Origin of the sequence: Microvirga arsenatis (assembly GCF_009910705.1) — a bacterium.
GTDB lineage: Bacteria > Pseudomonadota > Alphaproteobacteria > Rhizobiales > Beijerinckiaceae > Microvirga > Microvirga arsenatis.
The window spans coordinates 110,761-217,366 of the sequence record NZ_JAAAXJ010000005.1 but is presented as its reverse complement, the minus strand read 5'-3'; the positions used below and the strand labels follow the sequence as shown (position 1 = coordinate 217,366).

Annotated in this window: 130 protein-coding genes, 2 tRNA genes, 1 other RNA gene and 2 pseudogenes (2 of these 135 running past the window's edge); 72 read left to right on the top strand and 63 right to left on the bottom strand. The window is 66.0% G+C overall.

What is annotated here, in order from left to right; translation table 11 throughout:
- The 3 genes from GR303_RS12340 to GR303_RS12330 form a co-directional block, all read right to left on the bottom strand.
- A protein-coding gene (locus GR303_RS12340; protein ID WP_161725846.1) for a hypothetical protein crosses the window boundary here: on the bottom strand, window positions 1–101 show its 5' portion. It extends 412 nt beyond the left edge of the window; the window shows 101 of its 513 coding nt (coding positions 1–101); it begins with the start codon at window positions 99–101; its stop codon lies beyond the left edge, outside the window.
- A gap of 88 nt (window positions 102–189) precedes the next feature.
- The gene (locus GR303_RS12335) at window positions 190–591 is read right to left on the bottom strand and encodes a hypothetical protein (RefSeq protein ID WP_161725847.1); all 402 of its coding nucleotides are present in this window, start codon (window positions 589–591) and stop codon (window positions 190–192) included.
- Entirely contained in the window at window positions 588–827 is a 240-nt protein-coding gene (locus tag GR303_RS12330) for a transcriptional regulator (RefSeq protein ID WP_161725848.1), read from the bottom strand. The genes GR303_RS12335 and GR303_RS12330 overlap by 4 nt, the downstream gene beginning before the upstream one ends.
- Window positions 828–850: 23 nt before the next feature.
- On the opposite strand from GR303_RS12330, the gene GR303_RS12325 reads away from it, so the two are divergent.
- The 22 genes and pseudogenes from GR303_RS12325 to GR303_RS24730 form a co-directional block, all read left to right on the top strand.
- Window positions 851–1,651 (top strand): XRE family transcriptional regulator, encoded by an 801-nt coding sequence (locus tag GR303_RS12325; protein ID WP_161725849.1) that lies wholly within the window; start codon window positions 851–853, stop codon window positions 1,649–1,651.
- Window positions 1,652–1,669: 18 nt separating this feature from the next.
- Entirely contained in the window at window positions 1,670–2,026 is a 357-nt protein-coding gene (locus GR303_RS12320) for a hypothetical protein (RefSeq protein ID WP_161725850.1), read from the top strand.
- A gap of 467 nt (window positions 2,027–2,493) precedes the next feature.
- The gene (locus tag GR303_RS12315; protein ID WP_161725851.1) at window positions 2,494–2,874 is read left to right on the top strand and encodes a hypothetical protein; all 381 of its coding nucleotides are present in this window, start codon (window positions 2,494–2,496) and stop codon (window positions 2,872–2,874) included.
- Window positions 2,875–2,882: 8 nt separating this feature from the next.
- Complete coding sequence (locus tag GR303_RS12310) at window positions 2,883–3,104, top strand: hypothetical protein (RefSeq protein WP_161725852.1); 222 nt, start codon at window positions 2,883–2,885, stop codon at window positions 3,102–3,104.
- Window positions 3,104–3,379 (top strand): hypothetical protein, encoded by a 276-nt coding sequence (locus tag GR303_RS12305; RefSeq protein ID WP_161725853.1) that lies wholly within the window; start codon window positions 3,104–3,106, stop codon window positions 3,377–3,379. Before GR303_RS12310 ends, GR303_RS12305 begins: the two co-directional genes overlap by 1 nt.
- Window positions 3,376–4,035, top strand: a complete 660-nt coding sequence (locus tag GR303_RS12300) for a hypothetical protein (RefSeq protein WP_161725854.1) — start codon at window positions 3,376–3,378, stop codon at window positions 4,033–4,035. The genes GR303_RS12305 and GR303_RS12300 overlap by 4 nt, the downstream gene beginning before the upstream one ends.
- Window positions 4,036–4,060: 25 nt before the next feature.
- Window positions 4,061–4,393 carry a hypothetical protein gene (locus tag GR303_RS12295; RefSeq protein ID WP_161725855.1) on the top strand — a complete coding sequence of 111 codons (333 nt, stop codon included), beginning with the start codon at window positions 4,061–4,063 and terminating at the stop codon, window positions 4,391–4,393.
- Window positions 4,394–4,429: 36 nt separating this feature from the next.
- Window positions 4,430–5,428, top strand: a complete 999-nt coding sequence (locus GR303_RS12290) for a DUF2303 family protein (RefSeq protein WP_246205782.1) — start codon at window positions 4,430–4,432, stop codon at window positions 5,426–5,428.
- Window positions 5,429–5,480: 52 nt separating this feature from the next.
- Entirely contained in the window at window positions 5,481–6,599 is a 1,119-nt protein-coding gene (gene dnaN, locus GR303_RS12285) for a DNA polymerase III subunit beta (protein WP_161725856.1), read from the top strand.
- Between the two features lie 2 nt (window positions 6,600–6,601).
- Window positions 6,602–7,078 carry a TIR domain-containing protein gene (locus tag GR303_RS12280; protein ID WP_161725857.1) on the top strand — a complete coding sequence of 159 codons (477 nt, stop codon included), beginning with the start codon at window positions 6,602–6,604 and terminating at the stop codon, window positions 7,076–7,078.
- Window position 7,079: 1 nt separating this feature from the next.
- Complete coding sequence (locus tag GR303_RS12275) at window positions 7,080–7,448, top strand: DUF4031 domain-containing protein (RefSeq protein WP_161725858.1); 369 nt, start codon at window positions 7,080–7,082, stop codon at window positions 7,446–7,448.
- Entirely contained in the window at window positions 7,441–7,596 is a 156-nt protein-coding gene (locus GR303_RS12270) for a hypothetical protein (protein ID WP_161725859.1), read from the top strand. The genes GR303_RS12275 and GR303_RS12270 overlap by 8 nt, the downstream gene beginning before the upstream one ends.
- On the top strand, window positions 7,589–8,587 hold the full coding sequence (locus GR303_RS12265) for a phage Gp37/Gp68 family protein (protein WP_161725860.1): 999 nt from the start codon (window positions 7,589–7,591) through the stop codon (window positions 8,585–8,587). The genes GR303_RS12270 and GR303_RS12265 overlap by 8 nt, the downstream gene beginning before the upstream one ends.
- Window positions 8,584–9,102 carry a single-stranded DNA-binding protein gene (ssb, locus tag GR303_RS12260; RefSeq protein WP_161725861.1) on the top strand — a complete coding sequence of 173 codons (519 nt, stop codon included), beginning with the start codon at window positions 8,584–8,586 and terminating at the stop codon, window positions 9,100–9,102. Before GR303_RS12265 ends, ssb begins: the two co-directional genes overlap by 4 nt.
- Window positions 9,103–9,139: 37 nt before the next feature.
- The gene (locus tag GR303_RS12255; RefSeq protein WP_161725862.1) at window positions 9,140–9,925 is read left to right on the top strand and encodes a hypothetical protein; all 786 of its coding nucleotides are present in this window, start codon (window positions 9,140–9,142) and stop codon (window positions 9,923–9,925) included.
- Window positions 9,918–10,133 (top strand): hypothetical protein, encoded by a 216-nt coding sequence (locus GR303_RS12250; RefSeq protein ID WP_161725863.1) that lies wholly within the window; start codon window positions 9,918–9,920, stop codon window positions 10,131–10,133. The genes GR303_RS12255 and GR303_RS12250 overlap by 8 nt, the downstream gene beginning before the upstream one ends.
- Window positions 10,123–10,425, top strand: coding sequence for a hypothetical protein (locus GR303_RS12245; protein WP_161725864.1), 303 nt, complete (start codon window positions 10,123–10,125; stop codon window positions 10,423–10,425). The genes GR303_RS12250 and GR303_RS12245 overlap by 11 nt, the downstream gene beginning before the upstream one ends.
- 91 nt (window positions 10,426–10,516) lie before the next feature.
- Window positions 10,517–10,960 (top strand): hypothetical protein, encoded by a 444-nt coding sequence (locus GR303_RS12240; protein WP_161725865.1) that lies wholly within the window; start codon window positions 10,517–10,519, stop codon window positions 10,958–10,960.
- On the top strand, window positions 10,957–11,493 hold the full coding sequence (locus GR303_RS12235) for a hypothetical protein (protein WP_161725866.1): 537 nt from the start codon (window positions 10,957–10,959) through the stop codon (window positions 11,491–11,493). Before GR303_RS12240 ends, GR303_RS12235 begins: the two co-directional genes overlap by 4 nt.
- The gene (locus GR303_RS12230; protein WP_161725867.1) at window positions 11,486–11,761 is read left to right on the top strand and encodes a hypothetical protein; all 276 of its coding nucleotides are present in this window, start codon (window positions 11,486–11,488) and stop codon (window positions 11,759–11,761) included. The genes GR303_RS12235 and GR303_RS12230 overlap by 8 nt, the downstream gene beginning before the upstream one ends.
- Window positions 11,758–12,081 carry a hypothetical protein gene (locus GR303_RS12225; RefSeq protein WP_161725868.1) on the top strand — a complete coding sequence of 108 codons (324 nt, stop codon included), beginning with the start codon at window positions 11,758–11,760 and terminating at the stop codon, window positions 12,079–12,081. Before GR303_RS12230 ends, GR303_RS12225 begins: the two co-directional genes overlap by 4 nt.
- A 305-nt stretch (window positions 12,082–12,386) precedes the next feature.
- Window positions 12,387–13,388: pseudogene (locus GR303_RS24730) on the top strand (recombinase family protein); the annotation flags it as partial.
- A 24-nt stretch (window positions 13,389–13,412) separates the two neighbouring features.
- On the opposite strand, the gene GR303_RS24725 reads toward GR303_RS24730, so the two are convergent.
- The 5 genes from GR303_RS24725 to mnmA all read right to left on the bottom strand — a co-directional run bounded on the left by GR303_RS24725 (window position 13,413) and on the right by mnmA (window position 16,354).
- Window positions 13,413–13,793 (bottom strand): hypothetical protein, encoded by a 381-nt coding sequence (locus GR303_RS24725; protein ID WP_246726439.1) that lies wholly within the window; start codon window positions 13,791–13,793, stop codon window positions 13,413–13,415.
- Between the two features lie 169 nt (window positions 13,794–13,962).
- Window positions 13,963–14,039 (bottom strand) — tRNA-Met (locus GR303_RS12215).
- 184 nt (window positions 14,040–14,223) lie between these two features.
- On the bottom strand, window positions 14,224–14,442 hold the full coding sequence (locus tag GR303_RS12210) for a hypothetical protein (RefSeq protein ID WP_161723492.1): 219 nt from the start codon (window positions 14,440–14,442) through the stop codon (window positions 14,224–14,226).
- Between the two features lie 94 nt (window positions 14,443–14,536).
- Window positions 14,537–15,178 carry a class I SAM-dependent methyltransferase gene (locus GR303_RS12205; protein WP_161723491.1) on the bottom strand — a complete coding sequence of 214 codons (642 nt, stop codon included), beginning with the start codon at window positions 15,176–15,178 and terminating at the stop codon, window positions 14,537–14,539.
- Between the two features lie 21 nt (window positions 15,179–15,199).
- Complete coding sequence (gene mnmA, locus GR303_RS12200; RefSeq protein WP_161723490.1) at window positions 15,200–16,354, bottom strand: tRNA 2-thiouridine(34) synthase MnmA; 1,155 nt, start codon at window positions 16,352–16,354, stop codon at window positions 15,200–15,202.
- 231 nt (window positions 16,355–16,585) lie between these two features.
- Between mnmA and sciP the strand changes: the two genes are divergently transcribed.
- Together sciP and GR303_RS12190 are read left to right on the top strand one after the other, a co-directional pair.
- Complete coding sequence (gene sciP / locus GR303_RS12195; RefSeq protein WP_009763782.1) at window positions 16,586–16,861, top strand: CtrA inhibitor SciP; 276 nt, start codon at window positions 16,586–16,588, stop codon at window positions 16,859–16,861.
- 204 nt (window positions 16,862–17,065) lie between these two features.
- Window positions 17,066–17,320, top strand: a pseudogene (locus GR303_RS12190) (helix-turn-helix domain-containing protein); the annotation flags it as partial.
- Between the two features lie 10 nt (window positions 17,321–17,330).
- Here GR303_RS12190 and GR303_RS12185 read toward each other — a convergent pair.
- Both GR303_RS12185 and GR303_RS12180 read right to left on the bottom strand, forming a co-directional pair.
- Window positions 17,331–18,158, bottom strand: a complete 828-nt coding sequence (locus tag GR303_RS12185; RefSeq protein WP_161723489.1) for a class I SAM-dependent methyltransferase — start codon at window positions 18,156–18,158, stop codon at window positions 17,331–17,333.
- Complete coding sequence (locus GR303_RS12180; RefSeq protein WP_161723488.1) at window positions 18,155–19,168, bottom strand: lysylphosphatidylglycerol synthase domain-containing protein; 1,014 nt, start codon at window positions 19,166–19,168, stop codon at window positions 18,155–18,157. The genes GR303_RS12185 and GR303_RS12180 overlap by 4 nt, the downstream gene beginning before the upstream one ends.
- A gap of 184 nt (window positions 19,169–19,352) precedes the next feature.
- Here GR303_RS12180 and GR303_RS12175 point away from each other — a divergent pair, with 184 nt between their 5' ends.
- Window positions 19,353–19,976: a GNAT family N-acetyltransferase gene (locus GR303_RS12175; RefSeq protein WP_161723487.1), complete on the top strand. Its 624-nt coding sequence runs from the start codon at window positions 19,353–19,355 to the stop codon at window positions 19,974–19,976.
- 56 nt (window positions 19,977–20,032) lie between these two features.
- On the opposite strand, the gene GR303_RS12170 is transcribed toward GR303_RS12175, so the two are convergent.
- Window positions 20,033–20,422: a flagellar export protein FliJ gene (locus tag GR303_RS12170; protein ID WP_161723486.1), complete on the bottom strand. Its 390-nt coding sequence runs from the start codon at window positions 20,420–20,422 to the stop codon at window positions 20,033–20,035.
- A gap of 519 nt (window positions 20,423–20,941) precedes the next feature.
- Between GR303_RS12170 and ctrA the strand changes: the two genes are divergently transcribed.
- Window positions 20,942–21,643, top strand: a complete 702-nt coding sequence (gene ctrA, locus GR303_RS12165; RefSeq protein WP_161723485.1) for a response regulator transcription factor CtrA — start codon at window positions 20,942–20,944, stop codon at window positions 21,641–21,643.
- A 79-nt stretch (window positions 21,644–21,722) separates the two neighbouring features.
- Here ctrA and chpT read toward each other — a convergent pair whose 3' ends face one another.
- On the bottom strand, window positions 21,723–22,364 hold the full coding sequence (chpT, locus tag GR303_RS12160) for a histidine phosphotransferase ChpT (protein WP_161723484.1): 642 nt from the start codon (window positions 22,362–22,364) through the stop codon (window positions 21,723–21,725).
- A gap of 171 nt (window positions 22,365–22,535) precedes the next feature.
- Between chpT and GR303_RS12155 the strand changes: the two genes are divergently transcribed.
- The 3 genes from GR303_RS12155 (at window position 22,536) to GR303_RS12145 (ending at window position 25,316) form a co-directional block, all read left to right on the top strand.
- A complete protein-coding gene (locus GR303_RS12155; RefSeq protein WP_161723483.1) occupies window positions 22,536–23,369 on the top strand; it encodes a 3'(2'),5'-bisphosphate nucleotidase CysQ family protein in 834 nt (277 codons plus the stop codon).
- Window positions 23,370–23,549: 180 nt separating this feature from the next.
- A complete protein-coding gene (locus GR303_RS12150) occupies window positions 23,550–24,152 on the top strand; it encodes a DUF1134 domain-containing protein (RefSeq protein ID WP_161723482.1) in 603 nt (200 codons plus the stop codon).
- A gap of 156 nt (window positions 24,153–24,308) precedes the next feature.
- Window positions 24,309–25,316 (top strand): coiled-coil domain-containing protein, encoded by a 1,008-nt coding sequence (locus GR303_RS12145; RefSeq protein ID WP_161723481.1) that lies wholly within the window; start codon window positions 24,309–24,311, stop codon window positions 25,314–25,316.
- A 16-nt stretch (window positions 25,317–25,332) separates the two neighbouring features.
- On the opposite strand, the gene GR303_RS12140 is transcribed toward GR303_RS12145, so the two are convergent.
- Window positions 25,333–25,686, bottom strand: a complete 354-nt coding sequence (locus tag GR303_RS12140; RefSeq protein ID WP_161723480.1) for a hypothetical protein — start codon at window positions 25,684–25,686, stop codon at window positions 25,333–25,335.
- Between the two features lie 53 nt (window positions 25,687–25,739).
- A complete protein-coding gene (locus GR303_RS12135) occupies window positions 25,740–26,606 on the bottom strand; it encodes a D-amino-acid transaminase (RefSeq protein WP_161723479.1) in 867 nt (288 codons plus the stop codon).
- Window positions 26,607–26,719: 113 nt separating this feature from the next.
- Here GR303_RS12135 and GR303_RS12130 point away from each other — a divergent pair, with 113 nt between their 5' ends.
- On the top strand, window positions 26,720–27,334 hold the full coding sequence (locus GR303_RS12130) for a hypothetical protein (RefSeq protein ID WP_161723478.1): 615 nt from the start codon (window positions 26,720–26,722) through the stop codon (window positions 27,332–27,334).
- Between the two features lie 19 nt (window positions 27,335–27,353).
- Here GR303_RS12130 and GR303_RS12125 read toward each other — a convergent pair whose 3' ends face one another.
- The 9 genes from GR303_RS12125 to GR303_RS12085 form a co-directional block, all read right to left on the bottom strand.
- Complete coding sequence (locus GR303_RS12125) at window positions 27,354–27,665, bottom strand: SWIB/MDM2 domain-containing protein (protein ID WP_161723477.1); 312 nt, start codon at window positions 27,663–27,665, stop codon at window positions 27,354–27,356.
- A gap of 182 nt (window positions 27,666–27,847) precedes the next feature.
- The gene (locus tag GR303_RS12120) at window positions 27,848–28,306 is read right to left on the bottom strand and encodes a response regulator (RefSeq protein ID WP_246205618.1); all 459 of its coding nucleotides are present in this window, start codon (window positions 28,304–28,306) and stop codon (window positions 27,848–27,850) included.
- 75 nt (window positions 28,307–28,381) lie between these two features.
- The gene (locus GR303_RS12115) at window positions 28,382–29,422 is read right to left on the bottom strand and encodes an apurinic/apyrimidinic endonuclease family protein (protein ID WP_161723476.1); all 1,041 of its coding nucleotides are present in this window, start codon (window positions 29,420–29,422) and stop codon (window positions 28,382–28,384) included.
- 49 nt (window positions 29,423–29,471) lie between these two features.
- Window positions 29,472–29,825, bottom strand: a complete 354-nt coding sequence (locus tag GR303_RS12110; protein ID WP_161723475.1) for a response regulator — start codon at window positions 29,823–29,825, stop codon at window positions 29,472–29,474.
- 405 nt (window positions 29,826–30,230) lie between these two features.
- Window positions 30,231–30,986, bottom strand: a complete 756-nt coding sequence (locus GR303_RS12105; protein ID WP_161723474.1) for a hypothetical protein — start codon at window positions 30,984–30,986, stop codon at window positions 30,231–30,233.
- A 21-nt stretch (window positions 30,987–31,007) separates the two neighbouring features.
- Window positions 31,008–31,427: a DUF3618 domain-containing protein gene (locus tag GR303_RS12100; protein ID WP_161723473.1), complete on the bottom strand. Its 420-nt coding sequence runs from the start codon at window positions 31,425–31,427 to the stop codon at window positions 31,008–31,010.
- Window positions 31,424–31,819 carry a phage holin family protein gene (locus GR303_RS12095; protein ID WP_161723472.1) on the bottom strand — a complete coding sequence of 132 codons (396 nt, stop codon included), beginning with the start codon at window positions 31,817–31,819 and terminating at the stop codon, window positions 31,424–31,426. The genes GR303_RS12100 and GR303_RS12095 overlap by 4 nt, the downstream gene beginning before the upstream one ends.
- An 11-nt stretch (window positions 31,820–31,830) precedes the next feature.
- A complete protein-coding gene (locus GR303_RS12090; protein WP_201752026.1) occupies window positions 31,831–32,364 on the bottom strand; it encodes a hypothetical protein in 534 nt (177 codons plus the stop codon).
- Window positions 32,365–32,447: 83 nt separating this feature from the next.
- Window positions 32,448–32,840: a helix-turn-helix domain-containing protein gene (locus tag GR303_RS12085; RefSeq protein ID WP_161723471.1), complete on the bottom strand. Its 393-nt coding sequence runs from the start codon at window positions 32,838–32,840 to the stop codon at window positions 32,448–32,450.
- 107 nt (window positions 32,841–32,947) lie between these two features.
- On the opposite strand from GR303_RS12085, the gene GR303_RS12080 reads away from it, so the two are divergent.
- The 3 genes from GR303_RS12080 (at window position 32,948) to GR303_RS12070 (ending at window position 34,633) form a co-directional block, all read left to right on the top strand.
- Window positions 32,948–33,679: an autoinducer binding domain-containing protein gene (locus GR303_RS12080; protein WP_161723470.1), complete on the top strand. Its 732-nt coding sequence runs from the start codon at window positions 32,948–32,950 to the stop codon at window positions 33,677–33,679.
- Window positions 33,680–33,762: 83 nt separating this feature from the next.
- Window positions 33,763–34,398 (top strand): acyl-homoserine-lactone synthase, encoded by a 636-nt coding sequence (locus tag GR303_RS12075; RefSeq protein ID WP_161723469.1) that lies wholly within the window; start codon window positions 33,763–33,765, stop codon window positions 34,396–34,398.
- Complete coding sequence (locus GR303_RS12070; RefSeq protein WP_161723468.1) at window positions 34,385–34,633, top strand: hypothetical protein; 249 nt, start codon at window positions 34,385–34,387, stop codon at window positions 34,631–34,633. Before GR303_RS12075 ends, GR303_RS12070 begins: the two co-directional genes overlap by 14 nt.
- An 84-nt stretch (window positions 34,634–34,717) precedes the next feature.
- Here GR303_RS12070 and GR303_RS12065 read toward each other — a convergent pair whose 3' ends face one another.
- Window positions 34,718–35,212, bottom strand: coding sequence for a YciE/YciF ferroxidase family protein (locus tag GR303_RS12065; RefSeq protein WP_161723467.1), 495 nt, complete (start codon window positions 35,210–35,212; stop codon window positions 34,718–34,720).
- 140 nt (window positions 35,213–35,352) lie between these two features.
- Here GR303_RS12065 and GR303_RS12060 point away from each other — a divergent pair, with 140 nt between their 5' ends.
- Entirely contained in the window at window positions 35,353–35,577 is a 225-nt protein-coding gene (locus GR303_RS12060; protein WP_161723466.1) for a YgaP-like transmembrane domain, read from the top strand.
- A gap of 52 nt (window positions 35,578–35,629) precedes the next feature.
- Here GR303_RS12060 and GR303_RS12055 read toward each other — a convergent pair whose 3' ends face one another.
- The gene (locus tag GR303_RS12055; protein ID WP_161723465.1) at window positions 35,630–35,896 is read right to left on the bottom strand and encodes a GlsB/YeaQ/YmgE family stress response membrane protein; all 267 of its coding nucleotides are present in this window, start codon (window positions 35,894–35,896) and stop codon (window positions 35,630–35,632) included.
- A gap of 146 nt (window positions 35,897–36,042) precedes the next feature.
- Here GR303_RS12055 and GR303_RS24345 point away from each other — a divergent pair, with 146 nt between their 5' ends.
- Window positions 36,043–36,210 carry a hypothetical protein gene (locus GR303_RS24345; RefSeq protein ID WP_201752025.1) on the top strand — a complete coding sequence of 56 codons (168 nt, stop codon included), beginning with the start codon at window positions 36,043–36,045 and terminating at the stop codon, window positions 36,208–36,210.
- Window positions 36,211–36,293: 83 nt separating this feature from the next.
- On the opposite strand, the gene GR303_RS12050 is transcribed toward GR303_RS24345, so the two are convergent.
- The 4 genes from GR303_RS12050 to GR303_RS12035 form a co-directional block, all read right to left on the bottom strand.
- Window positions 36,294–36,370, bottom strand: a tRNA-Arg gene (locus GR303_RS12050).
- A 105-nt stretch (window positions 36,371–36,475) separates the two neighbouring features.
- Window positions 36,476–37,912, bottom strand: coding sequence for a sensor histidine kinase (locus tag GR303_RS12045; RefSeq protein ID WP_161723464.1), 1,437 nt, complete (start codon window positions 37,910–37,912; stop codon window positions 36,476–36,478).
- 7 nt (window positions 37,913–37,919) lie between these two features.
- Window positions 37,920–38,252 (bottom strand): hypothetical protein, encoded by a 333-nt coding sequence (locus GR303_RS12040; protein WP_161723463.1) that lies wholly within the window; start codon window positions 38,250–38,252, stop codon window positions 37,920–37,922.
- Complete coding sequence (locus GR303_RS12035) at window positions 38,249–39,040, bottom strand: VTT domain-containing protein (RefSeq protein WP_161723462.1); 792 nt, start codon at window positions 39,038–39,040, stop codon at window positions 38,249–38,251. The genes GR303_RS12040 and GR303_RS12035 overlap by 4 nt, the downstream gene beginning before the upstream one ends.
- 268 nt (window positions 39,041–39,308) lie before the next feature.
- On the opposite strand from GR303_RS12035, the gene rpmH reads away from it, so the two are divergent.
- The 7 genes from rpmH (at window position 39,309) to GR303_RS12000 (ending at window position 44,659) form a co-directional block, all read left to right on the top strand.
- Window positions 39,309–39,443: a 50S ribosomal protein L34 gene (rpmH, locus tag GR303_RS12030; RefSeq protein ID WP_027314822.1), complete on the top strand. Its 135-nt coding sequence runs from the start codon at window positions 39,309–39,311 to the stop codon at window positions 39,441–39,443.
- Window positions 39,444–39,464: 21 nt separating this feature from the next.
- Complete coding sequence (gene rnpA, locus GR303_RS12025; RefSeq protein WP_161723461.1) at window positions 39,465–39,896, top strand: ribonuclease P protein component; 432 nt, start codon at window positions 39,465–39,467, stop codon at window positions 39,894–39,896.
- Window positions 39,889–41,748: a membrane protein insertase YidC gene (yidC, locus tag GR303_RS12020; protein WP_161723460.1), complete on the top strand. Its 1,860-nt coding sequence runs from the start codon at window positions 39,889–39,891 to the stop codon at window positions 41,746–41,748. The genes rnpA and yidC overlap by 8 nt, the downstream gene beginning before the upstream one ends.
- A 103-nt stretch (window positions 41,749–41,851) precedes the next feature.
- Window positions 41,852–42,502: a ribosome biogenesis GTP-binding protein YihA/YsxC gene (gene yihA, locus GR303_RS12015; RefSeq protein WP_161723459.1), complete on the top strand. Its 651-nt coding sequence runs from the start codon at window positions 41,852–41,854 to the stop codon at window positions 42,500–42,502.
- The gene (locus GR303_RS12010) at window positions 42,499–42,867 is read left to right on the top strand and encodes a DUF423 domain-containing protein (RefSeq protein WP_161723458.1); all 369 of its coding nucleotides are present in this window, start codon (window positions 42,499–42,501) and stop codon (window positions 42,865–42,867) included. The genes yihA and GR303_RS12010 overlap by 4 nt, the downstream gene beginning before the upstream one ends.
- 74 nt (window positions 42,868–42,941) lie before the next feature.
- A complete protein-coding gene (gene argB / locus GR303_RS12005; protein ID WP_161723457.1) occupies window positions 42,942–43,844 on the top strand; it encodes an acetylglutamate kinase in 903 nt (300 codons plus the stop codon).
- 83 nt (window positions 43,845–43,927) lie between these two features.
- Window positions 43,928–44,659: a pyrimidine 5'-nucleotidase gene (locus tag GR303_RS12000; RefSeq protein ID WP_161723456.1), complete on the top strand. Its 732-nt coding sequence runs from the start codon at window positions 43,928–43,930 to the stop codon at window positions 44,657–44,659.
- 125 nt (window positions 44,660–44,784) lie between these two features.
- On the opposite strand, the gene GR303_RS11995 is transcribed toward GR303_RS12000, so the two are convergent.
- Window positions 44,785–45,288, bottom strand: a complete 504-nt coding sequence (locus tag GR303_RS11995; RefSeq protein ID WP_161723455.1) for a YciE/YciF ferroxidase family protein — start codon at window positions 45,286–45,288, stop codon at window positions 44,785–44,787.
- Window positions 45,289–45,392: 104 nt separating this feature from the next.
- Entirely contained in the window at window positions 45,393–46,580 is a 1,188-nt protein-coding gene (locus GR303_RS11990; protein ID WP_161723454.1) for a DNA recombination protein RmuC, read from the bottom strand.
- Between the two features lie 198 nt (window positions 46,581–46,778).
- Between GR303_RS11990 and def the strand changes: the two genes are divergently transcribed.
- Genes def through truA form a run of 4 tightly spaced genes read left to right on the top strand, consistent with a single transcriptional unit; the run spans window position 46,779 to window position 49,482 of the window.
- Window positions 46,779–47,297 carry a peptide deformylase gene (gene def / locus GR303_RS11985; RefSeq protein ID WP_161723453.1) on the top strand — a complete coding sequence of 173 codons (519 nt, stop codon included), beginning with the start codon at window positions 46,779–46,781 and terminating at the stop codon, window positions 47,295–47,297.
- Window positions 47,294–48,226, top strand: coding sequence for a methionyl-tRNA formyltransferase (gene fmt / locus GR303_RS11980; RefSeq protein WP_161723452.1), 933 nt, complete (start codon window positions 47,294–47,296; stop codon window positions 48,224–48,226). Before def ends, fmt begins: the two co-directional genes overlap by 4 nt.
- Before the next feature lie 9 nt (window positions 48,227–48,235).
- Entirely contained in the window at window positions 48,236–48,730 is a 495-nt protein-coding gene (locus tag GR303_RS11975) for a GNAT family N-acetyltransferase (RefSeq protein ID WP_161723451.1), read from the top strand.
- A 2-nt stretch (window positions 48,731–48,732) separates the two neighbouring features.
- Complete coding sequence (gene truA / locus GR303_RS11970) at window positions 48,733–49,482, top strand: tRNA pseudouridine(38-40) synthase TruA (RefSeq protein ID WP_161723450.1); 750 nt, start codon at window positions 48,733–48,735, stop codon at window positions 49,480–49,482.
- Here truA and GR303_RS11965 read toward each other — a convergent pair.
- The 7 genes from GR303_RS11965 to ffs form a co-directional block, all read right to left on the bottom strand.
- Window positions 49,474–50,064 (bottom strand): hypothetical protein, encoded by a 591-nt coding sequence (locus GR303_RS11965; protein ID WP_161723449.1) that lies wholly within the window; start codon window positions 50,062–50,064, stop codon window positions 49,474–49,476. The two genes, truA and GR303_RS11965, sit on opposite strands and share 9 nt — an antisense overlap.
- Before the next feature lie 101 nt (window positions 50,065–50,165).
- Window positions 50,166–51,329, bottom strand: coding sequence for a succinyl-diaminopimelate desuccinylase (gene dapE, locus GR303_RS11960; RefSeq protein WP_161723448.1), 1,164 nt, complete (start codon window positions 51,327–51,329; stop codon window positions 50,166–50,168).
- A gap of 4 nt (window positions 51,330–51,333) precedes the next feature.
- A complete protein-coding gene (dapD, locus tag GR303_RS11955) occupies window positions 51,334–52,176 on the bottom strand; it encodes a 2,3,4,5-tetrahydropyridine-2,6-dicarboxylate N-succinyltransferase (protein WP_161723447.1) in 843 nt (280 codons plus the stop codon).
- A 209-nt stretch (window positions 52,177–52,385) separates the two neighbouring features.
- Entirely contained in the window at window positions 52,386–52,991 is a 606-nt protein-coding gene (gene recR, locus GR303_RS11950) for a recombination mediator RecR (RefSeq protein ID WP_161723446.1), read from the bottom strand.
- Window positions 52,992–53,000: 9 nt separating this feature from the next.
- Window positions 53,001–53,321, bottom strand: a complete 321-nt coding sequence (locus GR303_RS11945; protein ID WP_161723445.1) for a YbaB/EbfC family nucleoid-associated protein — start codon at window positions 53,319–53,321, stop codon at window positions 53,001–53,003.
- A gap of 15 nt (window positions 53,322–53,336) precedes the next feature.
- Window positions 53,337–55,157 carry a DNA polymerase III subunit gamma/tau gene (locus tag GR303_RS11940; protein WP_161723444.1) on the bottom strand — a complete coding sequence of 607 codons (1,821 nt, stop codon included), beginning with the start codon at window positions 55,155–55,157 and terminating at the stop codon, window positions 53,337–53,339.
- 28 nt (window positions 55,158–55,185) lie between these two features.
- Window positions 55,186–55,282, bottom strand: an RNA gene (gene ffs / locus GR303_RS11935) — signal recognition particle sRNA small type.
- A gap of 317 nt (window positions 55,283–55,599) precedes the next feature.
- Between ffs and GR303_RS11930 the strand changes: the two genes are divergently transcribed.
- Together GR303_RS11930 and nudC are read left to right on the top strand one after the other, a co-directional pair.
- On the top strand, window positions 55,600–56,010 hold the full coding sequence (locus GR303_RS11930) for an HIT domain-containing protein (RefSeq protein ID WP_161723443.1): 411 nt from the start codon (window positions 55,600–55,602) through the stop codon (window positions 56,008–56,010).
- A 3-nt stretch (window positions 56,011–56,013) separates the two neighbouring features.
- The gene (gene nudC / locus GR303_RS11925) at window positions 56,014–56,916 is read left to right on the top strand and encodes an NAD(+) diphosphatase (RefSeq protein WP_161723442.1); all 903 of its coding nucleotides are present in this window, start codon (window positions 56,014–56,016) and stop codon (window positions 56,914–56,916) included.
- 608 nt (window positions 56,917–57,524) lie between these two features.
- Here nudC and GR303_RS11920 read toward each other — a convergent pair.
- Genes GR303_RS11920 through GR303_RS11910 form a run of 3 tightly spaced genes read right to left on the bottom strand, consistent with a single transcriptional unit; the run spans window position 57,525 to window position 59,649 of the window.
- Window positions 57,525–58,058 carry a GNAT family N-acetyltransferase gene (locus GR303_RS11920; RefSeq protein ID WP_161723441.1) on the bottom strand — a complete coding sequence of 178 codons (534 nt, stop codon included), beginning with the start codon at window positions 58,056–58,058 and terminating at the stop codon, window positions 57,525–57,527.
- Window positions 58,055–58,909, bottom strand: coding sequence for a prephenate dehydratase (locus tag GR303_RS11915; protein WP_161723440.1), 855 nt, complete (start codon window positions 58,907–58,909; stop codon window positions 58,055–58,057). The genes GR303_RS11920 and GR303_RS11915 overlap by 4 nt, the downstream gene beginning before the upstream one ends.
- On the bottom strand, window positions 58,906–59,649 hold the full coding sequence (locus GR303_RS11910) for a 3-deoxy-manno-octulosonate cytidylyltransferase (RefSeq protein ID WP_161723439.1): 744 nt from the start codon (window positions 59,647–59,649) through the stop codon (window positions 58,906–58,908). Before GR303_RS11910 ends, GR303_RS11915 begins: the two co-directional genes overlap by 4 nt.
- A 271-nt stretch (window positions 59,650–59,920) precedes the next feature.
- On the opposite strand from GR303_RS11910, the gene GR303_RS11905 reads away from it, so the two are divergent.
- From GR303_RS11905 to GR303_RS11830, 16 genes are all read left to right on the top strand, one after another.
- A complete protein-coding gene (locus tag GR303_RS11905; protein WP_161723438.1) occupies window positions 59,921–60,460 on the top strand; it encodes a c-type cytochrome in 540 nt (179 codons plus the stop codon).
- A gap of 157 nt (window positions 60,461–60,617) precedes the next feature.
- Complete coding sequence (locus tag GR303_RS11900) at window positions 60,618–62,462, top strand: extracellular solute-binding protein (protein WP_161723437.1); 1,845 nt, start codon at window positions 60,618–60,620, stop codon at window positions 62,460–62,462.
- On the top strand, window positions 62,459–64,342 hold the full coding sequence (locus GR303_RS11895; protein WP_161723436.1) for an extracellular solute-binding protein: 1,884 nt from the start codon (window positions 62,459–62,461) through the stop codon (window positions 64,340–64,342). The genes GR303_RS11900 and GR303_RS11895 overlap by 4 nt, the downstream gene beginning before the upstream one ends.
- Window positions 64,343–64,357: 15 nt before the next feature.
- Window positions 64,358–64,750, top strand: a complete 393-nt coding sequence (locus tag GR303_RS11890) for a DUF4260 domain-containing protein (RefSeq protein ID WP_425487109.1) — start codon at window positions 64,358–64,360, stop codon at window positions 64,748–64,750.
- Complete coding sequence (locus tag GR303_RS11885) at window positions 64,750–65,865, top strand: microcin C ABC transporter permease YejB (protein WP_161723435.1); 1,116 nt, start codon at window positions 64,750–64,752, stop codon at window positions 65,863–65,865. Before GR303_RS11890 ends, GR303_RS11885 begins: the two co-directional genes overlap by 1 nt.
- A 19-nt stretch (window positions 65,866–65,884) precedes the next feature.
- Window positions 65,885–67,030 (top strand): ABC transporter permease, encoded by a 1,146-nt coding sequence (locus GR303_RS11880; protein ID WP_343038456.1) that lies wholly within the window; start codon window positions 65,885–65,887, stop codon window positions 67,028–67,030.
- A 30-nt stretch (window positions 67,031–67,060) separates the two neighbouring features.
- Window positions 67,061–67,291 (top strand): hypothetical protein, encoded by a 231-nt coding sequence (locus tag GR303_RS11875; protein ID WP_161723433.1) that lies wholly within the window; start codon window positions 67,061–67,063, stop codon window positions 67,289–67,291.
- Between the two features lie 4 nt (window positions 67,292–67,295).
- Complete coding sequence (locus GR303_RS11870; RefSeq protein WP_161723432.1) at window positions 67,296–67,730, top strand: type II toxin-antitoxin system VapC family toxin; 435 nt, start codon at window positions 67,296–67,298, stop codon at window positions 67,728–67,730.
- On the top strand, window positions 67,721–69,355 hold the full coding sequence (locus GR303_RS11865) for an ABC transporter ATP-binding protein (RefSeq protein WP_201752024.1): 1,635 nt from the start codon (window positions 67,721–67,723) through the stop codon (window positions 69,353–69,355). Before GR303_RS11870 ends, GR303_RS11865 begins: the two co-directional genes overlap by 10 nt.
- A gap of 98 nt (window positions 69,356–69,453) precedes the next feature.
- Window positions 69,454–70,674 carry a phosphopentomutase gene (locus GR303_RS11860; protein WP_161723431.1) on the top strand — a complete coding sequence of 407 codons (1,221 nt, stop codon included), beginning with the start codon at window positions 69,454–69,456 and terminating at the stop codon, window positions 70,672–70,674.
- Between the two features lie 306 nt (window positions 70,675–70,980).
- Window positions 70,981–72,243, top strand: coding sequence for a GTP cyclohydrolase II (locus GR303_RS11855; protein WP_161723430.1), 1,263 nt, complete (start codon window positions 70,981–70,983; stop codon window positions 72,241–72,243).
- A gap of 98 nt (window positions 72,244–72,341) precedes the next feature.
- Window positions 72,342–73,595: a DUF1688 family protein gene (locus GR303_RS11850; protein WP_161723429.1), complete on the top strand. Its 1,254-nt coding sequence runs from the start codon at window positions 72,342–72,344 to the stop codon at window positions 73,593–73,595.
- Between the two features lie 36 nt (window positions 73,596–73,631).
- On the top strand, window positions 73,632–74,261 hold the full coding sequence (gene upp, locus GR303_RS11845; protein ID WP_161723428.1) for a uracil phosphoribosyltransferase: 630 nt from the start codon (window positions 73,632–73,634) through the stop codon (window positions 74,259–74,261).
- A 46-nt stretch (window positions 74,262–74,307) separates the two neighbouring features.
- On the top strand, window positions 74,308–75,210 hold the full coding sequence (locus GR303_RS11840; RefSeq protein ID WP_161723427.1) for a 2-dehydro-3-deoxygalactonokinase: 903 nt from the start codon (window positions 74,308–74,310) through the stop codon (window positions 75,208–75,210).
- Between the two features lie 523 nt (window positions 75,211–75,733).
- Window positions 75,734–77,134 carry a leucyl aminopeptidase family protein gene (locus GR303_RS11835; protein WP_425487108.1) on the top strand — a complete coding sequence of 467 codons (1,401 nt, stop codon included), beginning with the start codon at window positions 75,734–75,736 and terminating at the stop codon, window positions 77,132–77,134.
- A 63-nt stretch (window positions 77,135–77,197) separates the two neighbouring features.
- Window positions 77,198–78,049, top strand: coding sequence for a C40 family peptidase (locus GR303_RS11830; protein WP_161723425.1), 852 nt, complete (start codon window positions 77,198–77,200; stop codon window positions 78,047–78,049).
- 120 nt (window positions 78,050–78,169) lie between these two features.
- Here GR303_RS11830 and GR303_RS11825 read toward each other — a convergent pair whose 3' ends face one another.
- From GR303_RS11825 to GR303_RS11780, 10 genes are all read right to left on the bottom strand, one after another.
- Window positions 78,170–79,111, bottom strand: a complete 942-nt coding sequence (locus GR303_RS11825) for a 2-hydroxyacid dehydrogenase (protein ID WP_161723424.1) — start codon at window positions 79,109–79,111, stop codon at window positions 78,170–78,172.
- Entirely contained in the window at window positions 79,108–80,430 is a 1,323-nt protein-coding gene (gene deoA / locus GR303_RS11820) for a thymidine phosphorylase (RefSeq protein ID WP_161723423.1), read from the bottom strand. The genes GR303_RS11825 and deoA overlap by 4 nt, the downstream gene beginning before the upstream one ends.
- Before the next feature lies 1 nt (window position 80,431).
- Window positions 80,432–81,193 carry a deoxyribose-phosphate aldolase gene (gene deoC, locus GR303_RS11815; RefSeq protein ID WP_161723422.1) on the bottom strand — a complete coding sequence of 254 codons (762 nt, stop codon included), beginning with the start codon at window positions 81,191–81,193 and terminating at the stop codon, window positions 80,432–80,434.
- The gene (locus GR303_RS11810) at window positions 81,186–82,007 is read right to left on the bottom strand and encodes a purine-nucleoside phosphorylase (RefSeq protein ID WP_161723421.1); all 822 of its coding nucleotides are present in this window, start codon (window positions 82,005–82,007) and stop codon (window positions 81,186–81,188) included. The genes deoC and GR303_RS11810 overlap by 8 nt, the downstream gene beginning before the upstream one ends.
- Before the next feature lie 60 nt (window positions 82,008–82,067).
- On the bottom strand, window positions 82,068–82,472 hold the full coding sequence (locus GR303_RS11805) for a cytidine deaminase (RefSeq protein ID WP_161723420.1): 405 nt from the start codon (window positions 82,470–82,472) through the stop codon (window positions 82,068–82,070).
- A gap of 2 nt (window positions 82,473–82,474) precedes the next feature.
- Window positions 82,475–83,380, bottom strand: a complete 906-nt coding sequence (locus GR303_RS11800) for an ABC transporter permease (RefSeq protein ID WP_161723419.1) — start codon at window positions 83,378–83,380, stop codon at window positions 82,475–82,477.
- Between the two features lie 4 nt (window positions 83,381–83,384).
- Window positions 83,385–84,488, bottom strand: coding sequence for an ABC transporter permease subunit (locus GR303_RS11795; protein ID WP_161723418.1), 1,104 nt, complete (start codon window positions 84,486–84,488; stop codon window positions 83,385–83,387).
- Window positions 84,485–84,919, bottom strand: a complete 435-nt coding sequence (locus tag GR303_RS11790) for a VOC family protein (RefSeq protein ID WP_161723417.1) — start codon at window positions 84,917–84,919, stop codon at window positions 84,485–84,487. The genes GR303_RS11795 and GR303_RS11790 overlap by 4 nt, the downstream gene beginning before the upstream one ends.
- Window positions 84,919–86,442 (bottom strand): ABC transporter ATP-binding protein, encoded by a 1,524-nt coding sequence (locus GR303_RS11785; RefSeq protein WP_161723416.1) that lies wholly within the window; start codon window positions 86,440–86,442, stop codon window positions 84,919–84,921. Before GR303_RS11785 ends, GR303_RS11790 begins: the two co-directional genes overlap by 1 nt.
- Window positions 86,443–86,570: 128 nt before the next feature.
- Window positions 86,571–87,575, bottom strand: a complete 1,005-nt coding sequence (locus tag GR303_RS11780) for a BMP family lipoprotein (protein ID WP_161723415.1) — start codon at window positions 87,573–87,575, stop codon at window positions 86,571–86,573.
- A 263-nt stretch (window positions 87,576–87,838) separates the two neighbouring features.
- Here GR303_RS11780 and GR303_RS11775 point away from each other — a divergent pair, with 263 nt between their 5' ends.
- Complete coding sequence (locus GR303_RS11775) at window positions 87,839–88,615, top strand: HesA/MoeB/ThiF family protein (protein ID WP_161723414.1); 777 nt, start codon at window positions 87,839–87,841, stop codon at window positions 88,613–88,615.
- A gap of 138 nt (window positions 88,616–88,753) precedes the next feature.
- Here the strand turns inward: GR303_RS11775 and pheT are convergent, their stop codons facing one another.
- From pheT to GR303_RS11740, 7 genes are all read right to left on the bottom strand, one after another.
- Window positions 88,754–91,165, bottom strand: coding sequence for a phenylalanine--tRNA ligase subunit beta (pheT, locus tag GR303_RS11770; protein WP_161723413.1), 2,412 nt, complete (start codon window positions 91,163–91,165; stop codon window positions 88,754–88,756).
- The gene (locus GR303_RS25150) at window positions 91,162–91,533 is read right to left on the bottom strand and encodes an endonuclease domain-containing protein (RefSeq protein WP_425515147.1); all 372 of its coding nucleotides are present in this window, start codon (window positions 91,531–91,533) and stop codon (window positions 91,162–91,164) included. The genes pheT and GR303_RS25150 overlap by 4 nt, the downstream gene beginning before the upstream one ends.
- Window positions 91,534–91,697: 164 nt before the next feature.
- Entirely contained in the window at window positions 91,698–92,780 is a 1,083-nt protein-coding gene (gene pheS / locus GR303_RS11760) for a phenylalanine--tRNA ligase subunit alpha (protein WP_161723411.1), read from the bottom strand.
- 180 nt (window positions 92,781–92,960) lie between these two features.
- Window positions 92,961–93,329, bottom strand: a complete 369-nt coding sequence (gene rplT / locus GR303_RS11755) for a 50S ribosomal protein L20 (protein WP_161723410.1) — start codon at window positions 93,327–93,329, stop codon at window positions 92,961–92,963.
- 44 nt (window positions 93,330–93,373) lie between these two features.
- Window positions 93,374–93,574, bottom strand: a complete 201-nt coding sequence (gene rpmI / locus GR303_RS11750) for a 50S ribosomal protein L35 (RefSeq protein ID WP_161723409.1) — start codon at window positions 93,572–93,574, stop codon at window positions 93,374–93,376.
- Between the two features lie 200 nt (window positions 93,575–93,774).
- Entirely contained in the window at window positions 93,775–94,296 is a 522-nt protein-coding gene (gene infC, locus GR303_RS11745; protein ID WP_246205615.1) for a translation initiation factor IF-3, read from the bottom strand.
- A gap of 135 nt (window positions 94,297–94,431) precedes the next feature.
- Complete coding sequence (locus GR303_RS11740; protein WP_161723407.1) at window positions 94,432–95,646, bottom strand: glycosyltransferase family 4 protein; 1,215 nt, start codon at window positions 95,644–95,646, stop codon at window positions 94,432–94,434.
- Between the two features lie 113 nt (window positions 95,647–95,759).
- On the opposite strand from GR303_RS11740, the gene GR303_RS11735 reads away from it, so the two are divergent.
- On the top strand, window positions 95,760–96,515 hold the full coding sequence (locus GR303_RS11735) for an alpha/beta hydrolase (protein ID WP_161723406.1): 756 nt from the start codon (window positions 95,760–95,762) through the stop codon (window positions 96,513–96,515).
- Between the two features lie 22 nt (window positions 96,516–96,537).
- On the opposite strand, the gene GR303_RS11730 is transcribed toward GR303_RS11735, so the two are convergent.
- The 3 genes from GR303_RS11730 to argH all read right to left on the bottom strand — a co-directional run bounded on the left by GR303_RS11730 (window position 96,538) and on the right by argH (window position 98,842).
- Entirely contained in the window at window positions 96,538–96,798 is a 261-nt protein-coding gene (locus GR303_RS11730) for a BQ00720 family protein (RefSeq protein ID WP_161723405.1), read from the bottom strand.
- 25 nt (window positions 96,799–96,823) lie between these two features.
- Window positions 96,824–97,258 carry an Hsp20 family protein gene (locus tag GR303_RS11725; RefSeq protein ID WP_161723404.1) on the bottom strand — a complete coding sequence of 145 codons (435 nt, stop codon included), beginning with the start codon at window positions 97,256–97,258 and terminating at the stop codon, window positions 96,824–96,826.
- Between the two features lie 183 nt (window positions 97,259–97,441).
- On the bottom strand, window positions 97,442–98,842 hold the full coding sequence (argH, locus tag GR303_RS11720) for an argininosuccinate lyase (protein ID WP_425487107.1): 1,401 nt from the start codon (window positions 98,840–98,842) through the stop codon (window positions 97,442–97,444).
- A gap of 207 nt (window positions 98,843–99,049) precedes the next feature.
- On the opposite strand from argH, the gene GR303_RS11715 reads away from it, so the two are divergent.
- From GR303_RS11715 to GR303_RS11690, 6 genes are read left to right on the top strand one after another with little or no spacing between them, the layout of a single operon-like run.
- Window positions 99,050–100,645 (top strand): ABC transporter substrate-binding protein, encoded by a 1,596-nt coding sequence (locus GR303_RS11715; RefSeq protein ID WP_161723403.1) that lies wholly within the window; start codon window positions 99,050–99,052, stop codon window positions 100,643–100,645.
- Between the two features lie 22 nt (window positions 100,646–100,667).
- Window positions 100,668–101,711, top strand: coding sequence for an ABC transporter permease (locus GR303_RS11710; protein WP_161723499.1), 1,044 nt, complete (start codon window positions 100,668–100,670; stop codon window positions 101,709–101,711).
- Complete coding sequence (locus GR303_RS11705) at window positions 101,711–102,643, top strand: ABC transporter permease (RefSeq protein ID WP_161723402.1); 933 nt, start codon at window positions 101,711–101,713, stop codon at window positions 102,641–102,643. The genes GR303_RS11710 and GR303_RS11705 overlap by 1 nt, the downstream gene beginning before the upstream one ends.
- The gene (locus GR303_RS11700; protein ID WP_161723401.1) at window positions 102,640–103,476 is read left to right on the top strand and encodes an ABC transporter ATP-binding protein; all 837 of its coding nucleotides are present in this window, start codon (window positions 102,640–102,642) and stop codon (window positions 103,474–103,476) included. Before GR303_RS11705 ends, GR303_RS11700 begins: the two co-directional genes overlap by 4 nt.
- A gap of 11 nt (window positions 103,477–103,487) precedes the next feature.
- Window positions 103,488–104,267, top strand: a complete 780-nt coding sequence (locus GR303_RS11695) for an ABC transporter ATP-binding protein (RefSeq protein ID WP_161723400.1) — start codon at window positions 103,488–103,490, stop codon at window positions 104,265–104,267.
- A 34-nt stretch (window positions 104,268–104,301) separates the two neighbouring features.
- Window positions 104,302–105,369: a dipeptidase gene (locus GR303_RS11690; RefSeq protein ID WP_161723399.1), complete on the top strand. Its 1,068-nt coding sequence runs from the start codon at window positions 104,302–104,304 to the stop codon at window positions 105,367–105,369.
- A gap of 128 nt (window positions 105,370–105,497) precedes the next feature.
- Here GR303_RS11690 and GR303_RS11685 read toward each other — a convergent pair whose 3' ends face one another.
- Both GR303_RS11685 and GR303_RS11680 read right to left on the bottom strand, forming a co-directional pair.
- Entirely contained in the window at window positions 105,498–106,337 is an 840-nt protein-coding gene (locus GR303_RS11685) for an ABC transporter permease (RefSeq protein WP_161723398.1), read from the bottom strand.
- Window positions 106,338–106,342: 5 nt separating this feature from the next.
- A protein-coding gene (locus tag GR303_RS11680) for an ABC transporter permease (protein ID WP_161723397.1) crosses the window boundary here: on the bottom strand, window positions 106,343–106,606 show its end. Its footprint extends 606 nt past the window's final position; 264 of the gene's 870 nt are visible here — the last part of the coding sequence; its start codon lies beyond the right edge, outside the window; it ends in the stop codon at window positions 106,343–106,345.

Genomic DNA, 106,606 nt, shown 5'->3' with positions numbered 1-106,606 from the left:
GCGACTTCGCCGGACCGGTCGAGGCCGCCGCAGGCTTTCACGAGATCGCGGGTAGCGGCCTTGATGCGGTGGAACCAGGCATCGGAGATCGGGCGGTTCATGAGACACCTCGGGCGTCAACGGGAAAAAGCGCAGGCTTTTCCCAGAGCGGGAACGGTTAAGCTTTGCGATGGTGGCGGCGTTACGACATCACGGAGGACCCCGCACATGAACGCCCTGCCCCGCACCAGTCCCGCCCGCACCCACCTGAAGGAGGCGCTGCGCAGCCTCGCGCTCGCTCAACGCGAGGGCGGACTCGATCTGGTTCAGGGAAAAGCCGATCCGGCACATCCGCTTCTGGATGCAGGCCATGTCGTCACGGGAATGCCCGCCCCGCATCTCGGCAAAGCGGCACATCCACCACTGAATGGATCTCAGATCGCCGTTACCGTCGATCCGGCTCATCCGCTCGCAGGAGCGCCCCAGGTCATCGACGGAGAGGCCGAGGCGGCCCGCCCGCAGATAGTCGGCTATGTCCTCGGCGCCGAGCGCCCAGCTCGCGAAGGAGGGCAGGAAGCCGAAGATGTACTGGGAGGGAGGCCGCTCGGTCATGGGGACACCTCCGAGCCAGGAGGCGCCAGATCGGTCGGGGGCGGATACAGATCAGGGCGAAGCTCATAGCGCGACACGCCCGTGACCCTCTCCACATCGAGGACACGAGCGGGCGGAATGCGCTGCCACTGCGAAATGGCCTGAGAGGTAATCTCAACGCCGATCTCGTTCAGGAGACGAGCCAAGCCGACCGGCCCGCCCGCCTTTTCCTTCGCCTCTGTCAGTCCATCGCTCATGAACCAATGAAAGCATATCTTTCATGAACACGCAAGCGTATCTGTTGATGAATGAAAGCATCTGTTTCGACATTCTGCCCCCCATGGAAACGACCGGTGGACGGATCCGGCACCTGCGCGCGCGGGTGCTCGGATTAACTCAGGAAGAGTTTGCGCAGCAGCTGCAGGTAACCCGCGGCGCCGTCGGCAATTGGGAACGCGATCAGGGGATCAAGAACGACAACATCGTCCGGATTGCCGATAGGTTCGGCGTCAGCGTCGACTGGCTGGTGAATGGCCGCGGAACCCCTCCCGATGGATCCGCGCCCCCCAAGCCAGCAGCACCATCGGGTATGCTTACTGACGCACCTCCCCCCAACATCGATCTGTCCCAGGCAGAGGACCTGCCTCATTTCCGAGGATTCGGCGGCCCGAGGAACGTTCCGGAATACGGGGCGGCCATCGGCGGCCGGCGCGGCGATGCCGATTTCCAGTTCAATGGCCAGACGGTGGACTGGGCGCCGCGCCCGCCCGGCATCATGCACAAGAAGGACGTTTATTCCCTTCGCGTGACCGGCATCAGCATGATCCCCAAATATGAGGAGGGCGAACGGATCTATGTCGATCCGCACCGGCCCCCTGCCATCATGGATTACGTCGTGATCGAGCTGAAGCCGTCGGAGGAGGGGGAGCCCGGCGACGGCTTCATCAAGCGCCTCGTGCGGCGCACCCCGACCAAAATCGTGGTGTCGCAGTTCAATCCGCCCATGGAGATCGAATTCGACCGCGACGAGGTGAAGAGCCTGCACCGCGTCATCCCCGTGGACGAGCTGCTGGGCATTTAGAGCAGAGGAGAGATGGGAATGAAGATCACCGCCCTGTGCCTTTCGACGGCAACGATACACCTCCTCTCGTCGGTGCCGGGCGCGGCCCAGACCTTCACCCAATCGCAGCGAAACGCCATGAATCACGTTTCGCAGGTACTCGCGGCAGCCACAGCCTGCCCGGAATACAAGCCCAATCTCGTTTTGCTGGCCCTCATCGGCGTGCAGTACAAGTTCAGCATCGAAGACCCCAAGGTCAACGCGATCATCGTTGCCAAGGCGAAAGAGCACAAAGCCGGAATCGAGGCCGCCGGGAAGACCATCGGCTGCCTGGCAGCATGGGCCCTCTACGGACCGGGAGGCCAGAACGTCCCGGATCTGCTTTCCCGAAACTGACAAAGCGCTTTCACCCTCATTGTAGAAAGTGTTTGAACCAGCGCGGATTGAGGGAGATGTTCTTCCCCTCCCCGCGACGCTCCCGGCAATGCCGGCAGCAGAGCTTGCTCCCGAGCTGCGGGAACGTCCGAAATCCCTCCATGTCGAGCTCCAGAAGTTCGCGCCGGTGAAAGCGCCGGGTGCGGCCGCAATCCTCGCAATGGATGTCCACCGCCCAGGCTTGGCGCAATTCGCTCACACCACTCTGATACCGCATCGCTGCCCCGTCTGTTCTCATTTCGTTCATGGTGCGGTAACGTTATCTAGGAGTCGAGTCTCTTCTCTCTATCCACAGGAATTCACAGGTCGGGACTTTGCCCGCGCAAGTGCGCGCGGATGCCAATTTGAAAGTTTTGCTTTCATAGAGCTTGCGCCTATCTGAAAGTTATGCTTTCGTTGCTCCATCAACACACCGATGGGGGCATTCCATGGGGCACGAGCGAAACGAGGCGAAGACCGCCACGCATGACGGCTGGATCTGGCCGGTTCCACGACATGAGATGCGGGTTCACGAATGCATCCGGCAACGGATGGTCGAGGACCTGCGCCGGCTGAAGGCCGAGGCCGGCGAGGAGCCGGTGAACCTGTGCGACGCCGGATGGACCGAGCACCAGGTGGCGATCCACGGTCTGGCGGCGAAGAACCGCCTTGAGCGGAGCGAGCGCGACGAGGTGCACCGCACCGCGCCCTCCGCGCAAGGCTTCGCGCGGGTTCAGCGTTTCGCCAGCGGCGCCGCCGAGCTCGCGAGCCTCGCCATGTTCTTCGGGGCCGTCGCCATCTGGGCCGCTCACTTCACCGGCAAGCTGTGAGGCGCACCATGGCCAAGGGCAAATCCCCCTACAAGCGTTACGGCAAGACCCCGCACCGCTATTCCGAGCTCTACCAGCGCTGGCGCTCCGCGCGTCTGCGCGGCGACGATGCCGAGGCCCGAGCGCTGGCCCGCCAGCACGAGGCCCGGTTCATGGGCGGCGCGGCGCACGAGGTCTGGGACATCAATCTGTCGAGGGGTGACGTCCAGATCATGAAGGAGGCCGCGTGATGTCCTTGGCGCAATCCACCGACAGGATCGCGAACAGCACTCAGGAGGGCTCCCGTATCGGCGATGCCTTCTGGATCGAGTGGGCCTTGTTCAGGAACGCCGCCCGCCCCAACGACGAGATCCGGATGCTCACCGTTCGCGCAGGCACCATCAGCGGCCCGATCCTCGTGCGCGCACCGGTCACGCCGGAACTCGCGCAGGACCTGCTGCAATTCGCGAAGCGCCTCGCCGCAGCCGAGCGGCTCGTGCTGGAAAGACCGGAGGTGGCGCAATGACCTGGATGCAGACCGCCTCGGGTCGGGCCTTCGACCTGGTCAATCCTTCCGCCGACGATGTGAACTTCGACCTCGACGTCATCCCGGCGCTGGCGCGCATCCCGCGCTTCACGGGGCATGTGGCGGCAGGGCCCTACTCGGTGGCGCAGCATTGCGTGGAAGGGGCGCATGCCATCATGCGCGAGACCCGGCGCCGCGACATCGCCGCCGCCTTCCTCCTGCACGACGCGCACGAGGCCTATACCGGCGACATCGCCACGCCGATGGCGGAGGCCATCGCCGCCTGCAGCGGGCTCGTCGCGCTGCAGCGGACCGGCAGCGCGGACGTGGCCGCCACTTTCAACAAGACGGTCGAAGCCGCGCTCAAGCTGTTGAAACGCCGCGTCGACGGAGCGGTGCACGAGGCAGCCGGCCTCACCTACCCCCTGCCCGACGACGTGCGCGAGGCGGTGAAGCTGTGGGATCTCCGCATGCTCGCCACCGAACGGCGCCAGCTCATGGCGAAGGCGCCGAAGCCCTGGGCCGCAGCGATCGAGCAGGCCGAGCCCGTGCGCCTCGAGGGCCGCCTCAAGGTGTGGCCCTGGGCCTACGCGGCAGACGCCTACCGCGCCGCCCTCGACCTCTACTGCCCCACCGCGCTGCGGCGGGCGGCATAACCGCTTATCACCTGGAGTTCTTCCCATGAAACGCATCCGCGATGCGCAGACCATCATCGGCGCACTCGAAAACGGCGAGGCTGCCGCCGAGCTGTCGAAGGAGATCACCGAAACCCTCGCCGCGCTGAAAGAGCAGACAGGCGGTCGCGCCAAGGCGAAGGTGAAGGGTTCGGTGACCCTCAAGCTCGACATCGAGGTCGAGGGCAACAGCGCCACCATCACCGCCGACATCCAGTCGAAGCGCCCCAAACCTGTGCGCGGTTCGTCCTTTTATTGGGTTCTCGACGACGGCTCGCTCTCCACCGAGCACCCGCAGCAGATGAACATGTTTGCCGGCCCGCGCGAAGCAGCCGGTTGACCCTTCCCACCCAGCAGAAAGCCGTAGGGGCTCATCATGGAAAACAAAGACACCAAGACTGCCGAGACAGCCGAGCTCGTTGTCGGAGAAGCAATGCGACCGCTCGACCCTGCCTTCACGTTCGACGGCAGCACCATCGACCGCATTGCCGAACTCGGCACGAAAGCGACTAGCGTCGAGATCGTCACGATCAAAGCTCCCGCCGATCTAGTCGGCGTGCCAGCGGAAATCCCCGTCGCGATCATCCACGGCGACACTCCCACCCTCGTCGATGTGTCACGGCATTTCGAAAGTTATCGCACGTATCCCGGATTCAAGCGCGGCACAGCCACAGCGCTGACCCTCGATTCCTTCATCGCACTCGTCGACCGCCACAAGACCGGTGATTCTGTAGTCTTCGCCAACACGGATTGGAAGAAGCCAACCTTCACGGCCGTGATCGACTACCACCAGAACCAGAGTGGCGGCGCGGCTGACAATGGCAAGCATCGCATTCACTACGCTTTCCCCCTCTCGGAGGAGTGGCAGGCTTGGAACAAGCAGAACGGCGAGCCGATGGAACAGGCCGAATTCGCCGCCTTCCTCGAAGACCGCATCGCCGAACTCTCCAGCCCCACCGATGCCGAGAAGATCGCCCTCGAACGCGACTTCGCCACCACCGTCGCAACGCCGGCCGATCTGGTTCAGCTCTCGCGCGGCTTGCAGGTCAACGTCGAGGCGGTCGTGAAATCGGCCACGACCCTTCAGACCGGCGAGGGGCAGATCGTCTGGGAAGAAGTGCACAAGGATGCCGACGGTAAGCCGCTGAAGGTGCCAGGCATCTTCCTGCTCAGCATCGCACCATTCTTCATGGGTGAGCCCGTGCGAATTCCCGTGCGCCTGCGCTACCGCAAGGCTGGTTCGAGGATCGTCTGGTTCTACCAGCTCTACCGTCCCGACCAGCACATCACTGAGCGAGTGCGCGATGACCTGATCACGGTTGCTCGTCAAACCGGCCTGCCGACCTTCGAAGGCACACCGGAGATGCAGGGCTAAAACGTAAACCGGGCGGGCCTTGAGCCCGCCCACCCTCCCGAGGGCAACACCCATGAAGATCATTGCCGAACGCGCCGCGCTCCTCAAGAATCTCGCTGCCCTCAACCGGGTGGTCGAGAAGCGGACCACCATCCCAATCCTTTCCAGCGTTCTTCTGGATGCCGCCGGCGAGGCCCTGAACCTCAAGGCGTCGGATCTCGATATCGAGATGACCGGCCGCATTCACTGCCAGGTCGAGACCGCGGGCGCCATCACCGTGCAGGCTCACCTGCTGCACGACATCGTGCGCAAGCTGCCGGACGGCGCGCAGGTCGCCATCGAAGCCACCGACGGCGGAGGGCGCGTGGCCGTGAAGGCGGGCCGCTCGCGCTTCACGCTGCAGGCCCTGCCCGCATCCGATTTTCCGGACCTCGCCGCTGGCGAGTTCCCGCATTCCTTCACCCTGCCGGGCGTGGCACTGGCGAAGATGATCGCGCGCACCAGCTTCGCGATCTCGACGGAAGAGACGCGCTTCTACCTCAACGGCATCTATCTCCATGTCCAGGGCGGCCACCTCTATGCCGTCGCCACGGACGGTCACCGCCTGGCACGGGCTCATGTGGATGGGCCGTCTGGCCTGGAGGGGATGGACGGCATGCCGGGCGTGATCGTCCCGCGCAAGACCGTGGCCGAGCTCGCCCGCCTCGCCGAGGAAGCCGGGAAGGACGATGTACGCATCGACCTGTCACCGCACAAGATCCGCGCCGCCTTCGGCGATACGGTGCTGACCTCGAAGCTGATCGACGGCACCTTCCCGGACTATCAGCGTGTGATCCCGCGGGGCAACGACAAGGTCGCTACCGTCGAGATCACCGCCCTCAAGGCCGCTATCGATCGGGTGTCGAGCGTCTCCACCGAGCGCGGCCGGGCCGTGAAGCTCGCCTTCGACGACGGGCGCCTGACGCTCACCGTCGAGAATCCGGACGCCGGCACAGCGACCGACGAGATCGAAGTCGACTACGATGCCGAGGCTCTCTCCATCGGCTTCAACGCCAGGTACGCACTCGACATCGCCGGCGCGCTCGGCACCGACACGGCCGTGATCAGGCTCGCCGACAACGGCTCCCCGACGATCTTCCAACCCACCGCAGACGACAGCCTGCTCTGCGTGCTGATGCCGATGAGGGTTTAGTCATGAAGCGTCGTATCTACGTTGCATCGTCCTGGCGGAATGCATTACAGCCCGACATTGTAGCCGCTCTCAAGGCAGATGGTCATGAGGTTTACGACTTCAGGAATCCTGCACCAGGCGAGAGTGGTTTCTCCTGGTCTGAAATCGATCCTGATTGGCTGGCATGGTCGCCAGAACGATACGCTGAGCATGTGCGGCAGAGCCCAATTGCTAGACACGGTTTCAACCGTGACAAGGCTGCACTCGATTGGTGCGACACCTGCGTTCTTGTCCTACCCTGCGGGCGCAGCGCTCACCTAGAGGCCGGCTATGCGGCAGGACAAGGCAAGCGGACGATCTTCTACCTGCACGAGGACCGTTTTGAGCCGGAGCTGATGTATCTGCTCGGCCACGGATTTGTCTCGTCTATCCCTGGTCTCCTGCAGAGCTTGCGCCTGCCTGACAACGACTTCTCAGTCCTTAATGCGGTGGAGGGTTGAGATGACTGTCTACGTCGACAGCCTGCGCCTGCCCTATCGCGGCATGCTCATGTGCCACATGTTCGCGGATTCGCTGGATGAGCTGCACGCCATGGCCGACCGCATCGGCGTCGCGCGCAAGCACTTCCAGAAGCCGCCGAAGGCCAGCTGGCACCACTACGACATCTGCCTGACCAAGCGCGCCAAGGCCGTGCGCTGCGGCGCCGTCTCCACCGACCGCTACGGCGCCAGCGAGTTCATGGCGCGGAAGAAGGGCGACCAGGCGACGCTCGAGCGCATCAGGCGGCTGCGCGAGCGGAAGAGCGCAGCCAGGCGCCAGCCGGAGCCAGCAACGACGGACCTGTTTTCGCGGGGAGCGGCCCATGCCTGATCTCCTGCGCCTTGTGCCAGTCCTCCCCGTCGACGTGGTCGAGACCCTCGTCGGCTACCTGCTCGGCGGCGGCCGCACCGTGCTCGCCGCCGCCGGGCTCTTTTCCTGGCTTTACCCATACAAGGTATCGGAGGACTCCGATGGGTGACAAAAGCGCCATCGAATGGACCAACGCCACATGGAACCCGATTGCCGGCTGCTCGGTCATCTCGCCCGGCTGCGCCAACTGCTACGCGATGAAGATGGCATCCCGCCTCGTCGGCATGGGTGTGGAGACCTACGCGGGGCTGACGAAGGACAGCAACGCGGGGCCGGTCTGGACCGGTGCGGTGCGTCTGGTGAAGGACGCGCTGCTCAAGCCCCTGCGCTGGAAGCGTCCGCGCCGGATCTTCGTCAACTCGATGTCAGACCTCTTCCATGAGGCCGTGCCGGACGAGTGGATCGACAGGATCTTCGCCGTTATGGCACTGGCACCGCAGCACACGTTCCAGGTGCTGACGAAGCGCGCCGACCGGATGCGGGCATATCTGGAAGATTGCCGCAGACAAAATGGCCGACAGCACCTTATACGCGCGGCGATCACTGATCTCGCAGGAAGCCGGAATGCCCCAGGAGTAACCGAGGCATGGCTCCGCATCTCAGGCGCGGAAGAGAATTGGAGCCCCCTCCGCAACGTGTGGCTCGGCGTTTCGGCCGAAGATCAGACCCGCGCGAACGAGCGGATCCCCGATCTGTTGGCCACTCCTGCAGCAGTGCGCTGGGTCAGCGCCGAGCCGCTGCTCGGGCCGATCGACTTCATGCGCATCAACCGCCCCGCCCCTCTCGGCTCTATGTCGGCATTGCTCTGCGAGGAAGATCAAAGGGCGTGGTTGAATTGGATCGTGGTCGGCGGCGAGAGCGGCCCTGGCGCGAGACCGATGCATCCGGATTGGGCTCGCTCCATCCGTGATCAGTGCGCGACTGCAGGCGTGCCGTTCTTCTTCAAGCAATGGGGCAACTATCTCCCAGCCGGACAATGCATGGCAGACGGGCGTCCATGGTCTCCAGTCGGCGGCCCCAGCCTTCACGCGGTCAAGGCTCTCACCGGCCGCCTGCTCGATGGCGTCGAACACAACCAGTACCCAGGAGCATCCAAGTGAGCGGATCCGTCAACAAAGTCATTCTCGTCGGCAACCTGGGGCGCGACCCCGAGGTACGCCGCCTCGGCAACGGCGACCCCGTCGTCAATCTTCGCATCGCCACCTCCGAGACGTGGAAGGACAAGGCGACCGGCGAGCGCAAGGAGAAAACCGAGTGGCACTCTGTGGTGATCTTCAACGAGCATCTCGCCCGCGTGGCCGAGCAGTACCTGAAGAAGGGCGCCAAGGTCTATGTCGAAGGGAAGCTGCAGACACGCAAATGGACCGACCAGCAGGGCCAAGACAAGTGGACCACCGAAGTGGTGCTTCAGCGCTTCGACGGTGACCTGACCATCCTCGACAGCCGCCGCGACGGCTCCGGCCGGGACGATCAATACACCGAGCAGCAGAACGACCGCTGGGGTGGCCGCTCTAGCGATGGCGGACAGAGCTACGGCGATGCCAAGGGTGGCAGTCCATCCTCCTCCGGCGCCAGCTTCAACCGCTCCGACATCGACGACGACATACCGTTCTAGAGCACCACCCTCGCCACCCTTTCAGGGAAGCCCGCTCATGACCTTCGAGGAATTGATGTCCGACCTTCGCCAGCAGTTGCAGTTGCCCGGCCCGATCACGATCAGCCGCGACGACGCCCGGGTGATTATCGAGAGCTTTGAGGAGCTGACTTCCACCCCCACACCCTCACAAGGAGAGCATGCGGAGCTGGTGGAGAGGTACTTCACCTCTCTCGATGCTACATCCGGCTACTGCACTGTTCAGATGGTAAAGGACGATGAAGGCGACTGGGTCCGCTACGAGGATTACGCCTCCCTCACCGAGAGGGTGAAGGAGCTGGAGGGAGCCGAGGCGAGCGATCTTGTTCGCGCCAACATCGATCTTCTTGAACGGAGCCGACAGTTGGAATGCCAGAACGCCACCCTCCGCTCAGAGTACGAGAGACTGCAACAGCGGGTGAAGGAGCTGGAGGCTCTGAATGATCGTGCCTGCGATCTCAATGATGCTTTGTTCCAAGAAAATACAAACCTGAAGGTAGATATATCCACCCTCCGCTCAGAGAACGAGACGCTCAAGCGGGAGAACGAGCGCGTGAACAAATTTGCGGCCGATAACTTTGCCAATTCCTTTGACTGGCAGGGTATGGTCGAGATCGCAAATGCACGCGCCCTTGCCGCCGAGGCCCGCCTGGAGGCCATGCAAAAGGCGCTGGAGGAGTTCTGCGACGCAGCGCGGTACGATGCCACGATGGAAGGGCCGAAGTTCAAGGGGGGGGATCTGTCGCGGCTGAACCGTGCAAGGGAACTCGCTCACGCCGCCCTCACAGGAGCAGGCCATGAGTAGGCTGACGGAAAAGCAGATGCGGACCCTCCGGTGGCTCGCCGGGGACAAGAGCATCCACGAGCGTCTATTGCCGCGCAAGGGCGGTGCACGAAAGGCTGTCATTCGCAGCCTGATCGACGGCGAATTTATTGCGGCTGATGGATGGACCATCACCGAAGCAGGCCGCACCGCCCTCAAGCAGGAGAAGGAGCCCTCCCATGACCAGTGATGTTCTCCTCGCCCTCAAGACAAGGCTGGAAGAGGCAGGTGGATTATCGCCCGATGCTCTCCAGTTCTTGGCCGGCTACTTCGCCATGGGGCCAAGGTCCGAGATCATATCACACGAACCTCATACAACCCTGACCAAGCAACTGGCAGCCTATGAAGAGTGCTTGGACGCAGGCCTTGTCCAATGGGAGCGCTACAACGACCACGGCTCCATTCGGATTACCGCGACGGCTAAAGGTCATCATCTCGCACAAGAGGCGTTTCGCGCCCTCATCGCCCAGGAGCAGCCATGAGCCGCTACTTCACATGCCGCTGTGTCCATTGCGGCAAGACGTTCCACCGCAGCATCCCGTCGCCGGTTTGCGCTGACTGTGAGAGGAAGAAATGAGCGATCTATCCATAGAGGCTCTTCGCACTGAAAACATGCGGCTGCGCGAGGAGAACAAGCGGCTCACAACCCAGGCAAGGGTGTTCGAGACCGAGGTCAATGACCTGAAGACTCTTGATACCCACGCCGAATGGCAGCGCCTTGATAAGCTGCTCGCCGAGGCTGAAGCTGCGGCCAGCATGGTCTCCTACCTGCGCCCCGAAGTCCTCGCCTTTGCTCTCCTGATGGAACAGCAGCTTCGCGCCAACGACCACAAGCCAGGATGGAAGAACGACGCCCCGGTAGTGCTGATGGATAGGCTGCACGAAGAGGCCGCCGAACTCCACGAGGCTCTGAAGCAGGGTGACTACCGGGAGCATATCGCTTTGGAAGCCGCCGACGTGGCGAACTTCGCCATGATGATCGCGGATGTGTGCGGGTGCTTGGGAGAGAAGCCATGAGCACGAAGCTGAGAGAGGCTTTCGAACATTGGGCTTCAGATGAAGGGAAGTCGCCGGAAGCCGTAAAGCGCAACCCTGATGGACACTACCGCTTGGGCAGCACGAATATGTATTGGCGGGCGTGGCAGGCCGCATGGCAAGCGGCCCAGGCCGCCCTTTCCGCTGAAGGACAGGGGCGGGAGGGTTGGGTGCCCGTTAGTCAGCGCCTCCCGGTCTACGGCGAGGGACGACGGGTGGTCGTCCACACAGACGGCTATGATTTCGCGGGTGAACAGTTCTTCGACATTAAGGCAGATGCGCTCACCGAATGCGGCGACGAGGATCTTCCTCATTGCGGAGACAGGGAAGTGGCCGCCCGCGCCTCGCATTGGATCTACGTCGAGGACTTGGCCCATCGTATTACCGCCCCTCCCCCGGTCAGCGGAGAGGGTGGGGGTGGCCCTCCTTCGGGCCAAGGCCCTCATCGGGAAAGCTCAAGCAGCGTTGAGGCAAGCCGCCAGGTCGTGCCGGGTGAGGAGGTGCGCGATGGGTGAAGCAAAGCAACGTATGAAGCTGGCCGCCCCGTCAGGAGCCCACAAGGCATTCCATGCCGACTTCGCAGACCTGATGAAGAAGCACCTTGCCGACGAGCCTGCTGAGATCGTTCTGGCTATCGCAGCTTACGCGGTCGGGCAGATCATCGCCATGCAGGACCAGCGCCGCATTACTCCGCGCATGGCCATGGAAATCGTCTCCCGCAACATCGAAGCCGGGAACGCTCACGCTATCCAATCACTCGACAGCACTGAGGGCAACGCATGACCCCGAAAACCACACTCACGGATGGCTCACCAGTCACGCCCGATCATCGCGAGATTGATCCGAGAACCGGAATGCAGAAGGGCTATGTGGTCCTGTCAGCCGAGGAGCGGGCCAAGGGTTTCGTCCGCCCCGTGCGCCGGACTTATCGGCATCTCAAGTGCAAGGGTGTGACCACGATGGGACAGGCTCTTGCCGAGACTTACGCCCGCGATCCCTATTTCTACTCTGGTACGTTCTGCGCACATTGCGGAACGCACTTTCCGGTTGGTGAGGATGGTGAGTTCGTATGGGATGGCACTGACGAGAAGGTGGGAACATGACCCCACATCGCGACCGGGTTCGTCCTGGAACACCCCTTTCCCGAGGAGCCTCGCCAGAGGCGACGGAGGGCACCAGGGCATCAGAGGCAAGACGCCAGGTCGCGCCGACTCTGCTCGACGCTGCCGAGTAACCGCTAGGGCCCGCCTCCAGCCATGTCCGCTACCCGCCCCGCCATCAAGCCGCCCGAGCGGCCCCTTGATCCGGACCTCGTCCGGCTCATAGAGGCTCTTGCGGAAGCGAACGCGCTCCGCGATCATCGCGCGGCGGTGGCGGCTCGCGAGGCTGCGGGGAAGGCAAAAGGACGATGAAGCGCGCGGCGATCTATGCCCGGTACTCGACTGACCTGCAGAACGAGCGATCCGTCGAAGATCAGGTCGCCCTCTGCCGCGCCTATGCCGAGCGTGAGAAGCTCCAGATCGTAGCGACCTTTGACGACCGGGCCCGCTCCGGCGGCTCCATGCTGGGACGCGACGGGCTGATCCAGATGCTCGCCCAGGCCAATTCCGGCGCCTTCGACGTGATCGTCGTCGAGGCCCTCGACCGCCTGTCCCGCGACATGGCCGACTTGGCGACGATCCATAAGCAATTGAAATTCAAGGGGATCGAGCTGCGGGCTGTCCATGACGGACGCGCAGACACGGTCCTCATCGGCCTTCGCGGTTTGGTCGGCCAGCTCTTCCGGGAAGATGGGGCTAAGAAGGTCCGGCGCGGGATGCAGGGCGTCGTCAGGGAAGGACGGCACGCCGGCGGCAAGCCCTATGGCTACCGCACCAGCACGATGAGAGGCCGCCTCGAGATCGATCCCGTGCAGGCCGCCGTGGTGCGGCGGATCCTGACCGAATATGCCGACGGCCGTCCGCCGCGGGAGATCGCGGGCGACCTGAACCGGGAGGGCATCGCTCCGCCAAGGGGGCGCACCTGGAATGCCTCCACGATCAACGGCAGCGGCCAGCGAGGGAACGGGATCGTTCGCAACGAGATCTATATCGGCCGGATCGTCTGGGGGAAGGTCCGCATGGACACCAACCCCGAGACCGGCCGTCGGATCTCCCGGCCGGCGGACGGTTCAGAGGTCATGACGGCGGACGCCCCGGAGCTGCGCCTGGTCGACGACGCGCTCTGGCAGAGGGTTCAGGCCATCAACGAAGCCAAGGCCGCGCTCAAGTCCCATCAGAAGCGCCGGCCGCCGCACCTGCTCTCCGGCCTGCTGCGCTGCGGATGCTGCGGCTCGGGCATGTCCGTCCATGACCGAGACAAGACCGGAAAGACCCGGGTCCGCTGCTCGGCCGTGCGCGAGAGCGGCGTCTGCACGAATCGACGGATCATCTACCTACCGGCCATCGAGCGGGCCGTGGTCGATGGCATGAGGGAGCAGCTGCGGGATCCGCGCTATATCGAGATCTACGTCAGGCGCTACAACAGCGAGCGGCAGCGTCTTGCCTCCACCGCCGTGAGAAACCGCGCCAGCCTCGAAGCGCGGCTTGCCGAGCGGCAACGCGAGTTCGACCGGGTGATGAACGCCTATGTCAAAGGGTTCATCACGGAGGCCGAGGCTGAGCAGCAGATCCCGGAATTGCGCAGGGAGCGCGACCGAATCGCCGCAGAGCTCGCGGCGGCGGGAGAGGACCCGAAGGTGCTGACCCTGCACCCGGGTGCGATCAACGACTATCTGAGGCAGGTCGATGAACTTGCCGCGACGCTGGCGGACCATGCGCACGAGGGCATGGACAAGCTAACTCAGATGTTCCGCTCGCTTGTCCACAGCGTGACGGTGTATCCGAACGGACCACGCGAGGGATTCGAGGTGGAAGTGAAGGGCCGCCTGGCCGAGTTGGTCGGCGGCCATGCCTTCCCCACAGGCCGTTTTAGTGGGGTGAACGTGGTAGCGGAGGAGGGATTTGAACCCCCGACACAAGGATTATGATTCCTCTGCTCTGACCAACTGAGCTACTCCGCCCCAGGCAGCGGGGCTTGGCCCCGCGTCAGGCAAGCGCGATATAGGGAAGATTGCCCCCGGGTGTCAAGGAAGACGCGCGGCCGGGCTGCGGATTTGTGGCAACCCGGTCTGTCACCCGAAATAAGAGTGGGGAAGCGATCTGCCTTGAGCCGGAGCCGAGAATCGGCCGGGCTTCGGAGGCCGATCAGCCTTTGGCCTTCATCCGCCAGAGCTGGAAGCCATCGTTCGAGACCGCCTGCTCGATCACCTTGCGGGAGAACTTGTGCGGCGGCGCCTCGCGCGAATTGAGCGTGCCGGTCAGGCCCCAGGGCGCATACTTGGCCGGCAGCTTCGTGCCGGATTCGTCCGCTGCAAAAGCGTGGAGATCATCCTTGGCCTGGGAGGTGAACATGAAAAGGCGCATCGGAAGTGCTTTCGTGATTGGAGGGCCCCTGTCCTCTAGATAGGGTCGGGACCGAGAAAGTCACCCCGACGGCATCGAGGTGCCGGGAGGGCTCTCAAGATTTCTTCTTGATTCTCATCAGCTTGAAGAAACCGGCCGGGAACAGGGACCTGAGCTCCACAACCTCCATGCGCCCCGTCCGTCTGGCCCAGTCCTCGACCCGGGCGGCCTTGAAGGAGGAACTCCAGCCGATGGCCTTGGCCACGGGAGCGACCATCTCCTCCACCGCTGCGATGGGGCCGGAGGGCTGGCCCCAGTGATTGGCCAGCACGATCTCCCCGCCTGGCTTGAGCACCCGCATGAACTCGTCGAGGGCCATCTCCGGCTCGGGAACCAGGGTGATGATGAACTGGGCCGTCACCGCATCGAAGGTTTCATTGGAAAAGCCGAGGCGGGTGACGTCCATCACCTGCAGGCTCTTCACGTGGGTGAGGCCCCGCTTCTCGACCTTCTCCTGAGCGCGGCGGAGCATGTCCTCGGACAGATCGACCCCATAGACCTCGGCGTGCTTCGGATAGTAGCCGAGGGACAGCCCGGTGCCGACGCCGGCCTCCAGCACCTTGGGGCCGCAGACGACGGCGGCGTTCACGGCGGCGCGGGCGGCCGGCTCGGTCAGCTTGTCGTAGACCAGGTCGTAGATCGGTGCCCAACGCGCATATGCCTTGCGCATCAGGACGGTGGTCGCTCCATCCGTCATAAAGATCCCTTCGGTCGGCACTCAGGCCGCTGCGGGCGCGACCTCGGCCATTGTTCGAGCTATGGTGCCCCCGCCAAGCACACGTGCCCGGGGAGCATCGCTCTCATAGATGACACAAGCTTGACCGGGAGACACCCCGTCTTCCGCCGATAACAGCTCGACAGTAGTGCTGGTTCCTGTGGATCGCAGGATGGCCGGGCGCGGCTCCCGGGTGGAGCGGACGCGCACGGCGACCTCCATGCCCTTCTCGCCCAGAGTTTCGAGCGGCACGTCGCCGAGCCAGTTCACGTCCGTCACGCGGATGAGCCGGGTGGCGAGCGCCTCCCGGGGACCGACCACCACGCGGGCCTCCTTGGCCTCGAGGCGGACCACGTAAAGCGGCTCGCCGACGGAAAGGCCAAGGCCTTTCCGCTGCCCCACCGTATAGTGGATGATGCCCTCGTGGCGCCCGAGCACGCGACCGTCCACATGGACGATCTCGCCGCCCTGCACGGCGCCGGGCTTCAGGCGCTCGATCACGTCGCTGTAGCGGCCCTGCGTGACGAAGCAGATGTCCTGGCTGTCGGCCTTCTCCGCCACGGTGAGACCGAACTCGCGCGCGAGCTCCCGGGTCTTCTCCTTGGGCAGCTCTCCCAAGGGGAAGCGCAGGAGGTCGAGCTGCTCCGGCGTGGTGGCATAGAGGAAATAGCTCTGGTCCCGGTCCGGGTCCGCGGCGCGATGAAGAGCGCGGCGCCCGTCGGGAAGGCGGCGGCTCGCCACGTAATGACCCGTCGCCAGCACGTCGGCGCCGAGCTCCCTGGCCGTCTCCAGGAGGTCGCGGAACTTGATGGAGCGATTGCACTCGACGCAGGGGATCGGCGTCTCGCCCGCCAGATAGCTCTGGGTGAAGCGGTCGATCACGGCCTCGCGGAAGCGGGCCTCGTAGTCGAGCACGTAATGGGGGATGCCGATCGCCTCCGCCACCCTCCGGGCATCGTAGATGTCCTGGCCGGCGCAGCAGGCGCCCTTCCGGTGGGCAGCGGCGCCGTGGTCGTAGAGCTGTAGCGTGATGCCGATGACGTCGTAGCCCTCGCGCTTGAGCAGGGCTGCGACCACGGACGAGTCCACGCCGCCCGACATCGCAACCACGACGCGGGTCTTCGAGGGTTCGGTGGGAAGATCGAGTGAATTGAGCATCGTTCCGTCCAGAGGCGCCGTTCAAGGCGGCGCACGGGAGGGGCCAAGGCCCTTCTATAGCGATTGCAACCGAATTCTTAAAGAGAAACTCCGTCGCAATAAGGCGACGTTAACGATTATGGCTAAGCTTAGGCCCTCTCGTAACCGCCTGATGGGGCTTAGGAAAACATTAAGTCCCGTCGCGTAGGTTCGAGCCTGTCAAAGGTCGTTGAATTTTTGTGTGAGCGTATCATGACCGAACCCCACCGCCCAAGGGTCAAGTATGTCATTGGGCCCGACGGCAGTCCCCTGACGATTGCCGATCTGCCTCCCTCCAGCACCCGCCGTTGGGTCATCCGCCGCAAGGCCGAGGTTGTCGCCGCGGTTCGCGGCGGCCTGCTCAGCCTGGAGGAAGCCTGTCAGCGCTACACGCTGACCACCGAGGAGTTCCTGAGCTGGCAGATGTCCATCGACCAGCACGGCCTCGCCGGCCTGCGGACCACCCGGATCCAGCAATACCGGCAGTAGGCTTCCCACCTGACCCGATCAAAGGCGCCGCTCACCCGACGGCGCCTTTTTCACAAGGAGCGCCGAAGCGGCAAGGATCGATCCGGCGTTAAGACCTTCCTAACCATGAAATGAGCATAAACTCCTGAATCGCTCCCCTACAGGCAGACCCGCATCGTGCTCGGCACCCAGGATATGTCCGAACTGCAAGGCTTCCCTCAGGCCGGAACCTCCCTCTCCTCCCCTGCTGCACCAGATCACGCCAGGGACGCCTTCGGCGAAGCCCTGGTCGGTCGGACCCTGGCCGATGTCGAGCGGCACCTGATCCTCGACACCCTGGCCCATTGCCTAGGTAACCGGACCCATGCCGCGCGCCTTCTCGGCATCTCCATCCGCACCCTGCGCAACAAGATCAATGCGTATATGGAGGCCGGCATCGCCGTGCCCGAGCCGGGGCAGAGGCCGGGCTCGGCAGCCTGAGCTTCAAGCCTTACAGCTTCCGCAGCCAGAGGCTCGTCTCATGAGCCCCGGGAGTCAGCGGCAGCTCGGACAGGATGCTCCCGGGGAGCGCCGCCCCCTGCTTCCTCGCGACGTAGTGGCTAGCAAACACAAGCTCGTATCCCTGCCCCTGCAGCAGGGCGCCCACCAGCGCCTGCTCGTTGTAGCCCCGCCAAGCCCAGGCCTCGGGGTAGCGGAAGGGAAGCGCGATGTCGTGAACATGGACCAGCGTGCCGGAGCCCAAGCGCGGCAGCACATCGAGAAACAGGCGGTCCACGTCCGTTCCGGGCATCGCGATGTGGCTCGAATCGATGAACAGGATGTCGCCGGCCGAAAGGGTCTCGAACAGGGCCGGATCGGCCTCCTGCAGGAGCTCTTGCCGATGCTCCACGTCAAGCCTGCTCAGGCTCGCGCGGGGGGCCGGATCGATGCAGATGATGCGGGTGGGAAGCCCCCCGTCCTGGACGGCCTGGGCCATGAAGCGGGTCGAATGACCTGAGCCGACCTCCACGATCCGGCGCGGCTTTTCCCGGCGGACGAGGGCGTAGGCCGCAGCCGCGTCGAGCCGGGGGAACCAGCTCTGGTCGAAGCGGGCGGGGCCTGCGCCCTTCAGGATGGAGCGCAGGCTGCCCGCATGGCTTTCGATGGCCGCCAGCACCTCGGCGAATTGCGGCTCGGCGCGCTCGAACAGGGGACGCAGCGCCGGGTAGTCCAGGGGCTCGACGCTCGCGGCATAGCGATAGGGGATGAAGAAGCCGAGGCGTCTGATCCCGAGCAGCGTCGACAGGCCGAAGCGCAGCCTGCGCCAGGATGCCGTCATTGGTCGGACGAAGACAGGGGCGGCGGCGGGACGGAACCGTCCGCCACGGCCATGCGGCCGCGCCAAGCCTGGGCGAGCCGTGCCCGCTCGTACATCAGGACGACCACAAGAGACAGGCCGAACGGAATCAGCAGATAGAACAGGCGGAAGATGATGAGCGCGGCCAGGACGTCGGCCTTGGGGATGTCGGGCATGGCGGTGAGAAACACCAGCTCGAACACGCCAAGCCCCCCGGGAGCATGGCTCACTAGGGCCGCGGAGAAGGAGGCCAGGAAGACGGCGAGCACCACGACGAAGCTTGGCTCGAGGTGAGCTGGAAGCGCGAAATAGATGATGCCGGCAGCACCCAGCAGTTCCAGAGGCGCGGCGATGAGCTGCCGCACCATGATGGCCGGGCGGGGATATTCCAGCTTGGCCTTGCGGATCACCAACGGCGGAAGATGCAGGACGGATCCGATCACGTAGAGCGCCACGAAGCCGAGCAGCAGAAGGCCGACGATGCGGGCCGTGGCCGGATTGGTGAGCATCGAGGGGAGAAGCTCCTCCAGCCTGTGAAGGAGCGTCGGGTCGACCACCAGGACAACGCCGCCGAGCAGGATGGTCCCGAGACCGAAGGTGAAGGAGCACAGGGCCACGAGCACCGCGATCTGCGGCGCGCTCAGCCCCTTCGACGTATAGGCCCGGTATCGCACCACGGCGCCGGAGAAGACCGACGCGCCGATGTTGTGGGACAGCGCATAGGTGGTGAACGACGTGACGGACACGAAGAACCACGAGATGTGATGGACGCCCAGATGCAGCAGGGCGATGCGGTCGTACCAGGCCAGCGCCGCATAGGCGAAGAGGGTCGACAGGGCAGCCAGCGCATAGCGGTGGGGAGGAACGGCGGTCAGGCTGTCCCACACGTCGTCGAGGGACATGCCGCGCAGCTCGCGGTAGAGAAGCCAGCCGGACACGACCACTGCCAGCAGCCCGATCACGGGCCAGATGAACTCACGCACGTTCTTCATTGAGCTGGCAGGTCTCCCTCTTTTTTCCTTCTGTGCCCACAATCCCTTGCCTTCGCAAGGAGATAATGGCCTCTGGGAGCATGACATAACGTCCAATCCGGAACTCTTGCGAAGGTATCGGGTGACAACGCAGGGGAATGGCCGTATCAGGCCCTCCCGGAGAAGGCTCGAAAGACATCGGCGCATGACGGCTGAACTGACAGCGGCTCTCAACCTCAACGGCTATACGGATCTTCCCGCCGGCAAGATCGCGACGGTGGTGACGTATCTGGAAATGAGGGCACCGCCTCCCCTGCCGCGGTTCTCGCTTCCCGGGGGATGGACGCTCCAGCGCATCGACGGCGACCGGGCGCGCTACCGCGCCCTGTTCCGCAGGGTTGGCGAACCCTGGCTGTGGTTCAGCCGGGCCGTGATGCCCGATTCCAGGCTTGCGAGCATTCTCGACGATCCCGCGGTCGAAGCCTATGCCCTCCACGATGGACAGGCCGATATAGGCCTCATGGAGCTGGACCTCCGGTCCGGCGGGGAGGCCGAACTCGCCTTTCTCGGCCTCGCTCCCGGATTCACGGGGCAAGGGGCTGGCCGCCTCCTGATGAGCGAGGCGATCGCCCGCGCCTTCTCCAGGCCGATCCGGCGCCTCTTCGTGCATACCTGCACGCTCGATTCCCCCGCCGCCCTGCCCTTCTACATCCGCTCCGGCTTCACGCCCTACAAGCGGGCGCTCGAGGTGGTGGACGATCCTCGCCTCCTCGGCCTTCTTCCACGGGACGCTGCTCCCCACATCCCCATCCTTGCGCCCAGCCCATGAAGAAAAGGCGCGCCGTTGCCGGCGCGCCTTGTTTGGAAAATGTCTGGATCGAGGCTTCAGGCGGTCGCGCGCACGGCACGTCCCTGCCCGACCTGGCTGATGGCGGCATCGATCGAACGCTCGCGATCCTCCAGGCTTTCGGCACGCTTCAGCTCTTCGTAGGCCTCGCCGAGTTCGGCTTTCGCATCGTCGAGCTGGATGTGAAGGTTCTGAGCCGAGAGGCGGAGATTGTCCCGCCGTTGGGCTGCAGCGCGCGCATAGGTCGGATAGGCAAAGTGGTTCGGGTCGGCGATGCCGGCCTTTTGCTCCTCCGCCGCGATCTCCCGGTCGAGATCAGCCGCCATCCGGTCGAACTCGGCGATCATCATTTCGATCTGAGCCACGCGGCGACGCTTCTCGTCGACCTGAAAGCGCTTGAGGCGGATGAGCGTATCCCGCGACTTCATCTTGATTCAACTCCACACGTCGCTGTTTCAACTCATCCCACGGATCGCTCAGTTATCCGCGAGACATGCGACACCATCGCCCATGGAGGTTGAGCTTTCCTTACCGCCTGCGGCAAAAAATTTCCTAGCCTCCTACGCCCATGAGGCGGCTTTCCCCTGCGAGACCTGCAGGTTCGAGGCGCGTAAACGTTTCGTTTACCGATTTCGTTAAGACTGGGGCGGTCACGGGTACGGCTTCCTCGGATCCGCTCCCGGACTCAGCTGAAACGCTTAGGCTGCAAGCTTTTGGGATGTTGTGAGGCGGTTCCCCATGGTGACCCGGAATCCACAGGATGATCGCCTTTCGCACCCGATCGACCGATTGAGGTCGTTAAGCGCTTGCGTCCGAGAATCAGGGTTTGTTAACCATTCTGAACTAGCGTTTCGAATCAGTTTAAAAGGGCATCCGTCGCGAGCCCAGCGGCGGGTGGACAGCCTTCCGCTGTTCGCAAGCTCAAGGGCCGGGGCTGGGGATTGAACATGCGCGTACTTCTGATCGAAGACGACAGCGCGACAGCGCAAAGCATCGAACTGATGCTGAAGTCCGAGAACTTCAACGTCTACACGACGGATCTCGGCGAAGAGGGCATCGACCTCGGCAAACTCTACGACTACGACATCATCCTTCTCGACCTGAACCTCCCCGACATGTCAGGCTACGAGGTGCTGCGCACGCTGCGCGTCGCGAAGGTGAAGACGCCGATTCTCATCCTCTCCGGAATGGCCGGCATCGAGGACAAGGTGAAGGGTCTCGGCTTCGGTGCGGACGACTACCTGACCAAGCCGTTCCACAAGGACGAGATGGTGGCCCGCATCCATGCCATCGTGCGCCGCTCGAAGGGCCACGCGCAGTCGGTCATCACCACCGGCGACCTGATCGTGAACCTCGACACCAAGACGGTCGAAGTCGCCGGCGCCCGCGTGCACCTGACCGGCAAGGAATACCAGATGCTGGAGCTTCTCTCCCTGCGCAAGGGCACGACGCTCACCAAGGAGATGTTCCTCAACCACCTCTACGGCGGCATGGACGAGCCGGAGCTGAAGATCATCGACGTCTTCATCTGCAAGCTCCGCAAGAAGCTCGCCAACGCCTCGCAGGGCCGCAACTACATCGAGACCGTCTGGGGCCGCGGCTACGTGCTGCGCGAGCCCACCGAGGCGGACGAGCGGATCGCCATCTGACGGCGCCCGAACACGCGCATGAAAAAGCCCGGCCAGGTGCCGGGCTTTTCTTTTGCAGGCCGAGGAGTGCGCGTCCGCTTCAGGCGGTCGCGGCCTTGATCGTCACCTCGTCGCCGTCGATGGAGAACGAGACATTCATGTTCGACGCACGCGCCACCATGCCGGCGTAGTAGGCCTGGATCCCATGCGCATCGACGGTGCCGCTCTCCGAATTGCCGCCGAGCAGCGCCTCCGCATGGACCGGGATACGGGCATTGAGCCCCTTGGCGAGGATGGTGAAGGCGCAGGCCTCCGCATCGCCCGTGACGGTCACCGCAATGGAGCCGCCGCGCGGGATGGCCGTGGTCGCGATCATGATCAGGTTGAGCAGGAGCTTCACCCGGTTCTTGGGGAACAGGAGCCTCGGCGAGGACCAGGAGAAGCTGATCTTGTCGTCGAGGAAGAGGCCGCGGGCCACCTGCTCCGCGTCGCCGAGATCGATGGAGGCGCCGGCAGAACCGGCGGCGCCGAAGGCCAGCCGGGCGAACTGCAGGCGGGCCGAGGCCTGGCGTGCGCTCTTCTGGATCAGGTCGAGCGCGAAGTCGCGCATGGAGGCGTCGCTGTCGTCCTCCAGAACCTCCAGCCCGTTGACGATGGCTCCCACCGGCGAGATCACGTCATGGCAGACGCGTGAGCAGAGAAGGGCGGCGAGGTCGAGCGAATCGAGGGAAATTGTGGCCATGAGGGCTCCGGAGGCACCGTAAGGTCAGCTAATCATTCATGAAATCGGAATTTCGACGGGCATGAATACAGCCAAACAGGAAAGAGAACGTGAACCGGGATACCCGGCTCCGAGTTCTTTGAAAAGCGGGCAAAAGAGATCGACAGCTCCCGCGGGAACAGGCACAAACCCATGATGCGCTTCGATGGTCAGAACGCCGACGAAATCGCCCTGAGGCTCGCCCACATCGCCTGGGAGGCGGGCCGCGTCCTGCGCGGCATGGAAAACGCCTTGCTGGACAAGCGCATCAAGGATGACGGAACGCCCACCACGGCGGCCGATCTCGCCGCGGAGCAGCTGATCATCCAGCGCCTGGACGAGGCCTGGTCAGGCGTTCCGGTCGTGGCGGAGGAAACCGCGAGCACGGCGCAGACGGACGATTGCTTCTTCCTGGTCGACCCCCTCGACGGAACGGGCGACTTCATCCACGGCACCGGCGAGTACAGCGTCAACATCGCCCTGATTCGGGGCGACCGGCCGATCGCCGCGGTAGTGTCGGCCCCGGCCATGGGATCGATCTGGATCGCCGGCGAAAAGGCCCTGACGAGCCCCCTCCCCAGCGGCGAGGGGAACGGGTTCGACTGGCGCGAGGCCAGGGTGCGCCCCGCCCCTGAAAGGGACCTCGTGGCGCTGGTGAGCCGCCGTCACGGCGACATCGCCACGGAAGCCTGCCTCTCGGTGCTCTCCATCGGCACCCGGCGCATGACCTCCTCGGCCCTGAAATTCTGCCTCATCGCCTCCGGCGAGGCGGATGTCTACGTGCGCTGCGGCCCGACCATGGAATGGGATACGGCGGCGGGAGACCATATCCTGACCCGCGCCGGCGGCAGCGTGGTGGGGCCGGGAGGCGCTCCCCTCACCTACGGTCACGAGGAACGCGGCTACCGCAACGGTCCCTTCGCCGCCATCGGCGACGCGGCCCTGGCCCCTCGCCTCGACCTCCCCGTGTCAGCCTCCGTGGCCTGATCTGGTCTTGCAAGACTACCTGCAGGTCGGACGCTGCTACGCAAATCGCCGCGCCGCTACTGCGTACCATTATCCGTACAGAGATTGTTAGGGTTGCTGCCCGTAAGGTTCGAGCCTCGATAGCAGCCTTCCGGTCTGCCAGGGCCGGATTGTTCCCTGTCTCATGCGAGGAGATAGCCCATGCGCTCCCGGTCCACCCTTCTAGCGGCTGCGGCCTTGGCCGCCCTTGTCGGAATCCTGCCAGGGCAGGCCTCGGCCCAGACTGTCCAGCGCGCCTATGCGAGCAATCCCGGCAACCCCAACTCGTTCAGCTCCAACGAGCTCGTCGAGTCGGGGCATCAGTTCTTCGGCTCGGCTTCCCGCGGCCTGGCGCTCGCGCTGCAGGAAGCCATCCGGCGCTGGGGCGAGCCCAACGGCTACATCCTGGGCCAGGAGGCTTCCGGAGCCTTCTTCGGCGGGTTGCGCTACGGCGAGGGCAAGCTCTTCACCCGCAATGCCGGGGACCGCCGCATCTTCTGGCAGGGTCCGTCCCTCGGCTTCGACGTGGGCGGAGACGGTGCCCGCACCATGATGCTGGTCTACAACATGCCCTTTACCGACGCCCTCTATAAGCGTTTCGTGGGCATCGACGGCTCGGCCTATTTCATCGGCGGCTTCGGCGTGACGGCGGTGGCGGCGGACGAGATGATCGTGGTGCCGATCCGGGCCGGTGTCGGCGCCAGGCTCGGCGTGAACGTGGGCTACCTGAAGTTCACCTCCGAGCCGACCTGGAACCCGTTCTAGGATCATCCTGCGGATGCGGGCCTCTCCGCCAGTGGAAAGAGGCCCCGAATGCGCTACAACGGGCGCTCTGGGGCCTTCATGGCTCTGGAAAGCTGCGCGGGCACAAGGCAAGGTGCTTGAGCGTTACCGGTCGAGCATCTTGGAGTTGGCGTCCGCGTGATCGAAAGCATCATGATCTTCGCGCTGGGGTTTGTCGCGGCATCCCTCATCGCGCTTCTCATCATTCCCGCCATCAACGCCCGTGCGGAACGCCTGGCCCGCCGCAGGGCCGAGGCGCTCTTTCCCATGTCGATCTCGGAGCTGACGGCGGAGAAGGATCACCTGCGGGCGGAATTCGCCGTCCTGCAGCGTAAGATCGAGCGCAAGGCCGAGGAGGCCCTCGCCTACAAGCGGGAGAGCATGGAGGAGCTCGGGCGCCGGGCGATCCGCATCGATGCCCTCGAGACCACCCTCGCCGAACGGGACCGCACCGTCGCGCAGCTCGAAACCGACCTGGCCCAGACCCAGACCCGCCTCGCGGCGACCGAGGAGGATCTGGCGCAGACGAGGACCTACCTCGCCAGCACCCGGGAGACCCTGGCGGCCCTCGAGAACGCTCACCGGGCGACCCTCAACGAGCTCTCCAACACCCGCATGGAGCTGGAGCTCACCCAGCACGACCGCTCCAGGACGAAGACCGAGCTCCTGCACGCCGAGGAGAAGATCGCCCGCCTGGAGGCGGACCTGGCCGACCAGGAGCGCCGCCTGACCTCGGCCCTGAGCGATCTCGACACCAAGCGCATCACCATCTCGGATCTCGAAACCCGCCTTATGACCCAGACGGCCCGCGGCAACGACTTCGAGCGGGCCCTGGGCGAGCGGCACAGCGAGCTCTCGGAGGAGCGGCTGCGCCTGGCGGAGCTGGCCAAGAGTCTCGCCGCCGAGCAGGAACGCGGGCTGATCCTGGAACAGCGCATCCGGGAGATCGAGGGCGAACGGGATGAAGCCCAGAACCGACTGACGGCTTTGGAGGGCTCCGACAGCGGCAACGAAGAGCTGCGCCGCCAGATCTCGGAGGTCGCCGCTCAGATCATGAAGAGCGGCAATCCCCAAGCCGAAAATGGAAAGCCCCGCGAGAACGGCCGTTCCCGCGAGGGCAAGAGGCGCCGGTCGGCGGGCAAGTAGCCGCGCCGGCCTCGATCTACTTCGGATCCACCCGTGGGTCGCCGCCGGGGCTTCCCGGAGGCGGGATGACCGGGGTGGTGCCCGGATCGGGCACGGGCGCCGGCACGGTGATGTCGGGGGTAGCGGTCTCCGGCGGCCGGATCACCCCGTCGGTCCGCTCGAGCTTGTCGCTCAAGGTGTTGGTCGAGCCCGTCTCGGACGGACCGTTGCTGCCCGACAGGTTGCTGTCAGGCTCGATCTTCTCGGCCGGCATCTGATGCGGCAGAGGCATGTTCGGAGCCTGTTGATTGAGAACGCTGGGGTTCTGCGCCAGGGCCGCCGTGCCGAGGCAACCCGTCAGGATCGTGGAGAGGACGAGCAGACGCTTCATGGATCGCTCCTTTGGGGAGGCAACGGGCGACCCGGAAGCCGGTTCCGGCACCCCTACTCGGCGGCAAGAGATGCCGGAGCGCGCGCCATCTGCAGGTACAATTCGCGCAGGCGCCGCGTGATCGGTCCCGGCTTTCCCTCGCCGACCGGGCGCCCATCGATGGAGACCACGGGCAGCACGAAGTTCGATGCGCTCGTCAGAAAGGCCTCGGCGGCGCCATGGGCCTCCTCGACCGTGAAGCGGCGCTCCTCGAGGGGGATACCGTCCTCCTGCGACAGGCGCAGGAGGGATTTCCGGGTGATGCCGGGCAGGATGGCCTGGGAGAGCGGACGCACCACGATGCTCCCCCCGGTCGTCACGATGAAGGCGCTCGACGATCCGCCCTCCGTCACGTAGCCGTCCTCCACCATCCAGGCTTCCTGCGCCCCCGCCTCCTTGGCCGCCTGCTTGGCGAGAACCTGGGCGAGCAGGTTGATGGACTTTACGTCACGCCGTGCCCAGCGCAGATCCGGCACCGTCACCACGGCGATGCCCGTCCGGGCCGCCGGCGCGTCGGCGATGGTCTTGGCCTGGGTGAACATGGCCACCGTGGGCTTGGCGTCTTCAGGAAAGAAGAAGTCCCGCTCCGCCACGCCGCGCGTCACCTGGAAGTAGATGAACCCTTCCGTCATGCCGTTGCGGCGGACGATCTCCTCCTCCAGAGCGGTCCACTCGGCGGGGCTGTAGGGGTTCGGGATGCGCACCTCGGCGAGGGAACGCTCCAGACGCTCGAGATGCGCCTCGTTGTCCACGAGCCGCCCGTCCAGCACCCCGATCCCTTCATAGACCCCATCCCCGAACAGGAAGCCCCTGTCCATGAAGGGCACCCGGGCCTCCTCGATCGGCAGGAACGAACCGTTCAGGAACACGATGCGGGACATGACAGCTCCAAAGTCGTAACCCAGATCAACCAAGCTTAACCTATGGGCAGCGAAGCCGCCCGATCTATATGACCCAGGGAACCTGCAGCCTTCGAGCGATAGGTACCCCCATCATGACGCGGACGCCACTTCTCATTCTGAAAGCCCTGCCGATTCTGTTGATGGCAGCGCCGGCCCTCAGCGGCCAGCAGGCTGCCCAGAGCTGGTTTGCCGAGCGAGGATACGTGGAGCCCTCAGGCAGCCGCATCATCGCCTGCCACGGCTACGGGTGCGCGCGCCGGCTTCCCCTGTCCGTGGACGGGGCATGGCTGAGCCGGGCCGCCGCTGCCCTGCGGGCGGCGCAGGGATCGCCCGATGCGGAGAGGCGGGCCCTTGCGGACGTGATCCGGTCCTACACGAGCCTTCTCGCCGCCTCGTTCGGCGGCCGGCCCGACGTGCCGGGCTCGCCGCCGCAGATGTCGGGGGTTCCGGGCCAGATGGACTGCCTCGATGAAACCGCGAACACGACGAGCCTGCTCCTGGTCCTGCAGGACCAGGGACTGCTCGCTCACCATGTGGTGGATCATCCGGAGTCGCGCGGCTTCTTCTTCGATGGACGCTACCCGCATTTCACTGCGGTGATCGCGGAGAAGCGGACGGGCGCGGAATGGGCGGTGGACCCGTGGAAGAAGGCGCCGGGCCAGAGGCCGGATATCCTGCCGCTCGATCGGTGGCGGCAGGATTCCTGATCGTCTGCGACGAGACGGCCTACTTGAGGTGTTGGGCGAGGTGCTTGTTCATCTCGAACATGGTCACCTTCGGCTTGCCGAAGATCGGCTTCAGCTTGTCGTCGGCGATGATCTCGCGCTTGTTCTCGGGGTTCTGAAGGTTGTTCTTCTTGATGTAGTCCCACATCTTGCTCACGACCTCGCCGCGGGGCAGCGGGTTCGAGCCGACGATGGCGGCCAGTTCCTTGGACGGCTGCAGGGGCTGCTGGAGAGCGTTGGGCTTGGAACCGGCGGCCTTCTTGGGGGCAGCCTTCTTCGCACCGGCTTTTCCGTCTGTCGTCTTGGTCGGCATGTATTCCTCCGGGAATGGAATGGGAAAGCTCATCGACGGCCCTGGATCCAGGCTCGAGAAGCTTATTGACCAACCTTCGATCGGACCTTCCGGGAGGTCTCTCCGCCCCGGCCCTTGGTGAAGGTCAATTCCGGCAGAGCTTATGTCCGCTCAGCCCTGTCAGCAAGATCGAGTTCAGGAATTTAGGCTGTTTTCGGAAAAGGCAGGATCTTCGCCGGCTCCTCTACGGAAGGCCGTGGATTTTGGGCAACATGCGACAGGCGCTTCGTCCGCTCGACCGCTGAAATGACATGGGACACGATGGCCTCGTTCGGGCATGGCTTGGCCAGGAAGGCCGCTCCGGGCGGCAGGTCGCCCTGCGAGGGCCATTGCCGGCCGGACATGAGGAGGATCTCGATGCCGGGCCAAGACCGGTGCACCCGATGGGCGAGCTCGAAGCCGTTGCAGCCCGTCGGCATGTCCACATCCGTCAGAAGAACGCTCACCGGCAGGCCCGCCTCGAGAAGAACCAGAGCCTCGGCGGCGTTCGCCGCCTCGACCACCTTGAATCCGGCATCCTCGAGAAGCTCGGAAACCACAAGGCGGATGAGAGGCTCGTCCTCCACGAGCAGAACGATGGACTGGTCGGCGGACATCGACATCTGACTCATTGCACAATGATCTACAACGGCCGACCGACCGATCGGTTCCTGGCAGAGTCGCAAAATATCGAAACTTTATCCCGTTGCGGTGCGTGCGCCCTGCCGGCGCTCGACATGCTGAGCCAAGCCTTCCGTCGCAATGTTCTTCAGCTTCGCCTCGATCTCGAAGTCCGACCATGCCAGGTGGCGCATCACCAGATCGTTGAGCGCCTCGTTCCACATGAGGTCGGAATGGCCGCGGAGGTCCTTCGGCTTGATGCCCGCCTCCACCAGAGCCCCGAAATCCGGAAGAGCCCCGATGTCGTGGTCGGGCAGAAGCCCCTCCCGGGAGACGCTCACATGGCTTACGGGGCGCACCCCGCGCCAGGAATCGACGATGCGGGCGATGCGGGGATCGTCGGGCTGGATGTATTCGCCCTGGCTCATGATCCAGTGATGATGGAGATCGAGCACCAGGGGAACCGCATCGGCGAGCGGCAGCAGATCGTCGAGGCCGAAGCTGACCTCGTCGTTTTCGATCGTGATGAGGTTGCGCGCCGCGGATGACAGGGACCCGAGTCCCTTGCGAATGCCGTCGGCGCCGAGGGCCTTGGCGCCGCCATGGATGTTGATATGGGCTCCGTGCGGGTGCCAGCCCTCGCCGTAGCCCATGAGCGCCATCACCTCGGCGTGGTACTCGAACTCCGCGATCCCGTTGGCGACCGCGGCCGGATTGCGGGATGCGATGACGCAGAACTGGCCGGGATGCATGCTGAGCCGCACGTCCCTCTCGCGGGCGGTCCGGCCGAGGGCGGCGAGCCTGGCCTCGATGAGGCCGCGCAGATCCGGATCGCGGTAGAAATCCTGGCATGCCGGATGGGTGTAGCCGGGAAGCAGATCGCTGGAGAGCCGGTGGAGCCGTTCAAGCTTCGGTCGCGTGCCCACATGCTCGATCTGGAGGCGGAACGCTTCCAGGTTATGGGAGACGACGGAGACGAGCTTGTCGTAGGCCTCCTTCGGCTCCAGGCGGCCGAGATAGGCCATGGTCACGGTGGTGGTGTTCATGGCCCGCGCGGCCGGGGCCGAGCCGTCCTCGGGGATGTATTTGCAGCAGAAGCCGAAGCGGAAATCTTGCATGATGGAGATGACGTCGCGGGCTGGTGACAGGTTCCTCAGCCCTGACTCCTCAGCAGGGCAGAAGATTGGGTGCGATCTGCTCGACCGATTCGAGCAGAGCCCTCTCCTCGAAGGGTTTTGCAATGAAGGCGGCCTGCTGCAGAGCGCGCGGCAGATCGGACGGTTCGGAGGCCGAGACGAAGGCAAAGGGGATGTGTCTTGCCATGAGAGCCTCGGCGATGCCGAAGCTCTTGCCGCCGATCACGTCGATGTCGAGCAGCGCGCAATCGAAGCCGTCGTCGAGATGGCGGTAGGCCTCGGCCAGCGAGCTGACGGAATCAACGATCTCATGACCTTCGGATTCGAGAATGGCCTGAAGGTCGAATGCAATCGCCGGATCGTCTTCCAGGATCAGAATACGCACGCACCTACTCCGTCTCGTCCTTCGGCGGGATGACAACTCACACCGGTTCTCTCAGGGATCAGGAAACTTCGACTTGCAGAGAGGCAACCGGCTCGGCGGCACGCCGTTCCTCGCCCCTGCGGCCCCGCGGCAGGATTTGCGGAGTTAGGGTTAAGAAAGCGTACCTAACCCTTGAAATGCGAGCATCCTCACCCCATTTCATGATCAACCTGGTGGCGTGATCGCCCACCAGAAGCGGTCACGTTGCCGAGGTGATGACGCCGGATGTACGCGCATCATTCTCGCCGTGGCCGTTGTTGTTTTCAGGGCCGCCAGGAGCGGACCACAGGCTCTTCGAGAGCCAATAGAAGACAATGAAAAAGCGCCGGCGGATGCCGGCGCTTTTTTTATGCTGCAGGCTTCGCCTCAGTGACGATTGGCGTCGCGCTGGCCGCCGAATTCGCTCTCGTGGCGGCTGAACTGGGCGTCGTCGCCGCTGAAGGTCTCTTCCACGTATTCACGGCCGCGATTGGTGGCTTCGCGGGCATAGCGCAGACCCTGGTTGCGAACCTCGTCGGCCCACTCGCCGAACAGCTCGTTCTCGCGGCGGGTGCGGGGCAGGAGCGCGCCGAGCAGAAGTCCCGCGGCCAAGCCCACGAGCCCCACCACCATCGGGTTTTCCGAGACATAGCTCTGAACGCTGCCGCGTGCCTGTCCGAAGGCGCGGGTGGAACGCCCGCCCATGTGGCCCATGCGGCGGCGCTGACGCGAATAGGTGTCGGATGCCCAGTCGGTAGCCCGCTCGTAGGTGTCGCGCGCCCATTCGGAAGCACCCTCGTAGGCATCTTCCGCCTGCTGGCGCACTTGGTCGGCAGTCTGCTGCGCCTTGCCGCTCATCGAGCCGCTCTGGTCCTGCGCATTCTGCTGCGAGGACTGACCACCCGAGGATTGCCCGCCCGAAGCCTGGCCGGAGGATGAGGTCTTGGACTGGCTGGAGCCCTGGCCACCCGACGCCGCCGCACCGGAACCTTGAGCGGACTTCTGGTCGTGCGCATGAGGCATCGGTGCCTCTCCGATGTTGCCGACGGAGGTGCCGGCGGAGACCTTTCCAGCCGTGCTCGTCTCGGTCCCGCCCTGCTTGTCCGTCGTGGACTTGCCGGTCTCGTTCTTGGTGTTAGCCATGGGAAGCTCCTGTTCGATTCATCAATAGCGGGAATTCATGCCGGGGCGCTCGAACATGCTGTCCGAGCTGTGCCGGGGCGCGGCCTCCGCGCCGTAGAGGCGGGGATCCTCTGCCTCCATCAGAAGGTGCTCCTCCGTGATGAGGTCCTCATCGGCCGCGATCAGCCGCTCCTCGCGCAGGGTCGAGGGCCGCCCGAGGCGGTAGGCCAGGAGCCCGATCCCGAGCGCGATCAGCATCACGGGCACCGGGTTGCGCCGGACCGTGTCCAGAACCTTGTCGTAGAGCGGCCCGTACTGACCGTTGCGAGCCGTTCCGAGCACGTCGTCAACGACGCCGGACACGTTCATCTTGTTCTGAAGACGGTCGATGGTCTGGTCGAGTTGAGCGCGGCTGCGCTCGATGTCCCTCTCCAGCTCCTGCAAACTTTGCGATGTCATCATGCACCTCTTTCCGACAGGACTTCCGCGTCGCGTTTGAGCGAGCGCAGGGTCCTCTGCGGGGTCAGCGAGGACGCCATCATGGCGCTGCGCCCCCACAACCCGAGGCCGACGGCGACGGCGGCGAGCACCCCGCCGACGATCAACGCCGCGAGCGCCTCCGACTCGAGGACCGACGCGAGCCACTCGACGAGCGACTCTGTCAGCAGCATGACGGCCGCAATGGCGAAGACCGCCGCCACGACCACCATGGCGAGGCCCATGAAGAGGGTCCGCATGTTCTGCGAAACCTCAGTCTTGAAGAGGGTGAATTCCTTTTGCGCGAGATCGGTGGATTCCCGCAGCGCCTCGCCCACGAGGCCCTGGATGGTCTGATTGCCGTTGCCCTGCTGCATGGCTGCCTCCATCAGGCGCCAGCCTTGGCGCGCTGGCCCTGCCCCTGCTGGCCCTGCCGCGCACGGGCTTGGCCGCGCTGGGCTCCACCGGCTCCCGCGGTGTCGTAGCGCAGGTCCTCCGCCGTGCTCTTGATGAAGCGGGCGGCCAGGAAGCCGACGGCAACCGAGACCGCTGCGACCGTAGCCGGGCGGCGGCGGACCACATCCTCGAAGTCGTTGAAGAAATCGGCAAAGGTCCGCTCGCGGATCGACTCCGCCAGCTGCTCCAGCCCGTCGGCCGCGCTGTCGACCACCGCGCGGATGTTGGGCCGTTCGTCGAAGGAATGGGTGGACTCGCGCAGAGACGTGGCGAAATCGGCCACCGACTGCGCGATGTCGTCCTTGCGGCGGTCGACATAATCCGTCGCCTGCTCGCGCGCGGAATCGATGAAGTAACGGCTGCGCTCCACGGCCGCTCCGGCAATATCGCCGACATCGCCCTTCAGCGCGTCCCAATCCTCGTTGCCGTTGTCCTGCTGCCTGTTGGTGTTCTGTCCCACGCCCATGGTCAACCTCTCTCAATCGTGAGGGAGTAACCATCTGAAGCGCGGCAGGTTCCGAAGGCACCCGACGCTCAATACCTTAGAGGTCAGGGGTGCTGGGCCGACGCGAGCCAATCGACCAGATCGGCCACCTTTCTGCGGGCTTCATCGTCCTTCAGGCGCAGGAAGCCGCGGACGAGTCGGTCGCTCTCGGAACGGGTGAGAAACTCGGCCACGAGGCTGTCGCCGGAAAAGCCGCCCGCCCGCAATCCCGGCAATCCCTCGAAGAAGAACTCGATCCCGACGTCGAGGATGCCGGCGATCTGGAGAAGCCGGCTCGCGCCGATGCGGTTCATTCCCTTCTCGTATTTCTGAACCTGCTGGAAGGTCAGTCCCAGCGCATCGGCGAGCCTCTCCTGGCTCATCCCGAGCATGATCCGGCGGGCCCTGACCCGGCTGCCGATGTGCCTGTCGATATGGGTCGGAGACTTCTTCTGCAACCGCCGCTCCTCCTTTTGGCCAGCCCCGGCAACCTATCCCGACATTATAACTTATGGTAGCATAGTTATCATATTATTCCCAAGGTTGAAATGCTGGAGGAACCTCCGTGAGTGGCCGCCGCCTTGACCATACGGCAGAAGCCTTCGCCTTCATCGAGGAGTTGGACCGCCTGGCGTCCCCACAGGAGATCATCGACGCGATGGAGCGGTCCTTCGCGCGGTTCGGCTTCGAAAATTTCATCATGACCGGACTGCCTCACCCGGATCAGCGAATCGAAAGCCTGGTCCTGCTCAAGAAATGGCCGCTCGGCTGGTACCAGCGCTACACCCGCAGCGGCTACGACCGGTACGATCCCGTCATCCGCCTGTGCCGGCAGACCGTTCAGCCCTTCGAGTGGAGCGAGGCCCGCTACGACCCGGAGGCGAACCCGAAGGCCGCGCTGGTGATGCACGAGGCCGCAGAGTTCGGCATGCGCCAGGGCTACTGCCTGCCGGTCCACGGGCTGAACGGCTTCGAGGCCTGTCTCTCCATGGGCGGCTCCTCCCCGGACCTGACGCCCCGGACGAAGCCCGCCCTGCACCTCATGGCCATGTACGCCTTCGAGCGGGCCCGCCTGATCCTGGCCCCCTCCCCGCGCCCCAACCCGCTTACGCCCCGGGAGCGGGAGGCCCTGCGCTGGGCGGCCCTGGGAAAGTCCGCGGCCGATACCGGCGAGATCCTGGGCGTCACGGAGCGGACCATCACGGCCCACATCGCCAGCGCCTGCCAGAAGCTGAGCGCCGCCAACAAGACCCAGGCGGTGGCCAAGGCGCTCCAGCACCGTCTCATCGAGATGTGACGCAAAGACACCTGTAATTTCCTACAATACTCAAGTTCACGCCGTCGTGGACACTGCTCTCCGGTCGAAAGGAGGGCGTGAGAATGACCTCGATCCATGTCATCACCAGGAACAACAGGGCCGGCTACACGGAGGTTCTGGAGGAATACTTCCGCCTCAGGCACGACGTGTTCGTGGAGGAGCGCGGATGGCGCGATCTCGCGCGCCCGGACGGGCGGGAGGTCGATGCCTATGACGACGACCATGCCACCTACCTGATCGCCCTCGACGGCGGGCGGGTGATCGGCGGCCTGCGGCTCTATCCGACGCTGCGGCCGCACATGATCAGCCAGTCCTTCCCGCATCTGGTGCGGGACGGACGCATCCTCCGCGGCCCGACCGTTCTGGAATGCACCCGGTACTTCATCGTCAGGGAACGGCGCATGGGCCGGGCCGATTGCCGCCTCCTGGCCGCCTTCCAGGAGTTCTGCCTCGAGGAGGGCATTACGGAGGTCACCGCCGTCGTCGAGATGTGGTGGCTGCCCCGCTGGCACCAGGCCGGCTTCAAGGTGCGCCCCTTGGGCCTGCCGACCCAGGTCGAGGACCAGCCCTGCATCGCCGCCGCCATCCGGATCTCGGAAGAGAGCCTCCACCAGGTCCGCAGGCTCGCGGGCCTGCGCGGCCCGTGCCTGCTGCGGGAGGCCTCCCCACTTCGAAAGGTGCCCCATGTCGCTGCGTGACGAGAGCCCTCCCCTCGCCTCCTTCGTGCAGGAGGAGATGATCGACGGCGCCCCCCAGGCCCTCGCCGAGTGCCTGGCCCGGCTGCCTCCCATCGTGCGGCTGAGGCTCCTCGCCTTCCTGCATCTGGTCGAATGCCCGGACACGATGAGGGCTTCGCTCGACATCACCCCGGCCGGATCCATGCGCCTGACCCTCGATACGGATGTCGTCCCCTGCCCCTCACACCGGCACTGAGCGCGCTCTTCGCCGGGAGCCTCGAACGACAAAGGCCTCGCACCTGGAAAGGTGCGAGGCCTTTGCGTTGCGCTTTGGGATGGATCAGGCGGCCTTGATGTTCACGCGGGCCTCGGCGAGCTGGGTGAGCAGCTGGTCCGTCTTCTTCTCTTCCTGCAGATTCTGGTCGAGGAGCTTCGCGGCATCCTGCATGCCGAGTTCCTCGGCCCAGGTCTTCAGGGAGCCATAGCGGGTGATCTCGTAGTGCTCGACGGCCTGGGCCGCCGCAAGGATGCCGGCATCGAGAGCCTCGCTGTCCGCGAAGTCCTCCATGACCTCCTTGCCTTCCTCGATGATGCCGTTGATGGCCTCGCACTGCACGCCGCGGGCCGGCTTGCCGAGCATCTCGAACACCTTTTCAAGGCGCTCGATCTGGCCTTCCGTTTCCTCGCGGTGCTTCTCGAAAGCCTGCTTCAGCTCCTCCGACTCGGCGGCCTTCGCCATCCGCGGCAGGGCCTTCAGGATCTGCTTCTCGGCGTAGAACACGTCCTTGAGCGTGTGAAGGAACAGGTCGTTCAAAGTCTTTTCCTTGGCGGGCATCGTGCGAACTCCTTGGTTGAAACGTCGACTCAACGAAAGCCAAGGTTGGAGGTTCCTCACCATGTCGTGCCCTGCCGAAGCGACGGAACAACACGGCTCGGCGTGGCGTTCGGCCCAGGTCATCCAAGGAGAACGACGCAATGAACGGAGAGCCCAATCTCAGCACCACCGAGCGCAGCCTCTACATGCTGGCAGGCCTCGGTCTCGCGGCGGCAGCCGCCAAGCCCCGCCCGAACCCTCTGCTGAACGTCCTGGCGCTGGCGGGCGGGTCCTATCTCGCCTGGCGCGGCTATGTGGGGCAGTGCCCGGTCAAGGCGGCCCTGATGGGCTCTCACGAGAACGACCGCCTCGCCCACAACAGCTGAAGAGAAGGGCCACAGCCCAGGCTGTGGCCCTTTACTGCGCTGCCAGGGGAACTCAGTACGACGAGGTCGAGCGGCGCCCGGCGATCAGGCCATAGATGAAGAGGACGATGATCGCGCCCACGATGGCGCCGATGAAGCCAGCCCCTTCATCGGCCCGGTACCAGCCCAAAGCCTGCCCGAGATAGGTCGCGAGCACGGCGCCGACGATGCCGAGGATCGTCGTCATGATGAAGCCCGACGGCTCGTTGCGGCCCGGCATGATCCACTTGGCGATCAAGCCCGCCACGAAGCCGATGATGATGGTCCAGATGATGCTCATGATGAGGTCCCTGTGAGTGTTGCCTCCACAAGGAACGCGCATCTTCGGCTAAGGTTGCGGGCGGAGGTTTTTCCCAGGTCCGTTTCCATGATCTCGCCTCACTTGAGGGCGACGCTTGCGGCCTGTCACGCAGGGAGGCAGCTTTCATGAACTCTGACGGCAGCCGGTGGAATTACGAAGCCGTGCAATCCCTCTTGGCCCTCGCGCGCGAGGGCGTTCCGGTGTCGGTCATCAGCCTGAAGCTGAAGCGCCCAGTCGCGGAGGTTCGATCCAAGCTCAGCGACCTCGGCGTCACGCCGGCCGCGGAGGTTTGACGCCGGAAAGGCCGGGCATCGCGCCAAGCGGCCTCAGAACGCCGCCTGGAACCGTCGAACCTGCATCGATGTCGTGGAAGGAATGGCGCGCCCGAAAGGATTCGAACCTCTGACCCCCAGATTCGTAGTCTGGTGCTCTATCCAGCTGAGCTACGGGCGCTTGGTCGGCAGGTGGTTGCGGGAAGCAACGTCAGCCGAGGCCGGTGACATAAAGGGATCCGGCGCGGTTGGCAAGCCTCTTCGGCAGAAGATTTTTAACAGCGCCTCAGTTTGCCGGCACCGACGAGGGCCTGTCCGGAATCGTGATCTTGAAGCAGGTCCGGTCCTGTCCCTCGTCGAGGGTGATCGTGCCGCCGTGGAGCTGGACCAGCTCCGCCGCGATCGGCAGGCCGAGTCCCGTTCCGCCCTTCTGGGCCGAGCCCTGGAAGGGGGTAAACAGGTTGGCCCTGGCCCGTTCCGGGATCCCGGGCCCATTGTCCTTGATGAGGATGACCACCGTGCGCCCCTCCCGCCGGGCGGAGACGTCGACGAAGGGCTGTCCCTCGGGCGCGCCGGTCTGGCTGAGCGCCTGGACCGCGTTGCGGACCACGTTCACGAGAACCCGGGAGAGCTGGTCCGGATCCGCGTCGACCATCAGGTCCTCCGGCACGCTCGCCTTGAAGGCGATCCCGACCTCGGGCGCAAGGTCTGTGAGGTTCGACAGCTCCTCGATCAGGGGCGCCAGGGGGATGAGCCGCCGCTGCGGCAGGGGTTCGGTCGCCCGGCCATAGGCCAGGGTGGTCTCGCAGAAGGCGATGGCCCGATCGAGGGTGCTCACCAGCCGCGGGGCGATGCGCTGCACGGAATCGTCGCTCACGTTGTCCAACCGGTCGGTGAGGAGCTGGGCGGTCGTGAGCATGTTGCGCAGCTCGTGATTGATCTTGCTGACGGCAAGGCCGAGCTGCGCGAGGCGCCGCTTCTGGCGCAGCTCGTCGGCAAGCGTCGTCTCCATCTGGGCGAGGGCCTGCTCGGCCAGGCCGATCTCGTCGCCCCGGTCCGTGGGCCTGATGACCCGCGACGCATCCTCCGGATTGCTGGAGAACTCCGTGATGTTGCCGGTGAGCCGCCGCACCGGGCGCACGATCACCCATTGCAGGGTGAGATAGACGAGGCCCGCCGTGATGATGGAGATGAACAGCGAGAGGAACAGGATGTTGCGCGAGAACTCGACCATGGCATGCCGCAGGGGGCGCTGATCGAGGATCATCTCGACGAACTCCACGCCCATCCCGGCGCCGATCACGCGGATCGGCTTGTCCGCCGGGTTGAGCAGGGTATCGAAGGCATCGCGAACCAAGATCATCCACTGGGTATTCCGCAGGTCGACGGTCTTGCTCACCTCGGCCGGCACCTCGCCTGCCGCAAGAAGGCTCCTGCGCCCTCCGCCCCGCAAAGCGATGGCCCGGGCGCCGACGCCCTGCAGGAGGCGTATCTCCAGTTCCTCGGACAGGCTTTCCTCAGGCGCCGCGTCGAGCACCATCGCCGCGATCTGGGCCGCCGCCAGCCGGTCGTTCAGCCAGGTCAGACGAAAATTGGCGACGGAGGGCACATAGATGAGCACCTCCGCGATCATCACGAAGAGCACCGTCAGCAGCAGCAGGCGCGCGGAGAGCCCGAACTGGCTCAGGATGCGTCCTGCAAGAGTGGTCTGCTCACGGCTCATGATCGCTTCATCCCAAGCGGCGCGCCGAGGACATCGGCCGCCGCACCCGAGGGTTCTGGGCTGCCGGCTTCAGGAACTCCACCGCCGCGCCCCTCGTCGCCTCGGACAAGGTGGGGTACGGATAGACCAAGCCGGCGAGATGGGAAACCTTCAAGCCGCGGCTCATGGCAAGAACCCACGGCATGATCGGCTCGCCCTCATAGGCACTGACGAGAAGGCGGCTTCCTTCGATGCGCTCGCCGGCAGCGATGGAGGCAACCGACAGCCCGGCCGATCCCGCGCCGGTGACGCACAGGCCCGGCTGCAAGGCTCCCTCGCCCGCCCCCTTGGCCTCTCTCATCGCCCATCCTCGCCGGTGCCGCGGCTGCGCCAGGCGCGCAGCGCGATCGGCAGCAGCGCCAGAATCCCCAAGATCACGAGAGCCACCGCCAGTTCGGCCGTCAACAGGCTTTTCGCGTCGAAGGCGATGGCGCACTCGCCCCTTCCGGCCGCGAGGCACTCGGCGCGCAGCCGCTCGTGACGGGCGATGACCTCGTCGAGGCCCGATCCCGCGAAGGCGAAGGCGAAGGAAACCGGCAGCATGCCGATCTGGGTCGCGAGCACGAAGTGCCCCAGCCGCATGCTGAAGAAGGCGGCGGCAAGGTTCGTGAGCCAGAACGGCACGACGGGGATCAGGCGCAGGGACAGGAGATAGAAGAAGGACTGGCGCCGGAAGCCTGCCGCAAGCCCCTGGATGCGGGGCCCCGCCCGCTCCAGGAGGGGCCGCCCCAGGGAGGTCCGGGCAATCAGGAAGATGTTGGCCGCCCCGAGCGTGGCCGCGAGATTGGCCGTGATGGCCCCCAGGGGCCAGCCGAACAGGAAGCCTCCGATGGTAGTGAGGAAGGCGGAGGCCGGCAGCGAGAGCGTGACGGCGGCCACGTAGACCAGGGCGTAGAGCCCCAGCATGGCCGGGCCGCGGGCGGCGACGAGCTCCTGCAGCCAGGCCTGGTAGCGAACGAAGGCGTCGAAGGTGAGGGAGCGGTGGGCCCCCGTCGCGAAAACGGCCCCCAGCCCGAGCAGCACGAGCGCAAGAGGCGCGATGCGCCAGAAGCGGTGCGGGCCTGCGGGATTCGGCTGGGTCTGGGCCACGGATCCTCCTGGCATCCGGTGTGGTATGGAGCCCCCGGAAAGGTCAAGTCTGCCGGCCCGTCACAGCTTGGTGAGCGGCGGCCCGATTGCCGCATCGGGGCCAGAGCGGCGTTGACTTTGCCCCTCCCTTCCTTCATAAGCCCGCAGGCTGACAGCGCTCTTCTTGGGCGCTGATCGTTTTTTCGAGACAGTTTCGGGGGAAACCCCATCCCAACCAGACGGGCGCGAGCCTTCGAGCACCGCTGCCCCATTCGACCGGAGATGTGCCGTGAAGAGGACGTATCAACCGAGCAAGCTGGTTCGCAAGCGCCGCCACGGCTTCCGTGCGCGCATGGCGACCAAGGGTGGCCGCAAGGTCATCGCCGCTCGCCGCGCCCATGGCCGCAAGCGCCTCTCGGCGTAAGCAGCCGTCAAGGACAGCCCGATGCGCGAGCCTCGCGCAGCGTCTAGCCTCGGGCGTCTGACGAAAAGACCTGACTTCGTCGCGGCGGCCTCCGGCCGCCGCTTTCATACCGAGCGGATGACGGTGCAGGCCCGCCTGCGCGAAGGTTCAGGCCTCGGCCTGCGCTTCGGCCTCACGGTCACCAAGCGGGTCGGGCACGCCACGGAGCGCAACCGGATCAAGCGCCGGCTCCGGGCCGCCATTCCCCAGGCCGGCCGGGATTACGCCGCCATCGATGCGGATGTGGTCGTCATCGGGCGACGCGAGATCCTCTCCGCCGAGTTCGGTGTGCTCATCGACGATCTTCGACGCGCGCTGCGGGCGGTCACCAGGCCGAAAAACGCCCCTTCCGCAGAGCGCACCTCCTCCCCACCTCCCTCCAACGGCGAGCGTCGCGGACAATCCCATGCGTGATGACAACAAAAACCTCATCGTCGCCATCGTGCTGTCGATGGCGGTCCTGCTAGGCTGGCAGTACTTCTTCGCGGCCCCGGAGGCCGAAAGGCAGCGGCAGGCCGCCCAGCAGCAGCAATCCACGCAGGTCAACCCCAACGCGCCGAACCCGCCGGCGAGCCCGAGCCAGGCCGGCGGGGCGTCCCCGACCGTACCGGGAACCGTCCCCAGCACGCCGGCGGCGCCCGCCGTCGAAACCCGCGAGGCGGCTCTGGCCCGCTCGCCGCGGGTGCGCATCGACACCCCTGCCATCGCCGGCTCGATCAACCTGCGCGGCGGCCGCATCGACGACGTGGCGCTGAAGAACTACCGCGAGACGGTGGACCCGCAGAGCCCCAACATCGTGCTCCTGTCGCCCGCCGGCACCCAGAACCCCTACTACGCGGATTTCGGCTGGGTCGGGACGACGAACGGCGCCCTGCCAACCGCCGAGACGGTCTGGACCGCGGACCGCACGACCCTGACGCCCTCCACCCCCGTGACGCTCACCTGGGACAACGGCCAGGGCCTCACCTTCCGCCGCACGATCTCCGTGGACGACAGGTCCATGTTCACCGTGAAGAACACGGTGGAGAACCGCGGCTCCGCGCCGGTGACCCTGCACCCCTACGGCCTCGTCTCCCGCCACGGCAAGCCGACCACGCTGGGCTACTACGTGCTCCATGAGGGCCTGATCGGCGTTCTGGGCGACAAGGGCCTGCAGGAATACACCTACGACGCCATCGCCAAGGAGGACCCGGTTCCCGCCGGCCAGAATGCTGTCGGCGAGGTGTGGGACAGCGTGACCGGCGGCTTCGTCGGCATCACCGACAAGTACTGGGCCGCCGCGGTCATTCCCGACCAGGCGCAGCCCTACCAGGGCTCGTTCACCATGCGCCAGGGCCCGACGGGCCAGATCTACCAGGCCAACATGCTCGGCGCGGCGCAGACGCTCCAGCCCGGCGCCGCCACGGAGGTGACGCAGCGCCTGTTTGCCGGCGCCAAGGAGGTTGCCGCCGTCGATGCCTATCACGAGTCGCTCAACATCAAGAACTTCGACCTCCTGATCGACTGGGGCTGGTTCTACTTCATCACCAAGCCGCTGTTTAAGGTGCTCGACTTCTTCTTCCGGATGTTCGGCAATTTCGGCGTCGCGATCCTGCTCGTCACGGTGCTGCTGAAGATCCTGTTCTTCCCGCTCGCGAACAAGTCCTATGCTTCCATGGCGAAGATGAAGGCGGTGCAGCCGGAGATGGTGTCGATCCGCGAGCGCTATGCGGACGACAAGATGAAGCAGCAGCAGGCGCTGATGGAGCTCTACCGCAAGGAGAAGATCAACCCGGTCGCGGGCTGCTGGCCGGTGCTGATCCAGATCCCGGTGTTCTTCGCGCTCTACAAGGTGCTGTTCGTCACCATCGAGATGCGCCACGCGCCGTTCTTCGGCTGGATCCGCGACCTCGCGGCTCCCGATCCGACCTCCATCTTCAACCTGTTCGGCCTGCTGCCCTACAACCCCGGCGCGGTGCCGGTGCTCGGCCCGTTCCTGATGCTCGGCGTGTGGCCGATCCTCATGGGCATCACCATGTGGCTGCAGATGAAGATGAACCCGGAGCCGCCGGATCCGGTCCAGAAGCAGGTCTTCGCCTGGATGCCGGTGATCTTCACCTTCATGCTGGGCTCCTTCCCGGCCGGCCTCGTGATCTACTGGGCCTGGAACAACCTGCTCTCCGTTCTCCAGCAGGGCTTCATCATGCGCAAGAACGGGGTGAAGATCGAGTTATGGGACAACCTGCGCAAGACCTTCAACCGCAGGACCAGCCCTGCCAAGGGCTGAGCCCAACACTTCCCACCGACGATCCCCGGGCCCTGTCCCGGGGATTTTCGTTTGCGCTGCGGCCCGCTTGAAGAGCGTCCCCGAAGCGGCGATAAGGCTTTCCATGACCGAGACAGACACCGACCCCTTCCTCGAGATCGGCCGCAAGCTCTTTGCGGGGCCGGCCGACTTCATCTGGGCCGCCAACTCCCTCAAGAACCTGCCGCCCATGGACAAGGTGGAGATCGCCTTCGCCGGTCGCTCCAATGTCGGCAAGTCGAGCCTGGTGAACGCGCTCACCGGCCGCAACACCCTCGCCCGCACCTCGCATACGCCGGGCCGCACCCAGCAGCTCAACTTCTTCACCGTCAACGACCGCTTCCACCTCGTCGACATGCCCGGCTACGGCTATGCCGCCGTCGACAAGCAGAAGGTGCAGGCCTGGACCCAGCTGATCCACGATTACCTGCGCGGCCGGGCGAGCCTTGCCCGGGTCTATGTGCTGATCGACGCCCGCCACGGCATCAAGCCGGTGGACGAGGCGGTGCTGGAGACCCTCGGCACTGCCGCCGTCTCCTACCAGATCGTGCTGACCAAGGCGGACGAGCTGAAGCAGGGCGAGCTCGACAGGCGCATGGCCGATACCCTGCAGAAGATCGAAAAGCGTGCCGCAGCCTTCCCGGAGATCCTGCCGACCTCGAGCCGCACCGGCTTCGGCATCCCGGAGCTGCGCGCCGGGATCGCCCGGCTCCTGAGCGAGAGGGGGGTGGGATGAGCCTGAACCTGCGGATCCTGATCGCCCTCGCCTCCCTGTCGGGCCTCCTCGGCGTCGCCCTGTCCGCAGCGGCCGCCCACATCACGGGCGGAAACCTCGCCACCGCGGCGCAGTTCCTGCTCTTCCACGCCCCGGCGCTTCTCGCCCTTGTGGCGCTCATTGCGGCAGGGGCCGTGAACCCGTTGCTGGGGCAGATCGCCGGCTATGTGATGGTGCTCGGCCTTGTCCTGTTCTGCGGCGACCTTTCCCGCCGGGCGTTTTCGGGCGTGGCGCTGTTTCCCAGGGCCGCGCCCACAGGCGGCATTCTGCTGATGGCCGGGTGGCTGCTGTTGGGGGTTTCCGCCCTTCTGCGCCTGCGAACCTGAAGTCCCTGTTTGCAGAGGCCCATCCTTCGGCTAGAACGCTCGCCGTCCGAAGATTCACGCAGTCAGGGCCTTCCATGTCCGATCCCAAGCAACTCCCCGACGTCCATGTGCAGGCCGAGGTGCTCGTTCAGGCCCTGCCGCACATGCAGCGCTACGACCAGCAGGTGGTGGTGATCAAGTATGGCGGCCATGCCATGGGGGACCGGGCGGCGGCGGAGGACTTTGCCGAGGACGTGGTCCTGCTCGAGCAGGCGGGCATCAAGCCCGTGGTCGTCCACGGAGGCGGACCGCAGATCGGCCGGATGCTGGAGAAGCTCGGGATCAAGTCCGAGTTCAAGGGCGGGCTGCGCGTCACCGACGAGGCCACGGTCGAGGTGGTCGAGATGGTGCTGGCGGGCTCCATCAACAAGCAGATCGTCGGCTGGATCGGCGCCGAGGGCGGCAAGGCCGTCGGGCTCTCCGGCAAGGACGGCAACATGGTCACGGCCCGCAAGGCCACCCGCACCGCGGTGGACCCGGATTCCAACATCGAGAAGGTGGTGGACCTGGGCTTCGTGGGCGAGCCCGAGCACGTGAACCGGGAGGTGCTGGACCAGGTGCTCCAGGCCGAGCTGATCCCGGTCCTGGCGCCCATCGCCACGGGCAAGGACGGCCAGACCTACAACGTGAACGCCGACACCTTCGCGGGCGCCATCGCCGGCGCTCTGACGGCCAAGCGCCTCCTGCTGCTCACGGACGTGCCGGGCGTGCTGGACAAGAACAAGACCCTCATCCCCGAGATGACCATCGAGGATTGCCGCCGCCTGATCGCCGACGGCACCATCACCGACGGCATGATCCCGAAGATCGAGACCTGCATCTATGCCCTGGAGAAGGGTGTGGAGGCGGTGGTCATCCTCGACGGCAAGGTGCCCCATGCGGTGCTGCTGGAGCTGTTCACGGATCACGGCGCCGGCACCCTGATCCGCCGGGGGTAGGGCCTCGCCCTTCCCGAAGCGGCGCGGAGCGCCTATATTTCCAGGAGTGGGGCCGCACGGCCCCATTGCCGTCTTTGGGATCCATGAACGCCAAGCCAGCCCTCGAGAGCCACCTGTCCTCCCCCGAATCCCGTCCCTTCACCCATGTGGAGACCTGGATCTTCGACCTGGACAACACGCTCTATCCTCACACCTCGCGGGTGTGGCCTCAGGTCGACGAGAGGATCACCCTCTACATCGCGGATCTCTTCGGGCTCGACGGGCTCTCCGCGCGGGCGCTGCAGAAGTTCTTCTATCACAAATACGGCACGACCCTGCGGGCGCTGATCGAGGAATACGACGTCGACCCGCACGACTTCCTCGATTTCGCCCATGACATCGACCACACGGATATCGAGCTGAACCACAGCCTGGGCGAGGCCATCGAGCGGCTGCCCGGCCGCAAGCTCATCCTCACCAACGGCTCGCGCAAGCACGCGGAGAACGTGGCACGCAAGATCGGCATCCTCGACCATTTTGAGGACGTGTTCGACATCGCGGCTTCCAACTTCGTGCCCAAGCCCGACCGGCGCGCCTACGAGACCTTCCTCGACAAGCACGGGGTGGAGCCCTCGCGCGCGGCCATGTTCGAGGACATCGCCAAGAACCTCACCGTGCCGCACCAGCTCGGCATGACCACGACCCTGATCGTGCCGAAGACCCTCGATCCGTTCCGGGAGAGCTTCGAGCAGGAGGCGGTTCGGACGCCCGACATCGACTACATCACCAACGACCTGGCGGATTTCCTGCGCGCTTACGCGTTGCCGGCGAAGTAGGTTTCATGGCATCGGGCTTGCCGTTCCCTTCCCGGCTCGCGGGCCGCCGGTGGTGACACGATCAGGCGCAAAAACAAAAATGGCCTCCTTGCGGAGGCCATTCTCGTTCGAACGGAGCAAAGAGCTTACGCAGCCTGCGAGTTGATCTTGCTCTCGGCAATGCGGTTGAGCTTCTGGTCCGTGGCCTTCTCCTGATCCAGGATCTGGTGCAGGACGCCGGCGCAATCCTGGCGGCCGAGCTGCTTGGCCCAGGCGACGAGGGTGCCGTAGCGGGTGATCTCGTAGTGCTCCACGGCCTGGGCGGCGGCGAGCAGCGCGGCGTCGAGAACCTGCGGATCGTCGATCTCGCCGGCGATCTCCTGCGCCTCGTCGATGATGCCGTCGATGGCGGGGCAGGTCACGCCCTTCGGATCGTGGCCGTGCATGCGGAAGACCTGCTCGACCATCTGGATCTGCTGCTGGGTCTCGCCGAGATGCGTCTGGAACGCCTGCTTCAGCTGCGGGTCGCTGACCTGTTCGATCATCTGCGGCAGCGCCTTCGTGATCTGCTGCTCGGCGTAGTAGATATCCTGCAGGGTGTGGATGAAGAGATCATCCAACGATTTGATGTCCTTCGACAAAAGGCCCATAGCGCAATCCTTCCCATGTTCTGAGATATGCCAATACACGAGCGCCATCGTTCGCGTGGCGCATCGTTCAGCCTGGGGAGAACGTCGCGGGCGGAAGCCGGTTCCTAGTCGACGGCCCGGAGATTGCGGCCCTGGAGGCGCAGCAGCTCGGCCCGGGCCTCCGCCTCGCCCTCCTCGAAGTCGAGGGTTTCGATCCTCTCGCCGCGCTTCACGATCTTGTCGGCCGATACCCTGATCTGCGACACGTCCTCCTGCGCCTGGCGGAAATGCGCGTCGAGCTTCGCCACGCGGGAGTCGAGCCGCTCCACGTCCTCCAGGAGCTTCTGCACCTCGATCTGGATCACCCGCGCCTCCTCGCGGATGCGGGCATCGCGCACGAGCGCCTGCATGACCTGGATCGCCAGCGTCAGGAGCGAGGGGGAGACGATGACGATGCGGGCGCGGTGGGCCTTCTGGACGACGTCGTCGAAATGCTCGGCGAGATCCGCATAGATCGATTCCGCCGGCACGAAGAGAAGCGCGATGTCCTGGGTCTCGCCGGGGATCAGGTACTTCTCCGCGATGTCCTTCACATGGACCAGCATGTCGTTGCGGACCTTCGCCGCCGCACGATTGCGGGCCTCGTCCCCCTTGGCCTCGCGGAAGAGGGTGAACCCCTCCAGGGGGAACTTGGCGTCGATCACCAGCCCGCGCCCGTCGCCCGGCAGGCGCACGAGGCAATCGGGCCGAGTGCGGTTGGAGAGGGTCGCCTGGAACTCGAAGGCGCTCGGCGGCAGTCCGTCCCGGATGATCGCCTCCATCCGCCCCTGGCCGTAGGCGCCACGGCTCTGCTTGTTGGACAGGATGTCCTTCAAGCCCACGATCTCGCCGGTGAGATTCGTGAGGTTCTGCTGCGCCGCATCGATGACGGCGAGCCGCTCGTTCAGCTTGGAGAGGTTTTCGGACTGGTGGCGGGTGGATGCCTCGAGCCCCTGCCCCACCCGGTGCTGCAGCCCGTCGATCCGTTCCGAGATCATGCGCACGAAGTCGCTCTGGCGGGAGCCGAAGACCTCGGCCATGGTCCGCATCCGGCCGGTCATCTCGGACTGGATCCGGGTGAGCTCCGCCACCTTGTCGTCCATCTCCCGCGCCCGCTCGGCCGCCATGGCCGCCTCGAGGGCGCGCTCCCGGCGGGTCCGCAGGAGCAGGACCGTGACGATCACCAGCAGGACGACGCTCAGGCCGGCCAATCCCAGAACGACCTGCCCCAGGGTCAGGGAGGTTTTGCCGAGGACGAGGACGACGTCATTCATGGAGCATACGGTTCCGGTTGACGGATGCATCCGAACACAAGTGCCTCGTGCGGAAAAGTGGAATCCACTTTTCCGCGAAAACGATGCACTCATGAATGATAAGCATCGGATTAGCCCCAAAAGTGGGTCCACTTTTGGATCCGATGCCTGAGACGAACGATTTGACCATCCTGGCCCAACCGCTTATCTCCCGCGATCATGAGCATCAGACCCCTCGTCATCCTTCCCGATCCCAAGCTCCGCGTGATCTCCGAGCCCATCAAGGAGATCACGGACGACGTTCGCCGGCTGGCCGACGACATGCTGGAGACCATGTACGACGCCCCCGGCGTGGGGCTCGCCGCCATTCAGATCGGCGTGCCGTTGCGCATGGTGACCATGGACGTGTCGAAGTCGGAGGAGGAGCGCCAGCCGATGGTGCTCATCAACCCCGAGATCACCTGGGCTTCCGAGGAGAAGCGGGTTTACGAGGAGGGCTGCCTCTCGATCCCCGAATATTATGAGGAAGTCGAGCGCCCGGACCGGGTGCGCTTCCGCTACATGAACCTGCAGGGCGAGACCCTCGAGCAGGAGGCGGATGGCCTGCTCGCCACCTGCGTCCAGCACGAGATCGACCATTTGAACGGCGTTCTCTTCATCGACTATCTGTCGAAGCTCAAGCGCGACCGCGTCATCACCAAGTTCAAGAAGGCGGCCAGGCGCGAGGCCGGGGCATGAGCCTGCGCGTCGTCTTCATGGGCACGCCCGACTTCGCGGTGCCCACCCTTTCCGAGATCGTCGGCCAGGGCCACGACGTGGTGGCCGTCTACACCCGCCCGCCGGCGGCCGCCGGGCGCGGCATGGAGCTGAAGCCCTCCCCGGTGCACACCATGGCCGATCGCTTCGGCCTGCCGGTACTGACGCCCAAGACCCTGCGCACGGAGGAGGCCGCCGAGATCTTCCGCAGCCACCAGGCCGATGTGGCCGTGGTCGTGGCCTACGGGATGCTGCTGCCGAAGGCGATCCTGGAGGCGCCGGAACTCGGCTGCCTCAACCTTCACGCCTCGCTGCTCCCCCGCTGGCGCGGCGCGGCTCCGATCCAGCGGGCCATCATGGCCGGCGACCGGGAAACCGGCGTTGCCGTCATGAAGATGGAAGAGGGTCTCGATACGGGGCCCGTGGCCATGGTCGAGAAGGTGGCGATCGCGCCCGACATGAACGCGGGCGAACTGCATGACAGGCTCATGGTGCTCGGCGCCGATCTCATGGTGCGGGCGCTGGCGGCCCTCTCCCGCGGCGGCTTGAGCTTCACGCCCCAGCCTGAAGAGGGCGTCACCTACGCCCACAAGATCAAGAACGAAGACGCCCTGATCGACTGGTCGAAGCCGGCACAGGCAGTGCACGACCACATCCGCGGGCTGTCTCCCTTTCCAGGCGCCTACTTCACCGCCGATTTCGGCAAGGGGCCGGAGCGGGTGAAGGTGCTGCGCGCCGCCTTGGGAGAAGGCTCAGGTTCTCCTGGGACTATGCTGGACAATAATGGTATAATATCCTGCGGCGACGGGGCTGTCCGTCTCATCCAGGTTCAACGAGCCGGCAAGGGGCCCGTCGCCTTCGAGGACTTCCTGCGCGGCGTGAGGATTGCTCCGGGCGCCCGCCTTGGATGAGGGCCGGCCATGACCATCCGACTGGAGGAATCCACCGACTGGCATACGATCTATTCGATCTATGCCGCCTCCTTCGGCCAGTCGGCGGAAGCCGACCTCGTGCGGAGCATGAACAGCGACGGGGATCTCATCCTGTCCCTGGTCGCCCATGCGGACGAGCCCGCAGGACACATCGCGTATTCCCACCTGGGCCTGCACGAAACCCCTGACGTTCGGGCCTGCGTGCTGGCCCCGCTGGCGGTCGTCCGCTCGTTCCAGAAGCGGGGGATCGGAACGGCCCTCGTCCGCCACAGCTTGAAGCAATTGGTGGAGGCGGGCTACGATCTCGTCGTCGTGCTGGGGGAGCCGGATTATTACGGCCGCTTCGGCTTCGACCCCAAGCTGGCGGAGCAGCTGAAAACGCCCTATGACGGACCTTATCTCCAGGCTCTTGCCCTGTCCGACAGGGGGAGAGCGGCGCACGGCCCCGTCTCCTACGCCCGGGCCTTTGCAGAACTGAAATAGACATGCCTCGCTACAAGCTGGTCGTCGAGTATGACGGCACGCCGTTCACCGGCTGGCAGCACCAGACGAACGGCCTCTCCGTCCAGCAGGCGGTGGAGGATGCCATTGCGCGCTTCGCCGGCGAGGCCGTGCGGGTTCACTGCGCCGGCCGCACCGACTCGGGCGTCCACGCCACCCACCAGGTGGTGCATGTGGACCTGGAGAAGGAGTGGCGCCCGGACACGGTGCGCGACGCCACCAACTCGCACCTGAGGCCTGCGCCCGTGGCGATCGTCTCGGCTCAGGTCGTGCCCGAGACGTTCAACGCGCGCCTGTCGGCGGTCAAGCGCCACTACGTCTATCGCATCCTCAACCGGCGTGCGCCGCCGACCCTCGACGCGAACCGGGTCTGGCACGTGGCCTGGAGTCTCGATGCGGATGTGATGCACGAGGCCGCGCAGCACCTCGTCGGCCGGCATGACTTCACCACGTTCCGGGCGGCCGAATGCCAGGCCAACAGCCCGATCCGCACCCTCGACCGCCTGGACGTGGAGCGGATCGGCGACGAGATCCGCATCTATGCCTCCGCCCGCTCGTTCCTGCACCATCAGGTGCGCTCGATGGCCGGCACGCTGGAACGGGCCGGCGCCGGGCGCTGGTCGGTGGAGGATGTACGGGCGGCGCTCGAGGCGCGTGACCGCAAGCGCTGCGGCCCGATGGCGCCGCCGACGGGCCTCTACCTGATCGGGGTCGATTATCCCGTCCTAGCCTAGAAGGCCCCGCATCGCGACTCCGACGACGGAGTTGAGCACGATCCCGAGCACGACGATGCCGAGCGCCGGCAGGCTCGAAAGGCCCAGCGTCGACTTGGTGGCGAACCATTGCAGCCGCACGATGACGACCGCGAAGGCGAGGCTGAAGAGGCTCGCAAGTCCCGGGGGAGCCCAGCCGAGGAGCATCAGCATGGCGGGCACCGAGAGCACCAGCATGCCGATGACGGAGATCCAGTTCGTCACGATCACGAAGGGCACATAGGCCTTCTCGAGGCGGAACCACCGCGCGACCCAGATCATGGCCAGCGGCAGGGCCACGAAGCCCGCCGCATGGCCCAGGGCCACAACGAGATCGATCCAGAGACTGTCGAGCAGGGAGCGGTCGGGCTGAAGCAGGCCGAGGCGCAGGCGCTCGAAGGCCAGGGACACGATATAGGCCGGAAGGGTCAGCCAGATCGCCATGAAGGAGCGCCAGAAGCCCCGCTCGCTCATGTCGAAAGCCTTGAGCCCCTCCGTCCTGCTGTTGAGCAGGTCCAGGGTTCCCCTGAACGAGCGGTTGACCTCATCCGCCGTGACGATCATGAGCAGCCTCTTCGTGGAAGATGATTGCTCACGAAAATGGACGGAGGCTCCAAAACGTTCCGGAGGATTTCCGACTTTAGTCTAAATAGTCAGGCTTCCGTTCAAGCCGAGGCAGCGAAATAGGCCTCCAGGACCTTGCGGTAAATCGTTGCCAGCCGGTCCAGATCGGCGACTTCGACCCGTTCGTCGACCTGGTGCATGGTCTGGCCCACGAGGCCGAACTCCACGACGGGGCAATACTTCACAATGAAGCGAGCATCCGAGGTGCCGCCCGTCGTGGACAGCTTCGGCTCCCAGCCCGTCTCGGCCTTGATGGCGTCGGCGATGAAGCCCACGAAGGCGTTGGGCGGGGTGAGGAAGGCGACCGCATTGGTCGGCTCCATCGTCAGGGTGTAGCGCACGGTGTTGCCCGCCGCCTCGCGCAGGCGGCGCTCGACCTCCTCCTCCAGGCTGTGAGGGGTCCAGAGGTCGTTGAAGCGGATGTTGAAGGTCGCCCGCGCCTGGGCCGGGATCACGTTGGAGGCCGGATTGCCCACGTCGACGCTCGTCACCTCCAGGTTCGAGGCGTCGAAATGCTCCGTGCCGTGGTCGAGCGGCTCGCTCAGGAGGCCGGAGAGAAGGCGCAGCAGGCCCGGGATGGGGTTCTCCGCCAGGTGCGGATAGGCCACATGCCCCTGCTTGCCCTCGACGACGACGCGCCCCGTGAGCGACCCGCGCCGGCCGATCTTGATCATGTCGCCGAGCCGGTTCGGATTCGTCGGCTCGCCGAGGATGCAGTGGTCGAAGCGCTCGCCGCGGCCCTTGGCCCATTCGAGAAGCTTGACCGTGCCGTTGACGGCGGGCCCCTCCTCGTCTCCCGTGATCAGGAAGCCGATGGAGCCCTTGAAATCGGGATTGGCGCGGATGAAGTCGAGCGCCGCCGCCATCATGCAGGCGATGCCGCCCTTCATGTCGACGGCGCCGCGCCCGTAGAGTTCGCCGTCATGGACCTCGCCGCTGAACGGGCCGTAGGTCCAGCGGCTCGTATCGCCCGGCGGCACCACGTCGGTGTGGCCGGCGAAGAGCAGATAGGGCTCGCCCGAGCCGTAGCGGGCATAGAGGTTTTCCACGTCCGGCGTGCCCGGTTCCGAGAACACCGGACGATGGACCTCGAACCCCGCCTCCTTCAGCACGCCCTCGATGAAGGCGAGCGCCCCGCCCTCCTCCGGCGTCACGGAGGGGCAGCGCAGGAGGGATTGGGCGAGGAAGAGGGGTGAGGTTTCCATCGGATCAGTCGCGGAGCAGCTCGTTGATGCCGGTCTTGGCCCGCGTCTGCGCATCGACGCGCTTCACGATGACGGCGCAGTAAAGCGACGGGCCGGGCGAGCCGTCCGGCAGGGGCTTGCCGGGGAGCGAGCCGGGCACCACCACGGAATAGGGCGGCACGCGGCCCACAAAAACCTCGCCGGTGGTGCGGTCGACGATCTTGGTGGAGGCCGAGATGAAGACGCCCATGGAGAGCACCGAGCCCTCGCCCACGACCACGCCCTCCACCACCTCGGAGCGGGCGCCGATGAAGCAGTTGTCCTCGATGATGGTGGGATTGGCCTGCAGCGGCTCCAGCACGCCGCCGATGCCGACGCCGCCGGAGAGATGCACGTTCTTGCCGATCTGGGCGCAGGAGCCGACCGTCGCCCAGGTATCGACCATGGTGTTCTCGTCCACATAGGCGCCGAGATTGACGAAGGAGGGCATCAGCACCACGCCGGGCGCGATATAGGCGCCCCGGCGCACGGTGCAGTTCGGCACGGCGCGGAAGCCGGCTGACCGGAAGCGGTTCTCGCCCCAGCCGGCGAACTTGGACGGCACCTTGTCCCACCAGGTCGCCTCGCCGGGTCCGCCGCCGATGACCTCCATGTCGTTGAGGCGGAAGGAGAGCAGCACGGCCTTCTTGAGCCACTGATGCACCTGCCACTCGCCGCCGGTCTTCTCGGCGACGCGGGCTCGGCCTGAGTCGAGAAGGTTCATCGCCTCCTCCACGGCTTCGCGCACGGCGCCCGTCGTGGAGGGGCTCACATTGGCCCGGTCCTCCCAGGCGGCGTCGATGGTGCGGGCGAGATCGGTGCTGGACATGGGCAACTCGGGGCAAAGGGTTCGTTGCCGCCTGATTAGCAACGGCGCGGGGGCCTGTCACGTCATCATCTGCTCGGTACGCGACGCAAATCCTCCCAGGTCATGGCCGGGCTCGTCCCGGCCATCCCGATGCGGCCAAGCGCGGCGCTCCGAACAATCGGGATCACCGGCACAGTGCCGGTGATGACGACGGAGGCATCAGAGCCGCCTCAGAACGATGTGCGCTGGCGGATGGCAGCCGAGAGCGTGCCCTCGTCGAGATAATCGAGCTCGCCGCCGACCGGCACGCCGTGAGCAAGCTTCGTCACCTTGATGGGCAGATGCGCAAGCAGCTCGGTGATGTAATGGGCCGTGGTCTGCCCATCGACCGTGGCGTTGAGGGCCAGGATCACCTCCGTCACGCCGGGCTCCGACACACGGGCGACGAGGCGCTCCAGGTTCAGGTGCTCGGGGCGCACGCCGTCGAGCGGCGAGAGCACGCCGCCGAGCACGTGGTACTTGGCGTTGACGGCGCCGGAGCGCTCCAGCGCCCAGAGATCGGACACGTCCTCCACCACGACGAGGATGGAGGGATCGCGCTTGGCATCCCGGCAGATCGTGCAGGGATCGGCCGTGTCCACGTTGCCGCAGGACGAGCACACGACGATGCGCTCGTTGGCGATGCGCATGGCATCGCTCAGCGGGTTGAGCAGCGTCTCGCGCTTCTTGATGAGATGGAGCGCCGCGCGCCGCGCCGAGCGGGGACCGAGGCCCGGCAGGCGGGCCAGGAGCTGGATCAGGCGCTCGATCTCGGGGCCGGCAACGTGCTGGGCCATTCAAGTAACTCAGAACAGCTTCAGGCCGGGAGGCAGCGGCAGGCCCCGGGTGATGCTTTCCATCCGCTCCTGGGCGGCGCGCTCGGCCTTGCCCCGCGCATCGTTCATGGCGGCCACGATGAGATCCTCGAGGATCTCCTTCTCGTCCGGGTTCATGAGCGATGGGTCGATGGTGATGGATTTCAGGCTGCCCTTGCCGGTCACCTTCACGGTCACCACGCCGCCACCGGCCGTGCCGTCGACTTCCAGCGTGTCGAGCTCGGCCTGCGCATCCTGCAGCTTCTGCTGCATGGCCTGAGCCTGCTTCATCAGTCCCATGAGGTCCTTCATGGCCGTATCCTTCGCTTAGAACAGATCGTCGTCTTGCTCGGTCTCGTGCGCCGCCGCCGCATCCTCCTCGCCGAGGATCTCGGTTTCCGCATCCTCGCCTGCCTTCTCGGAACGCTCGATGACGTTCACGATCTGCGCGCCGGGGAACCTGGAGAGCACCGCCTGCACGAGCGGATGGTTGGCCGCCCCCGCCTTGCGCTCGCGCTCTGCGGCCAGGGCCTTCTCATGCAGGGTCGGCTCGCCCTCCTCCGAGGAGAGGGCCACCATCCAGCGCTCCCCGGTCCATTGCTGGAGGGCGCGGGTGAGGTCGTTGGCGATGGTGCGGCTGCCGGTCTCGGTGAGGCTGAGCTCGATGCGGCCCTCCTCGAAGCGCACGAGGCGCACGTCGCGTTCGAGCTGCGATTTCAGCACGATCTCGCGCTTCTCGCCGGCGAGCGCCACCACGTCCTCGAAGCGACGCAGGCGCATGGTCGGCTCTGCAGGAGCCGGTTGCGAGCGCGGCTGCGGCTCGGCCTGCGAGGTCGCGAGCGCCATGGTGCCGGAGGTGGCAGGCCCGGAGGGGCGCGAGGGAGCCGGCGCCGGGCCGCCCGCAGGCAGCGAAGCCCCGTCCTTCAGGGCGCGCAGCGCTTCGTCGGGCGTCGGCAGGTCGGCGGCATAGGCGAGGCGCACGAGCACCATCTCCGCCGCCGCGATGGGACGGTTCGAAGCCTGGACCTCGGGGATGCCCTTGAGCAGGATCTGCCAGGCGCGCGACAGGGTGCGCACGGAGAGCTTCCCGGCATAGTCCAGGCCGCGGGTGCGCTCGATCTCGGAGAGGGCCGGATCCTTGGCCGCTTCCGGGATCAGCTTGAGGCGGGTGACCACGTGGGAGAAGGCGGCGAGGTCGGAGAGGATCACAGCGGGGTCGGCGCCTGCATCGTACTGCGCGCGAAGCCCCGCGAAGGCCGCCGGAACGTCGCCCTTCATCACGGCCTCGAAGAGGTCGATGACCTGGCTGCGGTCGGCGAGCCCCAGCATGTCGCGCACGGTCTCGGGCGTGACCACGCCGGCACCATGGGCGATGGCCTGATCCATGAGCGACAGGGAATCGCGCGCCGAGCCCTCCGCCGCGCGGGCGATGGCGGCCAGCGCTTCGGGATCCGCCTTGACGCCCTCGGCCGCGCAGATGCGGGAGAGATGGGCCACGAGCTTGTCTGCCTCGATGCGGCGCAGGTCGAAGCGCTGGCAGCGGGACAGGATCGTGACCGGGACCTTGCGGATCTCGGTGGTGGCGAAGATGAATTTCGCGTGCGGCGGCGGCTCCTCAAGCGTCTTCAGGAAGGCGTTGAACGCCTTCTCCGAGAGCATGTGGACCTCGTCGATGATGTAGACCTTGTAACGGGCCGAGACCGGCGAGTAGCGGATGCCGTCGATGATCTGGCGAACGTCGTCGATGCCTGTGTGGGAGGCGGCGTCCATCTCCAGCACGTCCACGTGCCGCGATTCCATGATGGCTTCGCAATGGACGCCAAGCTCCGGCATGTGGATGGTCGGAGCCCCGGAGCCGTCGGGCTTCTGGTAGTTGAGGCCGCGGGCCAGGATGCGGGCCGTGGTGGTCTTGCCGACGCCGCGGACGCCGGTGAGCATCCAGGCCTGCGGGATGCGGCCGGTCTCGAAGGCGTTCGAGAGGGTGCGGACCATCGCCTCCTGGCCGATCAGGTCGTCGAAGGTGCGCGGACGGTACTTTCGGGCAAGGACGCGGTAGGGGGAGGCCGGCGCAGCGGGTGCAGGCGCGGCGGGGAAGCCCGGCAGGGCCGGCTCGTCGTTCAGGGGCGTGCCGGCTGTGGTATCGTCCATCGACTGCAAGGCTTTGGAGAATCTTTGAGGTGGGAGGCTGGACGAAGACCCGTTCGGTCTCGTTAGGGCTGCTTCCTTCCGGACCTGACCCGGTTGGCGAGTGAGACGTCCCTCGCCAACCTCCCACCGGCTATATGAGGGCATCGGCCCGGAAACGCAAGTTGGAAACACTTATCCAAAGGCCGTCATCCCGGGGCTGCATCTTCTTCCCTCCCCCTTGCGGGGAGGGATCGAGGGTAGGGGTCGGAGGGTCGGTGCGCCTTACTCGATCCAGAGGGCATGAAGGCGGCTACAGCACCTGACCTGTTTCAATGCTCACCCGGTCGCACCACCCCCACCCCTGCCCCTCCCCGCAAGGGGGAGGGAGAAGAGTGCTCCGCTTCGTCCAGGATGACGAACCAGGGCTGCTGACACGGTGCCGCAGGCTCGGTTACATAGCCCCATGACATTCCAGCTCGATTCCCGGCTCGAAGCCGACACGATCCCCGTCGGCGACCTCGCCCTCTCCTCGGTCCTGCTCCTGAACGATGCCCGCTTCCCCTGGTTCGTGCTGGTGCCCCGCATCGCGGGGGTGAGCGAGATCACCGACCTCACGGAGGAACAGGCCGCCCAGCTGATGCAGGAGATCCGCATCGCCACCAAGGTGATGCTGGAGCTCTCCAAGCCCGACAAGGTGAACGTGGGCGCGCTCGGCAACATCGTGACCCAGCTCCATGTCCACGTGATCGGGCGCTTCCGCTCCGACCCGGCCTGGCCCGGCCCCGTCTGGGGGCACGGAACCCGGACGCCCTACCCTCCCCACGCGGCAAGCGCCCTGATCGAGCGCGCCGCCACCCTTTTCGCGGCGGCCTGATCCATGACCCGACCCATCGGCTACATCACGAACCCGCTCGTCCGCCACAGCGCGGAGCGGGACCCGGAGGCGCTCGCCAAGGCCGCGCAGGATCCGCGAGCCGCCATGGTGATCCTGGCGGGCGATCTGCCGATCCTGCAGGCGGGGGAGCCGGGGACGAGCCTCCTGCCTCACGGGGCGCTGGGGCGCCTTCCCGCCCATCGGGAACAGGTGCTTCTCGGCACCCTGGACGACCGCCCGGTGGTCGCGACCCTTGCGCCTCCCGAGGCGGCCGAGCTGTTTCAGGACGATCCGGCCTTCGCCGCCGTCGACCTGCGCTCCATCGCCGTGCGCGGCCTGGTGCCGCCGGAGGAGCTCGGGATGCTCGCCATGGCGAAGTCCCTGCTCGACTGGCACCGCCGCCATCGCTTCTGCGCCAATTGCGGCGCACCGACCGAGGCCGCCCAGGCCGGCTTCCGCCGCGACTGCGCCGCCTGCAATGCGCAGCATTTCCCGCGCACCGATCCGGTCGTCATCATGCTGGTGACCCGCGGCGACAGATGCCTGATGGGCCGCCAGCCGCGCTTCCCGGAAAAGATGTATTCCTGCCTCGCGGGCTTCCTGGAGCCGGGCGAGACCATCGAGGATGCGGTGCGCCGGGAGACCTTCGAGGAGGCCGGAATCCGGGTGGGCGCAGTGCGCTATCTCGCCTCCCAGCCTTGGCCCTTCCCGGCGAACATCATGATCGGCTGCCAGGCCGAGGCGCTGACCGACGAGATCGCCTTCGACGGGGAGGAACTGGAGGACGCCCGCTGGTTCACGAAGGACGACATCAGGCGCATGCTGGAGGGCGCCCACGACCGCTTCCTGGCCCCCGCCCCGATCGCCATCGCGAACCTCCTGCTGCGGGAGTGGGTGAAGGAATAGGAGACCTCTCGCTCGAGGCGTCATCCCGGGCGCCGCAGGCGATCCGTCCAGGATGACACTGTTGCTTGGCATGTCACAGATCCAGCACCTTCGGGCCCGCAGCGGGTGCTGCGAGCCGTCAGGTGAGATCGAGGGTGGCGTGTCGTGCAGCCCGGCTCGATGGATAATGGTGGAAGGTGAAGAGCCGAACTGCTCGTCACGCGCGGTTCTTTTCAGGCGGACCTGGAACAGGCCAGGATCGGCCTCCCGCGACCACAGGATTGCGAGACCTGCGGCGGGACCGCGCCCCGTCCCGCATCTGCGACGCCTCGCGAGCGCGCCCCTCACCGGACGAGGATGTCCGTAGCTATAGCCGAGCTTAGAGCAACTGTCAAGAACAAAGTAAGAACATTGCACATCCCCGCACCTTGCCCTCTCCCCGCAGCGGGAGAGGGTGGCCTGCGCAGCAGGCCGGGAGAGGGGCCGTGCTCACGCGAAGAACTCCCCCTCTCCCGGCTCGCTCCGCTCGCCACCCTCCCCCGCAAAGGGGGGAGGGTAGTCCGTGCCCTTTCCTGCACGCGATCCCGGCTCGCCTTCGGCGTCCGGGATGTCAGGCCGGTGGAGCAGGTTCAACCCTTCGCGGCGAGTTCGAACCGGTAGGCGACCTCGGTGACGATCTGACCGCGCAGGTCGAAGGACTGCTCGGGCCCGGCCGTGCCGCCCAAGGCCTCGTAGAAACGGCGAGCCCCGAGGTTGTCCTTCAGGACCCACAGGCCGACAGAGCGAAAGCCTTGATGCGTCAAGTGATCGAACACGCCGTGCATCAGCCGACGACCGATGCCCTGCCGCTTGATCCTGTCGAGCAGATAGATCGCATAAATTTCGGCCTCGGTCCCGAGAAGCCGGGCTTCCTTGTTGCGGATTGGTCCACCTCGAATGAAGCCGACGATCTCGCCGTCATCCGTTTCAGCCACGAGGAGCCTGGCCCGAGGTTCCGGCTCAGCCAGAGCCCTTTGCCACATCCGCATCCGCTCTTCGACGGAGAGGCCTGCAAGAGCCTCAGGGCTGAGAAAATCCTTGTAGGATTCGCGCCAGCCCTGGACATGGGCCTTGGCGATCCCCTCGATGTCGCTCTCGCGCCCTTCGCGAACCCGGATCGTCACTCCGCCGCTTCCCCCATCTTCTCCCGGAACGGATCGGCCGGGTAGACGCCCAGAATGCGCAATTCGCGGGAGAAGAATTCCAGCTCCTCCAGGGCGCGCCTGAGGCCCGGCTCCTCCGGGTGGCCGTCGACCTCGGCATAGAACTGGGTCGCCAAAAACTCGCCTTCGAGCATGTAGCTCTCGAGCTTCGTCATGTTGATGCCGTTGGTGGCGAAGCCGCCCAGCGCCTTGTAGAGGGCGGCCGGCAGGTTGCGGACGCGGAAGACGAAGGAGGTCACGGTGGGCCCCTGCCCGGCCGGCGCCCATTGCGGCGTCCTGGACAGGATCACGAAGCGGGTGGTGTTGTGCGCCTCGTCCTCCACGTTCTCCGCCAGAATCTTCAGGCCGTAGATGTCGGCCGCCATGCGCGGCGAGAGCGACGCGCGGGTCGGGTCCTTCCATTCCGCCACCTCGCGCGCGGAGCCCGCGGTGTCGCCCGCCACATGGGCTTTCAAGCCCAGCTTGCGGATGATCTTGCGGCACTGCCCCAGCGCATGGACATGGCTGTAGACGTCCCTGATCGTGCCGAGATCGGCTCCGGGGATCGCCATCAGGTGAAAGTGGATCGGCAGGAAGTGCTCGCCGACGATGTGCAGGCCCGAGGTCGGCAGGAGGTGATGGATGTCGGCCACGCGGCCGGCGATGGAGTTCTCGATCGGGATCATGCCGAGATCCGCCGATCCCTCGTTCACCGCCGCGAAGGCGTCCTCGAAGGTCGGGCACGGCAGAACCTCCCAGTCGGGCCGCGCCTGCACGCAGGCGGTGTGCGAGTTGGCGCCCAGCTCTCCCTGGAACGAGATGATCTTCTTCATGATGTCCTCCTGGCCGCAATGATCGCACGCGCCCTTTCCAGATCGTGGGGGGTGTCGACGCCCAGCGGCACGTCGTCGACCACGACGGCATCGATGCGCATGCCGGCTTCGAGGGCCCTCAGCTGCTCCAGCTTCTCGCGGATCTCCAGGGGCGAAGGCTTGAGGCCGACGAAACGCTGCAGCGCGCGGCGGCGATAGGCGTAGAGGCCGATGTGATGGTAGAGCGGGCCATCGCCGTAAGGGGCCGTCGCCCGCGTGAAGTAGAGCGCCCGGAAGCGGCCTGGGGAGACCTGGCTCCCCACCATCTTCACCACGTTGGGATTGGTCTTCTCCTCGTCCCGCTCGATCACCGCCACGAGGGTCGCAAGATCGACGGACGAGTCGGACAGCGGGGCAATGGAGGCGGCGATGGCGGCGGGATCCACCGTCGGCAGATCGCCCTGCACGTTCACCACCACGTCGTGGCGCCCCTCGGAGTCGAGCTTTTCCACAGCCTCGAAGATGCGGTCGGAGCCGGAGGCGTGGTCGGCCCGGGTCATCACGGCCCGCCCGCCGGCCCGGACGACGGCCTCCGCGATCTCGGGCGCGTCGGTGGCGACCGCCACCGGGCCGATCCCCGCCTCCACGGCCCGGCGCCACACATGCACGATCATGGGCTCGCCCGCGATGTCGGCCAGCGGCTTGTTCGGCAGGCGGGTCGCGGCCAGGCGGGCGGGAATGAGCACGAGGGGATCGGACATGACGCGGCCTTCGACGGAAAAAGCTGCGCGGTCCTTAGCAAGGGAGGGACCATTTGTCATGGGTCGAGAGCCCCGCCGCACGGGACCTTCGCCGGGCCCTCGACGTTGCAGTGCCGAACTGCGACGACGAGAACGGCGAAAAGTCCTGGGAACCCCATTGTCAAAACCCCATGACTACGGCTAAGCAACGCCCCGTCGCGGGCGTCTGTCCGCGGATCCGTTCTGCTGCGCTGGTTTCGCCGGTTATCCGAAGGCGAGGAGAGCCTCACTCATGAATATCGAGACGAACAAGATTGCGGGCGCCGTTTTCGGTTCGCTCCTCTTCGTGGTCGGCGTCAACGTCATCGCCGGCGGCCTGTTTTCTCCCAAGAAGCCTGCCGTTCCCGGCTACGACCTGCCAGCTCCCGAGGAAGCCGCCGCCGGTGCCGGCGCTCCTGCCGCCGCGGCCGAGCCGCTGCCGGTCCTCCTCGCCAAGGCCGACCCGGCCAAGGGCCAGGCTGCGGCCAAGAAGTGCGCCTCCTGCCACACCTTCGAGAACGGCGGCGCCAACAAGGTCGGCCCGAACCTCTACGGCGTGGTCGGGCGTCCCGTCGCCTCCCATGCGGGCTTCAACTATTCGGGCGCCCTGAAGGGCAAGGGCGGCGAGTGGAATTACGAGTTCCTGAACGCCTTCATCCAGAACCCCAAGCAGGCGGTGCCCGGCACCATCATGGCCTTCGCCGGCATCGGCCAGGCCCAGGAGCGCGCCGACCTCCTCGCCTATCTGCGCACCCTGTCCGACAGCCCCGTCCCGCTGCCGGCCTCGCAGTAAGCGGTTCTACCCGCATGCCATTTCTCCAGAAAGCCGGGCCTTCGGGCCCGGCTTTTCTTTTAGCCAGTCCCGCCTTTCAGGCGTTGTCCCTTGCGCTCGCCCCCGGGTGCACAAAAATGTACCTGACAGCAGACGCCTCATCGTTCGGGAGACGCCTTTGATCCGCCTTGTCCTGCCAAGCCTCCTGGCTGCCTGCCTCGCCCTCACGCCTCTCGCAGCCCAGGAAGCCCCGTGGCGGCACGGCGCGGCCCTGCTCGACGAGCCCAAATACCCGGCCGGGTTCAAGCATTTCGACTATGTGAACCCGAATGCCCCCAAGGGCGGGCTGGTGCGCCTGGGGGCGCAAGGCACCTTCGACAGCTTCAACATCGTGGTGGCCGGCGTGAAGGGAGCCCCCGAGCAGGGCCTGGGGCTGATCTACGAAACCCTCACCACCTCCGCCCTCGACGAGCCGAGCGCGGCCTATGGGCTCCTGGCGGAGGCGTTCTCCTATCCGGAGGATTTCTCCTCCGTCACCTTCCGCCTGCGCCCCGAGGCGCGCTGGCACGACGGCAAGCCGGTGACGGTGGAGGACGTGATCTTCTCCTTCGAGACGCTCAAGACCAACAGCCCGACCTATGCCTTCTACTACGCCAACGTCACGAAGGCCGAGAAGGTGGCCGAGCGCGAGGTGAGGTTCACCTTCGACGAGAAGGGCAACCGCGAGCTGCCGCAGATCATGGGCCAGCTCACCGTGCTGCCGAAGCACTGGTGGGAGGGCACGGCGCCGGACGGGCGCAAGCGCGACATCACGCAGACCACCCTCGAGCCGCCCCTGGGCTCGGGCCCCTATCGTCTCAAGAGCTTCGAGGCCGGCCGCAACGCCGTGTACGAGCGCGTGAAGGATTACTGGGGCGAGACCCTCAACGTGAATGTGGGTCAGAACAACTTCGACGAGATCCGCTACGAATACTACCGCGACGCCACGGTGCTGCTGGAGGCTTTCAAGGGCGACCGCATCGACTTCCGCTCCGAGAACAGCGCCCGCAACTGGGCGACGGGCTACGACTTTCCGGCCCGGCAGGAAGGCCGCGTGGTGCTCGAGGAATTCCCGTACCGCGCGACGGGCGTGATGCAGGCCTTCGTACTGAACCTCAGGCGCGACAAGTTTCAGGACCAGCGCGTCCGCAGGGCGTTCAATCTCGCCTTTCCGTTCGAGGAATTGAACAAGACGATCTTCTACGGCCTCTATGAGCGGCCTTCGAGCTATTTCCACGGGCTGGAGCTCGCGTCATCGGGACTGCCCGAGGGCAAGGAGCTGGAGATCCTCCAATCCGTTCGGGACAAGGTTCCGCCTGCGGTCTTCACCGCGCCCTACAGGAACCCGGTCAACGACTCGCCGGAAGCCACCCGCAACAACCTGCGCGAGGCGGATCGCCTCCTCAAGGAAGCTGGCTGGGAGGTGAAGAACGGCCGGCGCGTCAATGCCAAGGGCGAGGTCTTCAGCGTCGAGCTTCTCAGCAGCAGCCCCAACGACGAGCGCGTCTTCCTGCCCTATGCGGACGTTCTCAAGCGTCTCGGCATCGTCGCCACGGTGCGCACCGTGGACGATGTTCAATACACCAACCGGACCCGGTCCTTCGACTTCGACATCACCACCGGCCTCTGGCCTCAATCCCTGTCTCCCGGGAACGAACAGCGTGAATTCTGGGGCTCGCAGGCCGCGAACCGCGAGGGCTCGCGCAATCTTGCCGGAATCGCGAATCCGGCGGTCGATGCCCTGATCGAGAAGGTCGTCTTCGCGAAGGACCGCGAGGAACTCGTGGCCGCCACGAAGGCCCTCGACCGGGTCCTGCTCGCCCACGACTACGTCGTCCCGCAATGGACGTCGCTCAAGCAGCGCACCGCCCGCTGGGACCGCTACAGCCATCCCGAAACCATGCCGCGCTACGGCGGCGCCGCCTTCCCGACGGTCTGGTGGCATGACCAGGCCAAGGCCGCCAAGACCGGAGCGCCGCGATGAGACGGATCAGCCGCCGCAGCGTCCTGAAGACGGGGGCGGCCGCAGCCGCTCTTTCGGCTCTGCCACGGCTTGCTCCGGCGCAGGGAACCGAGACGGAAACGCATGGCCTCTCGAGCTTCGGAGACCTGAAGTACGGGCCCGACTTCAAGCATTTCGACTTCGTGAATCCTGCGGCTCCCAAAGGCGGCACGCTCGCGGTCCAGATCAAGCAGACCATCGGCAACCAGAACTTCGACACCTTCAACACCCTCAACATCTTCGTGCTGAAGGGCGACGGCGCGGCCGGGATGAGCCTGACCTTCGACAGCCTCATGACGGCCTCCGGCGAGCGGATCGGCGTTCTGGGCGACGAGCCCGATGCTGTCTATGGACTCGCCGCCAGGAGCGTCCGTGTGTCGGAAGACAAGCTGACCTACCGTTTTCTCCTGCGTCCGGAAGCACGCTTCCATGACGGATCGCGGCTGACGGCAAGGGATGCGGCCTTCTCCCTGAATATCCTGAAGACGAAGGGGCACCCGCTCTTCAGCCAACTGCTCACGCAGATGGCCTCGGCCGAGGCGGAATCCGACGAGATCCTGCGCGTGCAGCTCACGCCCCAGCGCAGCCGCGACCTGCATCTCGTCATCGCGGGCCTGCCGATCCTGTCCGAGCGCTATTGGCAGGGAAGGGATTTCGAGGCATCGACCCTGGAGGCGCCGCTCGGCTCCGGACCCTACAAGGTCAGCCATTTCGAGCAGGGCCGCTTCATCGAGTTCGAGCGCGTGCCGGATTACTGGGGCAAGGATCTCCCGGTGAATGTCGGGCAAAACAACTTCGACCGCATTCGCTACGAATATTTCCGCGACAGAACCGTCGCCTTCGAAGCCTTCAAGAACGGCACCCTCAGCTACAACGAGGAATACACGTCCCGCATCTGGTCCACCGGCTACGACTTTCCTGCCATTCGCGAAGGCCGCGTCAAGAAGGAAGAGATCTCAAGCGACGCCCCCGCGACCATCCAGGGCTGGTACTTCAACACGCGGCGGGAGGCTTTCAAGGATCCGCGCATTCGCGAAGCCATCGGCCTCGTCTTCGACTTCGAATGGACGAACGCCAACATCATGTTCGGCCTGTTCAAGCGAACGACCTCGTTCTTCGAGAACAGCGACATGAAGGCCGTGGGCAAGCCCTCGCCGGAGGAGCTCGCGCTCCTGGAGCCGTTCCGCAGCAAGCTGCCCGCCTCCGTCTACGGCGAGCCCGTGACTCCGCCGGTCTCCGACGGCTCGGGACAGGACCGGCGTCTCCTGCGCCGGGCGGACGAACTCCTGCGCGAGGCCGGCTGCAGGCGCGAGGGAGGCGCGCTCAAGCTGCCGAACGGGCAGCCGTTCCGGATCGAGTTCCTGGACTTCCAGCCCTCGCTTCAGCCCCACACCCAGCCGTTCCAGGCCAACCTGAAGCGCCTCGGCATCGATGCCTTTTCGCGCATCGTCGATGCCGCCCAGTACCGGGCCCGGATGGACGCCTACGACTTCGACATGGCAAGCCGGAACCTGAGCGGATCTCCGACCCCGGGCGACAGCCTGCGTGTCATCTACGGCTCGGAATCGGGCAAGAGGCCCGGATCGCAGAACATCGCCGGCATCGACGATCCGGTGGTCGACGCCCTGATCGAGACGCTCGGCAATGCGAAGACGCGCCAGGAGCTCAACACCGCCTGCCGCGCTCTGGACCGGGTCCTCCGTTCAGGCCACTATTGGGTGCCAATGTGGTACAGGGCCAGCGAATGGCTCGCCTATTGGGACCAGTTCTCCCGCCCGGAGACGAAGCCGCGCTTCAGCTCGGGGGCGCCCTGGACCTGGTGGTACGATGCCGAGAAGGCCAAACGGATCGGGCGAGGGTAAGGTTTGGACACATCCGTGACGACACGCGCCGAGGCGGACATGCCCCGGCTGCTCCTGCGGCTGGAGGGCATCGCCCTCTTCCTCCTGGCCACCGCTGCCTTCGCCTATGCCGGCGCCTCCTGGTGGCTTTACCTCGTTCTTTTCTTGCTTCCTGACGTGAGCTTTGCGGGATATGCGGCCGGCCCGAGGGTCGGCGCCGCGGCCTACAATGCCCTTCACACCACCCTCGGCCCTGCGGTCCTGGCGGGGCTTGGTCTTTGGCTCGATCACTCTATGCTGCTGGGGATCGCCGCCACCTGGGCGGCGCATATCGGATTCGACCGCATGTTGGGATATGGCTTGAAATACGCGTCCGGCTTCCACGACACCCATCTCGGCCGCATCGGCCGCCAGCCCGCGGGCGCTTGATGCTGGCCTATATCGCGCGCCGCGTCCTCCTCATGATCCCCACCATCCTGGGGATCATGCTCATCTCCTTCGTGCTGGTGCAGTTTGCCCCGGGCGGTCCTGTCGAGCGCATCATCGCGCAGCTGCAGGGTCAGGACGCCGGCACCTCCTCGCGCATCTCGGGCGGGGGCGGCGACTTCTCCGGCGGCGGGCAGGCTCCCGGCGGCGCGGGAGCGGGAGACGCCTCCTCGTCCCGCTATCGCGGCGCGCAGGGCCTCGACCCGCAGTTCATCAAGCAGCTCGAGGCGCAGTTCGGCTTCGACAGGCCGGCCCACGAGCGTTTCCTGAAGATGCTGTGGGACTATGCGCGCTTCGACTTCGGCAAGAGCTATTTCCGCGACATTTCCGTTCTTGAGCTCATCAAGGAGAAGCTTCCCGTCTCGATCAGCCTCGGCCTCTGGATGACGCTCCTCTCCTATGCCATCTCGATTCCGCTCGGCATCAAGAAGGCGGTGCGCGACGGCTCGTCCTTCGACATCTGGACCTCGGCCGTGGTCATCGTCGGCTATGCGATCCCGGGCTTCCTCTTCGCGATCCTGCTGATCGTGCTCTTCGCCGGCGGCTCCTTCTGGCAGATCTTTCCCCTGCGCGGCCTCACCTCCGAGAACTGGGCCTTCATGCCCTGGCACATGCAGATCGCAGATTACTTCTGGCACCTCGTGCTGCCGATCACCGCCATGGCGCTCGGGGCGTTCGCCACCTCGACCCTGCTCACGAAGAACTCGTTTCTCGACGAGATCCGCAAGCAATATGTGCTCACCGCGCGCATGAAGGGCCTCTCCGAGCGGCAGGTGCTCTACGGCCACGTCTTCCGCAATGCGATGCTCATCGTGATCGCAGGCTTTCCCGGCGCCTTCATCAGCGCCTTCTTCGCCGGATCGCTCCTCATCGAGACGATCTTCTCCCTCGACGGCCTCGGCCTTCTCTCCTTCGAGTCCATCGTGAACCGCGATTATCCGGTGGTCTTCGCCAGCCTCTACATCTTCTCCCTGCTGGGACTGGCGGTGAACCTCGTCTCAGACCTCACCTATACCTGGATCGATCCGCGGATCGACTTCGAGACCCGGGAGGCGTGAGGTGAACGAGAACGTCCCCATCGTTTCCCCCGCCGCCTCGCCCGTGGCCCCGCCGCTGCCGAAGGAGGGCTTCATCAAGCTCTCCCCGCTCAACCGGCGGCGTCTCCAGAACTTCAAGGCCAACCGGCGCGGCTACTGGTCGTTCTGGATCTTCATGGTCCTGTTCGTCCTGAGCCTCTTCGCCGAGTTCATCGCCAACGACAGGCCGATCCTGGCCTCCTACAAGGGCGAGCTGCTCTATCCGGCCTTCGTGGACTACCCGGAGGAGAAGTTCGGCGGCTTCCTGGCGCAGACCGACTACCGCGATCCGGTGATCGCCAAGGAGATCCGGGACAACGGCTGGCTGCTCTGGGCGCCGGTCCGCTTCTCCTACAACACGCACAACCTCGACCTTCCCGTGCCGGCTCCCGCGCCGCCCACCTGGATGCTCACCGACGAGCAGTGCCGGCCGATCGCGGAGCGCAACGGCGGCACGGGCTGCAAGGACATCGAGTGGAACTGGCTCGGCACCGACGACCAGGGCCGTGACGTGGTCGCGCGCCTGATCTACGGCTTCCGCATCTCCGTGCTGTTCGGCCTGATTCTCGCCGGCATCTCGTCGATCATCGGCATCCTCGCCGGCGCCGTGCAGGGCTATTACGGCGGCTGGACGGATCTCCTGTTCCAGCGCTTCATCGAGATCTGGACCGCGATCCCCTCGCTCTACCTGCTCATCATCATCTCGGCCGTGATCACGCCGAGCTTCTTCGTGCTGCTGGGCATCCTGCTGCTCTTCTCCTGGGTGTCGCTGGTCGGTGTGGTGCGCGCCGAGTTCCTGCGTGCGCGCAACTTCGAATATGTGCGCGCCGCCCGTGCGCTGGGTCTCTCCAACGCCACCATCATGTTCAAGCACCTCCTGCCGAACGCGATGGTGGCGACGCTCACCTTCATGCCCTTCATCATCAACGGCTCGATCACCACGCTCACCTCCCTCGACTTCCTCGGCTTCGGCCTGCCGCCGGGCTCGCCGTCGCTGGGCGAGCTGCTGGCCCAGGGCAAGGCCAACCTCCAGGCGCCGTGGCTGGGACTCGCCGGCTTCTTCGTGATCGCGATCATGCTCAGCCTTCTCATCTTCATCGGCGAAGCGGTGCGCGACGCCTTCGATCCGCGGAAGACGTTCCGATGATCTTGTGTTACTGTGCTTCAGAGGTGCGATATGAATAAGATCATCAGGAAATACTATACGGTCGATAAGCTGCCGGAGGATCTCCGGGTATTATTGGATCCTTCAAAGCCTGTGACGCTAGTAATCGAACAAGAGGATGACCCTCCTCGGAAGGAAGCGGGAAGAGCATTCATGCGGTTCTATGGTGCCGCCAAGGAGCGCAAGACCTCTGTGACGAAAGCGGTTGAACGCATCCGCAATCTCAGGGATGAATGGGAATGACCCGTTGACCGCGATCAAGTCAGCCTACCTCGACGCGAACGCCGTCATTCGCTTCGTGGAAAGCGAAGATGACGGCTTGCTCTTCCTTTTCGAGCAGGCAGCTGCCGGTCTGCTCCAGTTGGTGACCAGCGAGCTTACCCTAGCCGAAGTTCTCGTCGGCCCGCTCAAAGATGGCGACCAGAAGCTGGCCGGCATCTATGAAGAGTTCCTTACAAGTGACGAGACTCTTGAGATCAGGCCGGTGGATCGGTCGGTTTTACGCCGCAGCGCCGAAATCCGAGCGACGCTCGGCAATAAAGGGCCCGATGCCATCCACATCGCGACGGCCCTTCTCACTGAGTGCAGCCTCTTTTTCTCGTCTGACCAACGGTTGAGATTGCCCGCAAATCTGAAGCAGATTGAGCTCACTCATATTCACGATACCAACGAATGGCTGTGACAGAACCCCTCCTCTCCGTGCAGGATCTCTCCGTCGCGTTCCGCCAGGGCGGGCGCGACATGCTGGCGGTCGACCGCGTGTCCTTCGACGTCATGCCAGGGGAGACGGTGGCGCTGGTGGGCGAGTCCGGCTCGGGCAAGTCGGTCACGGCGCTCTCAGCCCTCAAGCTCCTCCCCTACCCGTCCGCGCACCATCCCTCGGGCCGCGTCCTGTTCAAGGGCCGGGACCTGATCGCCGCGGACGAGAACGAGATGCGCAAGGTGCGCGGCAACGACATCACCATGGTGTTCCAGGAGCCGATGACCTCCCTCAACCCGCTCCACACCATCGAGCGGCAGGTCGGCGAGATCCTGAAGCTGCACAAGGGCCTCTCCGACCGCGAGGCGCGCGCCCGCACGCTCGAGCTGCTGCAGCTCGTGGGCATCCGCGAGGCCGAAAGCCGCCTCGGCGCCTATCCGCATCAGCTCTCCGGCGGCCAGCGCCAGCGCGTGATGATCGCCATGGCGCTTGCCAACGAGCCGGACCTCTTCATCGCCGACGAGCCCACCACGGCCCTGGACGTGACGGTGCAGGCGCAGATCCTCAAGCTGCTTGCCGGGCTGAAGAGCAGGCTCGGCATGTCCATGCTCTTCATCACCCACGATCTCGGCATCGTGAGGAAGATCGCCGACCGCGTCTGCGTGATGCTGCAAGGAAAGATCGTCGAGCAGGGAACGGTGGCGGAGGTCTTCGGCCGTCCGCAGCATCCCTACACGCAGCGACTTCTGGCAGCGGAGCCGAAGGGGCGCGCCAATTCCGTGCCGGCGGATGCGCCGACCGTCGTCGAGGCGGGTCCCATCAAGGTCTGGTTCCCGATCAAGCGCGGCTTCCTGCAGCGAACGGTCGGGCATGTGAAGGCCGTGGACGGGGTGTCCGTGCGCGTGCGGCGAGGCGAGACCGTGGGGGTCGTCGGCGAGTCCGGCTCCGGCAAGACGACGCTGGGGCTTGCGATCCTGCGCCTCGTGCGCTCGGAAGGCCCGGTCGTGTTCCTCGGCAACCGCATCGACGGCCTGCGCGCGCGGGACATCCGCCCGATGCGCAAGAACCTCCAGGTGGTGTTCCAGGACCCTTACGGCTCCCTCTCGCCGCGCATGTCGATCGCCGAGATCGTGGAGGAAGGGCTGCTCGTCCAGGACAAGGGCCTCACTTACGCGCAGCGCCGCGACGTGGTGGCGAGAGCCCTGCACGATGTGGGCCTCGATCCGGCCAGCATGGACCGCTACCCGCATGAATTCTCCGGCGGCCAGCGCCAGCGCATCGCCATTGCCCGCGCCATGGCGCTGGAGCCGCAATTCATCATGCTCGACGAGCCGACCTCGGCCCTCGACATGTCCGTGCAGGCGCAGATCGTGGAGCTGCTGCGCGACCTTCAGCGGCGGCGCGACCTCGCCTACATGTTCATCAGCCATGACCTCAAGGTCGTGCGCGCGCTGGCCAACCACGTGGTGGTGATGCAGAACGGCCGGATCGTCGAGGAGGGCTCCGCCGAGAGCATCTTCGCGGCGCCCCGGACGGATTACACGAAGGCCCTGTTCGCGGCGGCGTTCAACCTCGAGACGGCCGCTTCGGATGCCGTTCGGGAATAAGATTGTGACGGTCGGGCCTGGCGGGCTCACGGCCGTCGCATCTTTCGCCGCAATGACGTATCAGTCATGATTCCCGTGGCTTGAAGGATTTGGAACGGATGCCTCGCGCTCTTCTCATCGTGCTTGATTCCGTCGGCGTCGGCGGGGCGGAAGACGCCGATGCTTATGGCGATGCCGGTGCCGACACGGTCGGGCACATCGCTGTGGCCTGTGCCGAAGGGCGCGGCGACCAGACCGGCCTGCGCCAGGGCCCGCTGCACCTGCCGCACATGGCGGCGCTCGGCCTCGGGCTCGCCTGCGAGGCCTCGACGGGGCGCCTGCCGCCGAACCTGGAGCCGAGAGGCACGCTCAAAGGCTCCTGGGGCTATGGCGTGGAGACCTCCAAGGGCAAGGACACGCCGTCGGGCCACTGGGAGATCGCCGGCGTCCCTGTCGCCTTCGACTGGGGCTATTTCCCCAACACCGTTCCCACCTTTCCGGAAGAGCTGACGGCTGCGCTGATCGCGCGGGGCAATCTCCCCGGCATCCTCGGCAACAAGCATGCCTCCGGCACCGCCATCATCGACGAATGCGGCGCGGAGCACATGCGCACCGGCAAGCCCATCGTCTACACCTCCGTCGACAGCGTGCTGCAGATCGCGGCGCACGAGGAAAGCTTCGGGCTGGACCGGCTCTACGAGCTGTGCCGGATCGGCCGCGAGCTCTGCGACGCATACAGGATCGGCCGCGTGATCGCCCGCCCCTTCGTCGGCTCGGAGGAAGCCGGCTTCAAGCGCACCGGCAACCGCAAGGACTTCGCCACCCCGCCGCCCTCCGACACCATCCTCGACACCTTGGCCAAGGCCGGGCGCTCCGTGGTCACGGTGGGCAAGATCGGCGACATCTTCGCCCACCGCTCGACGGGCCGGGAGATCAAGCCGAACGGCAACGACGCCTGCCTGTCGGCGGCCATCGCGGCGATGGGGAGCCTGCCGGACGGGGGCTTCGTCTTCGCCAACCTGGTCGATTTCGACAGCGAGTTCGGCCATCGCCGCGACATCCCGGGCTATGCCGCCGCGCTGGAGGCCTTCGACCGGCGCATTCCGGAGATCGAGGCCGCTCTCGAGCCGGGCGACCTCGCGATCATCACCGCCGACCACGGCAACGACCCCTCCTGGCGCGGCTCCGACCACACCCGCGAGCACGTGCCGATCCTGAGCTTCGGATCCGGGGTGAAGCCTGGCGCCATCGGGCGGCGGGAGAGCTTTGCCGATATCGGGGCGAGCGTGCTGGCCCATCTCGGGCTGCGGCATCCGGGCAAGGGAACGTCCTGGCTTTAAGGGGGCGTCATCCCGGACGGCAAAGCCGATCCGGGATCGTATGACAAGAATAGCGCCTCATCCTGGAACCGATCCCGGATCTCCGCTGACGCTCCGTCCGGGATGACCACCTTGATCCGGGAGCAATCTTGACCGTTCGTCCGCGCCGTCATCCAGCCCCCTTCTGGCAAGCAGCCGCATCAAGGCCAAGCTCTCTCCCCTCCCATTGACGCCCTCGAAACTTTAGATCACTCTTCCATAGATCGTATGGAGGCTCTCCGACGATCAGTTGTGGGAGTCTTCCCGTTCTCGCGTGGAAGATCGTTCATGAGCTCACCCAACCGCTCGACCCATATCCGGCTCACCTCCCACCCCGAGCCGAACGCAGGCACCATCAAGCATCCGATCAAGTGGGGCGCCAAGGAGCCCAAGGAGCGCGGGCCGATCATCGGCACCGTCACCAACCCGGCCGACCGGAACGTGATCGGCGCCCATGGCGGCTCCTATTCCCTCTACAGGGCGCTCGCCATCTCGGCCCGGGCGCTCAACCCGCTGTCGCGGCCCGACCTGCACAACACGCACCCGACCGCCGAGATCGGTCCGCATCCGCAATGGTTCGAGCCGGGCAAGATCGTGTCCCTCGACCCCTGGGGGCATCTCGTCGGCCAGGTCTTCCAGGACGATATTGCAGGCGGCGTCGATATCCGCCCCTCGATCGCCGTGACCAAGGCGCGCCTCAACATGCCGGAGATCCTGGCCGCCATGGGGGCGAAGCGCCTGAAGGCCGACGGCGGGTTCCTGCACGAATCCGGCGACATCTCGGTGACGAAGATCGCCGTCGATCCCGTGTGGTATCTGCCCGGCATCGCCGAGCGCTTCGGCTGCTCCGAGGTCGAACTGCGGCGCACCCTGTTCGAGCAGACCGGCGGCATGTTCCCGGAACTGGTGACGCGCCCCGACATGAGCGTGTTCCTGCCGCCCATCGGCAACACCACGGTCTATGTGGTGGGCGACGTGGCGCGCCTGAGCGATCCGAAGACGCGCATCGCCTGCCGCGTGCACGACGAGTGCAACGGCTCCGACGTGTTCGGCTCCGACATCTGCACCTGCCGGCCCTACCTCGTGCACGGCATCGAGGAATGCGTGAAGGAAGCGCAGGCCGGCGGCGTCGGCGTGATCGCCTACAACCGCAAGGAGGGCCGCGCGCTCGGCGAGGTCACCAAGTTCCTGGTCTACAACGCGCGCAAGCGGCAGGAGGGCGGCGACTCGGCCGCCACCTATTTCGAGCGCACGGAATGCGTGGCCGGCGTGCAGGACGCACGCTTCCAGCAGCTGATGCCCGATGTGCTGCACTGGCTCGGCATCCGCCGCATCGACCGGCTCATGTCCATGTCCAACATGAAGTACGACGCCATCACCGGCTCCGGCATCGAGGTGGTGGAGCGCGTGCCGATTCCGCCCGAGCTGGTGCCGCCGGACGCGCAAGTCGAGCTCGAAGCGAAGAAGGCCGCCGGCTACTACACGCCCGACGGCGCGCCGGATCCTTCCGCCCTGGACCAGGTGAAGGGCCGGGATCTCGAACGCTTCTGACGCGTGTCTTAACCTTCTCAGCAACGGCCGAGCGGGCGCATGCTGCGCTCGGCCGAGACTGTGCTATCGCTCTCCCACCGAGAGCACCGGAGCCCTTCGTGACGGACCAGCAGACCCCTTCCCCCGAAACGCAAGCCGCCCGCACCCTCCTCTCCGCCGCCGCGGTGCGGGAGCGCTCCCACCAGCTTCTCCAGGCCGGCCTCGACGGACGCCTGCAGCATTTCACGGTCGACCTGAGCCGGCTCGAGCCCTGCGCCGACGAGGTGGTGGCGACGATCCGCGCGGCCTATCCCTCCCTCGACATTCCCTTCCATGCCCGCTGGCGCCACTTCGCCGCCGGAGGGCATGAGCGCTGGGGCGCGGTGATGCACGGCGCCTCCTGGGAGAGTGCCGCCGACATGGGCCGCGCCGCCTTCGATCTCGCCATCGTCTCCGTGCTGCTCGATGCGGGCGCAGGCGCGCAATGGCGCTACGAGGAAGGCCGCACGGGAGAAACCTACATCCGCTCCGAGGGGCTTGCGGTGGCAAGCTTCGACATGTTCGTGAGCGGCGCCTTCTCCAGCCGGCCCGAGGACCCGTTCCGGGTCGATGCGGACGTGCTGATGACCTTGACGGCGCAGGATCTGGCCGAAGGCTTCCAGGTTTCCGACGGCAATCCGCTCGTGGGGCTGGAGGGCCGCGCCGCGCTCCTCAACCGGCTGGGCCGCGTGGTGGCCACGAACCCGGACATCTTCGGGCAGGTGGACGACCCCCGCCCCGGCGGCCTCTTCGACGTCATCGCGGCAACCACCGAGGATGACCGCATCAGGGCGACCGCGATTCTCGAGGCGCTCCTCACCCATCTCGGGCCCATCTGGCCGGGCCGGATCGCGCTCGGGGGCGTCGATCTCGGCGACACCTGGCGCCATCCGCTGGTGGAGGCGCCGGATGCCACGAAGGGGCTCATCCCCTTCCACAAGCTCTCCCAGTGGCTCTCCTATTCGCTGATCGAGCCGCTCGAATGGGCCGGCTTTTCCGTGGTCGAGGTAGACGGGCTCACGGGTCTGCCCGAATACCGCAACGGCGGGCTGTTTCTCGACACCGGCGTGATCGCTCTCAAGGATCGGGGCGACGCCGACCGCGCGCATGCGGTGGATTCCCCCCTCGTCGTGGAGTGGAGGGCCTTGACGGTGGCCCTTCTCGACCGCATTGCCGAACCGATCCGGGCGAAGCTAGGATTTGCCGCGGCGGACTTTCCCCTGGCCAAGGCGCTCGAAGGCGGGACCTGGGCGACAGGGCGCAGACTCGCGAAGGAGAAGCGCGGCGACGGCTCGCCTCCTCTCAGCGTGATCAGCGACGGGACGGTGTTTTAGATGAATCGGCAAACGGCAATCAAAGAGGGACAAGGCATGCAGGGCGTCACGGTGGTCGATCATCCGCTGGTTCAGCACAAGCTGACGCTGATGCGGGACAAGCAACGCTCGACAAAGGGCTTCCGCCAGCTCCTCAACGAGATCGGCATGCTGCTCTGCTACGAGGTCACCCGCGACCTGCCGATGGAGCGCATCGAGATCGAGACGCCGCTCACCACGATGGAAGGCGTGCAGATCGCCGGCAAGAAGCTGGTCTTCGCCCCGATCCTGCGCGCGGGCGTCGGCTTCCTCGATGGCATGCTCACCCTCGTTCCGGCGGCCCGCGTGGCCCATATCGGCCTCTATCGCGATCCGGAATCGCTCCAGGCGGTGGAATACTACTTCAAGGCCCCGTCCGATCTCGCCGACCGCATGGTGCTGGTGCTCGATCCCATGCTGGCCACCGCCAACTCGGCCGTGGCGGCCATCGACCGGCTCAAGGAGCGCGGCGCCAAGGACCTGCGCTTCGTCTGCCTGCTCGCCGCGCCGGAGGGCATCGAGAAGCTGCGCGGCGCCCATCCCGACGTCCACATCTGGACCGCGGCCGTGGACGAGCGCCTGAACGACCACGGCTACATCGTGCCGGGCCTGGGCGACGCCGGCGACCGCATGTACGGAACGCGCTAGGGTTCAGGGACTTATTCCCTCGTATCGTCAACGGGGATCACCGGCCTTGCGCTTCATCGTCGCCGACTGGGGAACCACGCGCTTCCGCGGCTATCTGATCGAGAACGAGACGGTTCTCGATCAGGTCTCGTCCGAGGAGGGCGTCTCCGCCCTCCGACAAGGCCAGCACCGGGACGTGTTCCTGCGCCAGTGCGGATCGTGGCTTCAGGCCGAGCCCGATGCGCCGGTTCTGCTCGTCGGCATGGTGGGAAGCCGCGAAGGCTGGGTCGAGGCGCCCTATGCCTCCTGCCCTGCGGGTCCTGCCGAGATCGCGCAGGCGCTCGTGCCGGTGGATCTCGGGAACGGGCGCAAGGGCTACATCATTCCAGGCCTGTTCTGCGAACCCGCCTCCGGCGCGGCGGACGTGATGCGCGGCGAGGAGACCCTGGCGATGGGCACCGGGATCGAGGATGGCCTGATCTGCTCGGCCGGCACGCATCCCAAGTGGATCCTGATGAAGAACGGGCGCGTCGAGCGCTTCGCCACTTTCATGACCGGCGAGATGTATGCGCTCCTGCGCGAGCATTCCATGATCGGCCGCCCGGCCACGGAGCCGCAGGATCCGAGGGGCTTCGATCGCGGCCTCGATGCGGCCGAGCGCAATGCCGGCGAGGCGCGGGCGGGCCTGCTGCACCTTCTGTTCAGCGCCCGCGCCTCCGTCGTCTCAAACCGCATGCACAGCAGCCTGCTCGCGCCCTATCTCTCCGGCCTCCTCACGGGCGACGAGATCAACGGCGCTCTGTCCCAGTTCGGCCGCCCCTCCTCCGTGACGATCCTGGCCGCCCCCGAGCGCGCAGAGCTCTATGTCCACGCGCTCGAGCGCCACGGGATCAGGGCCGAGATCAAAGACACGCAGCAGGCTCTCATCGCGGGACTTGCACGGATCGTTCGCCAGCATTCAAGCGCCTGAATGTGACCGTCATCCCGGGTTCTGCGGCGCAGCAGAACCCGGGATCGTGTGACGAGTGTGGCCCAACTAGCCCTCCTCCCCCACAAGCCTCGGGCTTGCCCGAGACTTGTCTTGGGTCTGCCGCAAGTCGGGAACACCCGACTTGCGCTGGGGAGGAGGTGGAGGTGGGGGTATGAGCGAGAGCCTATGCAGGCCTGGCGCTGGCTCACCTCTCCCTGAGGGAGAGGTCGGACCGTCAGGTCCGGGTGAGGGGTTAGTGTCCTCTCCGGCACCCGCTCTCCCCCTCACCCTCGCTGTTGCTCGACCTCTCCCCGCCGGGGAGAGGTGGGCTGTAGCACCCGCGGCGCATCCTGAAGCGAGAACAGCGCTGGCACCCCACCCTGGGCCTCCCCGCAAGGGGGAGGGAAATACGCGCTCCATCCTGCACCCGATCCCGGATCGGCTTCGCCGTCCGGGATGACGACTAGGGCGGGATGACACGCATTCCGTTCGCCCTTAAGACTCACCCAAACCCTCGTCTTAAATGCCAAGGCCCGAATCCATGCCCCACCCTCTCCTCGCCGACGCGAACGAAGCCTCGAAGCCGGTCTGGCTCGTGACCGAGCAGACCTGGCCGGACATCGCCGGGCAGCTCCCGCCGGCGGCCCGGGGATTCGCGAAGGCGCAAGGTTTCGAAGGCAAGGCCGGGAGCCATTGCCTGTTGCCGGATGCGAATGGTGACCTTCTTGGCGTCGTCTTCGGCCTCAACGGGGCAGATGCCAGGAACAGCGATCCGTTCCTGCCCGGCAAGCTTTCCACCCTCCTGCCGGAGGGCGTCTACCGCTTCGAGACGGAGGCGCCGGACCCGACGCTCGCCACCCTCGCCTGGCTGCTCGGCAGCTACGGCTTTTCCCGCTATCGCAAGCGCAACGAGAAGTCCGTTCGCCTCGTGGTGCCGAACGGCGTCGATGCGGAGGATGTGACGCGCATCGCGAATGCCGTCGCGGCAAGCCGCGATCTCGTCAACACGCCGACGAGCGATCTCGGTCCCGACGGGATCGAGGCGGCCGCCCGTCAGCTGGCGGACCGGCACGGAGCCTCCTTTACCAGCATCGTCGGCGACGACCTGCTGAAGCAGAACTTTCCGATGATCCATGCGGTGGGCCGCGCCTCTACCACGCCGCCGCGTCTCATCGACTTCACCTGGGGCAAGGACGATGCGCCGCGCGTCACCCTCGTCGGCAAGGGAGTGGCCTTCGACACCGGCGGCCTCGACATCAAGCCCGCCTCCTCCATGCTGCTCATGCGCAAGGACATGGGCGGCGCCGCGGCGACCCTCGCGCTCGCCGACATGATCATGGGCGCGAAGCTGCCCGTGCGGCTGCGCGTGCTCATTCCCGCCGTGGAGAACGCGATCGCCGGCAACGCCTTCCGGCCCGGCGACATCCTGCCGAGCCGGAAAGGGATCTCGGTCGAGATCGGCAACACGGATGCGGAAGGCCGGCTCATCCTGGCCGACGCGCTGGCCCTCGCCGACGAGGAGAGCCCCGAACTCGTCGTCGACTTCGCCACGCTCACGGGCGCGGCCCGCGTGGCGCTCGGCCCCGAGCTGCCGCCCTTCTACACCGACGACGATGCGCTCGCCGCCGATATTGCCCGGCACGGCATGGCCGTGAACGATCCCGTCTGGCGCCTGCCGCTCTGGTATCCTTACCAAGCCCAACTCGATTCCAAGTTCGCCGACATGAACAACACCGGCGGGCCGATGGCCGGCTCGATCACGGCGGCCCTGTTCCTGCGCCGCTTCGTGCAGGCGGCGAAGGCGCATGTGCATTTCGACATCTTCGCCTGGAACAACGCCACGCGGCCCGGGCGGCCGGAGGGCGGCGAGGTTCAGGCGGCCCGCCTCATGTATGCTCTCCTGAAGGAGCGCTATGGCGCTTGAGCGGGTGGCGGCAGCGTCCCGGAAAGAGTAGAAGACAACACGATCGTTCAGGAGTTTGCCCCGATGAGCTTTGACCGCCGCATCACCCCTGTCCGCGCCGACCTTGCCGACGAGCGACTGCGCGGGCAGGTGGAGGCCGAGCGGTTCACGACCGGCACGGTCAAGCGCGTCGCTGCGTCCTTCTCGCCCCTGCACCGCCATCCCTCCCGCGAGGCGCCCGTGGATACGCAGGCGATCTTCGGGGAGAGCGTGACGGTCTATGACGAGCACGAGGGCTGGGCCTGGGTGCAGCTTCACGAGGACGGCTATGTGGGCTACCTGCCGAGCGAGGCGCTGGGCGAGGCGGGGCCTGAGCCGACCCACAAGGTGCGCGCCATCCGGACCTTCGTCTATCCCGGACCGAACCTGAAACTGCCGCATCAGGACTACCTGACCCTGAACTCCAGGATTGCCGTCATGGAGACCCAGGGCGACTACGCGCGGCTCGCCACCGGCGGCTGGGTCTTCGCCGCGCATCTCGCGGGCCTCGATGCGTTCGAGACGGATTACGTGGCCGTGGCCGAGCGTTTCCTGCACACGCCCTATCTCTGGGGCGGCAAGACGAGCCTCGGCATCGACTGCTCGGGACTGGCACAGACTGCGTTGGCGGCCGTCGGCATCAAGGCCCCGCGCGACAGCGACATGCAGGAGCGCGATCTCGGCACGCCTGTGGAGGTCAAGCCGGATCTGAGCGGCCTTCGGCGCGGCGATCTCGTGTTCTGGAAGGGCCATGTGGGTCTGATGATGGACGAAACCAATTTCATCCATGCCACAGGCCACAGCATGACCGTCATGATCGAGCCGCTGGCGGTGGCGGAGGAGCGCATCCGCCTGAGGAGCTACGGCCCGATCAGCGCGATCAAGCGATTGGGTTGAAGATCATCGTCATCCCGGGGCTGCGCAGCAGAACCCGGGATCCCGAGACGAGAGTGGCGCTTTGTCCTGAGAACGATCCCGGATCGCCTTGCGGCGTCCGGGATGACGCCAAACCTCCCATCAATACCCGCGCTTTTTATCCACCACGTTCTCGAACGGCTCCCCCGCCTCGTGGCGGCGGATCTGCTGCGCGATGTAGCGTGCGGTCGCTTCCGGCTCGCTGGTCGCCGAGTTGTGCGGCGTGACCGTGACGCGCGGATGCGTCCAGAGCGGCGAGTCCTCCGGCAGGGGCTCGGTTTCGAACACGTCGAGGGTGGCGGCCTTCAGGGTGCCGTCGTCGAGGCAGGCGAGGATGTCCGCCTCCACCTGCAGCTTGCCGCGTCCCGCATTGATGAGGATCGGCCCGCCGAGCCTGCCGTCGCGGGCGAGCTTCTCGAACAGGGAGCGGTTGAGGATGCCCTTCGTCTCCGGCGTGAGCGGCATGAGGGCGATCAGGATGTCGGTGCGGTTGAGGAACGGCGTCAACCCCTCCTCCCCCGCAAAGACCTCGAAGCCCTCGACTTGCTTTGGCGTGCGGCTCCAGCCGGCGACATCGAAGCCCATGACCTTCAGCTTGCGGGCGGAATCCTGCCCGAGCACGCCGAAGCCCATGATGCCGACGCGCACGTCGCCCGCAATCGGCGGCGCGCGGTCGGGCCTCCAGCGCTTGGCCTTCTGGTCCTCGTCGAAGCGGCGCTGATCGCGCAGGTACATGAGGCAGTGCAGCACCATGTACTCGCTCATGCGATGGGTGAGATCGTCCTGCGCCACGCGCACGATGGGCACGTCAGGCAGGTCGGGATAGCTCATCAGGTGATCGACGCCGGCACCGAGCGAGAAGATCGCTTCGAGATTGGGAAGACCGGAGAGGCTGCCGGGCTTCGGTCCCCAGGTCGCCACATAGCGGATCGCGCTCCTGTCGAAATTCTCTCCGAGCACCACGATGTCGCGGTCGGGCAGGAGCCGCTTGAAGCGCTCGACCCAGGGCTGCGTCTCCCAGGTGACGGCAACGAGAAGGCTCATGCGCTCGCTCCGATCCGCTCGAGGATACTGGGGCCGGGAGCGGCTTTCGCATCGCTCAGCGTGTAGGCGGCCCGTACGGCCCTCGCCGCCGCCTCGGCCGCATCCTCGCTGCGGGCATGCACCATGGCGAGCGGGCGCGACGCGTCGACCGCTTCGCCGATGCCGGCAAGCTCCGTGAGGCCGACGGCGTGATCGATGGGATCCTGCGGCCGCGTGCGACCGCCGCCGAGCGCCACGACGGCGACACCCACGTCGCGCGTGGCGATGCTCTGCACGATGCCGGAGCGATCAGCATGAACGGCGCGGATCACAGGCGCCGCCTGCAGGTGCCTTTCGGAATTCTCCAGGAAGTCGGCAGGGCCGCCGAGAGCGGAGACCATGTGCTGGAACACCTCGGCAGCCTTGCCGGAGGAAATGGCATGCTCGACCTTCGCGCGCGCCTCATTGATATCGGCAGCGAGCCTGCCGAGCACCAGCATCTCGGCGGAGAGTTCCACCGTCACTTCATGGAAGCGCCTCTCGCGGCGGCGGCCCGTCAGGTAGTCGACCGCATAGGCCATCTCGACCGCATTGCCGGCGGCAGATGCCAGCGGCTCGTTCATGTCGGTGAGCAGCGCGCTCGTGGGCAGGCCCGCGCCGTTGGCGACGAGCACTAGGCTCTCGGCGAGCCTTCGCGCATCCTCCGCATTGTCCATGAAGGCGCCGGAGCCGAACTTCACGTCCATCACGAGGCCTTGCAGCCCTGCGGAGAGCTTCTTCGACAGGATGGAGGCTGTGATGAGATCGATGGACTCCACCGTCGCCGTCACGTCGCGGATGGCATAGAGGCGCTTGTCGGCGGGCGCGAGATCCGCCGTCTGTCCGATGATGGCGCAGCCCACCTCGCGCGTGACACGACGAAAGGTCTCGATGTCGGGCTGCGTGACATAGCCCGGGATGGAATCGAACTTGTCGAGGGTGCCGCCGGTATGGCCGAGGCCGCGGCCGGAGATCATCGGCACATAGCCGCCGCAGGCCGCCACCGCAGGACCGAGCGCAAGGCTGACCGTATCGCCGACGCCGCCGGTGGAGTGCTTGTCGAGCACCGGGCCCGGCAGATCCCAGCTCAGCACCGTGCCAGAATTCATCATGGCGCGCGTCAGCGCCACGCGCTCCGGTACGGAGAGACCGCGGAAGAAGATCGCCATGGCGAAGGAGGCTGCCTGGCCTTCGGTGACGCGACCAGCCGTCAAGCCTTCGATGAACTGCTCGATATGCTCGGCATCCAGCGTGCCGCCGTCGCGCTTGCGACGGATGATTTCCTGCGGAAGAAGGCTCATGTCAGTAGGCTCCGGAAACCGTGGTGCCTTCCCGTCCCTCGATGGCGGCGATCAGCGCGTCATAGACGCTGCTCGCGCCGATGCGGAAGGTCTTCGGCGTGGCCCAGCCCGGTCCCATGATCTGATCGGCGAGATTGAGATAGACTCCCGCATCGGCGACCGTCCGGATACCGCCGGAAGGCTTCAGGCCCACCGGGCGACCTGACGCCCTGATGGCCCTGAGCATGATCTCGGCCGCCTCAGGCGTGGCCGAAACCGGCGTCTTGCCGGTCGACGTCTTGATGAAGTCCGCGCCGGCCTCGATGGCGACCAGGCTTGCGGCTTCGATGAGCTTCGGATCCTTCAGCTCTCCGGTCTCCAGGATCACCTTCAGCAGGCGGTCACCGTCGACGAGCTCGCGCACCGCCTCCACCATCTCCGCGGCCGCGCCGAGGTCGCCGCGACGCACGGCCTCGTAGGGGATCACGAGATCGATTTCGTTGGCGCCGTCGGAGAGCGCTTCCTGCGTGTCGTCCGAAACACGGCTCACATCCTCGCCACCGGCGGGGAAGTTGACCACCGTGGCGATGCGCACGGTCGAGCCCTTCAGGTTTTCCTGCGCACGCTTCACGAATTGCGGCCATACGCACACGGCCGCCACCGGCCCGCGCGGATCGAGCGCCTTCTTGCAGAGCGCATCGATGGCCTGATCGGTGCAGGTATCCGTCAGGTCGGTGAGGTCGAGGCTGCGCAGGGCGCGCACGGCGATTTGCGCATCAGACATGGGACAGCTCCGCGACGAAGGATCGGATGAGACGCTTGAACTTCTCGGAGGCTTCCGCCGCCGTGTCCTTGGTCTCCTGGTGCGAGGGCGAGGCGCCCTCGATGCCGGCCGCGAGGTTGGTGACCACGGAAATGGCCGCAACCTTCAGGCCGTAATAGCGCGCGAGGATCACCTCCGGCACCGTGGACATGCCCACAAGATCGCCGCCGAGGATCTGCACCATCTTGATCTCGGCCGGCGTCTCGAAGCTCGGACCGGAAAGCCAGGCATAGACGCCCTCGGGCAGCTCGATGCCGGTCTTCTGCGCGGCGCGCTGCAGGGTCTGGCGCAGACCCGCATCGTAGGCACCCGTGAGCGAGACGAAGCGTCCTTCCGTGTGATCGCGCAGCAGCGGATTGGCCCCCGAGAGGTTGAGATGGTCGCTAATGGCAACAAGGCTGCCCGGGCGGATTTCCGCACGCACGGATCCCGCTGCATTGGTGGCGACGAAAACCGGAACGCCGAGTTCCTTCACGAAGGCGACGGGGATGCGCATCGCGCCCGCATCGCCCGTTTCGTAGTAATGCGCGCGGCCCTGGAACAGGAGCACGCGCTTGCCCTCGAGGGTGCCTGCCACGAGCTTGCCCGCGTGGCCTGAGACGCGGCTTCTCGGGAAATGTGGGATCTCGGCATAGGCGAGGCTCACCGCATCGCTCACCTCGTCGACCAAGGGGCCGAGCCCGGTGCCGAGCACGAAGGCCGCATCGAATTGGCCGTCGAAGCCGCGTCCGCGCACGAACTCGGCCGCTTCCTGAATCATCTGCTGCATCGTCATCGCTTCAGGCCTTGAATCGCAGGCCGTCCTTCCATTCTCTAACTTAGGTCGAAACGCGCTCTACCGGTCGCTCAGGTTGTCGGGCCCGAACGAGAACGGCAGCAACTCGTCGAGGGTAAAGCTTTTCCGGATGCCCTCGGGTCCTGCCACATGGATCGGCGTCTCGGGCGCGGCGAACTCGCGGATGCGCTGGCGGCAGCCGCCGCAGGGGGTCACGAGATGCTCGCCCTCGCCCATCACCACGATCTCGGCGATGCGGCTCGCGCCGCCCGCGACCATGGCCGCGATGGCGCCGGCTTCCGCGCAGGAGCCCACCGGATAGGCCGCGTTCTCCACGTTGCAGCCGGCAAAAATCCGGCCGTCCGCCGTAGCGATTGCGGCGCCGACCTTGAAGCGGGAATAGGGTGCATAGGCCTTGGCCTGGATCGCCCTGGCCGCCTCGAACAGGGTGTCGAGAGACGCCATGCTCAGCGCTCCTTCACATAGGGCACGCCGGCGGCGCGGGGCGGGATCGCCTTGCCGATGACGCCGGCGAGCAGGATCACGGTCATGAGATAGGGCAGCGCCTGGATCGCCTGCACCGGCACCTCGCCGATACCGGGCAGCGAGAGGCCCTGCAGCTGGTTGGCGCTCGCATCGAGCAGGCCGAAGAGGAAGCAGGCGCCCAGCGCCGGCCACGCCCGCCACTTGGCGAAGATGAGCGCGGCGAGCGCGATGAAGCCTCGACCCGCCGTCATGTTCGGCAGGAAGCCCGCCGCCTGCCCGACCGAGAGATAGGCGCCGGCCAGTCCACACAGGACGCCCGCGATGATGACCGCCGTGTAGCGCAACCCCGTGACCGAGATTCCCGCGGTGTCCACCGCCGCCGGGTTCTCGCCCACGGCCCGCAGGCGGAGCCCGAAGCGGGTATGGCCGAGCACGAACCAGGTCACCGGCACGGCGAGCAGGACCACGTAGACCAGAGCCGAATGGCCGAAGAGCACGCCGCCGAAGCGCTGATCGCCTTCGAGCGGCGGCGTGCGCCCGCCCTGCCCGTACCAGGCATTGCCCACGATGGCGGTAAGGCCCGCCGCCAGCATGTTGATGGCGACGCCGGAGACGATCTGGTTGCCGCGCTGGCTGATGGAGGCAAAGCCGTGAACGAGCCCGATCACGACCGAGGCTGCGATGCCGACCAGAAGGCCGGTCCAGGCGGAGCCGAAGACATAGGCTCCTGCGGCGCTGGCGAAAGCCGCCACCAGCATCTTGCCCTCGAGACCGATATCCACCACCCCGGAGCGCTCGGACCAGAGGCCGGCCAGGCATGCGGCGAGCAGCGGGATCGAGAGGCGCAGGGCCGAGTCGAGAACCGTGACGAGAATGCCGAGATCCATGATGTCACGCCCTCGCCAGCTTCTGGCGCGCGAAGAGATGCGCCACCGCGCGGCGGAACAGCCCGTCGAGGGCGCCCGCAAAAAGGATGATGATGCCGCCGATCACCACCACCATGTCACGGGTGATGGCAGGCTGCTCGAAAGCGAGTTCCGCACCGCCCTGGTAGAGGATGCCGAAGAGAAGCGAGGCCAGGATGATGCCGACCGGATGCGCGCGGCCCATGAGCGCCACCGCGATGCCGACGAAGCCGTAGCCGGAGGTGAACTCGAGCAGCAGGCGGTGCTGGTAGCCCATGAGTTCGTTGACCGCGAGGCCGCCTGCAAGTGCGCCCGAGAGCACCATGGCGATGATGATGATGCGCGCGGGCGAGATGCCCGCATAGACCGCCGCGGTGGGGTTCGAGCCCACGACACGGATCGCGTAGCCGAGGCGCGAGCGGTAAATGAGGAGCCAGACGAAGTACGAGGCCGCAAGCGCCAGCACCAGCGTGAGATTGAGCTGCGAGGTCGGGATCTCGACACCGAAGGCGGCGAACACATCGTGCATGAACGGAATGTACGACTGCTCGGGGAAAGCGCGCGTCTCCGGGTTCATGGATTGCGGCTCGCGCAGCACGTTCACGAGCAGATAGACGATAAGGACGCTGGCAAGCCAGTTGAACATGATCGTCGTGATGACGATGTGGCTGCCGCGCTTGGCCTGCAGATAGCCCGGCACCGCGGCCCAGGCGGCGCCGAAGGCGGCCGCACCGAGGATGCCGAGCGGGATGAGCAGGAAGCCCGGCAGGAAGGTGAGATTGTTGAGCACGAGCGCGATGCCGAGCCCCGCCAGCGTCGCCTGGCCCTCGCCGCCGATGTTGAACAGGCCCGCGTGATAGGCGACCGCCACGGCGAGCCCGACGAAGATGAAGTCGGTCATGTAGAACAGGGTGAAGCCGAGCCCCTCCCCCGTGCCCAGGCTGCCCTGAAGCAGGTAGCGCGTAGCCGTCAGAGGGTTTTCGCCGATGGCGAGCACGACGAGGCCGGCGACGAGAAAGGCGGCCACCACGGAGATGGCGGGCACGAGAACCGTGTCGGCCCATTTGGGCAGATCGAGGGGAGCGCTCACGTTTGCGTATCCGGCAGGAACAGGTGGCCCTGTTCGTCGAGAGGAAAGGACGGGTTCCAGGCCACTTCCCAGAGGTGCCCGTCGGGATCGGCGAAATAACCCGAATAGCCGCCCCAGAACACATCCTGCAACGGCTTGACCGGGCGCGCGCCCGCCTTCACCGCGAGGGCATAGACCTCGTCCGCCTCCTCCTTGGAGCGAGCGTTGTAGGCGAGCGTGATGGCGGCAAAGCCGGTGGGCGCGTCCTCGACGCCCGCATCCTTGGCGAGATCGGCGCGACCGAACAGGGCCAGCGCCAGGCCGTTCGCCTGGAAGAAGGCGACGCTGGGCTGGCTGGCCGAAGACGCCTTCCAGCCCCAGGCCTCGTAGAAAGCGCGGGATTTCGGGAGATCGGCCACGCCGAGCGTGACAAGGGACAATCGCGGTTGCATCAGGCTGCCTCGTCCGTGACACCGGCCATGAGCAGGCCGAGATCCTGTTCGTTCGTCTCGGCGGCCTTGCGCTCTCCGGTGATCTTGCCGCCGCACATGGTGAGGATGCGGTCGGAGAGATTCATGATCTCGTCGAGCTCCACCGAGACGAGGAGGATCGCGACGCCCGCATCCCGCAGGGCGATCAGGCGGCGGTGGATGAACTCGATAGCGCCGATATCGACGCCGCGGGTGGGCTGCCCGACGAGCAGCACCTTCGGGTTGCGCTCGATTTCGCGGGCGAGCACGATCTTCTGCTGGTTGCCGCCCGAAAACTTCGACGATTTCAGCCGCGGCGCGGGCGGGCGAACGTCATACTGCTCCATCTTCTTCGCGAGATCGGCGATCAGGCGGTCATGATCGAGGATCGGGCCGCGCCCGAGATGCGGCTCGTGGCTGAAGCCGAGGATGGCGCTCTCGAAGGCCGGGAAGGCTGGCACGAGCCCCATGCGCAGGCGATCCTCCGGAACGTGGAGCAGGCCGAGTTCGCGCATCCGGTGCGGGTTGTGCTCGCTGGAATGAATCGTCTTTCCCTCGAGCCGGATCGAGCCGAGGGACGGCCGGCGCATGCCGGCGATGGCCTCCAGCAGCTCGCTCTGGCCATTGCCGGCCACACCTGCGATGCCGACGATCTCGCCCGCACGAACCGTGAAGGAGGCATTGGCCACGCGCAGCACGCCGCGCGCATCGACGACGGAGAGGTTCTCGACCTCGAGCAGCGGCGCACCGGGCACCTTCTCGGCCTTCTCGACGCGCAGGAGCACGCGCCGCCCCACCATCAGCTCCGCCAGTTCCGGCGGCGAGGTGCTGGCCGTCTTAAGGGTCGCCACCATCTCGCCGCGGCGCATCACCGAGACGCGATCCGTGATCGCCATGATCTCGCGCAGCTTGTGGGTGATGAGGATGACGGTCTTGCCCTGCTCCTTCAGCGAGCGGAGGAGGCCGAACAGCGCATCCGCCTCCGGCGGGGTGAGCACGGCTGTGGGCTCGTCCAGGATGAGAATGTCGGCGCCCCGGTAGAGCGCCTTCAGGATCTCGACGCGCTGCTGCAGGCCGACGGAGAGATCGCCGACGGTGGCGTCCACATCGATCTCGAGGCCGTAATCCCGTGCCAGCCGCGCAAGCTCCGCGCGCACCTTGGCCTCGCCCGCGCGCAGCATGGCGCCGCCTTCGGCGCCGAGCATCACGTTGTCCACGACGCTCAGGGGCTCCACCAGCATGAAGTGCTGATGCACCATGCCGATGCCGGCCCGGATGGCGTCGTTGGGGGAGCGGATGGCGATGGGATTTCCGTTGACCCGGATCTCGCCGGAATCCGCCTCGTAGAAGCCGTAGAGGATCGACATGAGCGTCGACTTGCCCGCCCCGTTCTCGCCGACGATGCCGTGGATGGTGCCGCGCTCGACGGAGAGGTTCACGTCCTTGTTGGCGTGAACGGCGCCGAAGCTCTTGTTGATGGCAATGAGTTCAATGGCGGGGGACATCGGCCTCAAGCTGGTTGTCCGGCAACGGGAAGAGCGGGCCGGATCTTATCGGAAAACCTAACGATCTAAAAACGGAAACGGCCGCAGGCCCTCCCTCGAGGAGCCTGCGGCCGGATCGATGCCCTAGATTACATCGGGCACTTGGAGTCCGACATGTAGTCGTGGACCTTGATGGCGCCGGACTTGATGTCGGCGGCGGCCTTGTCGACGGCAGCCTTCATTGCAGGCGTGATCAGCGACTTGTTGTGGTCGTCGAGCGCCCAGGCCACGCCGTCCTCCTTGAGGCCGAGCACCTGAAGGCCAGCCTTGAAGGTGCCCTTCTTGGCTTGGTCGAACACATTGTAGGTGGCCACATCCACGCGCTTGACCATGGAGGTCAGCACCTTGCCCGGATGCATGCCGTTCTGGTTCGAGTCGACACCGATGCCGAGCTTGCCCGCGTCGGCCGCAGCGCGCAGGACGCCCACGCCCGTGCCGCCGGCCGCATGGTAGATCACGTCGGCGCCGCGATCGATCTGGCCCTTGGCGAGCTCGCCGCCCTTCACCGGATCGTTCCAAGCCGCACCCGTGGTGCCGGTCATGTTCTGGAACACCTCGGCGTCCTTCTTGGCATGCTTCACGCCCTGGACGTAGCCGCAGGCGAACTTGCGGATGAGCGGGATGTCCATGCCGCCCACGAAGCCGACTTTGCCTGTCTTCGAGGCCTGGGCCGCCAGGAGGCCGACCAGGAACGAGCCCTCATGCTCCTTGAACACGATGGACTGCACGTTCGGCTTCTCGACCACGGCATCGATGATGGCGAACTGGGTCTTCGGGAACTCCTCGGCGACCTTCTTCAGCGCGGTCTCCTGGGAGAAGCCCACGGCCACGATCGGGGAGAAGCCGTCGCGGGCGAAGCGGCGCAGGGCCTGCTCGCGCTGGGCGTCGTTCTGCGGCTCGAAATCGCGGTACTCGACGCCGGCATCCTTCTTGAACTTCTCGGCGCCGGTATGGACGCCCTCGTTGAAGGACTTGTCGAACTTGCCGCCGAGATCGTAGACGACGGCGGGCTTGAAGGCCGGCTGCTGCGCGAAGGCGGCGGTGGCGGAAAAGGCGAGGCCCGCGAGCGCGAGGCCGAACTTGGTAACTGTCATCGGCTTTGTTCCCTGTTAGACGCCGGCTTATCGGCCGGTTGCCCCATGACGATGGCACGGCAAGGGTCACGACGCCAAGGCCTCTGTCAAGGCGGCATGTTATTTCCTTAACGCATCGTGCGGAAAAGTGGCCCCGGTTTTCCGCAAGAACGATGCGTCAACCTAAACGGAAGCATCCGTTGGTCCCCAAAAGTGCCCTCCACTTTTGGGTCGGATGCTGACGGAATGGTTGATAGCCGGCCCCATTCCCGTAAGGTCACAGCATGTCCCTGAGCCCCGACGAAATCGACCGCTATGCCCGCCACCTGGTTCTCCGGGACGTCGGCGGACCGGGCCAGCAGAAGCTCAAACGCGCGCGCGTTCTCGTGATCGGCGCCGGAGGCTTGGGCGCCCCCCTGATCCAGTATCTCGCCGCCGCCGGAATCGGCGCCATCGGTGTCGTGGACGACGATGCGGTGAGCCTCTCCAACCTGCAGCGGCAGGTGATCCATGGGACGCCCGATGTGGGGCGCCCCAAGGTGGCGAGCGCGGCGGAGGCGGTCCGGCGGCTCAATCCGCATGTGGCGGTCGAGACCCATGCCGTCCGCCTGGGGCCCGAGAACGCCCGGGAGCTGATCCGGGGCTACGATATCGTCGCCGATGGCTCCGACAACTTCGACACGCGCTATGCCGTGTCCGATGCCTGCTTCTACGAGGGGAAGCCCCTCGTGACGGCGGCCCTGGGGCAGTTCGACGCCTCCCTCACCACGATCCGCGCCCATGAGACCGGTCCCGACGGCCGGCCGAACCCCACCTATCGCTGCCTCTTCCCCTCCCCGCCCCCGCCCGGCGCGATTCCCACCTGCGCAGAAGCCGGCGTTCTGGGGGCGCTCGCCGGGGTCATGGGGAGCCTGATGGCGATGGAGGTGATCCGGGAGATCGTCGGCTTCGGCGAGGGCCTCGTGGGGCGGCTCCTCATGATCGACGCGCTCTCGATGCGGTTCGATACGATTCGATACGGGTGGGACGAGAAGAACGTGTTGAGTGGGATGCCGCGCTAAAAACCCTCTCCCCTTCGCGGGAGAGGGTGACCTGCAAGGCAGGTCGGGAGAGGGGCCGTGCTCGATCAGCCACTCCCCTCTCCCGGCTCACTCCGTTCGCCACCCTCCCCGCAGAGGGGGGAGGGTTGAGCACGTGCTTTAGCCCCGCAGCACCGCGCCCGTTTTCTTCGACACCTCGCCGACGATCTTGGCGGACACCGCCTCGATCTCCACGTCGGTGAGCGTCTTCTCCGTGGGCTGGAGGGTGACGGCGATGGCCACGGACTTCTTGTCCGGGTCGATGCCAGCGCCCTCGTAGACGTCGAACACGTCCACGCCCACGATCAGCCCGCGCTCGGCTCCCTGTGCCGCCTTCACGATGTCGCCGGCGGCCACGTCGCGCCCGACCACGAAGGCGAAGTCGCGGGTGAGGGGCTGGAAGTCGGGCAGGGTGAGCTTCGGCTTCATCTTGGTCGGCTTCGCCTTGGGCGGCGGAAGCGCGTTCAGATTGAGCTCGAAGGCCACCAGCGGCCCCTTCAGGTCGAGGGCCTTGAGCACCTTCGGGTGAACCTCGCCGAAGGCGCCGACCACGTTCTTCGGCCCGAACTGCAGGGTGCCCGAACGGCCCGGATGGAACCAGGCCGGGCCGCCGGCCACGATCTGGAGACCGCCGGACGGGATGCCGAGCGCCGCGAGCAGCGCCAGCACGTCGGCCTTGGCGTCGAAGGCATCGACGCTCTGCGCACCCCCATCCCAGTGACGGCCCACGCCCTCGGCCCGCGCCATGCCGCGACGGACGGCCGCCGCCTTGATCGACTGGCCTTCCGGCTCGTCGGAGGCGAAGGTCTGACCGACCTCGAAGAGAGCCACGTCACCGAAGCCGCGATCCGCATTGCGCTGCGCCGCCTTCAGCAGGCCCGGCAGCAGGCTCGGGCGCATGTCCGAGAGCTCGGACGCGATCGGGTTGGCGAGCGCGAGCCGCCCATCGCCGCCGCCGAACAGCTCCGCCTCGTCCTTGGCGATGAAGGACCAGGTGACGGCCTCCACCAATCCGCGCACGGCAAGCGCCCGGCGGGCGAGACGCGTGCGCTTCTGGATCAGAGTCAGGATGGGCTTGGCCACCGCATCCTCCAGGCGCGGCAGGGGCTTCGGCTCGATGCGGTCGAGGCCGGCGATGCGGACCACCTCCTCGACCAGATCCGCCTTGCCCTCGACATCGGGGCGCCAGGACGGCGGCGTGACGCTGACGCGCTCACCCGAACCCTGGACGGAGAAGCCCAGCTTCTTCAGGGTCGCCTCGGCTTCCGCAGGCGGCACGTCGAGGCCCGACAGGCGCGGAACCTCCGACCAGGGGAACTCGATGACGCGCTTGTCCTCCGGCACCTTGCCGGCGATCACGGCCTCAGTCGGCTCGCCGCCGCAGAGATCGACGACCATCTGGGTGGCGAGATCGAGCCCGGGAACGGTGAAGGCCGGATCCACGCCGCGCTCGAAGCGGTAGCGCGCATCGGTGATGATCCCGAGCTTGCGGCCGGTCTGCGCGATGTTCAGCGGATCCCAGAGCGCGGATTCGATCAGCACGTCGGTGGTGGTCTCGTCCGAGCCGGAATGCTCGCCGCCCATGATGCCGCCGATGGACTCGACCCCGTTGTCGTCGGCAATCACCACGATGCTCGGGTCGAGCTTGTAGGTGCGGGTATCGAGGGCCAGCACCTCCTCGCCCTCCTTGGCCCGGCGGACGGTGAGGTTGCCCTTCACCTTCTTGAAGTCGAAGACGTGGAGCGGACGGCCCCGGTCGAAGGTGACGTAGTTGGTGATGTCCACCAGCGCGTTGATCGGGCGCAGGCCGATGGCGAGCAGGCGGCGCTGCATCCATTCCGGCGACGGGCCGTTCTTCACGCCGCGCACGAGGCGCAGGGCGAAGGCGGGGCAGAGCTTCTCGTCCTCGATCGTCACCGAGACCGGGCAGGCGCCCCTGCCCTGCACGGGCGCAACCGCATCGCCCTTCAGCGTGCCGAGACCGGCCGCGGCGAGATCGCGGGCGATGCCGTGGATCGAGGTGCAGTCCGGGCGGTTCGGCGTGAGGTTGATCTCGATCACCGGATCGTCGAGGCCGGCATAGGCTGCGTAGGGCTGCCCTACGGGCGCATCCTCGGGCAGGTCGATGATGCCGTCGTGATCGTCGGAGATCCCGAGCTCCGAGCCCGAGCAGAGCATGCCCTTGCTCTCGACGCCGCGGATGGTGCCGACGCCGAGCGTGATGTTCTTGCCCGGAATGTAGGTGCCGGGCGGCGCGAAGACGCTCTTCATGCCCGTGCGGGCGTTGGGCGCGCCGCAGACCACCTGGATCGGGTCGCCTTCGCCCGTATCGACCATGCACACGCGCAGGCGATCGGCATTGGGGTGCTGCACGGCGGAGATCACATAGGCCACCTTGTACGGCGCCAGCGCCTTCGCCTTGTCCTCCACGCCCTCGACCTCGAGGCCGATGCGGGTGAGCGTCTCGACGATCTCGTCGAGGGAGGCCGAGGTGTCGAGGTGATCCTTCAGCCAGGAGAGGGTGAATTTCATAGCGTATCTCCTGCAATCGGCAGGTTGGATGGAATATGCGCGAAGATCGTATCGAGAACCGTGTCGAGCCCGGTCAGCACTTCGGCGTTCCAGAAGCGAAGGACTCGGTAACCCTGCGCGGTGAACCACGCATCTCTTGTCCGGTCCCGCTCAACGTGACGGTCGAAGCCATGTTGGGAGCCGTCAACCTCGATCACGATCCTTGCGGCGTGACAGACAAAATCCGCTACGTAAGGCCCCATCGGGGCTTGGCGGCGGATGTGCAGCCCCTGGAAGCGATGCGCCTTCAATGCATGCCAGAGCTTACGCTCGGCCGGCGTCATTGCACGGTGCAGCCGCTTGGCGTGAGAGCGCAACTGCGGCTTCACAGAGGCGTGTGCGAACCCATCCCCTCCCCCCTTGTGGGGGAGGGCCAGGGAGGGGGGTACGGCGCCATCGAGGCGACCGGTGCTCCCGGTCGACCCGTGGCTACCCCCCTCTCCATCTCTCCCCCACAAGGGGGGAGAGGGCTCTATGGGCTCGAGCGCGATCATCAGGACGTGAGGCCGCTGACGAGGCTCGGGATGTCGAGCGGGCGGAAGCCGTAATGGTTCAGCCAGCGCACATCGGCCTCGAAGAAGGGGCGCAGGTCGGGCATGCCGTATTTGAGCATGGCGATGCGATCGATGCCCATGCCCCAGGCGAAGCCCTGGACCTCGTCCGGATCGAGGCCGCAATTGCGCAGCACGTTCGGGTGGACCATGCCGCAGCCGAGGATCTCGAGCCAGTCCGTGCCCTCGCCGAAGCGGATCTCGCCGCCCTTGCGCGAGCACTGGATGTCGACCTCGGCCGAGGGCTCGGTGAAGGGGAAGAAGGACGGGCGGAACCGCATCTTCACCTGATCGACCTCGAAGAAGGCCTTGCAGAACTCCTCCAGGATCCACTTCATGTGCGCGATGTTGGCCTGCCTGTCGATGACGAGGCCCTCCACCTGGTGGAACATCGGCGTGTGGGTCTGGTCGGAGTCGTGCCGGTAGGTCCGGCCCGGGATGATGACCCGAATCGGCGGCTTCTGCGACGTCATCGTGCGGATCTGGACCGGCGAGGTATGGGTGCGCAGCACCTTGCGCTCGCCCTTCTCGTCGGGGGCGAGGAAGAAGGTGTCGTGCATCTCGCGGGCCGGATGGCCCTCGGGGAAGTTCAGCGCCGTGAAGTTGAGGTAGTCGGTCTCGATGTCCGGCCCCTCGGCCACGGAGAAGCCCATGTCGGCGAAGATCGCCGTCAGCTCCTCGATCACCTGGCTGATCGGGTGGATGCGGCCGCGGGATTCGGGCGCCTCGGGGACGGGGAGCGTCACGTCGATGCGCTCGGCGGACAGCCGCGCCTCGAGAGCGGCCTCGGCGAGCGTCTCCTTCTTGGCCAGGATCGCCCCTTGCACCTTGTCGCGCAGGCCGTTGATGAGGGGGCCGCGCTCCTTGCGCTCCTCCGGCGTCATGGCGCCGAGGGTCTTCAGGAGTTCGGAGACGGAGCCCTTCTTGCCGAGCGCCGAGACGCGCACGGCTTCGAGAGCCGCTTCGTCGCCGGCGGCATCGACCTGGGAGAGCAGGTCACGTTCGAGTTGGTTGAGATCGGTCATCGGTCCCTTGCCACATGGGAAGCGCTTTGAGTGAGGCGCGGCGCGGGAACCGTCAAGTCGTCCGAGCCGCAAGATGGCAACCGACAGCTCGCATCGGCCGTCAGCGCGGATGGTCTCGGAGAAGGGGGTTAAGGCGGTGCGGCTGAAAGCTCAGCCGCACCGAAGCAGTCTATCCGATTGTCAGGCGGCCTGCTGCGGCAGGGCGGCCTTGGCGCGCTCCACATAGGCGGCGAAGGCCGCCGGCTCGTGGATGGCCAGCTCGGACAGGACCTTGCGATCGACCTCGATCCCAGCCTTGCCGAGACCGTCGATAAATCGGGAATAGGTCAGGCCATGCATGCGGACGGCAGCGTTCAGGCGCTGGATCCAGAGCGCGCGGAAGGTGCGCTTCTTGTTGCGACGGTCGCGAGTGGCATATTGCATGCTCTTCTCGACCGCCTGCTTGGCGATGCGGATGGTATTCTTGCGACGGCCGTAGAAGCCTTTGGCTTGCTTCAGGACCTTCTTGTGCTTGGCGTGGGCGGTGACGCCCCGTTTGACGCGGGCCATTTAAAAAACTCCTTCAAAATCCGGGATCTGGGAAGAAAACCGCCTCAGCCGTTCGGCAGGTAGTACTTCTTCACGTTGTAGGCGTCGCCCTCGAACAGGGTGGTCGTGCCGCGCAGGTTGCGGATCTGCTTGTTCGACCGCTTAATCATCCCGTGGCGCTTGCCGGACTGGGCGTAAACGACCTTGCCGGTGCCAGTGATCTTGAAGCGCTTTTTCGCGCCCGATTTCGTCTTCAGCTTGGGCATTTGGCTCTCCTTTGGTCAGGCCCGGGAGCAGGCACACCGCCCCTTAGGCCCTGTCATTGCTGCATTGAGCAAAACAAACCGCCACGGCAGCCCTAACCAGCCGGGCGGTTCGATGAAGGCGGCCTTCTGCCATAAGGCCGCCGAAAAAGCAATGGCCGCCGGTGCATCGGCGGCCATGAGATCTCTACAGAGGGAAGCCCTCAGCGCGGCGCCAGGACCATGACGACCTGACGGCCCTCGAAGTTCGGCTCCATCTCGACCTTGGCGAGATCGCCCACATCGGCCTTGACCCGGTCCAGGACCTTCAGGCCGAGCTGCTGGTGAGCCATTTCGCGGCCGCGGAAGCGCAGGGTGATCTTCACCTTGTTGCCTTCCTCGAAGAAGCCCTTCATCGCCTTCATCTTGACCTCGTAGTCGTGGTCGTCGATGCCGGGACGCAGCTTGATCTCCTTGACCTCGACCGTCTTCTGCTTCTTGCGCGCCTCGGCCGCCTTCTTCTGCTCGAGGAAGCGGAACTTGCCGTAATCGAGGATCTTGCAGACGGGCGGAGTGGCGTTCGGGGAGATCTCCACGAGATCGAGCCCTGCCTCCTCGGCCGCCTTGAGGGCGTCGAAGAAGGGCATCACGCCCCTGTTCTGCCCGTTTTCGTCGATCAGCTGAACTTCGCGAACACCGCGAATGTCTCGGTTGGCGCGCGGTCCGTCCTTCTGCGGAACCGGCATGGGTCTCATTGGTCTGCGAATGGCTCTTATCTCCTGTTCAAGGGCCAGACCGAGGGGCCGGGATCCTCGAGGATCCCCGGTGCATGCTCAGCCTTGCCGCGAATGATTCGACATTTCGCGCAAACGCGCGGGAAGTCAACTTGTTCTATGGGCAAATCGGCCCTCCAGAAGGGCCGAATACACATCGAGGGTTCCGGACACCATGCGCTCGAGCGAGAAGTGGCGCTCCACATGGGACCGGGCTCTGGCAGCCAGGGCGATTCTGGCGCTGGCGCCGAGATTGAGGGCGGCGCCCACCGCCTCGGCCAGCGCATCGGCATCGCCGGGCGGGATCCGCCAGCCCGTCCGCTCGTGCGGGGGCACCGCCGGCGGGGCCAGCACCGTCTCGGGCACGGCGCCGAGATCCGACACCACCACGGGCGTTCCCATAGCCTGGGCCTCCACGGCCGAGCGGCCGAAGGCTTCGGGCTCGGTGGATGGCACGGTGACCACGGAAGCCGTCAGGAAGGCGGCCGGCATGTCGGTGCAATGGCCGACCCGGCGGACGATCCCTTTCAGCTTCTTCGCCTCGATCAGACTGTCGAGATCCTTCACGTAGGAATCCCGCCCCTGCGGATCGCCGGCGAGGATGTAGACGACATCGGTGAGGCCGGCATCCCGCAGCTTGGCGGCAGCCTCGATCAGCACCTTCTGTCCCTTCCAGCCGGTCAGGCGGGCAGCGAGCAGCACCACCCGCTCGTGGGGCGCCACCTCCCAGGCCTTGCGCAAGGACTCGACCCGCTCCGGCGTCACCGCGTGCGGGGAGAAGACGGCGAAATCCGTGCCCCGGTGGATCACCCGGATCCGCTCCCCCGCCTGGGGATAGACCGAGCGGATCAGCTCGCCCGTGTAGTGGGAATTGGCGATGACCGCATCGCCCCGGGCCATGACCGAATTGTACAGCACCTTGACGGAGGAACGGCCGGAATAGCTGCCGTGATAGGTGGTGACGAACGGGATGTTGAGGGAGCGCGCGGCACCCAGGGCCACCCAGGCCGGAGCCCGCGACCGGGCATGGACCAGGGACACCCGCTCGTCGTGGCAGATCCGGGCGAGCTTGCGCACGTTGAGCAGCATGGCAAACGGGTTCTTCGTCGCGGCCGGAAAGGGAATCCAGATGCCGCCCTTGGTCTGGAGCTCGCCCACCAGCCGACCGCCCTCGGTGGCAACCAGCGCCCGGGCGCCGGCCTGGACGAGACCCTCGGCGATGTCGACCGTGGTGCGCTCCGCCCCTCCCGCCTCGAGCTCGGGGACGATCTGAAGAACGGTCCGGCCCGTCAGCGGGTGCACGTGAGAGGACGGAAATGCCATCCCTCCGCCGGGGCGCGATGAAAAACTCACGGAAGTCAGAGCCTTCTCAAAAGAATCGTCCGAAAGAATCGTCTATGAACGCTTGCTTCAAAGCAGTTGAGGATGAGTTAACCATGCCGCAAAGCGTCACGGTCGGCCAGGATGCCCGCCCCATCGCCGTTCTCGCCCGGGAGGGCAAGGGCCCGCCCGTGGTCTGGCTCGGCGGCTTCAAGTCGGACATGCGGGCCACCAAGGCGACCGCCCTCGACGAATGGGCCGAAAGGTCCGGCAGGGCCATCGTGCGCTTCGACTACAGCGGGCACGGGGAATCCGGCGGCGTCTTCGAGGAGGGAACGATCTCGCGCTGGCTGGAAGAGGCGCTCGCGGTCATCGAAGCCTTCGTGAGGGAGCGCCCGATCCTCGTCGGCTCGTCCATGGGGGGCTGGATCAGCCTTCTGGCGGCGCGCCACCTCGCGGAGAAGCGCCCGGATCTCGCCCCCGCAGGGATGGTGCTCATCGCGCCGGCGGTGGACATGTCCGAGCGGCTGATGTGGGAGCGCTTCCCCGAGGAACTGAAGCGCAGCATCCAGGAGACCGGCGTCTATCACCGGCCCTCGGCCTATTCCGACGGTCCCTATCCGATCACCTGGCGGCTGATCGAGGACGGCCGCCGGCACCTGCTGCTCGGGCGGCCCATCCGGACCGGCTGCCCCGTTCATATCCTCCAGGGCATGCAGGACCCAGACGTGCCCTGGAGCCACGCGCTCGAGCTGGTCGAGCACCTGCCCGGGGACAGCGTGTCCCTCACCCTGATCAAGGACGGCGATCACCGTCTCTCGCGGCCCGAGGACATCGAACGGTTGATCGCGGCGGTTGCAGCGATCGCCTGAGTTGCAGGACGGGAGGGTGAGCCTAGTGCAGGCTCACCGTGGTCAGGTCATGCGCCCAGGCGTTGGCGACCGCAGCGTCGCGGTTGTCGGTGAGCAGGATGGGCTCGCCGCTAGCCGAGAGCAGCGCGAAGAGGCGCATGCCGGGCTGGAGCCTGGGAGCCTGGGGAAAGAGCCGGGCGACCTCGTCGGATCGAAGCGGCTTCACATAGGCCATCTGGCCAAGGCCCAGGGTCGCGAGTTCCGAAACATCCGGGATGGGGCGATTGCTGAAATGGGAGTTCATGGACATCTCCTTGTTGCGGATGCCGTCACACCTTGTCCGGTGCGCTGATGTCGATCTTGCGGATGATCCGCTCCGGCTCCGGCCGGACGAGATCGATCGACAGGAGCCCGTTGGACAGGTCCGCGCCCATCACCTCCATGCCATCGACGAGGAGGAAGGTGCGCTGGAACTGACGGGCGGCGATGCCGCGATGAAGGAAGTGCCTTGTCTTGTCGTCGGACTGACGCCCCCGGATGACGAGCTGGTTCTCCTCCAGGGTCACCTCCAGCTGGTCCCGGGTGAATCCGGCGACGGCCAGGGTGATGCGGAGGCGTTCGGGAGCGTTCTCGGTTCGAGCCAGACGCTCGATGTTGTAGGGCGGGTAACCGTCCCCTGCCGCCTTGGCGACCCGGTCGAGCGCCTGCTCGATCTCGTCGAAGCCTAACAGAAACGGATGCCCGAAGGGCGACTGACGCGACATGTTCGAAGCCCAAGGTTAGAGGCACTTCGGTTGGGTTTTGAGCCCGCTGGTGCGGCACTCAAGTGGCTCGAAACCGAGCCGCTGCCAGCAATATGGATACCGCGCCCTGCCCTATCAAGACCCCTGCCAAGCCGCTCCGGCAGGGACCGGATTCCAGGGTAAACGGAAGGTGGGGCAGCAGGCCTAGACCCGCTCCCGCCACCAGGCGATCTGCTCGGCCACCCGGACCGGGGACGTACCCCCGAAGCTCGTGCGGGAGCGGACGGAGTTCTCGACGCCGAGCACGTCGTAGATGCCCTGATGGATCCTGGGCTCCACCGCCTGCATGGCGTCGAGGGGCAGCTCCTCCAGGGTGCAGTCCCGCCTCTCCGCCTCGGAGACGATGCGTCCGGTGACATGGTGGGCGTCGCGGAAGGGGATGCCGAGGCTGCGCACGAGCCAGTCGGCCAAGTCCGTCGCGGTGGAGAACCCGGCCCCGGCCACCGCCGCCATGCGCTCCGGCACGGGCTCCAGGTCCCGGATCATGCCGGTGGTGGCGGCGAGCACGATCTCGAGGGTGTCGGCGGCGTCGAAGACCTGCTCCTTGTCCTCCTGCATGTCCTTGGAATAGGCGAGCGGCAGGCCCTTCATGACGGTGAGCAGGGAGACGAGCGCGCCGATCACGCGCCCGGTCTTGCCGCGCACCAGCTCGGCGGCGTCGGGATTGCGCTTCTGGGGCATCATGCTGGAGCCGGTGGTCCAGCGGTCCGGCAGGCGCACGAAGCCAAAAGGAGCCGACATCCAGATGATGATTTCCTCCGCAAGCCGCGACAGGTGCACGGCGCAGATGGAGGCGGCGGCCATGAACTCCAGAAGGCTGTCCCGGTCCGAAACGGTGTCGAGGGAGTTGCGGGTCGGCCCGTCGAAGCCGAGCGCCTTCGCGGTCATGTGCCGGTCGATGGGGAAGGACGTTCCGGCGAGCGCGCCGGCACCCAGGGGGCACTCGTTCAGGCGCCGGCGGGAGTCGCGGATGCGGCTGCGGTCGCGGCCGAACATCTCCACATAGGCCATGAGGTGATGCCCGAAGGTTACCGGCTGGGCACTCTGGAGATGGGTAAAGCCAGGCATCACGGTGCCGGCGTGGGCCTCGGCCTTGTCGAGGAGCGCCTTGATGAGGCCGGTCAGCTGTTCGTCCGCCCGGTCGTGGGCCTCGCGCACCCAGAGGCGGGCGTCGAGGGCCACCTGGTCGTTCCGGCTCCTGGCCGTGTGCAGGCGGGCCGCCGGATCGCCGATGATCTCGCGCAGGCGGCTTTCCACGTTCATGTGGATGTCCTCCAGCGCCGTGGAGAAGGCGAAGGAGCCGGACTCGATCTCGCCCAGCACCCGCTGCAACCCCTGATGGATCGCATCCCGGTCGCTCTCGGCGATGATCCCCTGCTTCGCCAGCATGGCGCTGTGGGCGATGGAGCCCTGGATGTCCTGGGAGGCCAGCCGCTTGTCGAAGTCGATGGAGGCATTGATGGCTTCCATGAGCGCGCTGGGCGAGGAGGAGAACCGCCCGCCCCACATGGCGTTGGCACCGGGTTTCTTGGCTTCTTCGGACACTGTGCTTCATCCCATCGAGAAGGTTCGGGAGCCTTTGCCACAGATTGCGCCCCGAGGCCAACCCGGATTGCTGCACCGCGATTGGGCAGGGCCTGTGCAAAGTTTGCCAGTTTAAAACCAGTTGATAGACTCGACAGCGCTCGTGTGATTTGCATTCATACTGGCGCAACAAAAAGCGCTCCGAGCGCTCCTAAGGGAACTGGCCAAATGAAGATGCTTCCGAAATTCCTCCTATCCGCCGCCATGGTCGTCACCATGGCGACCTCGTTCTCTGCTGTACAGGCAGCGACCCCGCCGGACACCCTCGTCCAGGCCTGGCAGAGCGACGACATCATTACGCTCGATCCGGCCGAGGTGTTCGAGTTCAGCGCGTCCGAGATCATGGGCAACACCTATGAGCGCCTGGTCGCCTACGACATCAAGGACGTGTCCAAGATCTACGGCCAGGTCGCGGAGTCCTGGACGGTCTCCCCGGACGGCAAGACCTATACCTTCAAGATCAAGCCCAACAGGAAGTTCGCCTCCGGCAACCCGATCACGGCCGAGGACGTGGTCTACTCGCTCCACCGCGCCGTTACGCTCGACAAGACCCCGGCCTTCATCCTGGGCCAGTTCGGCTTCACGAAGGACAACGTGAAGGACAAGATCAAGCAGACCGGGCCGATGGAGCTCACCATCGAGGTGGACAAGCCCTACGCCCCGACCCTGGTTCTCTACTGCCTCGGCAACTCGGTCGCCTCGATCGTCGACAAGAAGCTGGTGACCCAGAACGAGAAGGACGGCGACTGGGGCTACAACTGGCTCAAGACGAAGTATGCCGGCTCCGGCCCCTACATCATGCGCGACTGGAAGGCCAACGAGGTCCTGGTCCTGGAGCGCAACCCGAATTACGAGAAGAAGACCCCTCTCGCCCGCGTCATCTTCCGCCATATCAAGGAGACCGCCAGCCAGCGCCTTCTGCTCGAGAAGGGCGACATCGACGTGGCCCGCAACCTGAACCCGGAAGAGATCACCGCGGTCTCCAAGAACCCGGACATCAAGATCCAGAGCGCGCCTAAGGGCACGGTCTACTATCTCGGCCTCAACCAGAAGAACCCGAACCTGGCCAAGCCCGAGGTTCGCCAGGCCCTCAAGTACCTCATCGACTACCAGGCGATCGCCGACACGATCATGAAGTACAAGGGCGACGTTCATCAGAACTTCCTGCCCAAGGGCTTCCTCGGCGCCGAGACGAACAACCCCTACAAGCTGGACATCGCCAAGGCGAAGGAGCTTCTGGCCAAGGCCGGCCTGAAGGACGGCTTCTCGGTGACCATGGACACCCGCTCCACCTCGGAGATCATGGGCATCGCCCAGGCCATGCAGTCGACCTTCGCGCAGGCGGGCATTAAGCTCGAGATCCTGCCGATGGACTCCAAGCAGGCCCTGACCAAGTACCGCGCCCGCCAGCACGACATCTATATCGGCAACTGGGGCTCGGATTATCAGGACCCGAACTCGAACGCCGACACCTTCGCGGCCAACGAGGACAACTCGGACAACGCGAAGGCCAAGCCCCTCGCCTGGCGCAATGCCTGGGATCCGGGCCCGCTGACCGCCAAGACCCGCGCTGCGGTGATGGAGCGTGACGGCGAGAAGCGTGCGCAGATGTACAAGGAGCTGCAGAAGTCGGTTGCCGACGACGGCCCGTTCGTGATCTTCCTGCAGCAGACGGAAGTCGCCGCCGTGCGCAAGAACGTGGACAACTTCGTCCTCGGCCCGTCGTTCAGCGACAACGACGTGTCCCAGACCAAGAAGAACTGACGCCTCGATGGTTTCAGCAGTCATGAACGGGGGCGGAGGGCACGGCAGTGCCCTCCGCTCCTTCCTTAAGCAACTCGCTCAGTTCGTCGTTATCCTGGCGACGACCCTCCTCGGCCTCGTGGCCGTCACCTTCTTCATCGGCCGCGTCGTCCCCATCGACCCTGTGATCGCCATCGTCGGCGACCGCGCCCCCGCTCATGTCTACGAGCGCGTCCGGACGGAGCTTGGCCTCGACCGTCCCTTGATCGAGCAGTTCGTCATCTACGTGAAGAAGGCGGCGACCGGCGATTTCGGCAATTCCGTTCTCACCACGAACCCGGTGATGACGGACATCGCCAACGTCTTTCCCGCGACGCTGGAGCTTGCGACCCTCGGGACCCTGATCGGCGTCATCATCGGCGTTCCGCTCGGCGTTCTCGCCGCGGTGAAGCGCGGCACGCTGATCGACCAGTTCGTGCGCGTGCTCGGCCTCGTGGGCTATTCCGTGCCCATCTTCTGGCTCGGTCTCATGGGCCTGTTGCTGTTCTACGCCAAGCTCGGCTGGGTGGCGGGACCGGGGCGCATCGACGTGACCTATTCCTACCTCTACACGCCCGTGACCGGCATCGTGCTCCTGGACACCGCCATGCAGGGGCAATGGGATGCGTTCTGGGACGCGGTGTCCCACGTCATCCTGCCCGCGTGCCTGCTGGGCTATTTCTCGCTCGCCTACATCAGCCGCATGACGCGCTCCTTCATGCTCAACGAGCTGGCGCAGGAATACGTGATCGCGGCGCGCGTGAAGGGCCTCTCCGAGGCACGCGTGATCTGGCGCCACGCCCTGCGCAACGCGGCCGTGCCCCTGATTACGGTCATCGCCCTCTCCTATGCCAACCTGCTCGAAGGCTCGGTGCTCACCGAGACGGTGTTCGCCTGGCCGGGACTGGGCCAGTACATCACCAATTCCCTGCAGAACGCGGACATGAATGCGGTGCTCGGCGGAACCCTCGTGATCGGAACCGTCTTCGTGCTGCTCAATCTCGTGTCCGACCTGCTCTACCGTCTGCTCGATCCGAGGACCCGCTGATGGCAGGCAGCCCTCTCGCCGAACAACCGTCAAGCCTCCGTGCCTGGCTGCTCTCGCCCGAGCCGAATTCCCGCTGGCAGGCCCGCCTCGGCCGCTTCTATCTCGGCTGGCGCGCCTTCACCCGGAACCCGCTCGCGGTGGTGGGCTTAGGCATCGTCGTACTCCTGATCCTCATGGCGATCTTCGCCGACGTGATCGCTCCCTATTCTCCCGTCGCCGGCGGCGACTTGCGCACGGAGCGCCTGCTGCCGCCGAGCGAGACGTTCTGGCTCGGCACCGACGACCAGGGGCGGGACATCTTCTCGCGCATCGTCCACGGCTCGCGCATCACGCTCCTGGTCATCGTGCTGGTGGCGCTGATCGCAACGCCCATCGGCCTCCTGGTCGGCACGGTGTCCGGCTATCTCGGCGGCTGGGTCGACACGGTGCTGATGCGCACCACCGACATCTTCCTCGCCTTCCCGCGCCTGATCCTGGCGCTCGCCTTCGTGGCGGCCTTGGGGCCAGGGATCGAGAACGCGATCATCGCGATTGCCATCACGTCCTGGCCCCCCTACGCCCGCATCGCCCGCGCCGAGACGCTGATGGTCCGCAACAGCGACTTCATCGCGGCGGTGCGCCTGCAGGGCGCCTCCACGCCGCGCATCATCATGGGCCACGTGGTGCCGCTCTGCGTCTCGTCGCTCATCGTGCGCGTGACGCTGGACATGGCGGGCATCATCCTCACCGCGGCGGGCCTCGGCTTCCTTGGCCTCGGGGCGCAGCCGCCACAGCCGGAATGGGGTGCCATGGTGGCGACGGGCCGCAACTACCTCATCGACCAATGGTGGGTCGCCGCCATGCCGGGCATCGCCATCTTCGTGGTGAGCCTCGGCTTCAACCTGCTCGGCGACGGCCTGCGCGACGTTCTCGATCCGAAGGCCGCCAAATGACGAAGCCGCTTCTCGACGTCGAAGACCTGCGCGTGCGCTTTCACCTGCGCACCGGCACCGTGGAGGCGGTGCGCGGCGTGTCCTTCCAGCTCGGCCGCGAGCGACTCGGCATCGTGGGCGAGTCGGGTTCCGGCAAGTCGCAGACCGGGCGCGCCATTCTCGGCCTCACCCCGCCTCCCGGCGAGGTGACGGCGAAGCGTCTCGCCTTCGACGGCATCGACCTCACCACCGCCTCGAAGCGCACCCTCCGCGAGCTGCGCGGCGGGCGCATCAGCATGGTGATGCAGGACCCGAAATACTCGCTCAACCCGGTCATGACCATCGGCGAGCAGATCATCGAGGCCTATCAGGCTCATGCGAAGGCCAGCCGCAGCGAGGCCCGCGACAAGGCGCTGGCCATGCTGGAGGCGGTGAAGATGCGCGACCCCGGCCGCGTCTTCTCCCTGTACCCGCACGAGGTGTCGGGCGGCATGGGCCAGCGCGCCATGATCGCCATGATGCTCGTGACCGATCCCGACCTGCTCATCGCCGACGAGCCGACTTCGGCCCTCGACGTGACGGTATCCATGGAGGTTCTTCGCATCCTCGACGAGCTCGTCACCGAGCGCGGCATGGGCCTCATCTTCATCTCGCACGATCTCAAGCTCGTGTCCTCCTTCTGCGACCGGGTGCTGGTGATGTATGCCGGGCGCGTGGTGGAGGAGCTGGAGGCGAAGAACCTTCGCGAGGCTCAGCATCCCTATACGCAAGGGCTGATGCGCTGCCTGCCCACGCTGGCGAACGACGTCCGCCCCCTTCCCACCCTGAACCGCGACCCGTCCTGGGCCTTGTGAGGGGAGAAGCGATGCTCGATATCCAGAACCTCAACGTCGTCTATGGAACGGGCCGACTCAGGGTCGATGCGGTCAAGAACGTGAGCTTCCATGTGGAGTCCGGCGCCGCCTACGGCCTCGTAGGCGAGTCCGGATCCGGCAAGTCCACAGTGCTGCGCGCCATCTGCGGTCTGGCCCCCATCACCGGCGGCCGCGTTCGGGTCGACGGGCAGGAAGTCACCACGCCGCGCGGCAAGGCCTTCTACCGCACGGTCCAGATGGTCTTCCAGGATCCCTACGCTTCCCTCCATCCGCGCCACACGGTCGACCGCACGCTCTCCGAGCCGCTCGCCATCCACGGCGAGAAGGATGCGGAGGCGCGCATCCTGCAGGCCCTGCGCGAGGTAGGCCTCGGTCCCTCCTTCCGCTTCCGCTACCCGCACCAGCTCTCGGGCGGCCAGCGCCAGCGCATCGCCATCGCCCGCGCGCTGATCCTGCGGCCGAAGGTGCTGCTCCTCGACGAGCCGACCTCGGCGCTCGATGCCTCCGTGCAGGCCGAGATCCTGAACCTGCTTGACGACCTGCGCCGGCGGTTGGGCCTCACCTACATTCTGGTGAGCCACGATCTTGCGGTGGTGGCCCACCTGTGCGAGCGCCTGCTCGTGATGCAGCACGGCGAGGCGGTGGAGGAAACCACCGCCGATGCGCTGCGCTCGGGCGTGGCCTCCAACCCCTACACCCAGGCGCTCATCCAGGCGAGCCGCGGCTTCACGCGCGCCGACAAGCCTTCCGTTCAGGCCCTCGCGGGCTGACTTCTCATGACCTCCAACCGTTCGATGTGAAACGATGCCCCTTTCCTCCCCGATGCCTGTCTTCGACGGCCACAACGACGTGCTGCTGCGCCTGATGCGCGGCAAGATCCCGCCGGAGCAGGCCTTCCTGGAGGGCGACAATCTCGGCCATCTCGACTGGCCGCGCATGAGGCAGGGCGGCTTCGTGGGCGGGTTCTTCGCGGTCTATGTGCCCTCCGAGAACGTGGGCGTCGACGTGGACACGCTGATGACCCACGCGCAGTACGACGTGCCCCTCCCCCCGGAGCTGCCGCTGGCTTCGAGCCAGCAGGTGACGGTGCACATGTCCTCGCTGCTGATGCGCATCGAACGCGCGTCGAAGGGTGAGGTGAAGATCTGCCGCACCGCCGCCGACATCCGCCACTGCATCGATCAGGGCAAGCTCGCCGCGATCCTCCACATCGAGGGGGCGGAGGGCATCGACCCCGATCTCCATATGCTCGACGTGCTCTACGAGGGCGGCCTGCGCTCCATCGGGCCGGTCTGGAGCCGTCCCAACGCCTTCGGCCACGGCGTGCCCTTCCGCTATCCCTCGACCCCGGATACGGGGCCGGGCCTCACGGACCGCGGGCTCGAGCTGGTACGCGCCTGCAACCGTCTCAAGATCATGATCGACCTCTCGCACCTGAACGAGAAGGGATTCTGGGACGTGGCGCGGCTCTCCGACGCGCCGCTCGTCGCCACCCATTCCAATGCGTGGGAGATCTGCCGGCACTCGCGCAACCTGACGGACAAGCAGCTTGACGCGATCCGCGAGAGCCGCGGCATGGTGGGCGTGAACTTCGCCACCTCCTTCATCCGGCCCGACGGCCAGCGCAACGACCACACGCCGCTCGATGAGATGATCCGCCACATGGATCATCTCATCGAGCATGTTGGCGTGGACGGCGTCGGCTTCGGCTCCGATTTCGACGGAGCCACCATCCCGGCCGAGATCGGCGACGTGCGCGGCCTGCCCCGGCTCGTCGACGCCATGCGCCGCCACGGCTACGACGACGCAACCCTGCGCAAGCTCTGCTACGAGAACTGGGTTAACGTGCTGGAGCGCACGTGGGGGCGGTGACCGGTTCGGAAGCTCGGCACCCCTCTTCCGTCATGGCCGGGCTTGTCCCGGCCATCTCGTTTTGAAGAGCGCTACCCCTTTCCCATCGAGATCACCGGCACAAGGCCGGTGATGACATGTTAGGCACCTTACCGCTCCGCCTTCGAGGTGAGCGCAAACACGCTCGCGATGGCGCCGACGCCGAGCATGAGCAGCAGGCTCACCGCATTGATCGCCGGCGAGGCGCCCTCGCGCATCTGACCATACATGGCGATGGGCAGCGGCGCCTCGGAGCCCACGAGCATCAGGGTCGTGTTGAAGTTCTCGAACGACATCAGCAGCGCCACGAGCCCTGCGCCGATGAGCGCGGGGCTCAGGAAGGGCAGCGTGACGGTGCGCAGCACCCGGATGCGGCTGGCGCCGAGATCGAAGGCGGCTTCCTCCAGCGCGCGGTCGAACTTGCGCAGGCGCGCGGCGATGATGAGCGTCGCAATCGTGAGGATGAAGGAGAGCTGGCCCAGCACCACGAGGGGCAGGCCGGGGCGCAGGGCGTCGAGATCCGTCTGAAGCCAGTCCTCGAGCCCGTTCGCCATCCGCGAGAAGAAGGCAAGGATCGAGATGCCGAGCACCACACCGGGAATGACGAGGGGCCAGAGCATCATCATGGCGAGCACCGTCTTGCCGCGGAACTCGGCGCGCTCCAGCACCCAGGCATTCACCGTGCCGACGAGAACGGCGAGCAGCGCGACGGGGACGGCCACCTTGAAGCTGTTGCCGATGCTCTCGAGCCAGATCGGATCGACCAGCACGCCCGGCTTGCCGACGACGGCGCCGGAGCCCGTGAACCATTCGAGCGTGAAGCCGCGCCAGGGCGGCGACGGGAACGGGCTCGCATTGAAGGCGAAGATCGCCACGATGAGGAGCGGCGCGAACAGGAAGAGGTAGAACGCCGCGATGTAGAGCTTCCAGGCGAGGGACGGGCGGTTCATGGCGGTCAGGCCTGCTTCAGGGTGGTGCCGAGGCTCTGGCCCGTCAGGCGCAGGCCCAGCCACACGATGGCCGAGGAGAGCAGCAGGAGCAGCATGCCGAAGGCGGCTCCCTGAGGCCAGTTGAAGCGCGTGATGAACTGGGCGTAGATCTGCTCGGTGAACCACAGCCCGTTCTTGCCGCCGAGCAGCACCGGCGTGGCGAAATTGCCGACCGTGAGCATGAACACGATGATGCAGCCCGCGACGATGCCGGGCATGGCATGGGGAAT

Excerpts from the sequence above, each read along its gene's own strand:
- GR303_RS12335 (WP_161725847.1), bottom strand. The coding sequence starts at position 591 with ATGACCGAGCGGCCTCCCTCCCAGTACATCTTCGGCTTCCTGCCCTCC.
- GR303_RS12330 (WP_161725848.1), bottom strand. The coding sequence starts at position 827 with ATGAGCGATGGACTGACAGAGGCGAAGGAAAAGGCGGGCGGGCCGGTC.
- GR303_RS12325 (WP_161725849.1), top strand. The coding sequence starts at position 851 with ATGAACACGCAAGCGTATCTGTTGATGAATGAAAGCATCTGTTTCGAC.
- GR303_RS12320 (WP_161725850.1), top strand. The coding sequence starts at position 1,670 with ATGAAGATCACCGCCCTGTGCCTTTCGACGGCAACGATACACCTCCTC.
- GR303_RS12315 (WP_161725851.1), top strand. The coding sequence starts at position 2,494 with ATGGGGCACGAGCGAAACGAGGCGAAGACCGCCACGCATGACGGCTGG.
- GR303_RS12310 (WP_161725852.1), top strand. The coding sequence starts at position 2,883 with ATGGCCAAGGGCAAATCCCCCTACAAGCGTTACGGCAAGACCCCGCAC.
- GR303_RS12305 (WP_161725853.1), top strand. The coding sequence starts at position 3,104 with ATGTCCTTGGCGCAATCCACCGACAGGATCGCGAACAGCACTCAGGAG.
- GR303_RS12300 (WP_161725854.1), top strand. The coding sequence starts at position 3,376 with ATGACCTGGATGCAGACCGCCTCGGGTCGGGCCTTCGACCTGGTCAAT.
- GR303_RS12295 (WP_161725855.1), top strand. The coding sequence starts at position 4,061 with ATGAAACGCATCCGCGATGCGCAGACCATCATCGGCGCACTCGAAAAC.
- GR303_RS12290 (WP_246205782.1), top strand. The coding sequence starts at position 4,430 with ATGGAAAACAAAGACACCAAGACTGCCGAGACAGCCGAGCTCGTTGTC.
- dnaN (WP_161725856.1), top strand. The coding sequence starts at position 5,481 with ATGAAGATCATTGCCGAACGCGCCGCGCTCCTCAAGAATCTCGCTGCC.
- GR303_RS12280 (WP_161725857.1), top strand. The coding sequence starts at position 6,602 with ATGAAGCGTCGTATCTACGTTGCATCGTCCTGGCGGAATGCATTACAG.
- GR303_RS12275 (WP_161725858.1), top strand. The coding sequence starts at position 7,080 with ATGACTGTCTACGTCGACAGCCTGCGCCTGCCCTATCGCGGCATGCTC.
- GR303_RS12270 (WP_161725859.1), top strand. The coding sequence starts at position 7,441 with ATGCCTGATCTCCTGCGCCTTGTGCCAGTCCTCCCCGTCGACGTGGTC.
- GR303_RS12265 (WP_161725860.1), top strand. The coding sequence starts at position 7,589 with ATGGGTGACAAAAGCGCCATCGAATGGACCAACGCCACATGGAACCCG.
- GR303_RS12255 (WP_161725862.1), top strand. The coding sequence starts at position 9,140 with ATGACCTTCGAGGAATTGATGTCCGACCTTCGCCAGCAGTTGCAGTTG.
- GR303_RS12250 (WP_161725863.1), top strand. The coding sequence starts at position 9,918 with ATGAGTAGGCTGACGGAAAAGCAGATGCGGACCCTCCGGTGGCTCGCC.
- GR303_RS12245 (WP_161725864.1), top strand. The coding sequence starts at position 10,123 with ATGACCAGTGATGTTCTCCTCGCCCTCAAGACAAGGCTGGAAGAGGCA.
- GR303_RS12240 (WP_161725865.1), top strand. The coding sequence starts at position 10,517 with ATGAGCGATCTATCCATAGAGGCTCTTCGCACTGAAAACATGCGGCTG.
- GR303_RS12235 (WP_161725866.1), top strand. The coding sequence starts at position 10,957 with ATGAGCACGAAGCTGAGAGAGGCTTTCGAACATTGGGCTTCAGATGAA.
- GR303_RS12230 (WP_161725867.1), top strand. The coding sequence starts at position 11,486 with ATGGGTGAAGCAAAGCAACGTATGAAGCTGGCCGCCCCGTCAGGAGCC.
- GR303_RS12225 (WP_161725868.1), top strand. The coding sequence starts at position 11,758 with ATGACCCCGAAAACCACACTCACGGATGGCTCACCAGTCACGCCCGAT.
- GR303_RS24725 (WP_246726439.1), bottom strand. The coding sequence starts at position 13,793 with ATGGTCCGCCAGCGTCGCGGCAAGTTCATCGACCTGCCTCAGATAGTC.
- GR303_RS12210 (WP_161723492.1), bottom strand. The coding sequence starts at position 14,442 with ATGCGCCTTTTCATGTTCACCTCCCAGGCCAAGGATGATCTCCACGCT.
- GR303_RS12205 (WP_161723491.1), bottom strand. The coding sequence starts at position 15,178 with ATGACGGATGGAGCGACCACCGTCCTGATGCGCAAGGCATATGCGCGT.
- mnmA (WP_161723490.1), bottom strand. The coding sequence starts at position 16,354 with ATGCTCAATTCACTCGATCTTCCCACCGAACCCTCGAAGACCCGCGTC.
- sciP (WP_009763782.1), top strand. The coding sequence starts at position 16,586 with ATGACCGAACCCCACCGCCCAAGGGTCAAGTATGTCATTGGGCCCGAC.
- GR303_RS12185 (WP_161723489.1), bottom strand. The coding sequence starts at position 18,158 with ATGACGGCATCCTGGCGCAGGCTGCGCTTCGGCCTGTCGACGCTGCTC.
- GR303_RS12180 (WP_161723488.1), bottom strand. The coding sequence starts at position 19,168 with ATGAAGAACGTGCGTGAGTTCATCTGGCCCGTGATCGGGCTGCTGGCA.
- GR303_RS12175 (WP_161723487.1), top strand. The coding sequence starts at position 19,353 with ATGACGGCTGAACTGACAGCGGCTCTCAACCTCAACGGCTATACGGAT.
- GR303_RS12170 (WP_161723486.1), bottom strand. The coding sequence starts at position 20,422 with ATGAAGTCGCGGGATACGCTCATCCGCCTCAAGCGCTTTCAGGTCGAC.
- ctrA (WP_161723485.1), top strand. The coding sequence starts at position 20,942 with ATGCGCGTACTTCTGATCGAAGACGACAGCGCGACAGCGCAAAGCATC.
- chpT (WP_161723484.1), bottom strand. The coding sequence starts at position 22,364 with ATGGCCACAATTTCCCTCGATTCGCTCGACCTCGCCGCCCTTCTCTGC.
- GR303_RS12155 (WP_161723483.1), top strand. The coding sequence starts at position 22,536 with ATGATGCGCTTCGATGGTCAGAACGCCGACGAAATCGCCCTGAGGCTC.
- GR303_RS12150 (WP_161723482.1), top strand. The coding sequence starts at position 23,550 with ATGCGCTCCCGGTCCACCCTTCTAGCGGCTGCGGCCTTGGCCGCCCTT.
- GR303_RS12140 (WP_161723480.1), bottom strand. The coding sequence starts at position 25,686 with ATGAAGCGTCTGCTCGTCCTCTCCACGATCCTGACGGGTTGCCTCGGC.
- GR303_RS12135 (WP_161723479.1), bottom strand. The coding sequence starts at position 26,606 with ATGTCCCGCATCGTGTTCCTGAACGGTTCGTTCCTGCCGATCGAGGAG.
- GR303_RS12130 (WP_161723478.1), top strand. The coding sequence starts at position 26,720 with ATGACGCGGACGCCACTTCTCATTCTGAAAGCCCTGCCGATTCTGTTG.
- GR303_RS12125 (WP_161723477.1), bottom strand. The coding sequence starts at position 27,665 with ATGCCGACCAAGACGACAGACGGAAAAGCCGGTGCGAAGAAGGCTGCC.
- GR303_RS12120 (WP_246205618.1), bottom strand. The coding sequence starts at position 28,306 with ATGTCGATGTCCGCCGACCAGTCCATCGTTCTGCTCGTGGAGGACGAG.
- GR303_RS12115 (WP_161723476.1), bottom strand. The coding sequence starts at position 29,422 with ATGCAAGATTTCCGCTTCGGCTTCTGCTGCAAATACATCCCCGAGGAC.
- GR303_RS12105 (WP_161723474.1), bottom strand. The coding sequence starts at position 30,986 with ATGGCTAACACCAAGAACGAGACCGGCAAGTCCACGACGGACAAGCAG.
- GR303_RS12100 (WP_161723473.1), bottom strand. The coding sequence starts at position 31,427 with ATGATGACATCGCAAAGTTTGCAGGAGCTGGAGAGGGACATCGAGCGC.
- GR303_RS12095 (WP_161723472.1), bottom strand. The coding sequence starts at position 31,819 with ATGCAGCAGGGCAACGGCAATCAGACCATCCAGGGCCTCGTGGGCGAG.
- GR303_RS12090 (WP_201752026.1), bottom strand. The coding sequence starts at position 32,364 with ATGGGCGTGGGACAGAACACCAACAGGCAGCAGGACAACGGCAACGAG.
- GR303_RS12075 (WP_161723469.1), top strand. The coding sequence starts at position 33,763 with ATGACCTCGATCCATGTCATCACCAGGAACAACAGGGCCGGCTACACG.
- GR303_RS12070 (WP_161723468.1), top strand. The coding sequence starts at position 34,385 with ATGTCGCTGCGTGACGAGAGCCCTCCCCTCGCCTCCTTCGTGCAGGAG.
- GR303_RS12065 (WP_161723467.1), bottom strand. The coding sequence starts at position 35,212 with ATGCCCGCCAAGGAAAAGACTTTGAACGACCTGTTCCTTCACACGCTC.
- GR303_RS12060 (WP_161723466.1), top strand. The coding sequence starts at position 35,353 with ATGAACGGAGAGCCCAATCTCAGCACCACCGAGCGCAGCCTCTACATG.
- GR303_RS12055 (WP_161723465.1), bottom strand. The coding sequence starts at position 35,896 with ATGAGCATCATCTGGACCATCATCATCGGCTTCGTGGCGGGCTTGATC.
- GR303_RS24345 (WP_201752025.1), top strand. The coding sequence starts at position 36,043 with ATGAACTCTGACGGCAGCCGGTGGAATTACGAAGCCGTGCAATCCCTC.
- GR303_RS12045 (WP_161723464.1), bottom strand. The coding sequence starts at position 37,912 with ATGAGCCGTGAGCAGACCACTCTTGCAGGACGCATCCTGAGCCAGTTC.
- GR303_RS12040 (WP_161723463.1), bottom strand. The coding sequence starts at position 38,252 with ATGAGAGAGGCCAAGGGGGCGGGCGAGGGAGCCTTGCAGCCGGGCCTG.
- rnpA (WP_161723461.1), top strand. The coding sequence starts at position 39,465 with ATGCGCGAGCCTCGCGCAGCGTCTAGCCTCGGGCGTCTGACGAAAAGA.
- yidC (WP_161723460.1), top strand. The coding sequence starts at position 39,889 with ATGCGTGATGACAACAAAAACCTCATCGTCGCCATCGTGCTGTCGATG.
- yihA (WP_161723459.1), top strand. The coding sequence starts at position 41,852 with ATGACCGAGACAGACACCGACCCCTTCCTCGAGATCGGCCGCAAGCTC.
- GR303_RS12010 (WP_161723458.1), top strand. The coding sequence starts at position 42,499 with ATGAGCCTGAACCTGCGGATCCTGATCGCCCTCGCCTCCCTGTCGGGC.
- argB (WP_161723457.1), top strand. The coding sequence starts at position 42,942 with ATGTCCGATCCCAAGCAACTCCCCGACGTCCATGTGCAGGCCGAGGTG.
- GR303_RS12000 (WP_161723456.1), top strand. The coding sequence starts at position 43,928 with ATGAACGCCAAGCCAGCCCTCGAGAGCCACCTGTCCTCCCCCGAATCC.
- GR303_RS11995 (WP_161723455.1), bottom strand. The coding sequence starts at position 45,288 with ATGGGCCTTTTGTCGAAGGACATCAAATCGTTGGATGATCTCTTCATC.
- GR303_RS11990 (WP_161723454.1), bottom strand. The coding sequence starts at position 46,580 with ATGAATGACGTCGTCCTCGTCCTCGGCAAAACCTCCCTGACCCTGGGG.
- def (WP_161723453.1), top strand. The coding sequence starts at position 46,779 with ATGAGCATCAGACCCCTCGTCATCCTTCCCGATCCCAAGCTCCGCGTG.
- fmt (WP_161723452.1), top strand. The coding sequence starts at position 47,294 with ATGAGCCTGCGCGTCGTCTTCATGGGCACGCCCGACTTCGCGGTGCCC.
- GR303_RS11975 (WP_161723451.1), top strand. The coding sequence starts at position 48,236 with ATGACCATCCGACTGGAGGAATCCACCGACTGGCATACGATCTATTCG.
- truA (WP_161723450.1), top strand. The coding sequence starts at position 48,733 with ATGCCTCGCTACAAGCTGGTCGTCGAGTATGACGGCACGCCGTTCACC.
- GR303_RS11965 (WP_161723449.1), bottom strand. The coding sequence starts at position 50,064 with ATGATCGTCACGGCGGATGAGGTCAACCGCTCGTTCAGGGGAACCCTG.
- dapE (WP_161723448.1), bottom strand. The coding sequence starts at position 51,329 with ATGGAAACCTCACCCCTCTTCCTCGCCCAATCCCTCCTGCGCTGCCCC.
- dapD (WP_161723447.1), bottom strand. The coding sequence starts at position 52,176 with ATGTCCAGCACCGATCTCGCCCGCACCATCGACGCCGCCTGGGAGGAC.
- recR (WP_161723446.1), bottom strand. The coding sequence starts at position 52,991 with ATGGCCCAGCACGTTGCCGGCCCCGAGATCGAGCGCCTGATCCAGCTC.
- GR303_RS11945 (WP_161723445.1), bottom strand. The coding sequence starts at position 53,321 with ATGAAGGACCTCATGGGACTGATGAAGCAGGCTCAGGCCATGCAGCAG.
- GR303_RS11940 (WP_161723444.1), bottom strand. The coding sequence starts at position 55,157 with ATGGACGATACCACAGCCGGCACGCCCCTGAACGACGAGCCGGCCCTG.
- GR303_RS11930 (WP_161723443.1), top strand. The coding sequence starts at position 55,600 with ATGACATTCCAGCTCGATTCCCGGCTCGAAGCCGACACGATCCCCGTC.
- nudC (WP_161723442.1), top strand. The coding sequence starts at position 56,014 with ATGACCCGACCCATCGGCTACATCACGAACCCGCTCGTCCGCCACAGC.
- GR303_RS11915 (WP_161723440.1), bottom strand. The coding sequence starts at position 58,909 with ATGAAGAAGATCATCTCGTTCCAGGGAGAGCTGGGCGCCAACTCGCAC.
- GR303_RS11910 (WP_161723439.1), bottom strand. The coding sequence starts at position 59,649 with ATGTCCGATCCCCTCGTGCTCATTCCCGCCCGCCTGGCCGCGACCCGC.
- GR303_RS11905 (WP_161723438.1), top strand. The coding sequence starts at position 59,921 with ATGAATATCGAGACGAACAAGATTGCGGGCGCCGTTTTCGGTTCGCTC.
- GR303_RS11895 (WP_161723436.1), top strand. The coding sequence starts at position 62,459 with ATGAGACGGATCAGCCGCCGCAGCGTCCTGAAGACGGGGGCGGCCGCA.
- GR303_RS11885 (WP_161723435.1), top strand. The coding sequence starts at position 64,750 with ATGCTGGCCTATATCGCGCGCCGCGTCCTCCTCATGATCCCCACCATC.
- GR303_RS11875 (WP_161723433.1), top strand. The coding sequence starts at position 67,061 with ATGAATAAGATCATCAGGAAATACTATACGGTCGATAAGCTGCCGGAG.
- GR303_RS11865 (WP_201752024.1), top strand. The coding sequence starts at position 67,721 with ATGGCTGTGACAGAACCCCTCCTCTCCGTGCAGGATCTCTCCGTCGCG.
- GR303_RS11860 (WP_161723431.1), top strand. The coding sequence starts at position 69,454 with ATGCCTCGCGCTCTTCTCATCGTGCTTGATTCCGTCGGCGTCGGCGGG.
- GR303_RS11855 (WP_161723430.1), top strand. The coding sequence starts at position 70,981 with ATGAGCTCACCCAACCGCTCGACCCATATCCGGCTCACCTCCCACCCC.
- upp (WP_161723428.1), top strand. The coding sequence starts at position 73,632 with ATGCAGGGCGTCACGGTGGTCGATCATCCGCTGGTTCAGCACAAGCTG.
- GR303_RS11835 (WP_425487108.1), top strand. The coding sequence starts at position 75,734 with ATGCCAAGGCCCGAATCCATGCCCCACCCTCTCCTCGCCGACGCGAAC.
- GR303_RS11830 (WP_161723425.1), top strand. The coding sequence starts at position 77,198 with ATGAGCTTTGACCGCCGCATCACCCCTGTCCGCGCCGACCTTGCCGAC.
- GR303_RS11825 (WP_161723424.1), bottom strand. The coding sequence starts at position 79,111 with ATGAGCCTTCTCGTTGCCGTCACCTGGGAGACGCAGCCCTGGGTCGAG.
- deoA (WP_161723423.1), bottom strand. The coding sequence starts at position 80,430 with ATGAGCCTTCTTCCGCAGGAAATCATCCGTCGCAAGCGCGACGGCGGC.
- deoC (WP_161723422.1), bottom strand. The coding sequence starts at position 81,193 with ATGTCTGATGCGCAAATCGCCGTGCGCGCCCTGCGCAGCCTCGACCTC.
- GR303_RS11810 (WP_161723421.1), bottom strand. The coding sequence starts at position 82,007 with ATGACGATGCAGCAGATGATTCAGGAAGCGGCCGAGTTCGTGCGCGGA.
- GR303_RS11805 (WP_161723420.1), bottom strand. The coding sequence starts at position 82,472 with ATGGCGTCTCTCGACACCCTGTTCGAGGCGGCCAGGGCGATCCAGGCC.
- GR303_RS11800 (WP_161723419.1), bottom strand. The coding sequence starts at position 83,380 with ATGGATCTCGGCATTCTCGTCACGGTTCTCGACTCGGCCCTGCGCCTC.
- GR303_RS11790 (WP_161723417.1), bottom strand. The coding sequence starts at position 84,919 with ATGCAACCGCGATTGTCCCTTGTCACGCTCGGCGTGGCCGATCTCCCG.
- GR303_RS11785 (WP_161723416.1), bottom strand. The coding sequence starts at position 86,442 with ATGTCCCCCGCCATTGAACTCATTGCCATCAACAAGAGCTTCGGCGCC.
- GR303_RS11780 (WP_161723415.1), bottom strand. The coding sequence starts at position 87,575 with ATGACAGTTACCAAGTTCGGCCTCGCGCTCGCGGGCCTCGCCTTTTCC.
- GR303_RS11775 (WP_161723414.1), top strand. The coding sequence starts at position 87,839 with ATGTCCCTGAGCCCCGACGAAATCGACCGCTATGCCCGCCACCTGGTT.
- pheT (WP_161723413.1), bottom strand. The coding sequence starts at position 91,165 with ATGAAATTCACCCTCTCCTGGCTGAAGGATCACCTCGACACCTCGGCC.
- pheS (WP_161723411.1), bottom strand. The coding sequence starts at position 92,780 with ATGACCGATCTCAACCAACTCGAACGTGACCTGCTCTCCCAGGTCGAT.
- rplT (WP_161723410.1), bottom strand. The coding sequence starts at position 93,329 with ATGGCCCGCGTCAAACGGGGCGTCACCGCCCACGCCAAGCACAAGAAG.
- rpmI (WP_161723409.1), bottom strand. The coding sequence starts at position 93,574 with ATGCCCAAGCTGAAGACGAAATCGGGCGCGAAAAAGCGCTTCAAGATC.
- infC (WP_246205615.1), bottom strand. The coding sequence starts at position 94,296 with ATGCCGGTTCCGCAGAAGGACGGACCGCGCGCCAACCGAGACATTCGC.
- GR303_RS11740 (WP_161723407.1), bottom strand. The coding sequence starts at position 95,646 with ATGGCATTTCCGTCCTCTCACGTGCACCCGCTGACGGGCCGGACCGTT.
- GR303_RS11735 (WP_161723406.1), top strand. The coding sequence starts at position 95,760 with ATGCCGCAAAGCGTCACGGTCGGCCAGGATGCCCGCCCCATCGCCGTT.
- GR303_RS11730 (WP_161723405.1), bottom strand. The coding sequence starts at position 96,798 with ATGAACTCCCATTTCAGCAATCGCCCCATCCCGGATGTTTCGGAACTC.
- GR303_RS11725 (WP_161723404.1), bottom strand. The coding sequence starts at position 97,258 with ATGTCGCGTCAGTCGCCCTTCGGGCATCCGTTTCTGTTAGGCTTCGAC.
- GR303_RS11715 (WP_161723403.1), top strand. The coding sequence starts at position 99,050 with ATGAAGATGCTTCCGAAATTCCTCCTATCCGCCGCCATGGTCGTCACC.
- GR303_RS11710 (WP_161723499.1), top strand. The coding sequence starts at position 100,668 with ATGAACGGGGGCGGAGGGCACGGCAGTGCCCTCCGCTCCTTCCTTAAG.
- GR303_RS11705 (WP_161723402.1), top strand. The coding sequence starts at position 101,711 with ATGGCAGGCAGCCCTCTCGCCGAACAACCGTCAAGCCTCCGTGCCTGG.
- GR303_RS11700 (WP_161723401.1), top strand. The coding sequence starts at position 102,640 with ATGACGAAGCCGCTTCTCGACGTCGAAGACCTGCGCGTGCGCTTTCAC.
- GR303_RS11695 (WP_161723400.1), top strand. The coding sequence starts at position 103,488 with ATGCTCGATATCCAGAACCTCAACGTCGTCTATGGAACGGGCCGACTC.
- GR303_RS11690 (WP_161723399.1), top strand. The coding sequence starts at position 104,302 with ATGCCCCTTTCCTCCCCGATGCCTGTCTTCGACGGCCACAACGACGTG.
- GR303_RS11685 (WP_161723398.1), bottom strand. The coding sequence starts at position 106,337 with ATGAACCGCCCGTCCCTCGCCTGGAAGCTCTACATCGCGGCGTTCTAC.